Source organism: Streptomyces sp. NPDC051207, assembly GCF_040682395.1.
Lineage (GTDB): Bacteria > Actinomycetota > Actinomycetes > Streptomycetales > Streptomycetaceae > Streptomyces.
This window is the reverse complement of record NZ_JBFBAX010000018.1, coordinates 1-114,105: the sequence shown is the minus strand read 5'-3', so window position 1 is coordinate 114,105 and position 114,105 is coordinate 1. Positions and strand designations below refer to the sequence as shown.

Below are 114,105 nucleotides of genomic sequence, written 5' to 3'. Positions count from 1 at the left end.
CGGGAAGAACTGGTAGAGCGTGCCCGGCGAGACGCCCGCCTCGCGGGCGATGGCGTTGGTGCTCGCGGCCGTGTACCCGGTCGTGCAGAAGACCGAGGCGGCGGCCTCGAGCAGTTGGGCGATACGGCGCTCGCCGCGGGCCTGGCGGCGGCGCGGCCTGTCCTCGGCCGACCGCTCCTCGCCGGGCCCCTCGGTGGTCGCGGGGTTCTCGGGGTTCTCGGGGTTCTCGGGCACGCGTCATCCCCAGGTCGTCGAACGCGATTGACAAACACGAGTGCTCGCTCGCATTCTAGGGAAACGCGAGCGATCTCTCGTGTTTGTCAGTGTATGGCAATGGCAGATCCATGCCGCCTGCCTGCGCGAAGGCGCCGGGCACGGACCGGTTCACGATGGATTTCACGGTGAAGGGGACACCGCAGGATGACCGAAGTCAACAAGCCGCCGCGCGTCGGAGGCTGGACCAGACTCGTGACCGCCCGCCCACGCCTGTCGTTGCTCGCGGCGCTCGTGCTCACGGTGCTCGCCGTGCTGGCCGGCAGCGGGGCCGCCGACCGCCTCGGCAGCGGTGGCTGGGAGGACCCGGCCGCCGAGTCCACGTACGCGACCAGAGCGCTGGAGCGCGACTTCCCCCACTCCCAGCCCAACCTCCTGCTCCTCGTCGACGCGGGCCGCGCCTCCGTCGACGACCCGGCCGTCGCCGCCGACGCCGGGCGGCTCGCCGCCCGGCTGGCCGAGGAGCCGGGCGTCACGGGCGTCGGCTCCTACTGGCACACCGGCGCGCCCGCCCTGCGCGCCAAGGACGGGCACGAGGCGCTGATAGCCGCCCGCATCACCGGCGACGAGAACACCATGGGCGAGACCCTCGACCGCATCGCCTCCCGCTACCGGGGCGCGCACGGCGCGGTCGAGGTCACGATCGGCGGCCCGGTCGCCGTGCGGCACGAGATGCAGACGATCATCCAGGAGGACCTGACCCGCGCCGAGCTCATCGCCCTGCCGGTCACCCTCGTGCTGCTGGTCATGGTCTTCGGCAGCGCGGTCGCCGCCCTGCTGCCGCTCGGCATCGGCATCGTGGCGATCCTCGGCACCAACGCACTGCTGCGCGGCCTCACCGAACTCACCGACGTGTCGGTCTTCGCCCTGAACCTGACGACCGCCCTCGGCCTCGGCCTCGCCATCGACTACGCCCTGTTCATCGTCCGCCGCTTCCGCGAGGAACTGTCCGGCGGCGCCGAGCCGCTGACCGCCGTGGGCACCACCCTGCGCACGGCGGGGCGCACGGTGCTGTTCTCCGCCCTCACGGTGGCGGTGTCCCTGGCGGCCATGCTGCTCTTCCCGCAGTACTTCCTGCGCTCCTTCGCCTACGCCGGGATCGCCGTGGTGCTGCTGGCCGCCGCGGCCGCGCTGATTCTCCTCCCGGCCGCGCTGATCCTGCTCGGCCACCGGGTCAACGCCTTGGACCTGCGCCGCCTGCTGCGCCGCGGCCGGCCCAAGCCGTCCGGCTCCGCCGAGGAGGGCAGGGCCTGGGCGCGCACGGCGACGCTCGTCATGCGCCGCGCCCCGTTCTTCGCGCTGGGCACCACCGCCGTGCTCGTCCTGCTCGGGCTGCCCTTCCTGGGCGTGAAGTTCGGCACCGCCGACGACCGCCAGCTCCCGGCGAGCGCCGAGTCGCACGTCGTGCAGCAGCACATCCGCGACCACTTCCCGGGCAACCCCGGCGGCGGCCTCGAAGTCCTCGCCGAGGGCCGCGCCACCGACGCGCAGTACGCCGCCTACAAGCAGCGGATAGCCGCCCTGCCCGACGTGCGGAGGGTGGAGGGCCCGCTGGTGAAGGGTGACTCGGCGTACTTCACCGTGCTGCCGAAGGGTGAGGCCGTCGACGAACCCGCCCAGAACCTGGTGGGCGCACTGCGCGCGGCGCAGGCCCCCTTCGAGACCCGGGTGACCGGCACGGCGGCCGTGCTGGTCGACTCCAAGGACGCCATCGGCGAGCGCCTCCCGTGGGCAGCCGTCTTCATCGCGATCGTCACCCTGCTGCTGGTCTTCCTCCTCACCGGCAGCGTGCTCATACCCGTCCAGGCGGTACTGCTCAACGCGCTCAGCCTGACGGCGATGTTCGGCGCCGTCGTCTGGGTCTTCCAGGACGGCCACCTCTCCGGTCTGCTCGGCTTCACCAGCCCCGGCTCCATAGAGACCACCCTCCCGGTCCTGATGTTCTGCGTGGCCTTCGGCCTCTCCATGGACTACGGCGTGTTCCTGCTGTCCCGCGTCAAGGAGGAGTACGACCACAGCGGCGACCACGAGCAGGCGGTCCGGCACGGCGTACAGCGCACGGGCGGGCTGATCACCGCGGCTGCCGTCATCCTCGCGGTGGTGATGGTCGCGATAGGCACCTCCCGCGTGACCAACACCAAGATGCTCGGCCTCGGCTCGCCCTGGCGGTGCTCATGGACGCGATGATCGTCCGCAGTCTCCTCGTCCCCGCGGTAATGCGGCTGACGGGCCGGGCGACGTGGTGGGCGCCGGCCCCACTCCGGCGCTTCCACCAACGGTTCGGGGTGAGCGAGGGGGAAGGGACCTCGGCGGCCACGGCAACGGAGTCGGTGGAGGAGCGGGGGAGGGAGGCGGCGGGGGTGTCGGGGTAGCGGTCCGGCGGAGGCGGTGGGGGACGCGGGGCCCTGGTCGGGGGTGCGGTCCGGGGTGCTGGGCTGGTGGTCCGTTGGGTTCGGCGGGGAGCCGGGGCGTGGGGTGCAGGGCTGCCGTTCGCCGCGGCTGACGGGGGTCCCGGGCCGGGGCACGGTGGGGGCGCCGAGCCGGCGTGCCGCCGCGCGGGAGATGATCGCCGGGGTACGGAGTGAAGGGTCCCGGCAGGGGGACCTTGGCGAGGCGGGCCGGGCAAGGGGCCTTGCCGGGAGGGCCGGGCACGGAGCCTTCTCCGGGAGGGCCGAACCAGGCGGCTCGGCCAGGAGGCACCGGGCGCGGGGCCTCGGCCAGGGGCCCCAACCACAAGGCCCGGGCGCATGCCCCTGAACACAAGGCCGGACGGCGGAAAGCGAGGCGGCGATGCGGGCGGTGCTGTTCGAGCGGTTCGGTGGACCGGTCGAGGTGCGGAGCGTCGCGGACCCCGCACCCGCGGAACACGGGGTGGTCGTGCGGGTCGAGGCCACCGGGCTGTGCCGCAGCGACTGGCACGGATGGCAGGGACACGACCCGGACATCACGCTGCCACATGTGCCGGGGCACGAACTCGCCGGAGTGGTCGAAGCGGTGGGCGCCCGGGTGACCGGTTGGCGAGCCGGTGACCGGGTCACCGTTCCGTTCGTCTGCGCCTGCGGGACCTGCCCGGCCTGCGCCGCAGGGGACCAGCAGGTGTGCGAGCGGCAGACCCAGCCCGGCTTCACCCACTGGGGCTCCTTCGCGCAGTACGTGGCGCTCGACCACGCCGACGTCAACCTCGTCGCCGTCCCCGAGGACATGTCTTTCGCCACGGCGGCCGGGCTCGGCTGCCGGTTCGCCACGGCGTTCCGCGCGGTCGTCCAGCAGGGCCGGGTCGCGGCGGGGGAGTGGGTCGCGGTGCACGGCTGCGGGGGTGTCGGCCTGTCCGCCGTGATGATCGCGGCGGCAGCGGGCGCGCGCGTCGTCGCCGTCGACGTGTCACCCGGGGCCCTGGAGCTGGCGCGGAAGTTCGGCGCGGCGCACTGCGTGGACGCCGCCCGGAGGGAGGAGACGGCCGTGGCGGTTCGGGAACTGACCGGCGGGGGCGCCCACCTGTCCCTCGACGCGCTGGGTTCGCCCGTCACCTGCGCCGCCTCCGTCAACGGCCTGCGCCGCCGCGGCCGGCACGTACAGGTCGGTCTGCTGCCCTCCCCGACCGGCACGACCCCCGTGCCCATGGCCCGCGCCGTCGCCCTGGAACTGGACATCCTCGGCAGTCACGGCATGGCCGCGCACACGTACCCGCCGATGCTGGAGCTGGTCCGGGCCGGAGTACTGCGCCCCGACCTCCTGGTCACGTCGAGGATCCCCCTGGACGAGGCCCCGGCCGCCCTGACGGCGATGGGGACGGGCGGGACGACGGCGGGGGTGACGGTGATCGAGCCGTGGAATTGAACGGCCGGGCGGCGCCGGGACAGCACCGCCCGCGCACCCGGCCGCTGCCGGACAGCACCAGCGCCCCTGCCCGCTGACGGCACGCCAATCGCGGACCCGCGCCCCCGGCCGCTGCCGGGCCATACCCGCACCCCCGCCCACTGACGGGCACGCCAGTGCACCCACCCGCGGACGGGGCACTGGCGTACATCACGGCCGGGCCGTCCGCCGACTAGGGGCGTGCCGCTCGGCGAGCGCCGGGCGCGTTCGCCGAGCACCAGGCGCGCACGCCCGGCGCCACGCACACCATCAGGTCTCCCCCCTGCCGCGATTGCGTGGCCGGGACGCCACCCAGGCCCGCACCGTGTCCGCGTACCAGAACGGCTTTCCGCCCTCGACCACGTCGGGCGGTGGCAGCAGCCCGTGCTTGCGGTACGACCGGACGGTGTCCGGCTGGACCCGGATGTGTGCGGCGATCTCCTTGTAGGACCAGAGTCGTTGGTCGGTCATTGAGTTGTACCTCCCCGCGCGCACCACGGCGGCGGCCCGGGTCGGCCGTCGGGGGAGCCGGATGCTGCGCTTGGCGACAGAGCCTGTACGGGGTGAACGACGCAGAGTGACGACCGGCCGGGTGCTGCGCACGGGTGTGACGGAAGACTCGCGCGGGCGGGACATGTGTGACACCACCGAGGTATTTGTGACACAAGCGAAGCAGAGGGGTTCGCCGGACTCACCGCATGGCGCGTTGACACCCGCACCGCAACCCGCACCCGTCCCCGACCGCGCCCCGCACCAGCACCAGCACCGCGACCCGCCCCCCACCACAGCCCGCACCCGCACCGCCCACCGCCGAACCCCAATGCCGGAACCTGCAACTCCCACCTCTCTCGTCCGAATGTCCGGACAAACTATTGACAGGGTCCCCGGAGCGGGACTACAACCGGTCGACAGCAGTCCGCACAGAACGCCTCCGGCGCGGGAGCCCGCTTTCGCCCTGGCAGGAGCGAAGCGCGAGCGACGACTCCCCGCCCGCCGCGGCCCCGCGCCGGAGGTTCCCTCCGATCGAGCGGTTCTGACCGCCCCACGCCGCCGCCGACCCCCACATGTGTCTACGTGAAGGGCCCAACGGCAGACACTGTGTCGGGCGCGCCTCCCGCTCGGGCCTGGTGGGATGTATCCGTGGCCGAGACCACGACCCGACCGTCGGTGGTCCAGGCGCATGAGCTGTACGCACGGCACGTCTCCACCCGACGCCGCCATCTGTGAAGGAGTTCCCCGGCATGACGAAGATCGTCAACCACTGGATCGGCGGCAAGACCGTCGAAGGCGCATCGGGCAACTACGGGCCGGTGACGAATCCGGCGACCGGCGAGGTCACCACGAAGGTCGCGTTCGCGTCGGCCGACGAGGTGGACGCGGCGGTCGCGGCGGCCAAGGAGGCCTTCGTGACGTGGGGCCAGTCGTCGCTGGCCCAGCGGACCTCGATCCTGTTCACGTTCCGCGCGCTGCTCGACGCCCACCGCGACGAGATCGCCGCGCTGATCACCGCCGAGCACGGCAAGGTGCACTCCGACGCGCTCGGCGAGGTCGCGCGTGGCCTGGAGATCGTCGACCTGGCCTGCGGCATCAGCGTCCAGCTCAAGGGTGAGCTGTCCACGCAGGTCGCCAGCCGCGTGGACGTGTCCTCGATCCGGCAGCCGCTCGGCGTCGTCGCGGGCATCACCCCGTTCAACTTCCCGGCGATGGTGCCGATGTGGATGTTCCCCATCGCCATCGCGTGCGGCAACACGTTCGTGCTGAAGCCGAGCGAGAAGGACCCGTCGGCGTCCGTGAAGCTCGCCGAGCTGCTCGCCGAGGCGGGTCTGCCCGATGGTGTCTTCAACATCGTCCACGGCGACAAGGTGGCCGTCGACCGCCTTCTGGAGCACCCGGACGTCAAGGCCGTGTCCTTCGTCGGCTCCACCCCGATCGCCCGCCACATCCACACCACCGCCTCCGCGAACGGCAAGCGCGTGCAGGCCCTCGGCGGCGCCAAGAACCACATGCTGGTCCTGCCGGACGCCGACCTGGACGCGGCGGCCGACGCGGCCGTGAGCGCCGCCTACGGCTCGGCCGGCGAGCGCTGCATGGCGATCTCGGCCGTGGTGGCTGTCGGCGCGATCGGCGACACGCTCGTGGAGAAGATCCGCGAGCGCGCCGAGAAGATCAAGATCGGCCCCGGCGACGACCCGGCGTCCGAGATGGGCCCGCTGATCACCAAGGCCCACCGCGACAAGGTGGCGACGTATGTGACGGGGGCGGCGGCGGACGGCGCGGAGGTCGTCCTGGACGGCACCGGCTACACCGTCGAAGGCCACGAGGGCGGCCACTGGATCGGCATCTCGCTGCTCGACAAGGTGCCGACCACGGCGAAGGCGTACCAGGACGAGATCTTCGGCCCGGTGCTGTGCGTGCTGCGCGCCGAGACCTACGAGGAGGGCGTGGCGCTCATCAACGCCTCGCCGTTCGGCAACGGCACCGCGATCTTCACCCGGGACGGCGGCGCCGCCCGCCGCTTCCAGTTGGAGATCGAGGCGGGCATGGTCGGCGTGAACGTGCCGATCCCGGTGCCCGTCGGCTACCACTCCTTCGGTGGCTGGAAGGACTCGCTCTTCGGCGACCACCACATCTACGGCAACGACGGCACGCACTTCTACACGCGCGGCAAGGTCGTCACGACCCGCTGGCCGGACCCGGCCGACGCCCCGTCCGGCGTGGACCTGGGCTTCCCCCGCAACCACTGAGCCCGGCTTCCCGCGCAACCAATGAGCCCGGCTCCCCGCGCGACCACGGAGCCCGGCTCCCCGGAGACCAGGTGTTCCGCGCAACCGAGCCGGCCCGGTTCCCCGCCCCGCCGCTCGACGCCGTACAGTGCCCCGCCTTCCCGTGGAGGGCGGGGCACCGCCGTGTTCAGCCCTGGCGGCCCTCCTGCTCGCCGGCCTTCCTCACCTCGTCGGTGAGGTCGCCGGTCCGGCCGGCGGGCGGGGCCTGTATCTCCCGCGCGGCGCCGAACTTGTCGAAGTCCATGCTCACCTTCATGGCGCCGAACTCCTGGACCATGCGCACCGGCAGGTCCTTGGGCCCCACCCAGACGTCCATGGTGACCGTGCCGGACCCGCCCGTCATCGAGTTGAACAGGGTGTCCTCGCCGTAGGCCTTCTGGAACCTGCCCAGGTCCTTCGGGCCGAGCACGGCCCGGTAGTGCGTCGTGGACTTGCCGTTGACGGTCTCCTCGCCGAGGTTCTCGACGTCGCTCGCGTACTTCAGGCCCTTCATGGAGGCCGACGGGCTGCCGGCACTGCCCGAGAGGGCGCTCGCGCCCTGCTCGCCGAAGATGGCCGAGCCGTCTATCTTCATCCACTCCTTGCCCTGGAGCGGGCCGGAGGGCTGCGGGTCGACGTCGTAGTAGTAGGCGCCGTCGACGAACAGCGTGCGCACCGTCGGCGAGTCCGTGAGCTCCTGCATCTGGGCGGCCTTGGCGTCCATCTCGACGTCGAACGCGTAGCCGTCGCCCCAGGAGTAGATGCCGTCCATGGAGACGGGGACACCCGAGCCCAGGTCGGTCGTCATCCTGACCTCGGCCGAACCGAGCTGCTCCGTGCGGTCCGTGGCGCGGGACAGCGCCGCCATGATCGTGTCGGCGTTGTTCACCGCTTCGGCGGCCGACTTGGTGCCGTCAGCGCCGCACGCGGACGTCGCCACCATCGCCGCGGCCGTCAGCCCCACCCAGGCCGCGGTGTGCCTCAGCTTCATGAGCCCCCACCCTTTTTCTGTGATTCAGCTGTTACCGCGACTGTAGCGGGCACCACCGACAACGTCCGGACGCCGGAAAGCCACAGGTATTTTCACCGCCCTGCCTGCGGTTCCCGCACCGCTCAACACCGTGGAACCGCCAGTAGAAATTGACGTATTCGAGGGCGAGAAGTGCTCGGATCAACGGATTCCGTAGGTGAACGACCATTGACGTGCTGGTTTTCGTTGGGATTCCATGCAGCGCCGGGAGCGGACGAGAAGTACGGACGACCAAGCCGCCGGAGGCGATGGCGCTCCCGCCCGAACCACGCCAGCACGAGTCGATCGGAACCGCCGCATGACCGACACGCTCCGCCCTGCCGAGACCCCCCTCGTCAGTACGCCGGACAGCAGTCAACGCACGCTCAAGCGTTCCATCGGAGTCGTCGGCGGGACCCTGCTGACGCTGTCCTGCGTGACGCCCGCCTCCACGCTGTTCGTGGTCGTCCCCGACCTGTTCGGCTCGCTCGGCACCGCCACCGCCCTCACCATCGCCATCGGCTCCCTGCTCTGCATCGCCGTGGCGTTCTGCTACTCCGAGCTGGGCACCCTCGTCCCGAGCGCGGGCGGCGAGTACGCCATGGTGTCGACGCTGGCCGGGCGGCTCGCGGGCTGGCTGGTGTTCGTGCTGTCCCTGCTGGTCGTCATGATCGTCCCGCCGGTGATCGCGATGGGCACCGCCGACTACCTCGCCCCGGTCGTCGACCTCGACCCGTCCATGGCCGGCGCCGGCGTCATGCTGCTCGCCACCCTCGCGGGACTGCTCGACCTGCGCGCCAACGCCTGGATCACCGGCGTCTTCCTGGTCCTGGAGGTCGTCGCGGCGGCCGTCGTGGCGGTCCTGGGCTTCGCGCACAGCGAGCGCGGCCCCGGCAGCCTCGCCTCGATGGAGGTGGCCGGCGCCGACGGCGGCCCCGACGCCGTGACCGCCATGCTGGTCGTCTCCGGCCTCGCCATCGCCCTCTTCGTCACGCAGGGCTTCTCCACCGCCGTCTACCTCTCCGAGGAACTGGAGAACCCGCGCCGCAACGTCGCCCGCACGGTGCTCACCACCCTCGCCATCTCCGCCGTGATCATCCTCGTCCCGGTCGTCGCCATCACCATGGGCGCCTCCGACCTGGCGGAACTGACCGGCGGCGACATCGGCGCCATGGTCACCGCCTGGTCCAGCTCCGCCGTCGGCACCTTCGTCAGCCTCTGCGTGGCCCTCGCCATCGTCAACGCCGGCATCGTGATGGTCATCCAGAACTCGCGCGTGCTGTTCGCCTCCGCCCGCGACAAGGCCTGGCCCGAGCCCGTCAACACGGTCTTCGCCAAGCTCGGCCGGTTCGGCTCCCCGTGGGTCTCCACGCTCGCCGTCGGCGTGCCCGGCGCGGCGCTGTGCTTCGTCAACCTGGACACGCTGTACGGCGTCACGGGCGTCTCCGTCACCGGCATGTACCTGCTCGTCGCGATCGCCGCCCTGCTCGCCCGGCGCGGCGCCCACCGGCACACGCCCGCGTGGCGCATGCCGCTGTGGCCCGCGATGCCCATCCTGCTGATCGTCGTCCTCGCCTACATCCTGAGCCGGCAGGAGACCACGCACCTGCTGTGGACCGGCGGCATCACGGCCGTCGCCACCCTCTACTGGGCGCTCTACCTCCGCCCGCACCGCGACACCCGCTGGCTGGTGTCGATCCCCGAGGACGCGCGGGCCTGAACGCCGGACCGCCGCGTACCGCGTCCGTGGTACGCGGCGGGTCCGCGCTACTCCCGGGGGAGGGCCGGGGGCTCCGTCCACAGGCTGCTCCCGCTGTCGGAGGCGGCCCGTACTGTTGACGGCATGGATCTTCGACTGCCCGCGCTCCGGGGATTGCTCCGGGGGCCCCGGCGGCTGCTGGCCGCCGGGGCCGCCGCCGTCGTGCTCGCCGGCGCCGGCACCTGGACGGCCGCCTCCGGCGAGGCGCCCGCGGTGCACCGCGCCGACCGGGTCATGAGCGTGGGCGACGGAGTGCGCATCGACACCTCGTACTTCACCTCGGGCAAGGCCGGCCGCCGCCCGGCCGTCCTGCTGGGGCACGGCTTCGGCGGCAGCAAGGCCGACGTCCGCGAGCAGGCCGAACAACTCGCCCGGGACGGGTACGCGGTGCTGACGTGGTCGGCGCGCGGCTTCGGCAGGTCCACGGGAAAGATCGGGCTGAACGACCCCGAGGGCGAGGTCGCGGACGTCTCACGGCTCATCGACTGGCTGGCCCGGCAGCCCCAGGTCCAGCTCGACGCGGCGGGCGACCCCCGCGTGGGCATGGCCGGCGGCTCCTACGGCGGCGCGATCGCCCTGCTCACCGCCGGGCACGACGACCGGGTGGACGCCCTCGCCCCGGCACTCACGTACTGGAACCTGGCGGACGCCCTCTTCCCGAACGGCGTCTTCAAAAAGCTGTGGGCGGGCCTCTTCGTCACCACCGGGGGCGGCTGCGACAAGTTCGAGCCCCGGCTGTGCCGGATGTACCAGCGTGTCGCCGAGTCCGGCACCCCCGACGCCGGGGCACGAGCCCTGCTGGAGCAGCGGTCGCCGTCCGCCGTCGGCGACCGCATCAAGGTGCCCACACTGCTGGTGCAGGGCCAGAGCGACTCCCTCTTCCCGCTCGGCCAGGCCGACGCCGCCGCGGCGGCGATCCGGGCCAACGGCGCCCCGGTCGACGTCGACTGGATCGCCGGCGGGCACGACGGCGGAGACCTGGAGACGGACCGCGTCCAGTCACGCGTGCGTGCCTGGTTCGACCGCCACCTGAAGGGCGACAAGGCCGCCGGCACCGGCCCCGCGTTCCGCGTCACCCGCACCGGAGGCGTCGACTCCACCGACGGGGCCGCCCTGCTCAGGGGCGCGAGCGACGACACCTACCCCGGCCTGGACAGCGGACGCCGGCCGATCGCCCTGCACGGCGGCGAGCAGACCTTCGACAACCCGCCGGGCGCCAACCCGCCCGCCGTGTCCGCCCTGCCCGGCCTCGGCGGCACCGGCGGCCTCGCCCAGCTGTCGTCCCTGGGCGTCGGCGTCTCCCTGGACTTCCCCGGCCAGCACGCCCGCTTCGAGTCCTCGCCCATGACGAGAGACCTGCGCATCACCGGATCGCCGACGGTCACCACGCGCGTGACGTCGACCGGCGGCGACGCGGTCCTCTTCGGCAAGGTCTACGACGTCGGCCCGGACGGCACCCGGCAGGTGCTGCCCGCCCAGCTCGTCACGCCCCTGCGTGTCGAGGACGCGAAGTCCGGCAAGGACGTCACGATCACGCTGCCCGCCGTCGACCACGAGGTGCAGAAGGGCCACCGCCTGCGCCTGGTCCTCGCCGCCACCGACCTCGGTTACGCGTCGCCCGCGGCCCCCGCCACGTACACCGTCGCCCTCAGGAGCGACCTGACGGTGCCGACGGCGCCCGGCGTGGAGACGGCCGCCGCGCCGCTGCCCGCCTGGGTGTGGTGGCTGCCGCTCACCGGCGTCGCCGCCGCCCTCGCCCTGCTGCTCACCGCCCGCCGCCGCACGGCCGCCCCGGCCCCCGACCCGGAACTGGCCGACGTACCGCTGGAGATCACCGGCCTGAGCAAGCGGTACGCGAAGTCCTCCGACCGGTACGCCGTGCGGGACCTGTCCTTCCGCGTCGAGCGCGGCCAGGTGCTGGGCCTGCTCGGCCCCAACGGCGCCGGCAAGACGACGACACTGCGCATGCTGATGGGCCTCATCACCCCGGACGCGGGTGAGATCCGCGTCTTCGGCCACGCCGTCCGCCCCGGCGCGCCGGTGCTGTCCCGCGTCGGCGCCTTCGTGGAGGGCGCCGGTTTCCTGCCGCACCTGTCCGGCCGGGAGAACCTGGAGCTGTACTGGCGGGCGACCGGCCGCCCCGCCGGGGACGCCCACCTGGACGAGGCGCTGGAGATCGCCGGCCTGGGCGACGCGCTCGCCCGCGCGGTACGCACCTACTCGCAGGGCATGCGCCAGCGCCTCGCCATCGCCCAGGCCATGCTCGGCCTGCCGGACCTGCTCATCCTGGACGAGCCGACCAACGGCCTCGACCCGCCCCAGATCCGCGAGATGCGCGAGGTGATGATCCGGTACGCGGCCGACGGCCGCACGGTGATCGTCTCCAGCCACCTGCTCGCGGAGGTCGAGCAGTCCTGCACCCACCTCGTCGTCATGGACCGCGGCCGGCTCGTCCAGGCGGGCCCGGTCGCCGACATCATCGGCTCCGGCGACACCCTGCTCGTCGGCACCGGCACGCCGGTCGAGGAGCCGGTCGCCGAGAAGGTCGCCGCCCTGCCGGGCGTGGCCTCCGCCGTGCGCACCGACGACGGGCTGCTGGTCCGGCTCGACACCGGCGGCAGCGCCCGGCAGCTGGTCGCCGAGCTGGTCCGGCTGGAGGTGCCCGTCGAGTCGGTGGGCCCGCACCGTCGCCTCGAAGACGCCTTCCTCACCCTGATCGGAGGCTCCGCATGAGCACGCTCGCCGAGCGGACAGCACCCGGTGGCCCCGGCGAGGTCGCCTCCGGCTACCGTCCGGGCCGCACCCTGCCGCTGCGGGTGGAGCTGGTCCGCCAGCTCAAGCGGCGCCGCACGCTGGTGATGGGCGCGATCCTCGCCGTCCTGCCGTTCGTGCTGGTCGTGGCCTTCGCGATCGGCGGCGAGCCGGAGGGACGCGGCGACCGCATCACCCTGATGGACACGGCGACGGCGTCGGGCGCCAACTTCGCCGCCGTGAACCTCTTCGTGTCCGCGAGCTTCCTGCTGGTCATCCCGGTCGCGCTGTTCTGCGGGGACACGGTCGCCTCGGAGGCCGGCTGGTCCTCCCTGCGCTACCTCCTCGCCGCCCCCGTGCCGCGCGCCCGGCTGCTGGCGTCGAAGCTCGCCGTCGGGCTCGGCCTCAGCCTGGCCGCGATGGTCCTGCTGCCCCTCGTGGCGTTCGCCGTCGGCACGGTCGCCTACGGCTGGGGCCCGCTGCGGATACCGACCGGCGGCGAACTGGCGCCGGGCACCGCGGCCCAGCGGCTCGTGGTGGTCGTGGCGTACATCTTCGTGTCCCAACTGGTCACGGCCGGGCTCGCGTTCTGGCTGTCGACCAGGACGGACGCCCCGCTCGGCGCGGTGGGCGGCGCGGTCGGCCTGACCATCGTCGGCAACGTCCTGGACGCCGTGACGGCCCTCGGCCACTGGCGCGACTTCCTGCCCGCGCACTGGCAGTTCGCCTGGGCCGACGCCGTACAGCCCCGCCTCGAGTGGTCCGGCATGATCCAGGGGACCGCGGTTTCCCTGACCTACGCGCTCGTGCTGTTCGCCCTGGCCTTCCGGGGTTTCGCCCGCAAGGACATCGTCTCCTAGCCCGACGGAGTCACCCACCGGTCCGGACGGGCCGTTTCCGCGCCCGCATCGAGACCCGCCCGCAACGCTCCGTGCCGCACTGCCCGCGCTCACGGCGGCGGGCGGCCTGCTGCTGACTGCCTCCCCGACGTCCCGCCCGTCGGCCAACTCGCCGCACCCGCCGCCCGGTTGGCGCACACCACCGAGGACGACGCGGGGCGCGACCTCGCCGACGCCGTCGAGCGGGCGGACCGGTACGGAGCCTGACCGAGCCCGCCCCGCTCCCCGGTCACCCGTCCTGCGCCACCCATTGACCTTTTCTTACGCATGAGTAAGTTGACTTGCGAGTAAGTACGGGTAGGCGGAGAACACCGCACGTCAGCTCACACCGCGACCGGGAGCCGTCATGGGCGTACGCAAGGATCTGAAGCGGGCGAAACGCCGCACCGACCTGCTGGAGCGGGTCCGGGTCGAGCTGCTCAGGGACGCCACCGGCACCGTCCGCGAGGCCCGCACCGCCCCGCTGGCACCGCGCCCCACCACCGGCAGCACCGCCGACATCCCGTACACCAACGCGGCCGAGGCTCCGGACGCCGTCGTCCTGCGCCGTGAACGCGACGGCGTCTGGCAGCCCGTGACGGCGGCGGCCTTCGCCCGCGAAGTGACGGCCGTCGCCAAGGGGCTGATCACCGCGGGCCTCCAGCCGGGCGGCCGGGTCGCGGTGATGTCCCGCACCCGCTACGAGTGGACCGTGCTGGACTTCGCGGTCTGGGCCGCGGGCGGCCAGACCGTCCCGGTGTACGCCACCTCCTCCGCCGAGCAGGTGGACTGGATCGTGCGCGACTCGGGCGCCCGGTACGTCGTCGCGGAGACCGCCGCGAACGCGGCCACCGTCCTGACCGGCACCGCCGGCCACCCCGAGCCGCCGCGCCTGTGGCAGCTCGACGCGGGCGCCCTCGACGACCTCACCGCCCTCGGCGCGAACGTCCCCGACGAGGAGGTCACCAAGCGCCGCACGGCCCTGACCCCCGACACCGTGGCGACCGTCTGCTACACCTCCGGCACCACCGGCCGCCCCAAGGGCTGCGTCCTCACCCACGCCAACCTGCACGCCGAGGCCGCCAACACGGTCGAGCTGCTGCACCCCATCTTCAAGGCGGTCACCTCCCGGGCCGCGTCCACCCTCCTGTTCCTCCCACTCGCCCACATCCTCGGCCGCACCCTCCAGATCGCCTGCCTCACGGCCCGCATCGAGATCGGCCACTGCCCGAGCATCAAGCCCGACGAACTCCGCCCGGCGCTCAAGGAGTTCCGCCCCACCTTCCTGGTCGGCGTCCCGTACCTCTTCGAGAAGATCCACGAGACCGGCCGCGCGACCGCCGAGAAGATCGGCCGCGGCGCCTCCTTCGACCGCGCGCACCGCGTCGGCGTCCGCTTCGGGGAGGCGTACCTGAACAAGTTCCTCGGCCGCGGCAAGGGCCCGGGACCCGGCCTGTACGCCGCGTGGGCGCTGTACGACCTGCTGGTCTACCGGCGCATCCGCAAGGAGATCGGCGGTCGCGTCCGCTACGCCATCAGCGGCGGCTCACCCCTGGACCGCGACCTCAACCTGTTCTTCTTCGCCGCGGGAATCATCGTCTACGAGGGTTACGGCCTGACCGAGACGACCGCCGCCGCGACCGTCGTCCCGCCGCTGCGGCCCCGCCCCGGCACCGTCGGCCGCCCGGTGCCCGGCACCGCCGTCCGTATCGCCGACGACGGCGAGGTCCTCGTCAAGGGCGGCATCGTCTTCGGCTCGTACTGGAACAACCCCGAGGCCACGGACGCCGTCCTCGACGACGGCTGGTTCGCGACCGGCGACCTCGGCGCCCTCGACGAGGACGGCTACCTCACCATCACCGGCCGCAAGAAGGACATCCTCGTCACCTCGGGCGGCAAGAACGTCTCCCCGGCCGTCCTGGAGGACCGGCTGCGCAGCCGCCCGCTGATCGGCCAGTGCGTCGTCGTCGGAGACAACCGGCCCTTCGTCGCCGCCCTGATCGCCCTCGACCCCGAGGCCCTCGCCCACTGGCTGTCGGTGCGCAAACTGCCCGCGGACACCCCGCTGTCGCAGCTCGTGAAGGACGAACGGCTGCGCGCCGACGTGCAGAAGGCCGTCGACTACGCCAACGAGGCCGTCTCCCGCGCCGAGTCGATCCGCGTCTTCGCCCTGATCGAGGGCGAGTTCACCGAGGACAACGGCATGCTCACGCCGTCTTTGAAGGTCAAGCGGCATGCGGCGACGGCGGCGTACGCGGCCCGGATCGAGGCGCTGTACGCGTCCGGACGCTGACGCACCGTCCGGACGCTGACGCACGACGAAGGCGGGCCCGGCGGTGTGCCCGCCGGACCCGCCTTCGCGCCGGTGTCAGCCCTCGGTGTTGGAGGACAGGATCGAGACGTCCTCCAGGAGGTGCGCCAGCGCGCCGTCGCGCTTGGTCTGGGTGGAGTTCTCGGCGCACTGCTGGTTCATGTCGTCCGACAGGATCGGGACGTCCTGGATCGGGACGATGTTGAGGACGGGGACGTTGATGTCCTCCAGCGCGATGCACGGCTTGTTGAAGGAGCCCTGGATGAGCGCCATCTGCGGGCTCATGTTCCCGTAGGTGGCCGAGTTGCCGTAGCTCTGGATCGCGCCGTTGCCGTTCACGGCGGTTGGACCACTGTCATCGCCGATCGCAAGCGCCTGGGGGGCCGCGACCGCGGAAGCACCCACGACGGAAGCGGCGAGGGCCGCGGTGGCAATAACCTTCTTGATCACTGGCCAGTCCTTTCTGAGGAAACCCCGTCCACCGGAGCCCTCTGATCAACTGCATGTAGTCGGTGTGGTTTCTCCTCTTCACCCATTCAGGGGATACCGGAATGTTGGTGTTTTCTTCTGCCGAAGTGATGATCCGAGGCCGGGTTCGGGTGCGGCCAATCGGGTGAACGCCCGCAACCAATCCCGGTGCACCGTGTTGATGAGGCCGTAGGACATGCGTCGCTACGACATGCGTCGCTACTAGGAAAGGAACGCGAAGTGTTCAAGAAGGCAATGGTCGCCGCGGCGGCCGCCGCTTCTGTCATTGGTATGTCGGTGGCGGCCGCTCCGCAGGCGCTTGCCATCGGCGACGACTCCGGGCCGTCCGTGGCCAACGGCAACGGTTCCTCGTCGGCGTTCGGCAACTCGTCCACCGACGGCCACATGAGCCCGCAGCTGTCGCTGGTCGACGGCACGCTCAACAAGCCGTGTGCCGCGCTGGAGGACATCAACGTCGCGGTCATCAACATCGTCCCGATCCAGGACGTCCCGATCCTCTCGGACGACCTCGCTCAGCAGTGCGCCGACAACTCCACCCAGGCCAAGCGGGACGGCGCGATTTCGCACGTGCTGGAGGACCTGTCGGTCCTGTCCGCCAACGGCCAGTCGGACTGACGCTCACGGGGCCGGCGCGGCGTGGTGCTTTCGTGCGCATTGCCCGGTGTCAAAGGTACGGCAGTTTCGTTTGCCGTCGATTTCCCTCTCAGGTCCACATGCCGGTGAACGCCGTCGGCAATTACGCGGACCGATGAATGACGGCGTAACGCACCAGCCGCCGGCTGCGGCACGGCCGGCCTCGGACGCTCAGTTCGCGCTCCGAGGCCGGCCTTTCCCATCTCTTCAAGCAGGAAGACCACGAGATTGCGACAGACCCTGAGCAGGGGAATGGTCGCGGCCGCCGCCGCGACGAGCATTCTGTCCCTGTGCGGCAGCCCCGCTCTCGCCGACTCGGACGCGAGCAGCACCGCCTCGGATTCGCCGGGCGCCCTGGCCGGCAACAACGTCCAGGCTCCCGTCGAGGTGCCGCTGAACCTGTGCGGCAACTCCCTCAACGTGGTGGCCGCGCTCAACCCCACGTTCGGCAACACCTGCGCCAACGAATCGCACTCGGACCACCACGGTCCGCACCACGGTTCCCACGACGGGTCCCACGACGGCGGCTCGCACGGCGGCTCCGACAGGGGCTCGCAGGGCGGCTCGGGTGAAGGCTCGTACGGCAGCCCCGGTGACACGTCCGGCCACGGCGGTGACACCTCCGGGCACGGTGACGACGCGTACGGCCACGGCGGTTACGGCGATTCCAGCAGCACCAGTGGCTCCGGCGGGGCCTCGGCCGAGGGCGGCGCGGTGGGCTCGCCCGGCGTCGGCTCCGGCAACCACGGGCAGGTCCCGGTGGACGTGCCGGTGAACGCCTGCGGCAACACGGTGAACATCATCGGCATCCTCAACCCGGTCTTCGGCAACGACTGCGAGACGTCGGGCTACGGGGACACCCCGCCGAGCAAGCCCCCCAAGACGCCGCCGCACGAACCGCCGGGGACGGGTCCCCACGAGCCGCCGGGCACAGGTCCCCACGAGCCGCCGAAGACCCCGCCCGCCCCGCCCGAGGACACCTCGCCGCACACCCCTCCGGTGACGCCGCCGGACCACGGTGCGCCGAACCCCCCGTCCACGGAGGGCGACCACAAGCCGCCCCAGCTGGCCGACACCGGCAGTGACTCCCTGCTGGGCGCCTCGGCCGCGAGCGCCGCGCTCATCCTGGGCGGTGCCATCCTCTACCGCAGGAGCCGTTCGGCTTCCCGCCGGTAGACCACCGGGTGCCGGACCACCACCCGTGGTCCGGCACTCTGCGTGCCCCCCCCGCGACCCGCACCTCAGCGGCTGCCCGCCCTCTCGTCGCCGGGCAGCCCGCTCGATTCCGACGGCGCCGTCGCCTGCCGTACGACACGCGGGCGTTCGTGGGCCGCGCCTCCCGCGCGCAGGCGGTGCCGCGCGCGGTCGAGCAGCCGGCCCGCCGCATGGCGGCCCCACAGCCCCCACATCGCCCAGCCCGGCGCCCGGTCGTCCCGCGCCCACCAGGCCCACTCCCGGCCGCCGTCCGGGGCGCGCCGCAGCGCGGTCAGGGGCGCGTAGTTCTCCACCACGAACATCCGCCCGGGCCGCGCCGCCCCGTCCGGCAGCGGCCGGTGCGTCAGGTCGAGATGCAGGGCGCGTACGACGTCCAGGCCGGCCGTGTCGGTGAACAGCCGGAACTGGGCGCCCGGCCGCGGGTTGAAGTCCAGCAGGTGACAGCGGCCCGTCGTGCCGCAGCGGCGGAAGTCCAGGTCGAAGACGCCCCGGTAGCCCAGCGCGCCCGTGATCCGCTCGGCGAGCGCCCGCACCTCGGGGTCGGGCGTCCAGCGGCCGACGGCTGTCAGGCCCGCGCCGCGCGGCCAGGCGGACAGCTTCACCCCCGAGCCGCCCGCGCGGACGACGCCGCCCCGGTCGGCGTACCCGTGGAAGAACCAGTCGCGCTCGGGGCCCGGCGGCAGGAACTCCTGGAGGAGCAGCCGGCTGCCCGCCTCCCCGGCGCGCAGATACAGTTCGCGCGCCTCCCGCGCCGAGCGCACCACCACCGTGCTGCGCAGCCCGCCGCCCGCGGGCAGCAGCCAGGGCCGGCTCCACTTCGCCACCACCGGCAGCCCCAGCCGCCACGCGGCGCGGGACGCCTCGGCCGGGCTGTCCGGGACCAGCGTCCTGGGGTGCGGCACATCCACGGTGGGGCACAGGGCGGCGAGTTCCGCCTTGTCCGCGACGCGCTGCGGCAGCGTGCCCGGCTGCTCGGGCAGCAGGAAGGCGGGCGTCAGCTCCGCGCGCATCCGGCCCACCGCGACGGCGCCCGCGTCGTCCATCGGGATCAGCACGGCGGGCCGCGCGAGCCGGGCGGCCACACCGCGCAGTACGGCCGCGATGTCGGCCGGGGAGGCGCCCGGCCGCGGCGGCGTGTGCAGTTCGGTCACGAAACGGGACGTCCGCACGGGGCTTTTCCCGGCGTCGGCGACGACGTGCACGTCCACGCCCGCTCTGCCGAGTGAACGCACGGCGCCCAGGGTGCCGTGATGAAAGGGATTCCGGTCGATCCGCAGCAGAACGGCGGGGACGCGGGTGTCGAACAGCGACACGGACTCATTCCCTTCTGTTGTCACCGGTGCGGACGAGCCAGGCACTCGAAAGCCGTAACGGCGGTGGCGTGATGGTCATTCATATGACTCAGTGTCAGTAACGACTTCCGAAAGAGGAGCGGGTATGACCCCACGAAAGCGAAGGGTGCGGACCCGGCGGCTCGCATGCGTCGCGGTGACGGCCGCCGCGACGGCCACCCTGGTGTCCGGCTCGGCCGCGGGGGCCGGACAGGACGACGGTCCTTCCCCCGCGGCCTCGTCCGCGCCCACCGCCACGACGACGCCACCGGCCGCGGGCAGCCCCGCCTTCGGCGCCTACCTCCACTACGGCGAGCCCGGCGTCGCCCGTATCGACGGGCTCAGCCGCTGGCTGGGCGGCGCCGACCTGCGGGTCGGCCACACGTATCTGCCGGGCGACCGCTGGAGCAACATCGAGGGCGCCCCGAACTTCCTGGAGGCCTGGGCCGACTGGCGCAACGCGCGGGAGGACCGCGTGTTCGTCCTGAACGTGCCCATGCTGGAGCGCAACGAGGCGGGCGTCCCGGACCACGAGGTCCGCCGGCTGCTGCGGCAGGGCGCGGCCGGGCAGTTCGACCACCACTTCCGCGCGCTGGCCGAGCGGCTGGTCGCGCTGAAGGTGCCGGACACCGTCCTCGTGCTCGGCTGGGAGATGAACGGCGTCACCTACACCCACCGCTGCGGGCCGGACCCGGAGGCCTGGAAGACGTACTGGCAGCGGATCGTCACCACGATGCGGTCGGTGCCCGGCCAGGAATTCCGGTTCGACTTCACGCCCAGCCGAGGCCGGGACGCCATTCCGTGGACGCAGTGCTATCCGGGTGACGACACGGTCGACATCATCGGCATGGATTCCTACGACCAGCCGCACGGAATGCCGTTCGACGAACAGGTGAGAGAACCGTACGGGCTTCAGGCGCACGTGGATTTCGCCAAGGCGCACGGAAAGCCGATCTCCTATCCCGAGTGGGGGCTGTTCCGCAACGGCGACAACGCCGAGTACATGCGGCGCATGCTCGCCTGGATGGACGAGCACAAGCCGCTCTACAACACCCTCACGGACTACTGCCCGCACGGCGTGTGGATGTGTTCCGCCAATCCCCGGGCCGCCGAGGTCTACCGGTCCGTCCTGTCCGGCCGCACCGGCGGCCCGGCCGAACCGCCCACCAGCCCCGACCCGACCCCTCCGGGTACTCAGCCGCCGGCGCACTGCTCGCCGCTGGACCTCGGCGACTGGGTCGAGTACTGGCTCGGCGGGAAGCTGTGCCTGCGTCTCGACTGGTGGTCGCGCACCCGGTAGGCGCCCCGTCCGGCGGCGGGCGGGATCAGGACCCGCCGCCACCGTGGCGCTCCCTGTACCGGCGCAGCAACTCCTTGGCCCGGCGCCGGGCGGCGACGTCGCACAGCACCGCCGACATCAGCGGGGCCGTGCGGCGCCGGGCCAGCAGCAGCCGCTGGTTCACGACGCGTTGCGGACGCCAGCGGTACTTGTACGGTTCGTCGCCGCGCAGCAGGCTCAACGTGTCGTGCGTGCCGTCCTTGAGGTGGGTGGTGGCCGCGTCGAGCAGCATCACCGCCACGTCCGCCTTCTGTTCCCGCAACCTCGGGTGGGCGCCGTAGAGGTAGCCGCCCGCGACCCGCGGTGACAGCAGGGTGAGGTCCACGGCCACCACGTCGCCGTCCATGCGGAACTCGGTGACCACCGCGTCCCCGGACCGGGTCATCGCCGCCACCGACCGCGTCAGATGCTCCCGGAACCGGTCGCGCAGGTGCTCGGACGTCACCTTGCGGTCCTGCCACTGCAACCGGTGCAGCTCCAGCAGCCGTGTCATCGCCGCGTCCGCCTCGTCCGGGCTCACCACGTGCCGTTCGACGCCGAGCGCGTCCAGCCTGCGCAGTTTGGCCCGCGCCCGCTGCTGGGACTTGCCCGCCGGGAGCCGCGTGACGAGCTGCGGCATCGGCACGGCCGGCAGCTCCAGGCACAGCGAGTCGTCCACCCGGCGGCGCGGGCCGCGCCAGTGGGCGTAGACCTGTTCGGCCGCGCCGCCCGGCCGTACCTCGCGCAGGTCGACGAGCGCGGTGCGGGCCGCGGCGGACAGGGCGTCGGTGAGCGCGGCGACCGCGCCCTCGCCGTGGTCACCGGCCACGAGCACGTCGCCGTAGTCGGAGATCGCCCCGCCGAGCGGCACCAGCGCCGGGACCGGCCGCCGCACCCGCATCAGCGGCGCCGCCGCCACCAGCTCGCCGTCCGGGCCGCCGTCGCGCACCAGCAGCAGCCGCAGCCGGCCGGGCGCGCCGTACGACAGCCACCAGGAGTGCAGCCAGGCGTGGCTCTGGAACGGGGTGGCGGACGGGCAGCGCCGGTACAGCCGCCCCCAGTCGGCGGCGAGCGCGGCGAAGTCCGTCTCGGCGGTGACGAGCCGGGTCGTGTACGTCACAGCTGACCGTGCACGTCGGCGGCGGTCGCCGGGCCCGGCACCGGGGCGGGGCGCCCGGGGTCGGCGGCCGTCCGGCGCGGCCGGGCCAGCAGCGCGAGCCCGCCGAGCAGGCCGCCCGCGCTCGCCCCCACCAGGCTCGTCAGCCCGGCGGAGGCCGACGACGGCTCGGTGGGGCTGGTGGCGCGGGCGAACTGCTGGAGTTCGACGCTGGTGTCGTCCTCGGCGTCGGCGGCGTGCCGGGTCAGGGCCCGGGAGACGGCGTTGGCCATGTCGGCCGCGAGGTCGGGCCGCGAGGAGGTGGCCGTGAGGGCGACCATCGGCGCGTCCGGCGAGGTCGCCGTGCGCACGCTGTCCCGCAGGGTGCTCACCGGCACGCCCGCCCACACCTGGGCGTCCCCGAGCACCGCGAGCTGGGTGGCGACGCGGCCGTAGGCCTGCGCGAAGCCGAGTGCGGTGGGCGGGTCGGACTTCTCGCCGGGCACGGCGACGACGTAACTGGTGGCCGTGTACGTGGGCGGTGTCACCAGGCCGTACCCGCCGCCGAGCAGGGCGCCGGCGAGGACGCCGGCCGCGAGCAGGGACCAGGGCGGCAGCGCCCGCGCGCGGGCCAGGAGGCTCGCCGGGCGGCGGAGGTGTGCGGTGTTGTCGGTCATGAGGTGCGGGCTTCCTGGAGGGAGGGGGACGATGAGCTGGACAGGGCCGTCGCGTACACGTCCATGAGCCGGCCGGCGCTGCGCGTGATGCAGTAGTGGCGGGCGGCCTCCGGCACCTCGCGCGGGCCCGGGCCCTGGCGCCGGACGTCCGCCAGGGCGCGGGCGAAGGCGTCGGGGCCGCCGGTGACGCGCCGGGCGGCGGGCGCGGTGTGCCGGGGCAGGTCCTCGAGCGCGGGGCAGGACGTGTACAGGACGGGCAGGCCGGACGCCAGCGCCTCGACGACCGCCAGCCCGAAGGCCTCCTCCGGCGACGGCGAGACCAGGACGTCCATGGCGGCGGCGAGCGCGGGCAGGCCGGGCCCGGGGGAACCGTCGGGCAGGCCGGGGCGTTCCCCGGTGAGCAGCACCCGGTCGGCGACGCCGGCCTCGTGGGCGACGCGCCGCAGCACGTTCTCCTCGGGGCCGCCGCCCACCAGCAGCAGCCAGCAGTCACCGGGCAGCCGGGCGAGGGCGCGCACGGCGGTGTCGAAGCGTTTGCCCGCGGTGAGCCGCCCGATCGAGCCGACGACGTACGCGTCCTCGGGCAGGCCGAGGCGCCGGCGGGTGCGGTGCCGCACGGCGGGGTCGAAGCGGAAGCGGTCCACGTCGATGCCGTTGGGGACGACCGCGATGCGCGGCGCGGGCACGCCCCAGCGGGTGAGGCGGGCGGCGACCGTGGGGGAGACGGCGACCGTGGTGCGGCCGAGGCGTTCACCCGCGAGGTAGAGGGCGCGGACGCCCGGAGTGAGGGGGCGGCCCTCCATCTGGGAGTCGCCGAGGGAGTGTTCGGTGGCGACGACCGCGCGGACGCCCGCGAGCCGGGCGGCGAGCCGGCCGTACAGGCAGGCCCGGTAGAGGTGGGTGTGCACGAGGTCGTAGCGGCCGGACCGGATCAGCCGGACCAGGCGGGGCAGCGCGGACAGGTCGCGGTTGCCGGACATGCCGAGGTGGACGACCCGCACGCCGTCCGCGGCCAGCCCGGCGGCGACCGGGCCGGGGTTGGTGAGCGTGACGACGTCGCACTCGACGGGCAGGTGCCGCAGCAGCAGGCGCAGTTGCTGCTCGGCGCCGCCGATGCCGAGGCCGGTGATGACGTGCAGCGCCTTCACCGCGGTGCCTTTGCCAGCGGGTCCCGCACGGGCCGGCGGCGCAGCCGGTGCAGCCGGTGCTTGAGGAACAGGCGCACCGCGGTGTCGTTCTGCCCGATGTGCACCCGGGGCAGCGCGTACCGCCCGCTGAGTTCGCCGGGGTCGATGGCGCACGCGTACGCGTACCCGGCGTCCCGCACGGCGTCGGCGGCGCGCCGGTCGACGGTGCCGTACGGGTAGCAGAACCCGGCGACCGGAGCACCCGTCAGCTCCGCGAGCAGCGCCCTGCTGTCGGCGGCCTCGGCCCGCAGCGCCGCGTCGTCCGCCTTCGTGAGGTCCACGTGGGTCAGGCCGTGCGAGCCGATCTCGATGCCCTCGGCCGCCGCGCGCCGGATGCCGTCCGCGGTGAGCAGGGGCTTGCGCGGGCCCAGCGGGTCCCAGGCGTTGTCGCCGCCGAGCCGGCCCGGCAGCACGAACAGGGTGGCGCCGCAGCCCCGGCGGCGCAGCACGGGCAGCGCGTTGCCGAGGAAGTCGGCGTACCCGTCGTCGAAGGTGAGGCCGACCAGGCCGTGGCCCTCGCCCCGGGCGCGCGCGGCGAGCAGGTCGGCCACGGACACGCCCCGCAGGCCCCACCGCGCGAGCAGGCCGAGCTGCGCGTCCAGGCGTTCGGGGGTGACGGTGATGCGGTACGGGTCGTCCGAGCAGTCGCCCACGGAGTGGTACATCGCCACCCACGGGACCGCCGGGGCGGTGCGGGCGGCCCGGGTGCGGAGGGAATCGACGGAAGCGGCCATGTGCGAGCCTTCGGGTCGGGGGTCGGGGGTCGGGGGCGTGGGGAACGGGATGCGGGTCGGGGGCTAGGGGGTGTCGTCCGGATCGCCGCGGACGGGTCCGCGGTGCCGGGGGCGGCGCAGCGCGCGGCGGAGCGCGACCCGCGCGCGGGGGGTGGCGGGCGTACTCCGGTGCCGCGGCGGCGCGGTGAGGTGCCGTGCCGGGTGCCGCGGACCCGGGGTGATCCGGACGGCACCCCTCAGGCCCTGCGCGCCGAGCACCCGGCCGGCCAGGACGAAGACGACGGTGACGGTGCACGCCCCGGCGGCGAGCCCCGGCAGCGGTGCGGCGACGTGCCGGGCGGCGAACGCGCCGGCCAGTGCCGCGGCCACCGCGGCGAGCAGCGCCCTGCCCAGCTCGGCCAGCACGTGGCGGGTGCGGACCGGGACGCTGCGCGGGCCCATGCCGTGCAGCAGGAGGGCGGCGGTGACGGTGATGCCCGCGGCGTTGGCGGTGGCGATGCCGGCGACGCCCCAGGGGCCGACCGCCCAGGTGCCCGCGCCCGCGGTCACGACGATGCCCGCGGCCATCGTGCCGAGCGGGTACCAGCTGGGGCGGCCCGCCGAGAAGTACGAGCGGACCAGCGCCCCGACCAGGGTCTGGGCGAGCAGCCCGAGCGCGTACACCCGCATCACGCCTGCCGTCGCGGCCGTGTCGCGGGCCGTGAACGCGCCGCGCTGGAAGAGGAGTTCGATGATCTGCGGGGCGCAGGCGACGACCGTGGCCGCGCCCAGCAGCACCACGCAGGCGGCCAGCGCCACGTCCCGCTCCACGCGGGTGCGGGCCCGCTCGGTGTCGCCCTCGGCCACGGCCCGCGCGACCAGCGGGAAGGTGACCGTGCACAGCATCAGCGACAGGGTCATGGGGATCTGGGCGACCTTCTGCGCGTAGTTCAGGTGCGAGATGGCGCCGGCCGGCAGGGACGAGGCGAGGAACCGCTCCACCAGCACCTGGGACTGCCGGCACAGCGCGAACAGCAGCACGGCGGCGAGGAGCGCGAACCCCATCGGCGACCCGCCCGCCCCGTCCCCCATCTCCGCCGGTGCGGACCGCCGCCGCAACTGCCGCCACAGCGCCGGCAGTTGTACGACGACCATCAGGCAGCCACCCGCCGCGACCCCGGCCGCCGCCGCGCGCACCCCCCACCGTCCGCCGAGGGCGACCATGGTGGCGATGATGCCGGTGTTGTACGCGATGTAGATGGCGGCGGGCGCGAGGAACCGGCGGTGGGCCCGCAGGGCGGCGCCGCAGTACCCGGCGAGGCCGAAGCTCAGCACGCAGGTCGCGGTGAGCCGGGTGCAGTCGACGGCGAGCCCCGGGTCGGGTAGGCCGGGCGCCAGGACCGCGACGAGCTGCGGCGCGGCGAGGACGATCAGCGCGGCGACGGCGGCGAACGCGAGCGCCAGCCGGGGCAGCGTGGCGGCGACCAGGGCGCGCACCGGGTCGCCGGGTGCACCCTGCGCGCGGCGGGCCAGGGCCAGGCTGAACACCGGGATCAGCGCGAAGGCCAGCCCGTCCTCGATCAGCAGCGTGGCCGCGAACTCCGGCACGGTCCACGCGACGAGGAACGCGTCCGTCGCACTCCCGGCCCCGAACAGCCGCGCCAGCGCCTGGTCCCGCCCCAGCCCCAGCACGGCCCCACCGACGGACAGCGCGGCGGTGAGGAACGTCGCTCTGGCGAGAAACTTGCCGGTGGCGGGGGTGAGTTCGTCGGTGGTGGCGGGAGGGCCGGCGGGGGCGGGGGTTCTGCCGGACGTGGTGGTGCCCGCGTCCGCGTCCGCGCCCGAGCCCACGCCCGCGGCGAAACCTCCGGCCGAACCGCTGCCCACCGGCGCGGCACCCCCCGCGCCCCCCACCACACCCGCACCCCCCACAACATCCGCGACCACGTCCACACGTCGTGGCGTCACCGCCTGCCCACCCCTTCCGCCATCCGTGCCGCGGCCTCTCCCGCATCCCCGTGCGCCGCCCCCGCGCACGCGTCCTCGGCCAGGGCCCACCGGGCCGCGAGGCCCAGGGACACGGCCGTCAGGACGGTCGAGGGGCCGCCGATGTCGGCGTACGCGAAGTCGGTCAGCAGCCAGACGAGGAGCCCGCAGGCGACCAGCCCGCAGTCCAGGCCCTGCCCGGAGCGCCGCGCGCGCGGCAGCCTGCGCAGCGCGCACACCAGCAGCGCCAGCCAGCCGCCCACCAGCGCCAGCAGGCCCAGCAGGCCCTGCTCGGCCAGCACCAGCAGGTACATGTTGTGCGGGGACAGCAGCGGCTGCTTGCGGAACGCGGCGCCCGCGCCCTCCGTGTCGCTGCCCGACGACAGGGCGAGTGAGGCGTGCGTGTCCCGGTACTCCGGGAAACCCTTCAGGCCCACGCCCGTCACCGGCTGCTCGCGCCACATGCCGACGGCCGCCGCCCACATCGTGTACCGGTCGGTGACCGACTGGTCGGGCGCCGCGGTGACCCGCGTGATGCTGCTGATCCTTTCCTGGAGCATCGCCGTGCCGGCCCCGAACCCGCCGACCAGCACCACGCACGCTGCGGCCACGGCGGCGCCCGCCGTCAGCGCCCGCCGCACCCCGGCGAGCAGCAGTTGCGCCGCGCAGGTCAGGGCCGTCGCGATCCACGCCCCGCGGCTGAAGGACACCGCGAGCGGCACGACCAGCAGCAGCGCGCACCCGGCGGCCACCGCCCGGTGCCGTACGGAGTCCCGGCCCAGCGCGAGACCCACCGCGCACACCAGGCCGAGGGACACGACGGTCGCCATGCCCATCACGTCCTGCGCCCCGAACGTGCCGACGGCCCGGACCTGCTCGCCCTGGTACGAGGCGCCGGTTCCGGTGAGGTACTGGTGCGTGCCGATCACCCCCTGCCACCCCGCCAGCGCCACGAACGCCCAGGCCAGCAGCCGGACGTCACGCCGGTCGCGGACCAGCAGCAGCACCGCCGCCGGGACCAGCGCGAAGACCTGCGCATAGCGGCCGAGCCCGGTGATCCCGGCCCCGGGGGACACGGCCCCCAGCGCCGCGATGCCGGCCGCGGCCACGGGCAGCGCGAACAGCACGGCCGCCGTACGTGGCAGGGGGCGCCGCCGGTCCCGTACGGCACGGATCGCGCAGTACACCACCAGCAGCGCGGAGGCCGCGTCGGCGGGACCCGCGCCGCCGTCGCCGCCCGCGCCGTGCGGCAGGGCGAGCAGCGCGACGACCCCGACCACCGGCAAGGCCGGCGGCGGTGACCCGGCGCGGGGCGGTGCGAGGCGCATCCGGTCAGCTCCCCGTCGGCCGCAGCAGCGCGGCGGCGGTGCGCAGCAGGATGCAGACGTCCTGCCACAGCGACCAGTTGTCGATGTAGGCGTTGTCGAACCGGGCCCGGTCCTCGATGGAGGTGTCGCCGCGCAACCCGTTGACCTGGGCGAGGCCGGTGATGCCGGCGCGCATGCGGTGCCGGGCCGCGTAGCCGGGGTAGGTCTGGCTGAACCTGGCGACGAAGTACGGCCGTTCGGGACGCGGGCCGACCAGGCTCATGTCGCCCCGGAAGACGTTCCACAGCTGGAGCAGCTCGTCCAGCGAGGTGCGGCGCAGGAAACGGCAGAACCACGGCATCCGGTGCTCGTCGGCGACGGACCACCGGGTCGCCGACTCGTGCTCGTCGACCGGGCGGTGGGTGCGGAACTTCAGCAGCGTGAAGGGCCTGCCGTCCTTGCCGATGCGCTCCTGCCGGAACACCACCCCCGGCCCGTCGGCAAGCCGCAGCGCCACCGCGCACACCAGCAGCAGCGGGCTGACGGCGACCAGCAGCACCCCGGACACCACCGCGTCCAGCACCCGCTTGCCGGCGCCGCCGTCCCGCCCGCCGCCCAGGTCGAGGCGCCGGCAGGAGAACCCGGCGATCCGGTCCCGGCTCTCGTACGACGGTGAGTCCGCGTCGACCTCCCACACCGCACAGCCCGACTCGGCGAGCGCCCGCAGCAGCGGCCCCTGCTCGGTGCGGACCGCCGGGTGCACGGTGAGCACCTCGCGCACCCCGTTCTGGATGAGCGCCCGCTCGACCTCCTCACCCGTGGTCAGCACCGGCAGCCCTTCGATGCCGTCGGGGCGTTCGGCGACCACGCCGACCGGCCGCACCCCGCACCGGGGGTGGCGCAGCACGGCGGCGGCCACGCGCTGCGCGGTCGCGGCCGGTCCGACGACGAGAGCGGCGCGCGGCCGGCGCAGCAGGGCCGCGCGCCGCCGCCAGTGGACGGCGCCGCGGCCCGCGCAGCCCGCCGCCGACTGCACGGCGAACCCGAGCAGCAGGGTGCGGGCGGACAGCGCGTGGTGCGGCGCGTACGCGGCGACGGCACTCGCCACGGCCAGCCAGGCCACGGCGATCCGGCCGCAGACGGCGGGCAGTTCGTCCAGCACGGCCGGCATCCGGCGGCTGACGTGCGGGCGCAGCAGCAGCGACGCCGCCACCAGCGACGCGACGAGCAGCGGCCGGCGCTGGGCGCCGGTCAGCGCCAGCGCGCCCAGCACCGCGGCCACGCCGTCGGCGGCGATCAGCGGGAGCGGCGACGCGGCGCGCGCGGGCGGCCGGGCGGCGGGGAACCGGAAGCCCGCGTCGCCGCGCGGCGGCAGCACGCCGAGCGGCGGCAGTCCGAGGTCCCGCGGCTGCCCGGCGGGGGTGGGGACGGTGCTTTCCGCGGTCACGAGTGGATCGACTCCCTGTACTCGGAGGACGCGACGCGCTCCGCCGGCCGGTCCGGCGCGGCGGCCCCTCCGGCGAGCAGGTCGCGGTAGACGTCCGCGACGGCCGCGGCCGTGAGGCGTACGTCGTGCGTGGACAGGACATGCCGGCGCCCCAGGCGTCCCAGGGACGCGCGCAGCGGCGGGTCGAGCAGCAGCCCGGTGACGGCCCGGGCCAGCGCCGCGGGGTCCTCCGGCGGCACCAGGCAGGACGCGGCGAGCGCGCCCGGCAGGCTCTCCCGGGCGCCGTCCACGTCCGTCACGACCACGGGCCGTTCGCAGGCCATCGCCTCCAGCGGGGCCAGCGCCATGCCCTCCCAGCGGGACGGCAGGACGACCAGATCGGCGGCCCGGTACCAGGGCGCGGCATCGGCGACCGCCCCCGCGAACAGCACGGACCGCGGCGCGCGGGCCGCCAGCCGGGCACGGTCGGGCCCGTCGCCGACCAGCACCAGCCGCGCCCCGGGCACCCGCCGCAGCACCGGGCGCCAGGCCCGCAGCAGGACGTCCTGGCCCTTCTGCCGGCACAGCCGCCCCACGCACACCACGAGCGGCGCCCGCGGATCGAGCCCCGCCACCAGCGGCAGGCGCCCCCGCGCCGACTGCGCCGGTTCGGGGCAGAAACCCGCGGGGTCGATGCCGTTCGGGACGACGCTCCACCGGCCCCCGACCCCGGCGCGCACCCCGCGCAGCCGCTCCGCCTCGCTCACGCACACCACCCGCCCGGCCCACCGCGCGCCCCACCGCTCCCAGCCGAGCGCGAGTGCGCCGGTGACCCCGCCGACCGCCTCGAACGACCAGGCGTGCGGCTGGAACACCGTTGCGGTCCGCCCCCGCACCGCGAGCCGCCCGGCCAGCCCGGCCTTCGCGCTGTGCGCGTGCACCACGTCGGGCCGTACGTCCGCGACGACCCGGGCCAGCCGCCGCACCTCCCCGGCCAGCGCCGGGCCCGGCGAACGCGTCGCCTCCCAGCGCCGTACGTCCGCGCCCAGCGCCCGCAGTCCGGTGGCGAGCGGTCCCTCGGGGCAGGCCACGGCGACGCGCAGTCCGGCGGCGAGCTGAACCCGCGTCAGGTCCGTCACGACGCGTGCGACACCGCCGTCCACGGGCTGGGTGACGTGCAGGACCCTCGGCGCGGGGTCGGTCGGTGACGGGTGCATGCGCGGCTTCCTCGCTCACGGGTGGCGCTCGGGAGGTGGACCTGGGCGGTGACATGGGGCCGGCGTCGAGGGCGTGCCAGGGGCGCGTGCCGTACGGGTGTCGGGTGAGCCGCCACACTAGTCGTCAAGCGGACTAAATCGGCGAAACCGCCCAAGTGTGTCGGAATGGTGAAAAACTCTCTTGTCGTGGAATCACCCTCCCGGCGGCACAACCTGAGGGTGTGTCACGCGTTGACACAGCGCCGGGCATCCGCCCGGATGTTTGTGTCAACCCCAAGGAGCACCTCTCCATGTCGCGTATCGCGAAGGGCCTGGTCCTGACCTCCGTCGCCGCCGCCGCGGTTGCGGGCAACGCCGGCGTCGCCACCGCAGACAGCAACGCCAAGGCCGTCGCCGCCCACTCCCCGGGTGTCATCTCGGGCAACGTCGTCCAGGTGCCGATCCACATCCCGGTCAACTTCTGCGGCAACACCATCAACGTCATCGCCTTCCTGAACCCGGCGTTCGGCAACACCTGCGTCAACGACTGACGTCCGCACGCAGCCCTGTCACCGGCCGCCCTCCCGTGGTTCTCTCCCGGGAGGGCGGCCGGTTTCGCTTGCCCCGAATGGGGCCAGGGGCGCCGCCACGGACGGCGGGCCGTGACGCGCCCCCTCACCTGCTGCGACGCGGAGATGGCGGACAGCGCCCGCTCGCCGGGTGTGTACGTACGGTTGCAGAGCGCAGTGGCCGCTTCCACGGTGGGCTCAAGATCCGACGCACATCGAAAGGAACCCCCATGCGCCTGCCCGCACGGCGACTCGCGACCACCACGCTCACCGCCTTCCTCCTGATCGGGGTCACCGGGCCCGCCGCCATGGCGGCCGGCAGCGACTCGTCCCGGGGGCACACCGCCGCGGTCGCCCAGGCACCCGTCGCCGACGCCAAGGCCCTCCTCGCCCAGGCCAAGAGCCTCGGCGACCTCAGCAGCACGCTGAAGCCGGCCACCGAACTGCTGACCGCCGTGCTCAAGGCGGACAACGGACGGCTCACGCCCCAGGAGTCGGCCCAGCACGCCGCCGCCGTCAAGGACGCCATCGCCAGAATCGGCGTCGCCCCGGCCACCACCCTGCCCGCCCCGGCGTCCGCGCCCGCGCCCGACGTGCGGGCCGACGCGCTGGTCGCGCTCCAGGCGTCCGTGGACACCCTGCTCAAGGTCTCCGCCACCGGCGACGCCGGGCAGGTCCAGCCCGCCGCCACCAACCTGCTGACCGGCCTCGTCAACGTCGTCGCCGCGACACTGCTCGGCGGCGGGCTGCCCGCCCCCGACCTCGCGGGCCTGCCCGCCCTGCCGAACCTGCCGGCGTCGCAGCGGCCGTCCGCCTCCCAGCAGTCCACCGCCCAGCTGCCCGCGTCCCAGCAGCTGCCGACGCAGAACCTCCAGACGGGCGGCCTGCCGACGGGCAACCTGATGTCGGGTCTGCTGTCGGGACTCCTGCCCACCGCCTGACCCGGGCGCCGCCCGGGCCCCCGTGCCGCTGCGCCGGTCGCACCGACCGGCGCAGCGGCATTTCATATGGCCGCAGAAACGTCCGGGCGCCGGAGTTTCCGCACCGCACGGGGATCGTTGTGCACGGCGTCAGAACCCTTCCGGATTCCCTCCGGATGCCACGGATCTCCTCCGGCGACCCGAGTCGCCGAAGAAAGGACCCCGATGAAGTCCCTGAAGGCCGCCGCCGTCGCCGCCGGTTCCCTGGCCCTCGCGGGTGCCGCCGCGCCCGCGTTCGCCACCGAGACCGCCGACCTCACGCCCACCAGCCTCAACGGCGCCGTGAACACGCTGACCGCCCGGGCTCCCGGCATCGTCAACGAGGTGGCCGCGCAGGGTCCCGGCGACCTGATGCCGCTGCAGAGCCAGTCCCGCGCCCTCGACACCGGGAACGCGGACTCCCCGCTCAGCACCGTCGACAGCGCCACCAGGACGCTCAACGCCCCGGGCGGGCTGCTCGGCGGCCTCCCGCTGAAGGGCTGACGCGCGTTCCGCCGCCGCCGGTGGCACTGTTCGAGGACCGTCCCTCGTTCGTGTGGACGCGACGAGGGCCTTCCCCCGGTCGGGTGACGACGCGGCCGGGTGTGTTCACGTACGCCGATAAGGTCGCGCGGTGACCTCAACCACCGGCGCACCGCGTCCTTCTCGGCCCGCCGACCCGGGCACGCTCGTCGTGATGTCCTGGAGCGGCGAAGCCCCCGGCGGCGACATGCCCTACCTCCTCGCCTACACCCTCGGGGACGCCCCCGCCGGCCCCGAGGCCGCCTCCGCCGCCCTCCGGGACCTGCTGGAGCAGGGCGGCCTGCCCGTCGGCGGCGACCTCGTCGACGGCAACGCCCGGCCGGACCTCTCGGTCAGCATGCACATCGACTCCGGCCAGGCCGTCGTCAGCATGCCGGGCTTCGACGCCCGGTGCACCCCGCCGCCGGAGTGGCTCGCGGCGGTCGGGGCCCGCGGCTTCGCCTACTTCGTGTTCACCACCCGGCCCTGGCCCGAGGCCGTGCCCGGCAAGCCGATCGACCCCGAGGCGCTCGCCGCGTTCGCCGGCGCCGACGAGACCCTGAACGCCGCGGCGCACATCGTCCTGCCCGCCCGGGACCCGCGCGGCTGATGTCCGGTTCCACGGCACAGCACGCGCGCCGGGGGCGCCGGGCATCGGGCGCCGGACGCGGACTCGCCCTGCTGCTGGTGGTCACCGGGGCGGCGGGGCTGCTGGCCTCCTGGGTCATCACGCTCGACAAGTTCAAGCTGCTCCAGGACCCGGACTTCACGCCGGGCTGCAGCCTGAACCCGGTGGTGTCCTGCGGCAGCGTCATGGAGAGCGACCAGGCCGCCGCGTTCGGCTTCCCCAACCCGATGCTCGGCCTGGTCGCCTACGCCGTCGTGATCTGCGTCGGCGTGAGCCTGCTGGCCGGCGCCCGGTTCCCCGGCTGGTACTGGCTCACGTTCGCCGCCGGATGCCTCTTCGGCGTCGGGTTCGTGTCCTGGCTGCAGTACGAGTCGCTGTACCGGATCAACGCCCTGTGCCTGTGGTGCTGCCTGGCATGGGTCGCCACCATCCTCATGTTCTGGTACGTCACGTCCTACGGCGTCCTGCACGGCTTCCTGCCCGCGCCCCGCTGGCTGGCCGCGTTCTTCGGCGAGTTCACCTGGCTGCCGCCGGCCCTGCACCTCGGAATCGTCGGCATGCTGGTCCTCACCCGCTGGTGGGACTTCTGGACGAGCTGACGGTATGTCCGTCGTACTACTGGGGCACACGGGGGATTCTTGCGCTGGTGCCCGGTCCCGGATCGTTACGCGGTACGGACTCCCCGCCATCCAATCCTGAAAGGGACCGTGCCTGACATGAAGCCGACCACCCGAGGAACCCTTGCCGCCGTCATCACCGGCGTCGCCGCCGCGATCGGTGCCGCGACCCCCGCAGTGGCGACCGGCGCGGTCCCCGTGCCCGTACCCCTGGAGGGCGCAGAGAACTCCCTCGGCATGGAACTGCCCGAGATCGGCGCCGACGTGCCGCTCCTGAAGCCGGGCACGCCCAACGGGCCCCGCTACGCCGAGGGTCGCCTCCTCCCCGACCGCACCGTGCCGCAGCTGCCGGTCCGCGGCGGGCTGCCCGGCCTGAGCGTGCGCCAGCCGCTGCCGCAGCTCCTCGGGGACGGCTTCGACCACGCGGGCGTCGAGGTGCCCGCCGCCGACCTGCGCACCCTGTCGCCCGGCCTGGACGTGGACACCCCGCTGACCGCCCCGGGCTCCCGCAGCTTCGGCCTGCCCGGCGCCAAGCTGCCCGAGGCGGGCGTACTGGCCCCGGTCGTGCAGGCGGTGCCGGCCGCGCACCTGGGCCTCGGCGCCGGACTGTAACCGGGCCGCGCCGCCGGTTCGCACGGGTGACGCGGCGGCGGGCGGCACGGGTGACGCGTCGGGGCCGCACAGGTGACGGAGCGGCGGACGGCACGCCCGGGCCGTCGGCCGTCCGGGGCATGTCTCTCACCGCTTCGGCCCCGCCGCGGTGACCGTGCGGCCCGCGCCGCGGTTACCGCTGCGACAACCGAACCGGACGAGGAGCACACCATGGTCGTCAGCGACGGCGCAGCGGCGGACAACGCGGGGCACGGGCCGGAAGACCCGGGCGGAACGGAGCCCGGACGGGGCGGAGGCGGTACACGCCGGGGTGTGGTGCGCGGGCTGCTCGCCTCCGCGGTCGCCGCGGCACTGACCCCGGTCCTCGCCGCCTCCCGCCCGCCCGCCACGGCGGCAGAGGACCACGGTGGCCCGTGGGACACGGCGTTCGACGAGATGTACCGCGGGCGCCGCATCCGCGGCGTACGCAGCCTCGAGGGCCGGCTCGCCGGGGCCGGCGTGTGGCGGGTCACCGTGGACGGCCGGCCGCTGCACCTGATGCGCCGCGCCGACGGCACCTGGCTGACCATGGTCGACCACTATCGCTCCTACCCCACCCCGCTGGAGGCGGCCCGCGCGGCCGTCGACGAGATGGGGCCGGGCCGCCGGCTGCGCGACACCGGGACCGGCCACGGGCACGAGGGGGGACACCATGGCGTACACCCGTAAGGACGTCAGCACGCTCACACGCGGCGAGCGGCGCCGGTTCGTGAAGGCGCTGCTGGAGATCAAACGGCGCGGCGAGTACGACGAGTTCGTGCGCACGCACATCGAGTTCTACACCTCGGACGGCGAGAAAGGCCTGCGGACGGCCCACATGGCGCCGTCCTTCCTGCCGTGGCACCGCCAGTTCCTGCTGGAGCTGGAGCGTGCCCTGCGCCGGGTCGACTCGTCGGTGACCGTGCCGTACTGGGACTGGACCAAGAACCGCAGGGCGACCTCGGTGCCCTGGACGGACGACCTCCTCGGCGGCACCGGGCGGCGCTCCGACCGCCGGGTCACGACCGGGCCCTTCGCCTACGCCGAGGGCAACTGGATCCTCAGGGAGAACCTGACCGACGAGGAGTTCCTCACCCGGGACCTCGGCCGTCCGCGCGACCCGATCGAGCTGCCCACCGGGGGCGACCTGGAGTGGGCGCTGAACGACCCCGTCTACGACACGTCACCCTGGGACTCCACGTCCCGCAAGGGCTTCCGCAACAAGCTGGAGGGCTGGGGCTCCGGCCGGGGCAGCAGCTCGTGGCGCAACCACAACCGCGTGCACCGCTGGGTCGGCGGGGCCATGGTCGGCGGCGCCTCCGTCAACGACCCGGTGTTCTGGATGGTGCACTCCTTCATCGACCTGCAGTGGACGCGGTGGCAGCGCCGCCACGGCGCCCGCTATCTGCCGGCCAGGCCGCCCGCCCCCGGCCACCCGCAGCGCGGGCGGGTCGTCGCGCGGCACCAGAAACTGCCGCCCTGGGACGTGACACCGGACCAGCTGGAAGACGTGAGCCGCATCTACCGGTACGCCTGAGCCCTGGCCGGTTGTCACGGACAGGTGTCACGGACAGGGGGAGAGCCCCGGTGCTCGTCGCCGAGTCACCGGGGCTCTCTCCGCGTAGGTGCGCGCGGATCTCTCCGCGAGCGTTTCCGCGGACGGACGGTCAGTGACCGTAGCCGTGGTGGCTCTTCTTGTAGTGGTGGTGGCTGGTCTTCTTGTAGTCGTCGCCGCCCTTGTTGATGCAGGTGTTGCCGAACGCCGGGTTCAGCAGAGCGATGACGTTGACGGTGTTGCCGCAGATGTTGATCGGGATGTGGATCGGCACCTGGATGACGTTGCCCGACAGGACGCCCGGGGAGTTGGTGGCAATGGCCTTGGCGTCCGCGTCCGCCATGGCCAGGCCGGCGCTGCTGATCACCATGGCACCCGTGCCGAGGGCGACTCCAGCAGCCTTCGCGATGCGAGACATCACGTTCTCCTTTTGACTCGGTAAGTGTGACAGCAGGACGAGCCGTCGCACTTACCCTTCAACGCGGCAGCTGCGGACCGGTCACGGCATTCCGGCATGGATCCCGCTTTTTAAACACGAACGCCGCACACGCGGTACGGGAAAGGGCTGCTCTACGGCGTCATCGGCAGCTCTGCGAGCGGCGGGACGCCCCCGGTAGCGGCCGGGATGCGCTCCAGGACGCCGCCCGCGAACACGTCGTACAGCGGCAGGGTCTCCAGGTGGACGTAGCCGATGTGGCAGTCGCACACGGCGAGCGGGCAGGGGCGCGGGCGCAGGGCCCGCCGGTAGGAGCCGTCGTAGAGGTTGCCCAGCTCCGACCGGACGAAGTGGCAGCGGCGCACCGTGCCCTCGCCGTCCACCGAGATGACGGACTCTCCCGTCCGGCAGGGCAGGCCCGCGCTGCGGTGCGGGTGGCGGCTGTAGGGGAACAGCGGGTCGAGGGCGGTCCAGTCGCCGGCCTCGGCGTCCGTGTAGGTGTGCCCCTCGGCGGCGTTGACCCACAGGTACACGCGGGAGGGCAGGTCGGCGCGCAGGCGGCGCGCCTGCTCCAGGTGTCCGGGAAGGCCGACCACGCCGACGCTGTGGCGCACGCCCCGGGCCGCCAGGTCGTGGCACTTGGCGAGGAAACGGTCGTACGGCGTCTGACCCGGGTGGAAGGTGCACCACAGGGCGAGCGTGTCCAGGTCCGCGCCGGCCGTCCAGTCCGTGCGGCAGCTGAGATTGGTCTGGATGGCGACCCGGCGGATGTGCGGCAGCCGGCTCAGCTCCGTGAGCGCGCGCCGGTACCAGGAGCGCACCAGGCCCTCGCCCCACGGGGTGAACAGCAGGGACAGGCGGTCCTCCCGCTGCCCGGCCGCCCATGCGGCGAAGCGCTCCAGGGCGGCCCGGTCGGCGGCCAGCTGGGCGGGGGTGTCCCGGCGCTTGGCGAACGGGCAGTACGGGCAGTCGTAGTCGCACGACGCCAGCGGGCCGCGGTACAGGATCGTCAGGTCCATGGCGCTCTCGGGCTCCGTCACTTCGGCTCGTACGCGGCCATGCGGGCGCGCACGGCGGCGGAGAACAGCTCGGGGCCCAGCGCGTCGGAGTGCGCGAGCCCTTCGGGGGAGAGCCGCAGCAGGTCCGGTCCGGCCGAGTCGTCCAGCCAGCCCCGCTCGCCGAACCGGGCGAGCTCGGCGGCGAAGTCGTCGCCGGGCGCCGTGCCGAAGCGGGCCCGGTAGTCCGCCACGGGCATGCCCTCGGCCTGGAGCAGCGACTGGAGCAGATGGCGGCGCCTGGCCTCCTCGCCGTTCATCCGCCAGCCGAAGTCGGCGCGGCCGAACTCCTCGGTGCCGCGGGCGGTGTAGTCGTCGATGATGCCGCGTATCCGGTGCATGTCGACGGCGTAGTCGAACGAGTAGTGCAGCTCGGACGTGTACGAGCGGGCGCCGCAGCCGAGGCCGACCATGCCGTCGGTCTGGCAGGCGTGGTCCCCGCCGCCGTCCGCGGGGGTGTCCGCGCGGCGGAACATGCGCATCGACACCTGCTCGTAGCCCCGCGCGAGCAGGTGGTCGCGGCCGTGGCGGTACAGCCGCAGCCGCTGGGCGTCCCACTCGGCCTCGCCGGACACGGGGCCGCCCCGCCGGTCGAGGCCGGTGCGCGGGCGCACGTACAGCGGGTAGAGGTACAGCTCCTCCGGCCGCCAGGCGAGCGCGGCGTCGAGGGACCGGCGCCAGGACGCCTCGGTCTGGCCGTCGATGCCGTAGATCAGGTCGATGTTCAGGACGGGGACGGCGGTGTCGCGGATCCGGGCCAGGGCCGCCTCGACGTCCGCGCGGCGCTGCGGGCGTACGGCCGTGCGCGCCTCGGCGTCGAGGAAGCTCTGCACGCCCAGGCTCAGCCGTGTGGTGCCGCGCGCCGCCAGCACGGCCAGCCGGTCGGCGGTCACCGTGGCGGGCGAGGCCTCCACGGACAGCGGTACGGCGGCCAGGTCGGCGCCGAGCCCCCGCTCGGCGATGTCGCACAGCCGCTCCAGCTCGGCTGCCTCCAGGAATGTCGGAGTGCCCCCGCCGAAGGCCGCGTTGGCGAACCGCGTGCCCTCGCCCAGGGCGTCGCGGGCGGCTGCCGCCTGGCGTTCCAGCGCGTCCAGATAGGCGGTCGTCAGGCCGTCCGGCGCCCCGATCCTGGTGAAGAGGTTGCAGAAGCCGCAGCGCACCTCGCAGAACGGGATGTGGAAGTACAGCGAGAGGGCGTCCTTCGGCTCCCCCGCCCACAGCTCGCGCAGCGACGCCTGCCCGGGGGGCAGCGGGCGGTACGCGGTCTTGTGCGGATACGCGTAGACGTAGTGCTGGTAGGGGCGGACGGCCGGTGGGGCCGTCGCGGTGGTGGTGCTCATCGGGCCTCGTCGAGGAAGAAGTGGGCGTAGGGAACCGTCCAGACGACGTCGTGGCCGATGCGATGGCCGGTGTAGCCGTCCTCGCCGTAGGCGGTGCCGTGGTCGGAGCAGACGATGGCGAAGCACGGCCCGCGGCCCGCGGCGGCGTCGAACAGCCGCCCGATGTGCCGGTCCACGTACTCCAGGGCCGCGGCGTGGGTGGCCCGGGTGTCACCCGCCTCGCGGGTCGCGCCGGGCAGGTGGAACCAGTTGGGCTGGTGCAGCGCCGACACGTTCACGAAGAGGAACAGGCGCTGCCGCGGCGGGAGCCCCGCGACCACCTTCTCGGCGCACGCCACCTGCGCCTCGAACGACGTGGGGGACGCCACCCCGAATCCGGGCTCCCAGTGGCTCTCCTGGAACAGCCCCGGCAGCACCGAGCCCAGCGGTCCCTGCTTGTTGAAGAAGCCCACCCCGCCGATGCAGACGGTGCGGTAGCCGACGGCGGCCAGACCCGACACCAGGTCCGGCGTGTCGTGGACGAAGGTGCCGTCGGCGGTGGTCTCGCTGCCCGCGAAACGCGCGGCGAACAGCCGGGGGTGCGGGCCCGGAGCGGCCGGCGTCGGCAGGAAACCCGCGAACATCGCCTGGTGGGAGGCGTAGGTGAAGCTGCCGGGGGCGTGCCGGCGCTCCCAGCCGCCGTCGGGCAGGTGCCGGGCCAGGTGGGGGATGCGGCCGGCCGCGGCCAGCTCCTGCGCCACGTCGTAGCGGAGCGTGTCCAGGGTGACCAGCAGCAGGTCGTGGCTGCCCACGACCTCGTTCATGTCAGGCCGTGGCGTCATGGTGGTGCTCCTCGCGGTGTCCGCGCGGGACGGTGGCGGGTTCGGTGGGGCGGCCGGAAGCCTCTTTCGTGCGGGACGGTGGGCTCTTCGGTGCGGGGGCCGGGGGCTTGTGCGTGCGTGTGCGGGCGGCGGCGCGGGGCGGTTGTTCGTGCTGGGTGGCTTCGCCGGGTGTGCGTCCGCTTGCGGCGCGGGGCGTGTGCGCGCGCTGTACGGCGGTGACCTGGGCGGCGTACGTGTCCAGTCCCTCGGCGCCGCTGCCGGGCAGGCCGGTCAGGCGGGGCAGGAGGTCACCGAAGGCGTTCACCTCGCCGACGGCGAAGCGGCGCCATCCGGTGGTCGGCAGGATGTCCACGCCGACGCACAGTGTGTCCGGGAAGCACGCGGCAGCCCGTTCGGCCGTGTCCAGCACGTCCTCGAAGCGGGCGCCCGCCGCGCGGATCGCCTCGCGGGCCGCGCCCAGGTCGCCGCGGACACCGCCGAGGTGCAGGTTCGTCATGGGATGCCGGCTGGTCCGTACGACGGCGTGCGTGGCGCGTCCGGTGACCACGACCACCCTGAGGTCGGCGGCCCGGCCGCCCTGCGAGGCCTTGGGCAGCCACCGCTCGACGTGCAGCCCGTCGGGGGCGAGCGCGTCGACCAGGGCGGCGACCTCCCGTTCCGACGTGTAGTGGCGCACCCGCAGGGAGTTGAACAGGCGGCCGTCCGGGGCGGTTTCCACGGACGTCGTCGCCTTGACCCGGCCGGGGCCCGCCGTCGCGAGGGCCACGACGCCGGAGGCCGACGAACCGTGGGCCGGCTTCACGAACGCGCGCGAGATCCCGGCCTCCGTCAACCGGCTCCTGAGCTCGTCCCAGCCGCCGACCGGGCCCGTCAGCGCCGGCGGCACCGGGACGCCCGCGGCGGCGAGCCGGGCGTGGCAGCGCCGCTTGTCGAACATCACGGCGACGTCCTCCGGGCCGGTGGACGGCACCGCGCCCGCGCGCCGCGCCGCCTCCGTCACACCCTGGACGGCGGCGGTGAACCGGCGGTACCAGACGGCCGTGCCCTCGACCCGGGTGGGATCGTCGCTGTCCCGCAGCAGCCGGTCCACCTCGGCGTTCTCACCGGGGGAGTCGATACGGACCCGTTCACCCGGCGTGAAGGCGTACTGCCCGCGCAGCACGTCCCGCCACGCGAGCACGCGCGGCGCACGGTGGCCGGCCGCGCGGACGGCGTCGGCGAACATCGTCGTCCGCCGGTTCTCCGGGTTGCCGACGACGGCGAACCGCAGCCCGCTGCCGGGCCCCGGACAGTCCGGAGAAGGCCGCGTGTCACTCCGAGACAGCGACATAGCGCCACTCCCCGTCCAGCCGGCGGCACTGCGACAGGTCCACCTCGGTCCCCGCGGAACCGAAGGCCGCGCGGACCCGGTCGGCCACGGCCTCACTCAGGAAGTGGTGGTGCAGGTCGAGGTGCCGCAGGTGGGTCAGCGGCTGGCCGCCCAGCAGGGCCTCGGCGCCGGTGTCGGTGAGGGTGCCCATGGCCAGGCCCAGCGACTCCAGCTGGGCGACGACCGGTGCCGAGGCGACCGCCGCCGCGATCTCGTCCTGCAGCTCGCTGTTCATCAGGCCGAGATGGCGCAGCGCCGGGAAGCGACCGCCGGCCAGGAGCGGCGCGAGGTCGGCGACCGTCGCGTCACCGCCGTACCGGGACACGCCGAGCCACAGCTCCAGCCGCTTCAGGGCGGGCAGTTCGCACGCGGTGACCGCGCGCACCACCTGTCCGGGCAGGCCGCCCGACTCGAACCGCAGCGCGCGCAGCGCCTCGTGGCGTACCGGGCGCAACGACAGGGGCTCCTCACCGAGCCCTTGGGAGTCGCCGCCGCGGACGCCGAACTCCTCCAGCAGGGGGAAGGCCTCCAGGACGGGCGTGACGTCGGTGAGCTGCAGCCAGGAGATCTCGCATTCCTCGCCGGTGACGTCGGCGAGGAACAGCGCGCGCAGCTCCGGGAAGCGGTGGGCGTCGGCCACGATCTGCTCGAGCGCCGGGCGCAGGCCGGTGTACTCGTCGTCCCACCAGGAGCCGAGGACCAGGGCGCGTACGTCCTTGCCCGGCACCCGGTCGGTGAAGCTCTGCCACAGCTCGGGGAACGGTATTTCTCCCGCCTGGTAGCAGTCCAGGCGCCAGGCGACGCCTGCGGCGTCCGGGAGTTCGTCCGCGCGCGAGCCGTCCTCGGGCGGCTCGGGCAGGGTGAAGACAGGCAGGCCGTGGAAGGTTTCGAGGTGTTCGCCGACGGTCATGACGGCCTCATTCCGAGACGGCGGTGAATCGGTGGACCGTGCCGTCGTCGTCCCACTCCTCGCCCCGCTCGGACAGGTCGACCTCCACGCCGGAGGGCTCCAGCGCCGCCCGGAGCCGCTGGGCCACCGGCTCGCTGACGAAGTTGTGGTGGAGGTCGAGCCAGGTCAGGTGGGTGAGCGGCTGGCCGTCGAGCAGCGCCGTCGCCCCCTCGTCGGTGAGCGTGCCGAGGGACAGGTCGAGCGACTTCAGCTGGGCGACGACGGGCGCCGAGGCGACCGCCGCCGCGATCTCGTCCTGGATCTCGCTGTTGCGCAGCCCCAGATGGCGCAGCGCGGGGAAGCGCCCGCCCGCCAGCAGCGGCGCGAGGTCGGCGACCGTCGCGTCGCCGCCGTAGCCCTCGACGCCGAGCCACAGCTCCAGGTACTCCAGCGCGGGCAGCTCGCTGGCGACGACACCGCGCACGACCTCGCCCGGCAGTCCGCCGGCCTCGAAGCTCAGCGTGCGCAGGTGCGCGTGCCGGACCGCGGGGAAGCGCAGCCCGGTGCCGCCGCGTACGCCGAACTCCTCCAGCAGCGGGTAGGCGTCGAGCACCGGCGTGACGTCGGACTGCTCGATCCAGGAGATCTCCGCCTCCTCCATCTCCAGGTCCCCGATGAACACGGCCCGCAGCGCGGTCAGCCGGTCCCGGGCGTCCACCAGGTGCCGCACGATCACGCCGGAGTCGTTGTCGTACGGCTCGCCCCACTGGCCCACGACGATCGCCTGGACGCCGGCGGGGTCCACGGTGTCGAGGAAGCGGGCCCACAGGCCGTGGACATCCTCCTCCGGGGAGTCCCCGTAGGGGTCGACGGACAGCCGCCAGGCCACGGCGTCCGCGGCGGGCAGCTTCGACTCCGATCCGGGTGCGGGGAAGTCGAAGGCCGGGAGGCCGTGCAGTTCCTGCAGATGCTCGACGTGGGACATGCCGTGGGTCTCCGGTCTCCTGGGCGGACGGACGCTGCTCGTGCGGGCAGTTGTACCAAGCGGCACTGACAGCGGCGCCGACGGGCTGTGCGGGGCGGGGCCGCGCGGCTCGCGGCGCTGCGCGGGGAGGCCGTCCGGGGCCTGGTCCGCCGAGCGGTGCCCGGGGGCGTTGTCAGACCCCCGTCGTAGCGTCGTGGACATGGGTCGGCGAGGTGCCGACGGCGAGGGGAGACGTGCATGTACCGGCAAGGGGATGTCCTTATCGTGCCCGTGGCGGAGACCGCCGTGCCACCGGACACGGACGCGCTGCCGCGGCAGCCGAGGGACGCGCGGGGCAGGCTCGTGCTGGCTCTCGGCGAGGTCACCGGGCATGCCCATGCGGTGGTCGGGCCGGGGACGCTGGTGCGGGAGCCGGGGCCGTTCGGTTCCTCCTGGCTCCACCTCCCGGACGGCGGACGCGTGGTGCACGAGGAGCACGCGGCGATACCGCTGCCCAAGGGCTGGTACCGCGTGGTGCGACAGCGCGAGTACGCGCCGGGCGCGGTACGCGTGGTGGCGGACTGAGCGCCAGGCGGGGGAGAGGCATGGCGAACGAGGCCACCGCGATCACGAGCGATGCGACTGTGATCACGAACGGCGCGAATGCGATCAGGGGGGAACGGCGGATGACGACACAGGCACAGACACGGGCACAGACACAGGCAGAGAGGCCGGCGCGGACGCAGACAGGGGCGCAGGCCGGGCCGGGGGACGTGACGGCGATATGGCGTGAGGTGGCCGCGGGGACCGGCCCCGCGGACCGTACGGCCGCCGAGGACGGCGTGCGCCTCGCCTACCGGCTGGCGGGCCTGCCCGGACCCGAGCGCATCCTCTGGGCGGGCTCGCCCCGCGAGGGTGCGGAACTGGCGGCGCGGCTCACCGCGGACGGCACGACGGGCCGCAGCGTCCGCGACGCGGTGCGCACCCGGCCGTGGGCCGCCGCGCGCGAACGCCTCGTCGACCGGCTCGGGCCGGCCGGCTGGGCCGCGCACTGGGCGTTGACGGGGGCGCAGCTGTGGGACACCACGGCCCTGCTGGCCGAGCGGCTGCGCACGGGCGTGGTCGAGGCCTCGGCCGGTGCGCCGGGCGGGGAGCGCGCGGTCCGGCTCGTGCTGCTGGACGCCGTGCTGGGCCAGCACGACGCCGCCTGGCTGGCGGCCTTCGACGGCCAGGACGGCGCCGGGGCCCTCGCGGGCGTCGCCGCGGTGGCCCGCGCCGCGGGCTGGTGGTGGCCGTACGAGAAGACCGCGATCGTCTGTGAACGTCCCGTGGAACTGCACCGGGACGAGGCGGGCCGGCTCGACCGCGGGGACGGCCCGGCGCTCGCCTTCCCCGACGGATTCGCGCTGTACGCCTGGCGGGGCATGCCGGTCCCCGCCGAATTCCTCGACGGGCTCGCCGGGCTGACGCCGCGGCGGATACGCGAGGAGGAGAACGCGGAGCTGCGCCGCGTGATGCTGGAGCACTACGGCTACGAGCGCTACCTGGCGGAGTCCGGGGCCGAGCCGGTGCAGCGGGACGAGGCGGGCGTGCTGTGGCGGATCGAACTGGAGGGGGACGAGCCGCTGGTGATGGTCGAAGTGGTCAACTCCACACCGGAGCCGGACGGCACGCACCGCACGTACTGGCTGCGGGTGCCGCCGCGGACACGGACCGCCCGGGAGGGCGTCGCCTGGACCTTCGGACTGGACGAGGCCGATTACGCGCCGCGGAGGGAAACCTGAACCGGGGGTGTCTCCACAGGTCAGGCCGCGTTCCGCGCCCTGGGCCGGAAAGGGCGCCCCCGGCAGGACTCGAACCTGCGGCCAAGCGCTCAGAAGGTGGCAGGGGCTAAACGCTCAGAAGGTGGCAGGGGTTGAGCGATGTGCTCACCTGCGTCCTCGCTGGTCGCTCGCGCACGAATACCGTCACAGCGCTTGCTGTCATTTCCGGGGGCCTTTGGCTGATGACCGCCCCTCGTGCCTGCGCCCTGGCTCATGGGGACGGGGCGAAGGCACGTTCGCGGCCCCTCAGTCGATGCAGAACTCGTTGCCCTCGATGTCCAGCATCGGGATGCACGAATCATTGCCGTCGTACAGCGTGCGCACGTGCACCGCACCGAGCGGGACCAGTCGTGCGCATTCCGCCTCAAGGGCGGCGAGGCGCTCTTCCCCCACGAGTCCGGTGCCGACCCGCACATCAAGATGCAGCCGGTTCTTGGCGGCCTTCCCCTCGGGGACACGCTGGAAGTACAGCCGCGGGCCCACCCCTGAGGGGTCGACGCAGGCGAACCAGGAATCCCGCTGCTCAGGTGGCTGCGAGCGCTTGAAATCGTCCCAAGTGGCAAACCCCGCCGGTGGCGGCGGTATGACGTACCCCAGCACCTCGCACCAGAAACGGGCGAGCCGCTCGGGTTCTGCGCAGTCGAAGGTCACTTGGAACTTCTTGATCGGCGTCATCGGGCAACTGTACGGGCGCGTGCCGGCACCGAGGCTCCGGGCGCCATCTCCGCGCGGATCGAGGTCTCGCGTGACGTGAGTCGGTGTCGGGCGGTGGTGCCGGCGACCGGGAGTGGAACCACCCTGGCTTCCGGCGCAGGGCGGGACCGACGGGGTGCTACCGGTCGTGCCGGGTCTCGGGCCGGGTGACGGGCACGATGGTGATCAAGTCGTCGAGGCCCTTGAAGTCGTCGGGGTCGGTGGTGAACAGGGGGAGACCCTCGGCGGCCGCGACGGCGGCGATCATCAGGTCGGTCACACGGCGACGGGGCTTACGGCCTGTGGAGACGACGGCGGCGCAGATTCTGCCGTGGATGCGGGTCGCCAACTCGGCGCGGGGAACGAAGCGGCGACGGCGGCGGAGCGGGATCAGCTCGCCGACACGATGCCCGTCGCGGGTGGCGGTGAACGCCTGTCCGCCCTGGACGGCGTCCGTGATCTCTTTGGAGCGGGTGCGCAGATCGCGCTGAGTGATCTCCGGCTGCGCTGTCATGCCGTCCGCGATAGCGAAGGTGTGCTACCCGGTGCGACACCGTTACCCGCGGCGGCGGCGGACAGGCGAAGGCGCCTGCTCCCGAGCGGTGTGCATGCGGACACGAAAGAGTCTCTCACGCGTTTCCGCAGGTGAGAGGCTGTATGCGCCCCCGGCAGGACTCGAACCTGCGGCCAAGCGCTTAGAAGGCGCCTGCTCTATCCACTGAGCTACGGGGGCCTGGTGTGGTGGCCTCGATCGTGATGCCCGGCTGTGGCCGGTACCTGACGTTGCCGGGGACAAGGATAGGGCTCTCGCGTCCCTGCCCCTGTTGCCTCGCCTCCGTGACTCGATGTGGAGGTTCGGTGAAGCGGTCCCGATAATCGCAGGCGGGTGCGAATCGTGCACCGTTTTTGGCCGCTCGGGCCTCGGGTGTTGTCCACTCGTTATGCCCGGAGTGTGCCTGCTCCCCGCTCGTCCCTTCCATCCCTTGTGTCCGGTCGGCGCGCAGACATGCTCATATGCTTCAGAATTCCCCTAAAATTGGGCATTCTTCGCATGTGGTGACCTTGGACGTACGGCCTCAGCTGCTCGACGCACTCTCCGCCCTGCGCGACCGTGTCGCCGCCGCACGCTTCCCGCTGCCCCTGGCGGGGGCCCCACGCGCGCGTGCCAACCGCGACGAACTGCTCGCGCAGCTCGACGACTACCTGGTGCCCCGCCTCAGAGAGCCCGAGGCGCCCCTTCTGGCCGTCGTGGGGGGCTCCACCGGGGCCGGGAAGTCGACGCTCGTGAACTCCCTCGTGGGACGGCGGGTCAGCGAGGCGGGCGTGCTGCGGCCGACGACACGCACACCGGTGCTGGTCTGCCATCCGGAGGACCATCACTGGTTCAGCGGCATGCGCGTGCTGCCCGGCCTCACGCGCGTGTGGGCCCCCCAGCGCGCCCCGGACGACGACCCGTTGCTCCCGGGAGAGGACCCCGCGCGCGTGCTGCGCATCGAGACCGCCGACACCCTGCCGCGCGGCCTCGCCCTCCTCGACGCCCCCGACATCGACTCGTTGCTCTCCGACAACCGGGTCCTCGCCGCCGAGCTGCTGTGCGCCGCCGACATCTGGGTGATGGTCACCACGGCGTCCCGCTACGCCGACGCCGTGCCCTGGCACCTGCTGCGCACCGCCAAGGAGTACGACGTCACCCTCGTCACCGTCCTCGACCGGGTGCCGCACCAGGTCGTCTCCGAGGTGTCCCGGCAGTACGGCGCCCTGCTCACCAAGGCCGGGCTCGGCGACGTGCCGCGCTTCACGGTGCCCGAGCTGCCCGAGTCGGCCTGGGGCGGCGGCCTGCTGCCCGGCACTGCCGTGGCCGCGCTGCGCACCTGGCTCGTCCACCAGGCGCAGGACCCGGCGGCCCGTCAGCACACCATGGCCCGCACCGCGTACGGCGTCCTCGGCTCCCTCAAGTCCCGCATGCCCGAGCTGGCGAGCGCCGCCGCCGCGCAGTACGCCGCCGCCCTGCGGCTCACCTCCGCCGTCGACTCGGCGTACGACAGCGAGCACACGCGCGTGCGGAGCCGGCTGCAGGCCGGCGCGGTCCTCGCCGGGGACGCCCTGAAGCGCTGGCGGGCCTTCCCCCTCGACTGCACCGCGGGAGAGCTGCTGGACGCCCTCGTGGAGAGCCTCGGCGCGCTCCTGCTGTGCGCCGTCACCGCCGCCGACGAGCGCGTGGACGACGCCTGGCGGCGCGAACCCGCCGCGGCCGGGCTGACCGAGCGGGACCCCGCGGCGGAGAGCGCCGAGCACCGCATCGGGCTCGCCGTACGGCGCTGGCGGCGCGAACTCGAGGAGTACGCCGAGGAGGAGGTCGGCGAGCTCGACCGGAACGTCGCCCCCGACTCCGAGGTCGTCGCCGCCCTCGCCGCCACGGTGCTGCTCGGCGGACGCCGGGCGCGGTCCGCCGGTGAGGGCATCGCCGAGCGGATCGGCGCGCACGGGGCGCTGCGGCTGCGCGACCGGGGCGGGCGGCTGCTCGTCGAGCACGTGGACCGCGTCCTCAACGCCGAACGCGAACGCCGCCTCGCCCCGCTCCACGCCCTGGACGTCCAGCCGGAGCCGCAGGCCGAACTCATCGCCGCCCTGTCCGTACTGCAGAAGGAGAGGTGACCGGTGACCGCCGTCACTGATCAGGACCACACCGACCGCGCCGACCGCCCGGAGGGCAACGGATCCGGCAGCGGCCGGTCGTCCGCTTCCGACGGCCGGACGTCCGGCCGCGACGACCGCGGTACGCGTGCGCGGCCCGGCGAGGCGGGCGAGCGGGGGGATGCCGCCGAGCGGCGGGGCGCCGGGGAGGGACGTTCCGGAGAGGGGTCCGACGACACCCGCCGTGCCGGCGGCAACCGGGGCGACGACGCCGGCGCGGACGACCCCGAGGGCGCCTGGGACGACGGGCTGATCGCCCGCCGCGTGAACGAGAGCGCCCCCGCGCAGCGGTTCACCGTCGTGGAGAGGCAGCCGCCCGCCGTGCGGGCCGCGGCGCCACTGGCGTACGACGGGCCGCTGCGGTCGCGGCTGGACGCCCTGCGGGAACTCGTCGGGCTCTCCCGCGCGCGGCTCGACAGCCGGACGCTCACCGAGGCGGGCCGGGTCCTGGACGAGGCCGCCGCGCGGCGCAGGCTGTCCGGGCAGCACACCGTCGTCGCCATCGCGGGCGCCACCGGCAGCGGCAAGTCGCAGCTGTTCAACGCGCTCGCCGGAGTGACGATCTCCGAGACCGGCGTGCGCCGGCCGACCACTGCCGCGCCCATCGCGTGCAGCTGGAGCGACGGCGCCGCCACCCTCATCGACCGCCTCGGCATCCCCGGCAGGCTGCGGCGCCGCCCGCTGCACGGCGGGGACGCCGACCCGCAGCTGCGCGGGCTCGTCCTGATCGACCTGCCCGACCACGACTCGGCCGCCGTGCAGCACCGCGAACAGGTCGACCGCATCCTCGCGCTGGTCGACGCGGTGGTGTGGGTGGTGGACCCCGAGAAGTACGCCGACGCCATCCTCCACGAGCGGTACCTGCGGCCCATGGCCGGGCACGCCGAGGTGATGTTCGTCGTCCTCAACCAGATCGACCGGCTGCCCGGCGAGGCCGCCGAACAGGTCCTCGACGACCTGCGCCGGCTGCTCGACGAGGACGGCATCGCCCTGGGCGAGTACGGCGAACCGGGCGCCACCGTGCTCGCGCTGTCCGCGCTGACCGGGGAAGGCGTCGGCGAACTGCGCGACGCGCTCGGCCAGTTCGTGACCGAGCGGGGCGCACCCGCGCGCCGCATCGCGGCCGACGTGGACGCCGCCGCGTGGCGCCTGCGGCCCGTCTACGTCACCGGTCAGCGGACGGGGCTCAGCGAGGAGGCGCGGGAGGAGTTCTCGGCCCGGCTCGCGGACGCGGTGGGCGCCACGGCGGCGGGCGAGGCGGCGGAACGCGCGTGGCTGCGCAACGCCAACCGCGCGTGCGGCACGCCCTGGCTGCGGCTGTGGCGCTGGTACCACGACCGGCGCGAACCTCCCACCGGACGGCTGCCCCTGCGCGCCCCGGCGGACGCGGAGGCCACGGCGCGCCAGCGCGTCGAGCACGCGGTGCGCACGCTGTCCGACCGGGCCTCGGCCGGGTTGCCGGCGCCGTGGGCGCAGGCGGTGCGCGAGGCGGCCGTACGCGGCTCGCAGGGGCTGCCGGAGGCGCTGGACGAACTGGTGGCGCGGTCGGCACTGCCGCCCGGGCGGCCGCCCCGCCCCGGGTGGTGGCCGGTGGCCGTGCTCGCGCAGGCGTCCATGACGATCCTGCAAGTCGTCGGCGGGCTCTGGCTGCTGGGGCAGATCATCGGGTTCATGTCCCCGAACCTGGGGGTGCCGGTGCTGCTCATGGTGGCGGGCATCGTGGGCGGTCCGCTCATCGAGTGGAGCTGCCGGATGGCGGCGCGGGGACCGGCCCGGCGGTACGGGCAGGAGGCGGAGCGCCGATTGCGGGAGGCGGCGGCCGGGTGCGGCAGGGCCCGGGTGCTGGATCCGGTGGCGGCGGAGCTGCTGCGGTACCGGGAGGTGCGGGAGCAGTACGGCAAGGTCCTGGGGGTGGGGGCGGGCTGAGCCCTTCGCCCCCGGGGCCCTGTCACCCGTTCGGGTGGCGGAGTTTTCCACAGGCGGGCGGTGGTCCACAGCGCTCGGCGGGCCCGGCCCGGCGGCGGCAGTCTGGCATCGCGGCGATCGCGCCCGGCAGGACGGGCGGGGCCGTCGCGGCGCGGGCGGCGGACGAGGATGTTCGCGCCCGGCGCGGCAGACGCAGCCGTACGGGACGGGCCCGTACGCGCATCCGCCCGGCGTTCGGCGGCCGGGCCAGGGAGGGGTTCACTGTGAACGAGACGATGGTCTGCGCGGTGGGGAACGTGGCGACGCAGCCGGTGTACCGGGAGCTGGCGTCCGGCCCGTCGGCACGGTTCCGGCTGGCGGTCACCTCGCGCTACTGGGACCGGGAGAAGGGCACATGGGCGGACGGGCACACCAACTTCTTCACGGTGTGGGCCAACCGGCAGCTCGCCACGAACGTGGCGGCGTCGCTGTCGGTGGGCGATCCGGTCATCGTGCAAGGGCGGCTGAAAGTGCGTTCGGAGGTGCGTGACGGGCAGAGCCGGACGTCGGCGGACATCGACGCCGTCGCGGTCGGCCACGACCTCGCCCGGGGCACGGCGGCCTTCCGGCGCGCCGGCAAACCGGAACCGGCCACCACATCACCCCGGCCCGAGCCCAACTGGGAGACGCCACCGACGGTCACGACACCCCCGGACGCTGCGGGGACGGATGCCCAACAGGAGGCGCGGGAGCCGGTCTTGGTGACATGACGGCAGGTCAGAAACCGGGCCGCCGCCCTGTTGACGCGCGGCGGCCCGAACTGCGGCTTATCCATGCATGCGTACCGAACAAAACCCGGGGATTTGTCGATAACTCCTGCTCAGGGGTGGTCTCCGCGGTAACGATTCCGAGTCGGATACGTCGCCGGACGGTACCGCCGCGAGGCGCGGTCGGCGGCCTCCTTAGGATGCCGGGCATAGCTCTCGGGGCTTTCCGATTTCTGCTGGTGGGGCCGTTCCCCCACGTCAACGGGTCCTGCTCGAAGGGGATGTGCGTGTTTGCTTCGTTCTCTGGCCTGTCCGCGCGGCGGCGAGGGGCGGCCCGCGTCGCCGCCGCGACGCTGCTGTCCGGGCTCGTCGCCGCCGGTGCGCTGACCGGCGCCGGCCCGGCCGCCGCCGACGAGACGGCACAGAACCAGGGCGGGGCGACCGCCACCATAAACGGGCTGAAGACCTTCGGCACCGCGGTGATACACGGCGACACCGGCGACCAGCAGGTGTCGGCGGGTCTGTTCGAGATGTCCGTCGAGGGCGGCGGCACCCTGCAGACGTACTGCGTCGACATCCACAACCCTACGCAGAAGGACGCCAAGTACCACGAGACACCGTGGAGCGGCACGTCGCTCGACGCCAACGAGGACGCGGGGCGCATCCACTGGATCCTGCAGAACTCCTACCCGCAGGTGAACGACCTCGCGGCGCTCGCGGCGAAGGCCGGCGTCAAGGGCGGCCTCACCGAGCAGGACGCCGCGGCCGGCACGCAGGTGGCCATCTGGCGCTACTCGGACGGCGCGGAGGTCGACGCCGCCGACCCGGAGGCCGAGAAGCTCGCCGACTACCTGCACAAGAACGCCCGGCACATGCCGGAGCCCCAAGCGTCTCTGACCCTCGACCCTCCCGCCGTCTCCGGTCGCCCCGGTGAGCGGCTCGGGCCGGTCACGGTGCGGACCGACGCCGGTGGCGCGACGGTGACGCCGCCCGCGGACGCCGCCGTGAGCGGGGTGCGCGTCGTCGGCGAGGACGGCAAGGAGATCACGTCCGCGGCCGACGGCAGCCAGGTCTTCTTCCAGGTGCCCGACGACGCCGCCGACGGCACGGCGACGCTGACCGTGCAGGCCTCGACGACCGTGCCGGTCGGCCGGGCCTTCACCTCCGAGAGCCGCAGCCAGACACAGATCCTGGCCGGCTCCAGCGAATCGACGGTCTCCGCGACGGCGAGCGCGACCTGGGCCGGGACCGGCGCCATCCCCGCCCTGTCCGCGGCCAAGAACTGCGCCAAGGGCGGCGTGGACATCACCGCGGACAACAAAGGCGACGAGCCGTTCACCTTCGAGCTGATGGGCATCCACCACACGATCCCGGCGGGCACCTCCCGGACGGTGACGATCCCGCTGAGCGAGGACCAGGCGTACGACTTCACGATCCAGGGGCCGGGCGGCTTCGAGAAGCGGTTCACGGGCGTACTGGACTGCCGGACCCGGGCCGGCGAGGCCGGCGACGCCACCCAGACCCTGACCGAACCCAGCCCGGCGACGGTGGGCGGCACGGCCGCGGACACGAACCTCGCCGAAACGGGCTCGTCCGACATGACCCCGCTGATAGCGGGCCTGGCGGTGGCCCTGGTACTGCTGGGCGGCACGGCCCTGACGATCACGCGGCGCGGGCAGAGCGGGCGGAAGGGCTGACGGGGGCGTCGGCTGCGGCCTGTGCGCAGGCGTGGCGGCAGCCCTGGCGTCGGCTCGTCCTCGGGCGCGATCGGAGGCCGGCCCGTGTGGAGCCGCCGCCTTCGATCCACCCGGCCCGGCCTGCCCGGCCCGGTCCGCGCGGTCGGTCTGACCCGGCGTGCCTGGCCCGGCCCGCCCGGCCTGCCCGTCTGGCCTGGCCCGCCTGACCCGCCTGGCCTAGCCCGCCCGGCCCGCCCGGTCGGCCTCCGACCGGGAGCATGATCACCTGATCGCCCGCACTCACGCCCCACCCCGTTTCCGGCCGCCGATGGGAGGTACACGACAACACGGGGTGGAAACCATGAAACGCAACCCGAAGCGCTCGCTGTGGCGCCTGATGTTCGCCAACCCGGCCTCGGCGGTCTACCTCGGCGTGGTCGGCATCGCCATCGGCGTCGCCGTGATCCAGCCGCTGTTCACGGACAACGGCATGGAATCCCTGATCTGGGTGTGGCCGGCACTGCTCACCCTCCCGACGTTCGCCCTGGTCGCGCTGGCCGGGGAGGCCCTGTTCGGCGCGGACGCGGCGACGTGGTACCTGATCACCGGGGTGGTCGTCTCGGCACTGATCCAGTCCCTGGCCCTGGGAGCCATCTGGCACACGCTGCGCAGCCCGCGCCGCCGCCTGCACACATCGCGGGGCTGACACCCGAGGCCCGCAGGCGCTCACACGCACCTGCGCCGCCTTCGCTCCCGAAACGCCACGCGACGCCGTCCGGCAGCAACCGGCAGCGGCACTGAACCCACCGCCCCGACCGGAGAAACCGCAGGTCACAGTCCCCCGACCGAGCGGGTTAACACCCGAGGGTGGACCTCGGGCAAGATGGGGTGTATCTGCCCACTGCCAGATTTCAAGCTGCCGGACGGTTTCTCTTGGCTGAGTACATCTACACCATGCGCAAGGCGCGGAAGGCGCACGGCGACAAGGTGATCCTCGACGACGTCACCCTGAACTTCCTTCCGGGTGCGAAGATCGGCGTCGTCGGCCCGAACGGTGCCGGTAAGTCGACGGTTCTGAAGATCATGGCGGGGCTGGAGCAGCCGTCGAACGGCGATGCGTTCCTGGCGCCCGGCTACACGGTCGGCATCCTGCTCCAGGAGCCCCCGCTGAGCGAGGACAAGACCGTCCTGGAGAACGTCCAGGAGGGTGTCGCCGAGGTCAAGGGCAAGCTCGACCGTTTCAACGAGATCGCCGAGCTGATGGCGACCGACTACTCGGACGCGCTGCTGGAGGAGATGGGCAAGCTCCAGGAAGAGCTCGACCACGCGAACGCCTGGGACCTCGACGCCCAGCTCGAGCAGGCCATGGACGCCCTCGGCTGCCCGCCCGGCGACTGGCCCGTCACCAACCTCTCCGGTGGTGAGCGCCGCCGCGTCGCACTGTGCAAGCTGCTGCTCGAGCAGCCCGACCTGCTGCTGCTCGACGAGCCCACCAACCACCTCGACGCCGAGTCCGTGAACTGGCTGGAGCAGCACCTCGCCAAGTACGAGGGCACTGTCGTCGCCGTCACCCACGACCGGTACTTCCTGGACAACGTGGCCGGCTGGATCTGCGAGGTCGACCGCGGCCGGCTGCACGGCTACGAGGGCAACTACTCCAAGTACCTGGAGACCAAGGCCACCCGCCTCAAGGTCGAGGGGCAGAAGGACGCCAAACGTCAAAAGCGCCTCAAGGACGAGCTGGAGTGGGTGCGGTCGAACGCCAAGGGGCGCCAGGCCAAGTCCAAGGCGCGTCTGGCCCGCTACGAGGAGATGGCCGCCGAGGCCGAGAAGATGCGGAAGCTGGACTTCGAGGAGATCCAGATCCCGCCGGGCCCGCGTCTGGGCAACGTCGTCGTGGAGGTCAACAACCTCAGCAAGGCGTTCGGGGACAAGGTCCTCATCGACGACCTCAGCTTCACCCTCCCGCGCAACGGCATCGTCGGCGTCATCGGCCCGAACGGCGCCGGCAAGACCACGCTGTTCAAGATGATCCAGGGCATCGAGCAGCCCGACTCCGGGACGATCAAGGTCGGCGACACGGTCAAGATCTCCTACGTCGACCAGAGCCGCGAGAACATCGACCCCAAGAAGACCCTGTGGGCCGTCGTCTCCGACGAACTCGACTACATCAACGTGGGCCAGGTGGAGATGCCCTCGCGGGCCTACGTCTCCGCCTTCGGCTTCAAGGGCCCGGACCAGCAGAAGCCGGCCGGCATCCTCTCCGGCGGTGAGCGCAACCGGCTGAACCTGGCGCTCACCCTCAAGCAGGGCGGCAACCTGCTGCTCCTCGACGAGCCGACCAACGACCTCGACGTCGAGACCCTCAGCAGCCTGGAGAACGCGCTCCTCGAATTCCCCGGGTGCGCCGTGGTCGTCTCCCACGACCGGTGGTTCCTGGACCGCGTCGCCACGCACATCCTCGCGTACGAGGGCAACTCCAAGTGGTTCTGGTTCGAGGGCAACTTCGAGTCGTACGAGAAGAACAAGATCGAGCGACTCGGTCCGGACGCCGCCCGTCCGCACCGCGCCACCTACAAGAAGCTGACCCGGGGCTGATCTCTTGCGGCACATCTACCGCTGCCCGCTGCGCTGGGCGGACATGGACGCGTACGGCCACGTCAACAACGTGGTCTTCCTCCGCTACCTGGAGGAAGCCCGTATCGACTTCCTGTTCCGGCCCGACAAGGACTTCCAGCAGGGGTCCGTGGTGGCGCGCCACGAGATCGACTACAAGCAGCAGCTCGTCCACCGGCACGAGCCGGTGGGCATCGAGCTGTGGGTCACGGAAATACGTGCCGCCTCCTTCACCCTCACCTACGAGGTGAAGGACGGTGACCGGATCTACGTCCGCGCGTCGACGGTGATCGTGCCGTTCGACTTCGAGCACCAGCGGCCGCGCCGGATCACCGAGGAGGAACGCGAGTTCCTCGAGGAGTACATGGACAAGGACCCGGAGGCCGTCGCCGCATGACGGTGCTCCACCTCGCCGACGAGGGGGAGGCGGCGGATCTCGCGGCCTTCCTCTCCCGGCTGCTCCACTACGACCGTGGAGCCGCGGTGCGCCTCCAGGGGGCGGGCACCGCACTCGCCGTCTTCGGCCGGCCGCCCTCCTTCGAGGTGCTGGCGATCCGCGCGGTGCGGCTCGCGAAGCCCTACGAGGACGGGCTCGACGTCACGCTCGACATGACGGTGTCCGCCGGTGAGCTGCTGGAGTCGGTGGACGAACGGGCCGCCACGGCCGTCGTGCCGGGCGAGGTGACCGGCCCGCCGTGGGCGGGCCTGCTGCCGCCGCGCGGTGGCTGGCAGCCCGTGCCCGGGTTGCCGGCGCCGGACGCGCTGCGCGCGACGGTCGCCGCCGCCGTGGCCGAATTCCGCTCCCGCGCGGAGGAACTGCCGCCCGAGCGGCGCACCCGCGCCGAACGGGACCGCATCGGGCGGGACATCTGGTCCCGCACGGTCGGGGACACCGGCCTGCCCGTCCGCGCGGTACACGCCGCCCAGTCCCTCGGCTTCCTCCGCCCCACCACCTCACCCGCCGGCGCGCCGGGCCTGTTCTCCTCGGGCACGTGGCTGCGCCTGCGCACGCCGTACGGCTCGATCGCCGTACGCCGCTCAGGACTCGGCCCCCTGAACCTCAGCGTCCGCTGACCGCCCGCCCTCGCTCCAGCACGCGGCGGGGGCGGCGCTCTCAGTCCGGTGTGTTCACCATTGAGGCTGCCGCGTACGTCAGGTAGTTCCACAGGGTGTGTTCGTGTTCCTCGGACAGGCCGAGTTCGTCCACCGCGGTGCGCATGTGCGTCAGCCAGGCGTCGTGGGCCGCGCGGTTGACGGCGAAGGGGGCGTGGCGCATGCGCAGGCGGGGGTGGCCGCGGTTCTCGCTGTACGTCGTGGGGCCGCCCCAGTACTGGATCAGGAACAGCGTGAGCCGTTCCTCGGCCGGGCCCAGGTCCTCCTCGGGGTACATGGGCCGCAGGATCGGGTCCTCGGCGACTCCCTCGTAGAAACGGTGGACGAGCCGGCGGAAGGTCTCCTCCCCGCCGACCTGCTCGTAGAAGGTCTGCTCCTGAAGCGTGCCGCGCCGTATCTCTTTCACGTCCCCATGCTCTCAGACGGGGGGACCGAGGACTCAAGACGTAGGACCGTCACCGGTCTGCCGGGCGACCGGGAGGGGCCGTGCGTGCGGCCCCTCCCGGACCCGTGGTTCAGCCGCGCCGGACCGTGATCGTCGTCCATGCCCCGACGTGCACCCGGTCGCCGTCCTGCAACGGCACCGGCACGAACGGCTGGATCGGCTCGTCCGAGCCGTTGACCGTCGTACCGTTCGTCGAGTTCTGGTCGACCACGGCCCAGCTGCCGTCCGGCTGCTGCACCAGCACCGCGTGCTGGTGCGAGACGCCCGGGTCCTCCGGCGGCACCGACAGGTCGATGTCGGGGGTCTCGCCGGTGGAGTGGCGGCGGCGGCCGATGGTGACCTGGTTGCCGGTGAGCGTGCGCTGCTGCTCCTGGGAGTACGCGGGCAGGTTCAGGCCCGCGGCCTCGGGGCCGGAGCGCTGCATCATCGCCATGAAGTACTCGCGGTCCGGGCCGATGGTCGCCCGCCACGTCGCCGGGCCCTGGCTGAACGCCGGGCCGCCGGACGAGGGCTGGTTCGCGCCGGGGTGCGGGTAGCCGTAACCGCCGCCGCCCTGCGGGCCACCGGGGCCCGTCGACGGAGGAGGCAGCATCCAGTCGTCCTCGCCGCCGCCCGCCTGGCCGCCCGGCTGCTGCCGGTGCGTCTCCTGCGGGTACGCGGGCGGGGCCGGAGGGCCGGACTGCTGGAACGCCTGGGGGGCGCCACCGGGGCCGCCAGGACCACTCCCCGGACCGCCACCGGGCCCGCCGGGGCCCGCGGTCGGGGTCGGGCCGGGCGGGGGTGGCGCCGGGCGTGACGGGTCGCCGAAGGGGGGCGGGCCTCCCGGACCACCTGCGCCCCCCTGGCCGCCGGGGCCTTGCCGGCCACCGGGGCCGTCCGGACCGCCGAAAGCGGACGGGGCGCCGGGGCCACCGGGACCGCCCGGCCCGTCGCCGAAGCCGGAGGGACCACCGAAACCGGAGGGACCACCGAAGCCGGAGGGATCGCCGAAAGCGGAGGGGCCGTCAGGGCCGCCGTGCCCACCTGGGCCGCCCTGCTGCCCGACAGGACCGCCCTGCGGGCCACCCATACCGCCCGGACCGCCCGGACCCCCGGGACCACCCGGACGCGCCGGTCCGCCCGGGCCACCGGGCCCGCCCGGATGCACAGGTCCACCGGGTCCACCAGGACCGCCGGGACCGCCAGGGCCCATGGGGCCACCCGGGCCGGACGGGCCACCCGGGCCGCTCGGACCACCCGGACCGCTCGGACCACCGGGATGCCCGGGACCACCTGGGCCGGACGGACCACCGGGGCCACCCGGGCCGGGCGAGCCACCAGGACCACTGGGACCACCAGGCCTGCCCTGGCCCCCATGACCCCCGTGCCCCCCATGCCCGCCGTGCCCCGACTGGTCGCCGCCGAAAGGCGGGCCCGGAGGGATCGGCTCGGCCGGGCGGTTCACCTGGGACGGGCGGGAGCCCTGGTAGTCGAACGCGTCGTGGCCGCCGTACGACGGGCCGGGCGGCTGCTGCTGGAAGCGCACGCCCGGGCCGGGCGGGGGCGGAGCGGCTGGAGTGTACGAGGTCGCCGTGTTGGTGAGGAAGTTCCACCGGCACTCCTCGCAGAACGGCGCGCCGCCCTCACGGGGCGTGCGGCACTGCGGGCAGAGCTGCGGCTCGTGCTGGCTACCCGGGCCACCTGGACCACCAGGGCCACCGTGGCTGCCGTGACCGCCGGGGCCACCAGGACCACCGTGACCAACCGGGCCGCCGTGACCTCCGGGGCCGCCCGGTCCTCCGGGGCCGCCGGGCGGCGGGAAGCCGTAGCCGCCGCCGGGCGGGGGCGGAGGGGGCGGGGGCGGAGGTACGGCACCGGCCATGCGGTGACCGCAGACCTCGCACCAGTCGTCGGAACCCGACTGGTGTCCGTTCGGGCAGGTCGGCATGTCGGCGCTTCCCCCTCTCCTTTTCCGGCCGCTCGGCCGGATTTCTCCAACCCCAAGGGGTCAGGCTCGCTGTGTTCTCATGTCACTGTTCTTGTGTCACTTCTTCACGCGAACAGTCTTGGTCGACCGAGTCTCGAGCGTCATCTCGTCGGCCTCCTCGACCTTCGCCTTCAGTCGCACAGTACCTGTCGCGGCATCCACCACGTCCACCACCTTCGCAAGCAGTTTCGCAGTGTCCGCGTTGCCGGAGGCGCTCGCGAGCTGAACGGCGCGGCCCAGTTTGGCCGTTGCCCCGTCCCTGTCGCCCACTTTGCGAAGGTCCAGCCCCTGCTGGATGGCCTGGGCCAGTTCCGCCTGCCCGGTGTAGTGGGCGACCTTGGGGTTGATCGCCGTGGACGCCACCAGGTCGTCCGTCCAGACGGCCCGTACGAGACCCTGCGCGCCGAGTTGGTGGGCGCTTCCGTCGGGCTGCGGGATCACCAGCGAGACGCGGGCCGCGAGCATCTCCTGGCCGAGGCCGGCCGGCGGGACCTCCACGCAGATGTGGTAGTCGCGGGACTCGTCGCCCCAGGAGCCGGTGGGGTAGTCACCGGCCCGCGGCCCCGCCTCGGTGCGGCGGCCGGTCAGATCCTCCATGGTGGGCGCGGCCTGCTTGACGAACTTCACGGTCGTACCGACCGGGGTCCACAGCCGCAGCGCGACGTCCGCGACCTCCTTGCCCATCGCCGTCTCCATCATCCGCGTGAAGTCGGCGGCGAGCCCGGCCGGGTCGGCGACGATGTCCGCGCTGCCGAGCAGGGCGGAGGCGATCCCTGTGACTTCTTTCACTTCCCAGTCCGTGCCCACGCCCCGGGCGTCGCACGTGAACCGCCCGGCACACGCGTCCAGTGCCGCGCGGAGATCCTGGGGCGACTCGTGTTCGTTGCGGCCGTCGGTGAGCAGGATGCCGTGCCGGATCGCGACGTCCGCCGAGGACAGCAGGCGGTCGGCGAGCCGCAGCCACGTGCCGATCGCCGTGCCGCCGCCCGCGCCGAGGCTGCGCAGCGCCTGCTTGGCCTGCTCGCGGGTGGTGGCGTCGGCGACCGCGAGGCGGCCGTCGGCCGGGTAGACCTCCTTGGCGACGTGCGTGCCGCCGATGACGGCGAAGTGCACGCCGTCGCGCAGGGTGTCGATCGCGGCGGCCGTCGCGTCGCGGGCGTTGCGCATCTTGGCCGACGGGTAGTCCATCGAACCCGAGCAGTCGACCATGATCGCCACGGCCGCGGAGGGGCCCTGGCCGGACGCGTACAGGTGCGGCGCGGTGACCGCGCCGCCGACCGTGCCGCCGCCGGTCGCGGTCACGGTGACGACGGCGTTGACCTCGCGGCCGCCTTCCGGCAGGTGCTCGTTCTGGTAGACGTCCACCGAGAACTGCGGCACCTTCGGCTTCGAGAAACTGGCCATGCCTACTCTGCTCCCCCTAGGACGCCCCACCGGGGTGGGGCGACGGCTGTCGACGGGACCGGTCCCCTCCGGTCCCTCTGCCACCGCTTCTGTCTGGAATCCGGAACCCGGAATGTGCCGTCCGGAAGCAGTGGGCTCAGGCCGATCCTGCCCCCTGCCGCACGGCCGGGAACGGCACGACGGCCACTGTTACGTTGTCGTGGCCCCCGCAGTCCAGGGCGTGACCGACCAGAACCCGGGCACTGTGCAGCGGGCGCTGCGCGGCGTCGTGGGGGACCACGCGGGCCATCTCCTCGGCGGCCTCCGCGTAGTTCCACAGGCCGTCCGTGCAGACCACCACGACACCCGGCCGGTCCGGCTTGAAGGCCGCGGTGTGCGGCTCCAGTTCGTACGCGTCGGCGCCCAGCCAGCCCGTGATCGCGTGGGCGCGCTCGTCGGCGTAGGCCTCGGCCTCGTTCATCAGGCCGGCGGAGACCATCTGCGCGGCCCACGAGTCGTCCTCGGTGAGGCGGGCGGGGGGTGCGCCGCGGTCCACCGGCACCCAGTAGGCGCGGCTGTCGCCGACCCAGCCGACGACGAGGAGGCCGGGCGTCACCACGGCGCCGACCAGGGTGCAGGCGGGGGCGTTCTGGTGCGGGCCCTGCTCCAGGGCCGTCGCGGGTTCGGCGGCGAGGGAGTTGACGGCGTGTGAGGCCGCGAGGATCGCCTCGTGCATGGCCTGCTGCGGGTGCGTGCCCCGCGGCAGGGCAGTGAGCAGCGCGTCGCTCGCGGCGCGGGACGCGGCGAGCGAGGCGTCGTCGGGGCGGGTCGCCGAGGAGACGCCGTCGCAGACGATCGCCACGGTGGCGGCGGAGCCGTCGGGCAGCGCGGTGCGGGCGACCGCGAACGCGTCCTCGTTGCGAGGGTGGCGCAGGCCCCGGTCGCTGACGGCGGCGACCGTGCCGGCGTCCTGCTCCATGTGGTCGCGCTCGCGGGGCTGGGCGTGCCCGCAGTTCTCGCAGTAGCCGTCACTGTCGACCCGCCCGGCCCGGCAGGCCACGCAGACCTTGGCGGCCGGGGCCTGCGCGGTGTGCGTGGCGTGCTCGCCGGCGATCCGGGGATCGGGTGCCTGCAGCGCGTACTCGTCGGGGGCGGAGGAGGCCAAAGGGGCCGACGGGGCGTCCGCTTCGCCGGCCCCGGCGTACGGCGTGCCTTCCGCGTCGCCTGTCCCGGCGTACGGCGTGCCTTCCTGCCCGGACGCCGACGGTCCGAACCCGTCACCGCCGGACTGGGACCGGTCGAAACGGACACCGCTGGCGGGCGCGGGAGCGGCCGGGGGCGGCGCGGGCGCCGGGGGCGCGGGAGTACCCGGCGCCGTTGCCACACCCGCACCCGGCGGCGAAGCCGCAGACGCCGCACCCGGGGGCGCGGTTGCCGCAACCCCGCCGTTCAACGTCACCGTCGGCTGGTCCTCCGGCCGCACCGGAACAGCGGACAAGTCGTATCCGCACGCACCGCAGAAACGGTCGCCCGACTCAAGGGGTTCCTCGCAGCTCGGGCACGCGGACAACTGGGGCATCTGCGACATCAACTACACCCACGTCCGGGGGCGGTAACGGTTGGCTCGTTCCACCAGGTCGATCCTCTCCTCGCCGCCTCGCGCGAGCCGGGCCAGCATGCGGTACGAACGCTCCAGGCCGAAGCGCAGGCCCCGCTCGTCCAGCTCGCTGCCGAGCAGCACCCGCCGCGCGGCCGGGGCGGAACCCTGGCCATCGGAGAGTACCCAGTCCAGGGCGCAGCCGAGGACTTCCACCGACAACTGCTCGCGCCGCGCCGGGTCGAGCCCGTACGCGTCCAGCGCCTCGACCTGCCCGGCGGCGGCCGACAGGTCGTCCAGGAACGGTACGTCACCGGCGGCGGCCGTCCGCTGCCGCAGCCGGGCCCGCACGGCCGCCACGCGGGCCGCCGTGTAGTGGATGGACGACTCCGGCACCGACTCCAGCGTCCGTACGGCGCCGCTCCGGTCCCCGGCCGCGAGCTGCACGCGCGCGAGGCCGAACGCGGCGCTGACACAGCTCGGGTCGGTCGCCCACACCAGGCGGTAGTACTCGGCGGCGTTGTCCAGCTGCCCCAGCACCTCCGCGCACAGGCCGAGGGCGAGCTTGGGCGCGGGCTCGCCAGGGAAGGCGTCGTACACCGCGTCGAAGGCGAGCGCGGCGCCCTCGTGGTCGCCGGTGACCAGCGAGGCCACGCCGCGGTACCAGACGACCCGCCAGTCGTCGGGCCGTTCCTCCTCCACGTGCCGCAGGGCCTCCAGCGCGGTGTAGGAGTCGCCGTTCTCCAGCCAGGCGCGGATCTGCCGCAGCCGGGTCTCGACGGACGGCGACGGTGCCGCCGCCAGCGCGCCGAGCAGCTCGCCCGGCGCGGACGTCATCAGGCCCGCCACGAACCCCGCGTTGGGGTCGGACGGGTCGACCCGCGGCACGGGCAGCGCGAGCCCAGCGGCGGGCGTGGCGACGGGCTTGACGAGACTGGCGGTACGGGCGGGCGCGGGCACCACGCCCCCGCCGGCCGGCAGGGCGGACGCCGCGGTTCCGCCTCCACCTCCGTCTCTGCCTCTCCCCCCGACGCCGCCTCTGCCACCCGTCGGCCGTGCCCCCAGCCGGGACACCTCCCCGTCCAGCTTCGGGAACAACTCCGTGTCGGCCACCCTCAGTTCGGGACCGAACAGCGTCGACAGCGCGGGCCGGGCGCGGCCTGTCTGCAGCGACACGACCTCCCGCAGCACACCCGTCAGCTGCTCGGCCATCTCCTGCGCGGAGGCGAACCGGCGCGCCGGATCGGGGTCCGTGGCCCGCACCAGCAGCCGGTAGAACGACTCGTACTGCCGGAAGACCTCGATGTGGTCCGGGTCGGGCAGCGAGTCCACGTAGACGTTCGTGTAGCCCTGGAAGTCGAAGGCGAGGACGGCGAGCGTGCGGCCCACCGTGTACAGGTCGGACGCCACCGACGGGCCGACCTCGGCGACCTCGGGCGCCTGGTAGCCCACCGTGCCGTAGATGGCCGACTCCTCGTCGTCCATCCTGCGCACCGCGCCCATGTCGATCAGCTTCAGCTGGTCCTCGGTCTGGATGGCGTTGTCGACCTTGAAGTCGCAGTACAGCAGGTTGCGGCTGTGCAGGTGGCCGAGCGCCTCCAGGGCCTCGATGCCGTACGCGCAGGCCTGCTCCACGGGCAGCGGGTCCCGCCGGCCCTGCGGGGTGCGGCGGGCGTTCGCTATCTCCTTCAGCGACTTGCCGCCGACGTACTCCATGACGATGTAGCCGTCGAGGGAGCCGGTGCGCTGGTCGAGGTGCTCCACGAAGTTGTAGATCCGCACGATGTTGGCGTGCTCGATCTCCGCGAGGAACCGCCGCTCGGAGATCGCCGCCGCCATGGCGTCCTGGTCGCCGGTGTCGAGCAGGCCCTTGAGGACCACCCACCGGTCGGAGACCGCGCGGTCCACGGCGAGGTAGACCCAGCCGAGCCCGCCGTGCGCGAGGCAGCCCGCCACCTCGTACTGGCCGTGCACCACGTCACCGGCCCGCAGCTTCGGCACGAACGAGTACGGGTGGCCGCACTTGGTGCAGAAGCCCTCCGTGCGCCCCGGCCGGTCGCCGCGGGCCCGCCCGACCGGCGCCCCGCAGTCCGAACGCGAGCAGAAGCGCTTGCGCTCGGGCACCTCGGGGCGGTCCAGCACCATCGCGCGCGGGTCGGGCCGCGGGATCGGCGGCACCTGCACCAGACCCGCGCCGAGCCGCCCGCGCGAGGACGAACCGGCCGCGGAACCGGAGCTGCGCACCGACACCGAACGGCTCGTGGCCCGCCCCGACGCCGCACGCGACAGCCGGCCAGACACCGAGCGCCGCGACCGCGACGACTGCGACGACGTACGGGAGCCGCGGCTGCCGGAGCGCGCACTGCCGCTGCGCGACGAGCCCGTGGAGCCGCGCGCGGCGACCGTGATCCCGGTCGCCGCCGAGCCCACCAGGCCGGTCGAGGAGACCACCGGCGCGAGACCGCAGGTGTCGCAGTACAGCTCGCCACCGCCCACGTCCTCGTACGCGCCCTCACAGCCGGGCCGCTGACAGCTCCGCCCGGCCGGGCCCCCCGCCCCGTTCTCCGTCCGGCTCATCCCGCCGCCTCCCCCTCGTCGCTCACGCGCCCGGCCCCCCGCGGTCCTCGGGGCCGCTCTGGCCGGGCACCCGCGCGGCACCGCCGAGCAGCTCGGCCGCCGCGTGCTGGTAGCGCAGCACCGCCTGCTCGGCGACCCGCAGGTCGCAGGGCGCGCTCCACAGCATGCGGCGCGCCCTCTCGTACTTCTCGACCAGCTCGGGGTCCTCCGCCAGGCCGTGCCGGGCGACCTTCGCCTTGTACGCGTCGAGCCGGCCGCGCAGCTCGGCCCGGACGGCCAGGGGCGCGGTGACGGCGGTCAGCGACTCGCGGGCGCGCAGCAGTTCGTCCTCCGCCTTGCGCTCCAGCGCCTCCAGGAGCGGCGACAGGCGGTGCCACTGGGCGCTCCTGCGGTACTCGGCGGCCGTCGCCAACTGCTCCTGGAGCACCGTCGGCGGGCCGCTCACCACCGGCACCTCCGTCGCGGCGATCTTCGCCAGCACCTCGCCGCGCGCGGTGCGGGCCTCGGCGAGCGTGCGGTCCGCGCGGGACAGCAGGTCCCGCAGCTTCACGATCCGCGCCTCGGCGTCCTTGCGGACCTCCAGCACGGCGTCGATCTCGCGGCGCACGTCCTCCAGCGCGCGTGCCTCACGGTCGTACACCGTGGTGTCCGGCCTGCCGCCGCCCGGCGCCGAACTGCCCTCGGTGGGCTTCCAGAACGCCAGCGGGTCCGACACCACCTGCTCGCGCAGCCGCGTCAGCGTGCGCGTGATGCGCTCCAGGTCGTCGCCCGCCGGATGCTCGCCGGGGCGCACGCCCACGGAGTGCGCGAGCTGCCGGGTGCGCTGGAGCTCCGCGGCGAGTAAGTCGATACGGGCGGGCAGCGCCGACCAGACCGCGTCGGCGGCGACGACCATGTCGAGCGAGCGCGCGTACAGATCGTTCATGCGGTCCACGAGCGTGGTGAGCGAGTACCGCTCGGTGAGCCGGCCCGGACCGCCGTCCGGCGTGGGCGCCCCGGCGGCCGCCGTGGCGCTGCCCGGTACCGTGACGGACTCGCCGCTCAGCAACTCGGTCAGCTCCGCCAGGTCCTCCCGGCTGGACCAGCGGCGGCGGGCGCGGATCTCACGGGCGGTGCGCAGCGCGCCCGCGTACGCGTCGAAGTACGTCCACAGCAGCGTGATCGCCGCCTCCGTGGCCGCCCACCGCTCCTTGGTGACGCCGGTGAGGTCGGCTCCTTCGAGGAGTCTGCGGCCCGCGTGGTCCTGGAGGGCGAGCAGCGAGGTCTCGATCGCCTCGTGCTCCGCGCCGAGCCGCGCCAGCGCACGGTCCACCTCGTCCCGGTCCATCACCGGCCCGGTGGGTCCCGTGACGCCCATCGATCACCTCTCACTGCTGCTGTTGTCCGACTGTTGTCCGGCCGCTGGTCGTTCCGCTGTCCGCCCGCGTGCCGTCAGCCCGTACGCCGGTACTCCGGGGCCGGGGGTTGCGACTTCGCCGGGTCCTTGCCCAGTGTGGCCGACAGCCATCTGCCGTACGACGCCTGCCATCCGTTCGTGGTGTCCTTGCGGTAGTCCACCAGGATCCGGTTGACGCGGCGGACCAGATCGTCGGCGTCCTTCTTCATCGCGACGCCGTAGTACTCCTCGGTGAACGCGTCGCCCTTCAGCTGCACCGTCGGGTCCTGCGCCGCCTGGCTCGCCGCGAGCGCGCCGTCGGTCACCACGGCGTCGGCCTCGCCGAGTTGCAGCCGCACCAGGCAGTCCAGCTGGTTGGGGACGGTCCCGGAGATGTCCGCGGAGGCCGGCAGCTCGCCCGCCTTCCTGGCCGCCTCCAGCGTCGAGTGGGCGGTGGAGCCCGTCGCCGTGCAGATCCGCTTGCCCGCGAGCGAGCCGTCGTAGCCGGTGACCGGTGACGACCTGGGCGCCAGGACCTGCTGGCCGGTCTTGAAGTACGGCGCGGAGAAGGCCACGTCCTTCACGCGCTCGCAGTTGATGGTCATGGTCCGTACGACCATGTCGACGCGGCCGTCCTGGATCGCCGGGATGCGCTGGTCCGTCGGTATCGCCTTGAACTGCACCGCGTTCGCGTCGCCGAGGATGTCCTGCGCGATGCGGTGCACCAGGTCGATGTCGAAGCCCTCCAGGTCACCGGAGGCGCCGCGGTTGGGGTTGCGGTAGCCCCAGCGGTAGCTGTTCTGGTCGACGCCGACGATCAGCTTGCGCTTCTCGCCCTGCCGCTTCTTGATCGCCTCTGTCGCCGGGCCGTCCTCGCCGGACGGGGACAGCGTCTGCTTCTCCGGGTCCGTGCAGTCGTCCGCCGCCCGGATGCGGGCGGCGTCGGCCACGCCCGGGCCGCCGGTGCCCGCCGCGCCGCCGTCGCCGGTCCGCCCCACGTGCGGCAGCAGCAGCGCGAAGACGACCGTCAGGGCGCAGACGACCGCCATCGCCCCCACACCGCCCCAGCCCCTCAGGCCGGCCCGCAGACGTCGCGCACTCATCGTCACGCCCCCTCTCACCGGTACTCCGACAGCCTGCGGCCGATGCCCAGCACGGCCCCCGCCGCGCCCAGTACGGCGAGCAGGCCTGCGCCCACCGGCAGGCCCGCCGTCGCGTCCAGGCCGTCCCCGGCCGCCGACCTGAACTCCTGCGTCTCGTGGCGCAGCGCCCGGGCGAGGCTGTCGTCCACGCCGTCGAAGCACTCGCCGGTCGCGCCCTTCGCGCCGATCACCTTGTCCAGCGCGGCGTCGTAGTTGCCGTTCTCGTCCTGCTCGCGGGCCGCGGCGTGGCGCTTCTTCCACTCCGCCATGTAGCCCACGGCGGCGGCGACCGGCCGCTCGCCCGGCCGGTCGTCGGCGAGGCGCCGCGCCTCGGCGAGGCCCTTGCCGAGGACGGCCATCTCCCTCTGGAAGTCGTGGTCGTAGGCGTCGAACGTCTCCGCGCCGACCCTGACCGTCTCCGCGCCGCGCGCCACCAGCGTCAGGTTCTCGTTGCCGCGGGCCTTGAGGGAGGCGATGCGGGCGTCGTGCAGCACGTTCAGGGAGCGCACGCCGTGGTCGTAGGAGTCGTCGAGGGACGCGCGTGCGACGGTGTGGCCGACGGTCAGCCACAGCAGGACGACCGTCGCGGTGGCCGTCGCCGCGACCAGGCCGTGGTTCAGGACGCGGTTGGTGCGGCGGTAGGTGCGGTGCTGGGCCCAGGCGAGGGCGGCCAGCGTGGCCACGCCGAGCGCGATGGCCGCCCAGGGGTAGGGGGTGGCGTTGGCGTAGTCCGCGCGCAGCCGCTGGTTCTCGTTCTTGTACAGCGCCTCCGCCGCCGGGAGCATCTGCTGGTGCATCTTCTCGTCGGCGTACCGCAGGTAGGCGCCGCCGACCGGGAAGCCCTGGCGGTTGTACGTCCTGGCCCGCTCCACGAGGCCCTTGTACTCGGGCAGCAGGCGGTTGAGGCGGGTGATGGTGCGCGCGGAGGGCGAGCCGGGCTCGGAGTTGGCCGCGGCGTTGACGAGTTTGTCGGCGGCCGTGCGGATGTCCTGCTCGTAGCGGTCGCGGGAGGCCTTGGTCTCCTGGCCGCCGGCGAGGAAGCCGCTGGAGGCGGCGGTGTTGGCGTCGGCGAGGGAGCGGTAGATGTCGGCCGCGTCGGAGCTGAGGGGCTGGCTGCGGTGGAGGACGGCGTCGGCGGCGGCGGCGCGGTGCTCGGTCTGCCAGGCGGTGACCGCGCCGAAGGCGACGACGAGGGCGGCGAGCACGGCGCCGATAACGCGCAGCCGGCCCGGTTCGGTGGTCGCGGCCGTGCGCAGGCGCTCCGCGCCCTCGGCGAAGGCGCCGCGGCGGGGGACGGCGGGGGTGCGGCGGACCGCGGGGGCGGTGCGCTGGGGCGGGACGGCGGGCAGGGTGGCCATGCCCGCGGGCGCGCTGTCCGGGGAGTTCCGGCCCGGTGGCGCCGTGCTGTTCGTCGGCGGCTGCGTCACTGCTGACCTCCCCCATGGTCATCCGTCGCGGCAAGTATCGCTGCCGTCACCGACATCCGCACCGGGCTTCACCGGATCTTGAGGGGACCGGGGTGCGGTTTCCCCGTGGAGTGCCTGGGGGTTCCCCTCATGAATACGTCCGTGGAAACCGTTCGGTTCCCCCGGAACGGGCAGGCGCCGACGGCGGACGCGGCCGTCGGCGCCCGCCCGGCCCGGGAGTTCCGGGTGGGCTCTCACGGGCTCCGGTAGGTCGCGGTCGCCCTCGCGTGGGCCGAGCCGGGCGCTCCCACGTCGTCCAGGCCCAGGAGGATCGCGCCCAGGACCGGCGGTTCGGTGACGACCCTCGCGGTGGCCTGCGGGGCGCGTGCCGCCAGGCGGGCCCTTACGCCGTCGTCCAGTTGGGGGTGGCGGGCGGCCAGGACGCTGCCGCCGAGGAGGACCGGCGTCTGCTCGTCCAGGAGGTCCAGGCGGGTCAGGGCCACCGCGGCCATCGTCACCACCTCGTCGGCCAGGCGGTCCACCAGCGCGCGGGCCACCTCGTCGCCGTCCGCCGCCGTGGCGAACACCACCGGCGTCAGCTCGTGGCGGCGGGCGGCGGGGATGCGGCGCAGGTGCAGCGCCTCCACCAGCGCGTACACGGACGGCAGGTGGAAGTGGGCCGGGAGGGTCTCGGCCAGGCGGGTCGGCCCGCCCCTGCCGTCCTGCGCCCTGGAGGCGTGCCACAGGGCCTCCTCCGTGAGGCCCCAACCCCCGCCCCAGTCGCCGGAGATGCGGCCCAGCGCCGGGAAACGGGCCGTGCGGCCGTCGGGGCGCATGCCGACGCAGTTGATGCCCGCGCCGCAGACCACCGCCACGCCCCGGGGTTCGGGGACGCCGGCGCGCAGGACGGCGAACGTGTCGTTGCGGACCGTCACCGTGCCGGCCCACGCGCGTGCGTGCAGCGCCGCGGTGAGGTCCTCCTCCTCGGCCGGGAAGTCCGCGTTGGCCAGGCAGGCCGACACGTGGTCGGCGCGCCGGACACCCGCGGCGGCCAGCGCGCTCGCCACGGGCGCGGCCAGTGCGTCGACCGCCCTCCCGGTCCCCACGGCCGGCGGGCGGAAGCCGCCGCCGCGCGCGGTCGCCAGCACGGTGCCGTCCGCCCCGGCCACCGCCACGTCCGTCTTGCTGTTGCCCGCGTCGATCGCCAGGACCGTCACGCCCACGGCAGGTACTCCCGGTTGTGGGCGATCAGCCGGTCCGTCAGGGTCTGCGCGTACGCGTACTGGCCGATCAGCGGGTGGGCCAGCAGCGCGCGGAACACCCGGTCCCGGCCGCCCCGCAGGGCTGCCTCCAGGGCCAGGTCCTCGTAGGCGGTGACGTTCGCCATCAGGCCCGCGTACAGCGGGTCCACCGCCCTGACGGGCAGCGGCGTCGCTCCGGTGCGGTCCACCGCGGCCTGGACCTCGATCACCGCGTCGTCCGGGAGGAAGGGCAGCGTGCCACGGTTGTCCGTGTTGACCACCTGGTACGGGGATCCGCCGCCGCCGAGCAGCGCGGCGGCCAGGTCCACCGCCGCCTCCGAGTAGTAGGCGCCGCCCCGCTCGGCGAGCAGCGCGGGCTTCTCGCTCAGGGCCGGGTCGGCGTAGAGCGCCAGCAGTTCCTTCTCCATCGCGGCGACTTGGGACGCCCTCGACGGCCCGGCCTTCTGTTCCTCCACCGCTTCGTCGTGCGCGTAGTAGTAGCGCAGGTAGTAGGAGGGGACCGTGTTCAGGCGCTCCAGCAGCGCGCGCGGCAGGTGGAGGTCCCGGGCGATCGTGTCGCCGTGTTCCGCGAGCAGTCCCGGCAGGACGTCCTCGCCGTCCGGGCCGCCGAGGCGGACGCCGGTCTCCCAGGTGAGGTGGTTCAGGCCCACGTGGTCGAGGTGCACGTCGGCGGGGTCGGTGCCCAGCAGGGCGGCGAACTTGCGCTGGAAGCCGATCGCCACGTTGCACAGGCCCACCGCCTTGTGCCCGGCGCCGAGGAGGGCGCGGGTGACGATGCCGACCGGGTTGGTGAAGTCGACGATCCAGGCGTCCGGGTTGCGGCGGCGCACCCGCTCGGCGATGTCGAGGACCACCGGGACCGTGCGCAGCGCCTTCGCCAGACCGCCCGCGCCGGTCGTCTCCTGGCCCACACAGCCGCACTCCAGGGGCCAGGTCTCGTCCTGCCGGCGGGCCGCCTGGCCGCCCACGCGGAGCTGGAGGAGCACCGCGTCCGCGCCGTCGACCGCCGCGTCGAGGTCGGCGGTGGTGGTGACCCTGGCCGGGTGGTCCTGGTGGGCCAGGATGCGGCGGGCGAAGGCGCCGACGAGGTCCAGGCGGTCCGTCGCCGGGTCGGTCAGGACCAGCTCCGCCACGGGCAGCGTGTCCCTCAGCCGGGCGAAGCCGTCGACCAGTTCGGGGGTGTAGGTCGAGCCTGCGCCGACCACGGTGAGTTTCATGTCGTTGGCCTTCCGGGCGTCGGGGTCTCCCCGGGACAGGGGCGGTGCGGGGTCAGCGGGAGGTGTCGAAGACCTCGTCGCGGGTGGCGGCCAGCGCGCTCTCCAGCGCGCCGCGCAGCACGGGGTCCTCGGCGACGCCGCCGACGACCAGCCGGGGGCGGGCGGCGGCCAGCTCCGCCAGCTCGGCCGATACCAGGTCGCGCAGCGTCTCGCCGCCCGCGGTCAGGCAGGCGCCGCCGAGGACGACCAGCTCGGGGTCGAGGACGCAGACCAGGGCGGCGAGGCCGGTGGCGAGCCTGGTGGCGTACCTGCGCAGCAGGTGCCGGTGCGGCTCGTCGTCCCGTTCGGCGGCCCGTCCCACGAGGGCGGCGGCGACCTCGGCGTACGGGCCCTCGGGGATGTCCTGGACGCCGAGTTCGCGGGCCAGCGCCGGGACGGCCTGCGCGCCGGCCAGCTCCTGGTAGCCGCCGCTGTTGGCCCGCGCGACCTGGCGGACCAGGGGGGCGCCGGGCACGGGCAGGAAGCCGACCTCGCCGGCGCCGCCGGTCCAGCCGCGGTGCAGCCGGCCGCCGAGGACGAGGGCGGCGCCGAGGCCCTCCTGGTTCCACAGCAGGACGAAGTCGGGGTGGCCGCGGGCCGCGCCGAGGCGCTGCTCGGCGACGGCGGCGAGGTTCACGTCGTTCTCGTACTCCACCGGCATCGGCAGCGCGGCGGCGAGTTCGCCGAGCAGTGTGGGGGAGTGCCAGCCCGGCAGGTGCGAGGCGTAGCGCAGCCGCGCTGTGCTCGGGTCGAAGGCGCCGGGGGTGCCGATGACGAGCCGGTGGACGTGGTCCCGGGTCAGCCCGGCCGCCTTGACGGCGCCGTCCAGGGCGTCGGTGACCTGCCGGACGACGGGTGTGCCGGTGCGCCGGCCGGGGGTGGGCAGCTCGTGGCGGCCGACCGTGCGGCCGGTGAGGTCGGCGACGGCGGCGACGATGCGCCCGGGGGTGACGTCGAGTCCGGCGGCGTAGGCGGCGGCCGGGTTCACCTCGTACAGCTGGGCGCCGGGGCCCGGGCGGCCCTCGCTCGTGCCGGACGCGAGAACGAGCCCGGCGGCCTGCAAGCGGGCGAGGAGCTGGGAGGCGGTCGGCTTGGACAGGCCGGTGAGCTTGCCGAGCCTGGTGCGGGAGAGCGGGCCGTGCTCCAGGAGGAGGTCCAGGGCGGCGCGGTCGTTCATGGCGCGCAGGAGGCGGGGGGTGCCTGGCGTGCCGGCGGTTCCTGCCAAGCGGCTGCCCCCCTGGTGGCACTCTGTCAGGAAACTTTCCTGTCGATTCTGGACCGTAGGCCGGCGGCGAGTCGGCCGTCAAGGGAAGGGAGACCGGCCGTCAAGGGGAAAGGGGGAGTGGCCGCTGGCAGGGCCGCCTACTTCGTCGTGCTCGGCGGGGCCAGCGGGGACGCCGCCACCGACTGCGGGGAGGTGGTGCTCGCGTAGGCCGACGGGGCGGCCATCCCGGCCGTCGGGTCGGCCGCCGCGGGCGCGTCCTCGGCCGCGGTGGCGCCGCCGACGATGCGGATGCCGTCCGCGTCGAACGCCCGCTTGATGCGCCAGCGCAGCTCGCGCTCCACCGTCAGGGCCTTGCCCGGCATGGTCTTCGCGGAGACCCGGACCACCATCGAGTCCAGCAGCACGCTGTCCAGGCCGAGGACCTCGACGGGGCCCCACAGCATCTCGTTCCAGGGCTCCTCCCTGGCGAGCTTCTCGCCGACCGAGTTCAGCGCGGCCTTCACCCGGTCCAGGTCCTCGTCGGCGCGGACGGTCACGTCGACGCCGGCCGTGGCCCAGCCCTGCGACAGGTTGCCGATGCGCTTGACCTCGCCGTTGCGGACGTACCAGATCTCGCCGTTCTCGCCGCGCAGCTTCGTCACCCGCAGGCCCACCTCGATCACCTCGCCGGAGGCGACGCCCGCGTCGATGGAGTCGCCGACGCCGTACTGGTCCTCCAGGATCATGAAGACGCCGGAGAGGAAGTCCGTGACGAGGTTCCGGGCGCCGAAACCGATCGCCACACCCGCCACGCCCGCCGACGCCAGCAGCGGCGCGAGGTTGATCTGGAACGTGCCCAGCACCATCAGCGCGGCCGTACCCATGATCACGAAGCTGGCGACCGAGCGCAGTACGGAGCCGATGGCCTGCGAGCGCTGGCGGCGCCGCTCGGCGTTCACCAGCAGGCCGCCCAGCGCCGTGCCGTCCACCGCCTGCACCGTGCGGTTCATGCGGTCTATCAGCTTGGTGATCGCGCGCCGCACCATCACGCGCAGCGCCGCCGCGATCGCCAGGACCAGCACCACCCGCAACCCGATCGCCAGCCAGGTCGACCAGTTCTGCTCGACCCAGCTCGCGGCGTTCGTCGCGCTCTCCTGGGCGTCCCGGAGCGAGGGCACCACCGGGGTCGGGCTCCCGGACGGCGACGGGGACGGCGACGGACCGGCGGCGGGCAGGACGGCGGTCAGAACGGCGGACAAGGACACGGCAGGTACCTCCAGGTGCAGCGGACTGCCCCCGGCCCGGGGGCGCGGTGGTCCAGGTCACGGGAAGGTCACCGAAAGGGCAGCTCCACCACACTAACGGGGCATCGTGTGCGGATCGCCGTGATGTCCCGGGGACGATCTGTGGCCATTCGCGGGATGAACAGGCTGGATGAAGGCGGCGTGATCCGGGGGAGAAATCAGGTGTGGTCGAAAACACTCCCAGCCCGTTACCGGGACATGGTGGCGCTTCCACCAGGCATGAGGGGAGACTGACTACGGATCGTCCCGGCGCGAGCCACGCGCCGCCGGCGTACAAGGAGGCATCCGTGCCGCATGTCCTGGTCCTCAACGCGTCGTACGAGCCGCTCGGCGTCGTACCGCTCCGCCGCGCGCTCGTCCTCGTCCTCGAGAACAAGGCCGTATGCCTCGAGGAGTCCGGCGCCTTCATGCACAGCGCGACCGTCACAGTCCCCGCACCCAGCGTGGTCCGGCTCAAGCGATTCGTCCGGGTTCCCTACCGGGGGCCCGTTCCTCTGACCCGCCGGGCGCTGTTCGCCCGCGACGGGGGCCGGTGCATGTACTGCGGTGGCGTCGCAACCAGCGTCGACCACGTCATCCCGCGCAGCCGCGGGGGCAAACACGTCTGGGACAACGTGGTGGCGTCCTGCCGCCGCTGCAACCACGTGAAGGCCGACCGCCACCTGTTCGAGCTGGGCTGGCGGCTGCGCCACAAGCCCGCCCCGCCGACGGGCCTGGCCTGGCGCATCATCGGAACGGGCCACAGGGACCCGCGCTGGCTGCCGTACTTGCAGCCGTTCGGCGCGGACGACGCCCTGGCCCGGATCGACGGCATTTCCGCCTGACGACGATCCGGGCCTTCGCATTGCCGTGCGGTGCGCGCGGCGGCCCCGGGAGCCCTCCCGCGCCCCGGGGCCGCGCCGTCACGCCCTCACACGTAGCGCAGTTCCCCGGGGCGCACCGACCGGCGCAGCAGGGGCAGCGCGGTCGCCGCGGTCAGCAGACAGCCGGCGTACACCGCGACCGGGACCAGCAGCGCCGTCCACGGCACCGGCCAGTCGCCGCGCCCGAGCGTCGCCCAGCCGGTGCCGATCGCCATGCCCCCGGCGCCCGCCACCAGGACGGCGGGCGCCAGCGGCAGCGCCGTCTCCAGCAGCAGCGCCCGGCCCAGCACCGCGTGCGGCACCCCGGCGGCGACCTGCGCGGCCAGGGCCCGGCGGCGGGCGGCCAGGGACTCGGCGGCGCCGACCGCGAGCGCGGACAGCACGATCACGAGGGCGACGGCGATGGCCGCGGCCGTCAGATCGATGCCGGTGGTGTAGAAGGACAGGTTGCCCGGACGGTCCCTGCCGGTGTGCAGCGCCGCGAGGAACGCCTCCCGGATGCCGGCGAAACCGGTCCCGGTGACCGTCACCAGCAGCACCGCCGCGTGCGCGCGGGCCGCCGCCCACGGGTCGTCGCGCAGCCGCTCCGCCGCGATCAGCACCGCCGCACTCCCCGTCCGGGGGGCCAGCACCGTGCCGGTCAGCCGGGCCGCCACGCCCACCAGCCACAGGGCGACCGCCCCCGTCACGACCACCACGGCGAGGATCAGCGCCGGCGCGGACGCGGGACCGCGCCGCGGCGGCCCGTCGTGCGTCACGGCGTACGAGACCGCTGCCAGGCCGAGGAGCAGCACCACGGCCGGCAGGAACGTCCGGCCGGGACGCCGGGGCCCCGTCCGGCGCACCCGGCCCAGCGGCGAGGCGACCACCCGGCGCAGCGCCAGGACGCTCACCAGCGCCCCGAGCACCGGCACCGCCACCAGCACCGCCGTGAACCCGGCCCACGCGGTGACGGGCGCCCGGTCCCAGTGGAGCAGCGCGAGGACCGCACAGCACACCGTCGCGGCGGCCGAGCCCGCCAGGCACGTCAGGCCCGCCTCGGCGGCGGAGATCCGCCGCACCTGCCAGGGCGTGGCACCCGCCAGCCGCAGCGCGGCCAGCCGCCGGTCCCGGTGGACGGCCCCGATCCGGGCGCACTGGCCGAGGAAACCGAGCACCGGCAGCAGCAGGAGCAGCAGCGCCAGGACCACGCCCCGCCGCTCGCCCGGCTGGTCCAGCAGGCCGTGCGCGAACGGCACGTGCTGCTGCCCGCGCAGCGCGGCCACCGCCACGGCCGCCAGCGCGAGCCCCGACGCGATCAGCGCACCCACCGCCGTGAGCGTGACGCGCCACCACTCGCGCCGGTCCGAGCCGCGCACGAGCCGCCAGGCGAGCCGCAGATCCGCCGTCACCGGGTCACCCCCGGCAGCGCCGCGTCCTCGGCCACGACCGTGCCGTCGCGCAGCGACACCTCACGGTCCGCGTACGCCGCCACCTGCGCGTCGTGCGTGATCAGCAGCACCGCGGTGCCCGCCTCGCGGGCGGTGCGCACCAGGGCCGTCATCACCTGCTCGCCCGCCAGTGAGTCCAGCGCGCCCGTCGGCTCGTCCGCGAACACCACCCGCGCGCCGGTGACCAGGGCCCGCGCCAGCGCCGCCCGCTGCGCCTGGCCGCCGCTCATCCCGCCCGGCCGCAGGTCCCCCTGGTCGCGCACCCCGAAGCGTTCCAGCCACTCACCGGCCCGCTCCCGCGCCCGCGCGCGGGAGACGCCGGCCAGCATCAGCGGCAGCGCCACGTTGTCCAGCGCGGTCAGCTCGGGGATGAGCTGCCCGAACTGGAAGACCACCCCGAACTCGGTGCGGCGCAGCTCGCTCAGCCGCTTCTCCGGCAGCCGGTCCAGGCGCTGCCCGTCGTAGGTCACCGAGCCGCCGTCCGGGCGGACGATGCCCGCGAGGCAGTGCAGCAGCGTGGACTTCCCGCTGCCGCTGGCCCCGGTGACGGCGAGGATCTCGCCCGCCCGCAGGCCGACCCGGACGCCGCGCAGGGCCTGCGTCCTGCCGTACGTCTTGACCAGGTCCCGGGCCGCGAGGAGCGGCTCGGTGGTGTCCCGGTGATTCATGCTGCGTCGACCTCCGCGGTCAGGGTGGACAGCCGGGCCGCCGTGGTGTTCATCCAGCGGAGGTCGGCGTCGAGGTGGTTGAGGGCGTAGTCCGCCGACAGGACGGTCGCCAGGTCGGCGCCGCTCGCGGTCTTCACCGCCGTGAGCTCGCGCATCCGCGCCAGGTGGGCGGTGCGCTGGGCCCTCAGATAGGCGGCGGGGTCACCGCCGCCCAGGATGGCGACGACGACCTTCGTGAAGATCTCGTTCGTCACGAAGGGCGCGGGCGGCGCGATCTCGGCGGCCCAGCGGGCGAGTTCGCGGTCGCCGTCGGGCGTCGAGCGGTACACGGTCCGTTCCGGGCCGCCGTCCGCGTCGGTGCCGCCGACCTCGGCGAGGCCGTCCCGGACCAGGCGTTGCAGGGTCGTGTAGACCTGCCCGTAGGCCAGCGGGCGGGCCTGCGGGAAACGTTCGTCGTGCCGTCGCTTCAGGTCGTAGCCATGGCTCGGCCCCGAGGCGAGCAGCCCCAGCAGGATGTGGCGGGTGCTCATGAAGATCAGTATGTACCGAGTATATGTACTGAGTGAATAGCTGGCGGTGAGGGAGTTTCCGTGGCGCCGGGGCCGGGCCTCACTCGTCCGCCGGCTGCTCCGCCACCGCGTACGCCTCCACCGACCACAGCGAATACCCGTACCGGGTCGCCCGCCGGTCGCCCTGCACGCGCACGTACCGCACGTCCCGCTCGTCCATCCGGACCGACTCCCGGCCGCCCCGGCCGTCCCGTACGGTCGCCGCCGTGCGCCAGCGGTGGCCGTCGGCGGACACCTGGACGCGGTACGCGGCGGCGTAGGCGTCCTGCCAGTGCAGCACGACCCGGCCCAGCCGCACCGGACGGGACAGCTCCAGCTGCCACCAGGCGCCGTCGTCGGCCGGGGACGACCAGCGCGTCCCGGCGTCGCCGTCGTTGGCCGCGGACGCCGGGAAGTCGGGCGTCTCGTCGCCCGACGAACGCGCCGTCCCGGTACGCGCCAGGTCGGGTCCCCCGGTGCGCGGGAACGCGCGCACGGTGAGCGTGCGGGTCACCCCGCCGAACCCGATCCGGACGTCGTACGACCGGGCCGGCGTCCCCGCCGCCACGCTCACCTCGACCGGGACGTCGACGGTCGTGCCGCGCGGCAGCGTCAGCGCGTCCTTCGCGGGCCGCACCCGCACACCCTTGGGCGCGTCGGCGGTGAACCGGCCGCGCACGTCGCCCGGGCGCAGCGATGCCAGGCGCGCCGTCAGCCGCTCCCCGCCGCCGATCTCCACGTCCGCCCGCTCCCGCGTCAGGTCCAGCGACACGCCGGGGGAGTCGCCGAACCACGGCACCACGTGCCGTACGCCCCCGGTGCCGGTGACCCGCACGGCGTCGGCGCGCACCCGTGCGGACGCCTCCGTGGCGCCCGCCCCGTCCAGCCGGCCCACCCGGCGCCAGCCCTCGCCCGGGACATGGATCTCGACATGGCCCTCGGTACCCGGCTCGGCCAGCACCGTCACGGCCGACAGGGACCGGGGCTGCGGAAAACGCACCGTGCGGGCGTCCGCCGCGTCGCCCGCGGCCGTCACCGGCTCGTGGTCGATGCCCGTCCAGGTCCGGTACGCCTGCTCCGCCCGGCCGAGGAACGGGTCGAGCACGCCCTTGCCGACCGTCACGCGGGCCGCCGCCAGCCGCTCCCGCTGCCCGCCGAGCCTCCGGTACGCCGCCCAGGCCGCCGCCGCGTCCCCGGAGCGCTGCGCCCGCAGCATGTCCAGCGCCGTCGTGCCGGCCTCGCCGTACCGGGCCAGCTGCCCGGCCCACGGCGCGACCTCCCGGCCGAGCGCCGTGCCGGACAGCCGCCGCGGCAGCTCCCGCAGGACCGCGAACGCCTCCCGCAGACGCCGCTCCTCGGGCGGGCCGGCGGGGCCCGCCGCACCCTCGCGCGCCTCCCAGTACGCCTCCGTCAGCGGACGCAGATACGCCGACTCGTCCGCGCCCAGCACCGACGACGCGTCGTTCCCGGCCAGCGCCGCCAGTGCCTCCCCGCGGCGGTCGTCGCCCGCCGACAGATCGTCGATCGCCGCCCGCCAGGACTCCTGCGGCCGGTACGCGCGCGGGTTCCAGGCGTAGTCGGCGGCCGTGAACAGCGGGATCCGGGACGCCTCCGGCTGCTCCATCGCGTTGGCCAGCAGGGCCGCCGAACCGGTGGCCACGGCGGGCTCGCGTCCCTGGTAGGGGCCGAGGAAGACCCGGCCGGGCGCGTAGTCGTTGACCGGGTAGTTGTCCATCGTGACCAGCGGGTGCCGGCCGAACGCCTGCCGCGCCCCGGCCAGTTCGCGGCCCGTGATGGTCCGCGGCACCACGCCCACGCCGGTCCACGCCACCTCGACGCCCGCCGTCAGCTCGTCCGCCAGCGCCCGCCGGTACGGGGTCGCGCCGTCCTCGTAGTACTCCGTCGGCATCAACGACAGCGGCGCGGCGTCCGGGTGACGCTCGGTCAGATGCCGCGCGACCGCGTTGGCGACCCGCGCCTGCGCCCGCGCCGCCGCCCGCGGCCCCGAACCGAACCGCTCGGCGTCCGCCCCGCAGTGCCACTCGCTGTAGCTGACGTCCTGGAACTGCACCTGGAAGGCCCGGAAGCCCAGCTCCCACATCGCGTCCAGCTTCCGCGTCAGCGCCCGTACGTCGTCGTCCGACGCGAAACACATCGCCTGGCCCGGCGCCACCGCCCAGCCGAGCGTCACGTGGTTGCGGCGGGCCCGCTCGGCCAGCTCCCGGAACTCCGCGCGCCGCTCGGCCGGGTACGGCTCACGCCAGCGCGCCTGCCGGTGCGGGTCGTCGCCGGGGGCGTACAGGTAGCGGTTCTGCTTGGTGCGGCCCATGAAGTCCAGCTGCGCCAGGCGCTGCGCGTGCGTCCAGGGCGTGCCGTAGAAGCCCTCCGTGATGCCGCGCACGGCGGTGCCCGGCCAGTCGCGGACGTCCACGGCGGCGACCGTGCCGTCCTCGCGCACGAGCTGCCGCAGCGTCTGCACGGCGTGGAACAGGCCGTCCGGACCGGCCCCCGCCAGCAGGATGCCGCCGCTGTCGACGGTCAGCCGGTAGCCCCCGGACGGCAGCTCGTACCGCACGTCCCCGCGGGACCTCTCCCGGCCCGCCCGCACCACCAGCGCGCCCGCGGGCAGCGGCTCGCCCGCGGCGGCCTCGGTGATCCGGCGCGCACCCGCCTCCCGCAGCACCGCCCGCAGCACCTCGACGGCATGCGGGTCCGCCGTCCCGTCCGCGACCAGCGCGACCTCTTCGGTGACGGCGACGGGCGCGCCGTTCGCCCGCAGCGACTGGGGACGCGGCCACACCGTGACACCCGGCCGGGCCGCATCCGGCGACGCCGTGACCGTACCGGGGGCGGGCGGCGCCGCCACGGCGGCGGGCGTCGCACCCAGAGCGCCCGCGACGACGGCGAACGCGAGGGCCGCGGCCCTCTTCCTGCGCCCGAACTGCACGGGCCCCCTCCTGGTCGCTCTCCGCTGCTTCCCGTCGGCCGACGCCCACCCGATCCACCTCGACGGGCGTCCGCGCCCCGGTGTGCGTGTCCGTGTCACAGGGAGCACGCACAGGGACACAGGGCACCGAGCCCACCATCCGCGCGGCGAAGGTGTCAACGACAGTGGCCGTTGTGGGGTGTTTGCCCCGGCCCGCGAGGTGGGCAAGGCTGAACAATGTGACCAGGGCCACGATGTCCGTCCCCACGCGCCTGCCTTCGCGCGCACTGGGTAGGGCTGCATCGACCCGCACACGAGCCGTGCCCCCCGAGGAGGCCCCCGTGGCTGTACCGGTACAACACGTTCCGATTCCCGCCCCGTCCAAACCCCGGGCGGAGCCGTCCGCCGCACCCGACACCGCACGCGTGTACGTGTTCAGCGCGGAGGGAACCTGCGCCGAGGCCCCGCTGACCAGCGAGCCGCCGCTGCCCGACGCCGAACCCCTCACCAGCGAGCCGCCCCTCGCCGACGCCGCCCCGCTGACCAGCGAGCCGGACACCTACCCGGCGGCGTCGTACCCGGACTATCCGGGCCACGACTACCAGGACTTCCCCGACAGCCCCGACCTGTTCCGCACCCCGGACCTCTTCCGCCCGGAGCCGTAGATGAGCGCGCCCCAGCCGGCCGGACCTTCCGACGGGGACCTGTCCCGGCTCGCCGACCTGCACGGCGTCGCCACCTCCTACAGCCCCTCCCCGGACCGCACGGTCACCGCCTCGGCCACCGCGCTCACGGCCGCGCTCGGCGCCCTCGGCGTCGACGCGAGCGGCCCCGCGGCCGTGCGCGCCGCGCTCGCCGACCGGGAGCGGGAACTGCGCGGACGGCTGCTGCCGCCCACCGTGGTCTGCTGGGGCACCGCGGCACCGGCCGCCCTGGCCGCGCTGCCCGACGGCACCCGGCTGCGTATCGAGACCGAGCAGGGCGAGACCCGCGCCGGCGCCGAACACCTCACGCCCGGCGTCCACCGGCTGACCGCCACCGCCCCCGACGGACGCACCACCACCGCCCACCTGATCGCCGCCCCGCCCCGGCTGCCCACCCCCCAAGGCCGCTCGTACGGGCTGCTCGTCCAGCTGTACTCCCTGCTGTCCCACCGCTCCTGGGGCATGGGCGACCTCGGCGACCTCGCCGAGCTGACCGCCTGGGCCGGACGCACCGCCGGCGCCGGATTCGTGCAGGTCAACCCGTTGCACGCGGCCGTGCCCGGCGCCCCCACCGACCCCTCCCCGTACCGCCCCTCCTCCCGGCGCTTCCCCGACCCGGTGCACCTGCGCGTCGAGGACGTCCCCGAGTTCGCCCACGTCGCCGACCCCGAGCGGGTGCGCGGCCTGCTGGACCGCGCCACCGCGCTGCGCGACACCGTCCTCGCCAAGGACGCCCTCATCGACCGGGACGCCGTGTGGGAACTGAAGCGTCAGGCGCTGGAGCTGATCCACCAGGTGCCCCTCGGCCCCGGCAGGCGCGCCGCCTACGAGGACTTCCGCGCCGAGCAGGGCCAGGCCCTGGAGGACCACGCCACCTGGTACGCCCTCGCCGAGGTGCACGGCCCCGACTGGCACCGCTGGCCCGCCGGGCTGCGCGACCCGCGCTCCGCCGACACCGCGCGCGCCCGCGCCGGCCTCATGGACCGCGTCGACTTCCACTGCCGGCTCGCCTGGCTCACCGACGCCCAGCTCACCGCCGCCCAGCGCGCCGCCCGCGAGGCCGGCATGCCGGTCGGGATCGTGCACGACCTCGCCGTCGGCGTGCACCCCGGCGGCGCCGACGCCTGGGCCCAGCAGGACCACTTCGCGGCCGGCATGTCCGTCGGCGCGCCCCCGGACGCCTTCAACGCCCGCGGCCAGGACTGGGGCCTGCCGCCCTGGCGCCCCGACCGGCTCGCCGCATCCGGCTACGAACCCTTCCGCCGCCTGCTGCGCGCCCTGTTCCGGTACGCCGGGGCGCTGCGCATCGACCACGTCATGGGCCTGTTCCGGCTCTGGTGGGTGCCCCACGACCGGCCCCCCACCGAGGGCACCTACGTCCGCTACGACGCCGAGGCCATGCTCGCCGTCCTCGTCCTGGAGGCCTCCCGCGCCGGGGCCGTCGTGATCGGCGAGGACCTCGGCACCGTGGAGCCCGGGGTGCGCGAGACGCTGCGCGAGCGCGGGGTGCTCGGCACGTCGGTGCTGTGGTTCGAGCGGGACTGGGCCGGCGACGGCCGCCCCCTGCCGCCCGACCGCTGGCGTGCCGACTGCCTGGCCACCGCCACCACGCACGACCTGCCGCCCACCGCCGCCCGCCTCACCGGCGAGCACGTCGAACTCCGCGACCGGCTCGGCCTGCTCGCACGCCCCTTGGAGGAGGAACGCGCCGAGGCGGCGGCCGACACCGGGGAGTGGCTGGAGCGGCTGGCGGAACTCGGGCTGCTGCGCGGCACGGGCGCCGGGCACGGCAGCGCCCGGGAGGAGGCCGAGATCCAGGCCGTCCACCGGTTCCTGCTGCGCACCCCGGCCCGGATGATCGGCGTCTGGCTCCCGGACGGCGTGGGCGACCGCCGCCCGCAGAACCTGCCCGGCACGTGGGACCAGTATCCGAACTGGCGCCTGCCGATCGCGGACGCGGAGGGCAGGCCGGTGACGCTGGAGGACCTGACGGCATCACCGAGACTGAACGCGCTGCTGGAGGTGGTGAGAGGGGAGGCGGAGGGCGACGCCGGTTCCGGAGGAGGCGGCGCGTCGGCCGACGGCGCCCGTCCAGGATGAGACGGCGGCGCCCGTCCCGGCGGAGGCGGTGCGTCGGACGGCGACTCACGTCCCGGACGGCGGCCCCCGTCCGGGAGGGACCGGCGGCGTCCTCTAAGGCACCCCCGGGCGAGCACCGCCGACCCGCGTCGGATAATTTGGCACCGTGGACAAGAAGAACGCCCTGCGCGCCGGCGCCCTGGCAGCCGGTACGGCGCTGATGATGCTGCTCATGACGTCCCCCGCGCTCGCTCTCACGCGCGACGACGGTGACGACCCCGGGCCGGGCCTGAGCGTCGTCGAGACGCTGGGCTGGTTCGTCGTCGCCCCCATCGCGCTGTTCCTGCTCATCACGGGCGCCGTGATGGTCCTGGACCGCTCGACCGTCCGCCACACCAAGCCGAAGGCCAAGGCCCAGGCCTGACACCGCCCGGCCGGGGCGTCCGCCCAGGCCTGGCACCGGGCTGCGCCGCGGCCCGGCCCACGCACCCCGAGGGCGCCGCCCTCGCCGCCGTACGCATGCGCATGCCTGCCGTACGACGACGAGGGCGGCGCCTTCGGGGTCTCAGTGGTCGGCGCCGGGCGTGCCCGCGAGCAACTCCCGCAGCAGGTCGGCCAGTCGGCCGACCTGTTCGTCGTCGAGGGCGGACAGTCCGGCCGACTGCACGGCGAGGCCGGCGCCGACCGCCCGGTCGATGAGGTCGAGGCCCTTCTCGGTGAGCGTCACCTGGAGCCCGCGGCGGTCGTGCGGGTCGGGAGAGCGGCGCAGCAGTCCCGCGCGCTCCAGTTTGTCGAGGCGGCCGGTCATCCCGCCCGTGGTGAGCATGAGCGTCGCCGAGAGCTGCCGCGGTGAGAGCGTGTACGGCTCGCCGGAACGGCGCAGCGTGGCCAGGACGTCGAACTCGCCGCGTGAGATGCCGAAGGGCGCGTACGCCTTCTCCATGCGGTCGCCCATCGAGCGGGAGAGGCGGAAGATCCGCCCGAAGACCTCCATCGCGCGGGTGTCGAGATCGGGCCGCACCGCCGCCCACTGGTCCACGATCGCGTCGACGGGGTCCTTGCGCCGGTCTTCGCGCTGCTCCGGACGTGCACTCATGGGCCGAGTATCGGGCCGGGAAGGGTCGTACGCAAGAAAGTCTCTTGGCGATCAGCGGATCGGCGTTAAGTCACTTGACGGTAAGTAGCTTAGAGGTAAGCTAATTGCGCCAACCCCCTTCCGAAGGGTGCGTCCCATGGCCTCCACCAGCCGCCCCGCCCTCATAGCCCTCACCGCCCTCGCGCCCGTCTCGTGGGGCACGACGTACGCGGTCACCACCGAGTTCCTCCCGGCCGACCGCCCCCTGTTCACCGGCCTCGTGCGCGCGCTGCCCGCCGGGCTGCTCCTGCTGGCCCTCGCGTGGGTGCTGCCGCGCGGCGCCTGGTGGTGGAAGGCGGCGGTGCTCGGCGCGCTGAACATCGGCGCGTTCTTCCCGCTGCTGTTCCTGTCGGCGTACCGGCTGCCGGGCGGCATGGCGGCGGTCGTCGGCTCGGTCGGGCCGCTGTTCGTCGCGGGGCTCGGGGCGACGCTGCTGGGGGAGCGGCCGACGGTGCGGACGCTGCTCACCGGGGTCGCCGCCGCGTTCGGCGTCAGCCTGGTGGTGCTGGAGGCGGCCGGTGCCCTGGACCCGGTGGGCGTGCTCGCGGCCCTCGCCTCCACGGCGTCCATGTCCACGGGCACGGTCCTCACCAAGCGCTGGGGCCGCCCCGACGGGGTGGGCCCGCTGGCGCTCGCCGGCTGGCAGCTCACCGCGGGCGGCCTGCTGATCGCCCCGCTCGCCCTCCTCGTGGAGGGCGCGCCGCCCGCGCTGGACGGCCGGGCGGCCGGCGGCTACCTGTACCTGGCGCTGGCCAACACGGCGGTGGCGTACTGGCTCTGGTTCCGCGGCATCGGCCGCCTCACCGCCACCCAGGTCACGTTCCTCGGCCCGCTGTCCCCGCTCACCGCGGCGATCGTCGGCTGGGCGGCCCTGGGGGAGGCGCTGACGCCGGTCCAACTGGCGGGGATGGCGGTGGCGTTCGGGGCGACGGTTGTGGGACAGGTGGGACCGGGGCGGGCCGTCGACCCGCTGAAGGCCGGGTCGTTGCCGTCCCTGTCCCGCGGGTGGCGCACGGCGGCGCCCGCGGGGCCCAGGGAGCCCGGCACCGCAGACGTGATGCCGGGCCGGTGAGCGCATCCTTTCGCGCCACGCGGCGCGAAAGTGGCGCAATCAACCGTTGCCGCTCTGGTGTGGGACCCGCAGCCTGGAGGTGCGGGAGCGCTCCCATGGTGCGTGCGTGGTCCTTGTCATGATCATGCTGTGCCCTGCCGTGGGGGTCGCGCCTGCGGAGTTCATCACCGCACCGCCGTCCAAGACCACCGCCGTGCAAACGTCCTCGTTCTGGAGCCGACATGCCACGACGCCGCTGGACCGGGCCCCTGCTGGCCCTCCTGCTGACCGTCCTCACCCCCCTGCCCGCCGCAGCGGCCGAGTCCTCGGCGGCGCCGGCCCGGACGGGCACGGCACAGGGCGCCTCGGCCGTGCCCCTGCCGTCGCTCAAGGCGACCACCACCCAGGTCGCCTCCGGGCTGCGACGGCCCACCAACGTCGTCGCCCCCGACGACGGCACGAACCGCCTGTTCATCACCGAGAAGCCCGGCACCGTCCGCGTCTACCGCCCGGGCACCGGCCTGGCCCCGGATCCGCTGATCGACATCACCTCGGCCGTGGACGAGTCGGGCAACGAGCGCGGCCTGCTCGGCATCGCGCTCCCGCCCGACTTCGCCCAGAGCCAGGACCTGTACCTGGCGTACACGGCACAGCCCGACGGCGCGGTCACCCTCGCCCGCTACCGGCTGGACGAGTCCCGCCTGGAGGTCCTGCTCTCCCAGGAACACGCCGAGTACAACAACCACAACGGCGGCCAGCTCGCCTTCGGCCCCGACGGCAAGCTGTACTGGAGCATCGGCGACGGCGGCGGCTCCGGCGACCCCCTCCGCGCCGGGCAGCGGCTGGACACCCTGCTGGGCAAGATCGTGCGCATCGACGTGAGCCGTGCCTGCGGCCCGCTTCCGTACTGCGTCCCCGCCGACAACCCCTTCGTGGGCCGCGCCGGGGCCCGCTCGGAGATCTGGCTGTACGGGCTGCGCAATCCGTGGCGGTTCTCCTTCGACGCCGCCGACGGTTCCATGTGGATCGGCGACGTAGGGCAGGGCCGGTGGGAGGAGATCGACCACATCCCGGCCGGCCGGGGCGGGCTGAACCTGGGCTGGTCCTGCTACGAAGGGCTGGAGAAGTTCCAGGGCGGTCACTGCGTGCCCGGTGAGACGCACACCAAGCCGGTCTTCACGTACTCGCCGTACACCGGCGGCTGTTCGGTCATCGGCGGTCAGGTCTACCGGGGCCGGCAGTACGCCGACCTGGTCGGCGGCACGTACATCGCCACCGACTTCTGCTCGTCCACGGTCTGGGCGCTGCGCCCCGACGGCAGGGGCGGCTACGAGCAGGCCGAGATCGGGGAGATGCCCACCCAGGTGTCGTCCATCGGTACGACCGCCGAAGGGGAGTTCTACGTGGTCAACGACCTGCCGGGCGGCCTGCACCGGGTGTCGTTCGCGAGGGAGGAACCCACCTGCCGTGTGAACCGCAGCGTGAAGTCCTGGGGCACCGGCACGACGGTCGACCTCACCGTCACCAACACCGGCACCGTCCCGGTGAACGGCTGGACGCTGGAGTTCTCGCTCGCCCTCGGGCAGACCGTCGTCTCCGACTGGAACACGGACATGACGCAGCTGAGCAACGTGATCAGGGCGACCAACGCGTCGCACAACGCCACCATCGCTCCGGGCGCGAGCGTCACCCTCGGCTACCTCGCCAACCACACGGGCGACACCTCGCCACCGCCCCGGTTCAAACTGAACGGCGACGCCTGCGCGGTGGGCCGCTGAGACACCCGCGATACGGGAACGGCACACGGTCCCGTGAACGGCGAGGGGCGCCCGGCACAACGCCGGGCGCCCCTCGCACGCCTGCCGGCTACGCCGTCGTCGCCGCGTCCGCCGACTGGGCCCGCAGCGCCCGTTCCACTCCCGCTCGGGATTCCGTGACCAGGCGGCGCAGGGCCGCGTTCGGGGCGGCGGAGGCGAGCCAGGTGTCCGTGCGGTCCAGGGTGGCCCGGGAGACCTGGATCGACGGGTACAGGCCGACCGCGATCTGCTGGGCCATCTCGTGGGAGCGGGACTCCCAGATGTCCTTGACGACCTCGAAGTACCGCTCCGCGTACGGCGCGAGCAGGTCCCGCTGGTCGGTCTGGACGAAGCCGCCGATGACGGCCTCCTGGACGGCGTTCGGGAGCTTGTCGGACTCGACGACCGACGCCCACGCCTCCGCCTTGGCCTCCGCCGTCGGACGGGCGGCACGCGCGCTCGCCGCGTGACGCTCCCCGGCGGCGGTCTTGTCCCGCTCGTACTCGGCCGCGATCTCCGCCTCGTCGAAGCGGCCCACCGCGGCGAGCCGCTGCACGAACGCCCAGCGCAGCTCCGTGTCCACGGCCAGGCCCTCGATCGTCTTCGAGCCGTCCAGCAGCGCCTCCAGCAGGTCCAGCTGCTCCGGCGTACGGGCCGTCGCCGCGAAGGCGCGGGCCCACGCCAGCTGGTGGTCGCTGCCCGGGGCCGCCGCCCGCAGGTGGGCGAGCGTGGCGTCCGTCCAGCGGGTGAGCAGCGTCTCGCGGGCGGCCGGGGCGGCGTACAGGTCGATCGCCAGCTTCACCTGCCGCTGCAGCGACTGCACGACACCGATGTCGGACTCCTTGCCGATGCCCGACAGCACCAGGGACAGGTAGTCGCGCGTGGCGAGTTCCGCGTCCCGCGTCATGTCCCAGGCCGACGCCCAGCACAGCGCCCGCGGGAGGGACTCCACGAAGTCGCCCAGGTGCCCGGTGACGAAGGCCAGCGACTGCTCGTCCAGGCGGACCTTGGCGTACGACAGGTCGTCGTCGTTGAGCAGGAGCACCGCCGGGCGGGGCTTGCCCACCAGCTGCGGCACGGGCGTCAGCTCGCCGTCCACGTCCAGCTCGACGCGCTCGCCGCGCACCAGCCTGCCGTCCGCGTCGAGGTCGTAGCAGCCGACCGCGATGCGGTGCGGGCGCAGCGTCGGCTCGCCCTTCGCGCCGGCCGGGAGCGCCGGGGCCTCCTGCCGGACGGCGAAGGAGGTGACGACACCGGCCTCGTCGGTCTCGATCTCGGGGCGCAGGACATTGATGCCGGCCGTCTCCAGCCACGCCTTCGACCAGGTCTTCAGGTCGCGGCCGGAGGTCTCCTCCAGGGCGCCCAGCAGGTCGGACAGGCGCGTGTTGCCGTACGCGTGCCGCTTGAAGTAGGCCTGCACGCCCCGGAAGAACTCGTCCTCGCCGACGTAGGCCACGAGCTGCTTCAGGACGCTCGCGCCCTTGGCGTACGTGATGCCGTCGAAGTTGACGAGGACGTCGTCCAGGTCGCGGATGTCCGCCATGATCGGGTGCGTGGACGGCAGCTGGTCCTGCCGGTAGGCCCACGTCTTCATCGAGTTGGCGAACGTGGTCCACGAGTGCGGCCAGCGCGAGCCCGGCGCGGCGGCCTGGCAGGCGATGGACGTGTACGTGGCGAACGACTCGTTCAGCCACAGGTCGTTCCACCACTCCATGGTCACGAGGTCGCCGAACCACATGTGGGCCAGCTCGTGCAGGATGGTCTCGGCGCGCATCTCGTACGCCGCGTCCGTCACCTTCGACCGGAACACGTACTGGTCGCGGATGGTCACCGCGCCCGCGTTCTCCATCGCGCCCGCGTTGAACTCCGGCACGAACAGCTGGTCGTACTTCTCGAACGGGTACGCGTAGTCGAACTTCTCCTGGAACCAGTCGAAGCCCTGCCGGGTGACCTCGAAGATGGCGTCGGAGTCCAGGTGCTCGGCGAGCGACGGCCGGCAGTAGATGCCGAGCGGCACGGACTGGCCGTCCTTCTCGTAGACGCTGTGCACCGAGTGGTACGGGCCGGCGATCAGGGCCGTGATGTACGTCGAGATGCGCGGCGTCGGCGCGAACTCCCAGACGCGGTCGCGGGGCTGCGGGGTCGGCGAGTTGGACACCACGGTCCAGCCCTCCGGCGCGCGCACGGTGAACCGGAACGTGGCCTTCAGGTCCGGCTGCTCGAAGCTGGCGAACACCCGGCGGGCGTCCGGCACCTCGAACTGGGTGTAGAGGTAGGCCTGGTCGTCGACCGGGTCGACGAAGCGGTGCAGGCCCTCGCCGGTGTTGGTGTACGCGCAGTCCGCGACGACACGCAGGATGTTGCGGCCTTCGAGCAGGCCGGGGAGCGCGATCCGCGAGTCCTTGAAGACCTCGGCGGGGTCGAGGGCGTCGCCGTTCAGGACCACCTCGTGGACGGCCGGGGCGACCAGGTCGATGAAGGACTCGGCGCCCTGCTCCGAGACGTCGAAGCGCACCGTGGTCACGGACCTGTAGGTACCGCCCTCCTGCGCGCCGGAGAGGTCGAGATCGATCTCGTACGAGTCAACGGCGAGCAGCTCCGCCCGCTGCTGAGCCTCTTCGCGAGTCAGGTTTGTGCCAGGCACGCGGTCATCTCCTCGGTATGTGTGGGTTCGGACATCCTTCCATGAGCGGGAGCCGCCCGGGGTGGCCAACATGGTCCGACACTGGGTAGCATTTCGGGTATGAAGATCAGTGTGAGCCTGCCGCAGGAGGACGTCGCGTTCGTTGACGAGTACGCCGCGCGCACGGAGGCGGACTCCCGGTCGGCCGTGATACACGCCGCCATCGAACTGCTGCGGCAGGCACAGCTGGAGCAGGAGTACGCGCAGGCTTTCACCGAGTGGGACGAGAGCGGCGACGCGGAGTTCTGGGACCGCTTCTCGGGGGACGGACTGACCGATGAAGCGCGGTGACATCTACCTGGTCGACTACGAGCCGGTGCGCGGCAGCGAAGCCCACAAGGCGCGCCCGGCGGTGATCGTCTCCAACGACGGCGCGAACGCGGCAGCGGAACGGACCGGGCGGGGCGTGATCACCCTGGTGCCCCTGACGACGAACACCGCCCGCGTCCACCCGTTCCAGGTACTGCTCCCCGCCGGGGAGTGCGGGCTCCCGAAGGACTCCAAGGTGCAGTGCGAGCAGGTGCGTGCGCTGGCTCCGGAGAGGCTGGTGCGGCCGGTCGGCTCGGTTCCGCGCCGGCGCATGACCGAGATCGACTCGGCGCTGCGGCGGCACCTGGCCCTGTGAGCACCAAGGAGGGGCGCCCGCCGACGGCGGGCGCCCCTCCTCGGTGCGCGACGGGACTACTTCTTCAGCTCGGCCGCCACCAGCTCCGCGATCTGCACCGCGTTCAGCGCCGCGCCCTTGCGGAGGTTGTCGTTGGAGACGAACAGCGCCAGGCCGTTGTCCACCGTCTCGTCCTCACGGATGCGGCCGACGTACGACGGGTCCTGGCCGGCGGCCTGGAGCGGGGTCGGCACGTCGGTCAGGGCCACGCCGGGGGCGCCGGCCAGCAGCTCCTTGGCGCGCTCGGCGCTGATCGGCCGGGCGAAGCGGGCGTTGACCTGGAGGGAGTGACCGGTGAAGACCGGCACGCGCACGCAGGTGCCGGACACCTTCAGGCCCGGGATCTCCAGGATCTTGCGGGACTCGTGGCGGAGCTTCTGCTCCTCGTCCGTCTCGTTCCGGCCGTCGTCCACGACGGAGCCGGCCAGCGGCAGCACGTTGTACGCGATCGGCGCGACGTACGTGTCCGGCTGCGGGAACTCCACCGCGCCGCCGTCGTGCGTCAGCTTCGGTGCCTCGTCGCCGACCTTCTTGACCTGCTCGAACAGCTCGTCCACACCCGCCAGGCCCGAACCGGACACGGCCTGGTACGTCGCCACCACCAGCGCCTCCAGGCCGGCCTCCTGGTGCAGCGGGCGCAGCACCGGCATCGCGGCCATCGTCGTGCAGTTCGGGTTGGCGATGATGCCCTTGGGGCGGTCGGCGACCGCGTGCGGGTTGACCTCGGCCACCACCAGCGGCACCTGCGGGTCGCGCCGCCAGGCCGAGGAGTTGTCGATCACGACGGCACCCTGCGCGGCGACCTTCTCGGCCAGCGCCCTGGACGTGGCGCCGCCCGCCGAGAACAGCACGATGTCCAGGCCCGTGTAGTCGGCCTCCGTCGCGTCCTCCACCGTCACACCGTCGATGACCTTGCCCGCCGAGCGGGCCGAGGCGAACAGGCGCAGCTCGTCGACCGGGAAGTTCCGCTCCGTGAGAATCCTGCGCATGACCGTGCCGACCTGACCGGTGGCTCCGACGATTCCGACCCTCACGGCGACTCCCTCTACGTTTCTTCTGCGTGCCTGTTGCCTGGCCGAGGCCTTTCCATCATGCGGCCCACCCCGGCCCACCTGTCCAATCCTTTGCGCGGGGTGCCCGGGGAATGGGACGCGACGGCCCGGGCGGTGGATGCGGGCATTGCGCCGTCACCCCCGCCGAACTGGAGGACTTCAGCCGGAAGCGCCCCCGGACCGCAAGCTGTGCTGGTCCGCCCCTGCCCACTGCTCCCCACCCCACACGGCGGTGTGACGTACACCTCTGCGCCCGCCCGGACAGCGGACCGAACGTTTCCCCCGGCACCGGCGTCATAGGGGAAACGCGGCAAGGTGGAGGGGGCGGCTGTGCTGCGCAGGACGACCCGCCGCGGCCACGGGACGGGCCACGCTGTGGACGACCCGCTGGACGCGGCACAGGAACGCCGGGTGCGGGCGGTGCTCGCGCTCGGCGGAGTACCGCAGGCGGACCTGCCGGACGGGGTGCAGCAGGTCCGCCTGCGGCTGCTGGAGCGGGCGGCGAGCGGCCGGGAGGCACCGCGTGACGTGTCCGCCTGGGCGGCCGTCGTGGCGTCCAACCTCGCCATGGACTGGCACCGCGCCCGGCGCCGCCAGGAGCGGATCGGCGAACGGCTCGCCTCCCTGCGCCAGCTCGAACACCCCTCCGGCGAGGACACCAGCCTGCTGTCCCTGGCCGTCGCCCGGGGCCTGGACGAGCTGCCCGACCCGCAGCGCCAGGTCGTCGTGCTGCGCTTCTACGCCGATCTGCCGGTCCGCTCCATCGCCGAGGAACTGGGCCTCCCGGAGGGCACGGTCAAGAGCAGGCTGCACACGGCGGTCCGGGCCCTGCGGACCCGCCTGCACGAGGACGAGGTGGTGTGACGTGACCGCCGAGCACGACTTCCCCGGGGTCCCGGACCCTCTGATGTCCGTGATCGCCGACGAGCCCCTGCCCGAGTCGGTCCGCGAGGACGCCGGTTTCCTCGCCGCACACCGCTCGGCCGCGGCCGACGTGGCAATCCTGCGGGAACAGCTGGGCATCATCGGCGACGCGCTGGGCCGGGCACCGGAGGGCGCCCGGGCCGACATGGCACCAGAGGCCGCAGGGGCCGAGGCGGCGGAACCCGCCGTACGCATCTCCGTCCCCGCCCGGTCTCCTCGCCCCCGGCGCCGCCCCTTCGCCCTCGCCCTCGGCGGGCTCGCCGTGGCCTGCGCCGCCGCCGTCGCCTCGGGCGCCGTCTGGCTGCTCGCCCAGCCCGGGGGAGCCACCGAAGGTTCGGCGGCCGACAAGGGCGCCGCCGCCTCCGAGCAGGGGGCCGGCCGGCGCTTCGGCTCGCCCCGCTACCTGGCCTGCGCCCACTCTGTCGCCGAGGGCACGGTCATCCGCGTGGAACCGGTGCCCGGCGCCGGGTGGAGCCGGATCACCCTGGACGTGACCCGCTCCTACAAGCCGGACAGGCCGGACAGGCCCGGGCGGGGTGCGGACCCGCTGGTCTTCCTCCTGGAGGACGGCGGCGTCCCGGGGCCCCTGCGTCCGGGCGACCACGCCCTGATCGGCGTCTCCGGCCCGGGTGGCTTCCCGGACGCCGTGTTCGTCGGCGAGCGGGAGATCGCCGCCGAGCGGGCGTGGATCGTCCGCTCACTGTCGAAGTCCCGCACCCTGACCTGCCCGGGCACATGAGAAAGGGGCGGGCGCCCTTGCGGACGCCCGCCCCCACACCGTGAGCGGTGTTACGGCGTGACCTTCTCGATGACCACGCTGCCCGAGCCCGCGACCGTGCCGCGCGCGTTGACGAGCTGGACCCGTCCGAAGAACTCGCGTCCCTCGGGTGCGGCCGACGCGGCGGTGACGTTCGCGGAGGCCGTGGCCGACTCGCCGGTGCCGAGCCTGACCGGCGCGGTGTCGCCGACGGAGACGCTGCCGAGCGACGCGGCGAAGAACACGTCCCGGTAGTTGTACTCCGTGGTGCCGGCGGGCACCGCGTAGCCGTAGACCTCGATCCGGTACGTGCCGGCGGCCGGCTTCCTGACGGAGACGGCCTCCTCCGAGTCGCCGTCGGCGGAGCTGCCGACCTCGGTGCCGTTCTTGTCGTACACGGCCAGGTCCAGGTCGGCGGCCGTGTCGGAGACGCCGCCGATCACGACGTCCAGGGAATCGGCGCCCGCGGGCACCTCGACCGTGGTGGTGTGCGTCTCGCCCGGCTTGATGACCGGGCGGGCCGACTTGGCGGAGCCGAGCGGACCGCCGGTGAGCCGGCCGTCGAGGGCGGCGAACCTGTTCGTCACCTTCCAGGACGCGGCGACCGGGGTGCCGACCTTGGCCTCGGGGACGGTGACCGTCTCCGGGTCGAAGGACGCGCCGAGGACGGCGACGTCCAGCTTGTACGGGTTGTCGAGCAGCGGCGACGTGCGGCGCGACTCGACCTCGATCTCCCACACGCCCGGCTGCGGGTCGGCGTACGACCGCAGGTCCGGCCGGCAGGTGCTGGCCGGGTTGGTGTAGTTCGGGTAGCAGTTGATCGTCGACGTCGGGTCGGACGGGACGCCGTACGGGTGGATGGAGATGAACCGGGTCTGGCTCTTGTCCTTCAGCCCGCCGAGCGCGACCTCGAGGGTCTTGGCGCCCTCGGGGACGGTCACGAAGTACGACGTGTGGCTGTTGCGCTGCACCGAACCCGACGCGGCGAAGGTGTAGTCGAGCGGCGCCGCGACGACGACCGTCGTCAGGACCTGCCGGTCGATGCCCTCGGTGCGCGGGTCGTCCACCTCCAGGATGGCGCTCTTGAGGCCGCCGGAGCGCGGCGCGGCCTGCACCTTGACGGTGACCGGCTGGTTCAGCGGCAGGCTGACCTCGTCGGAGCCGACGATCCGGAAGGTGTCACCGGCGTTGTTCTCGAAGTGCAGCTCGTGCCGGATCGCCCGGTCGGCGCCGGACGTACGGGTCAGGGTGATCTCGTACGTCTTCTTCTGGCCGGCCTTCAGGCCGCCCTCGCGGTCGTACAGGCCCGTGCCGTGACCCGGCGTCTTCAGGAACTGGTCGATCGCGGTGTCGACCGGCGCCTTCACCGTGTACTCGTGGGCGGTGGCGCCGTCGCGGATCGCGTCCCAGGCGTCATTGATGTTGACGAGGCCGGCACCCTCCTCGTACGCCTGGACGCCACGGATGTGGTCGGCGGTCGAGGTCAGCGCGGTGCGCAGCTTCGCGGGCGTCAGGGCGATGCCCTTCTGCTTCGCGGCGCTCAGCAGCAGCGCCGAGGCGCCCGCGGCCTGCGGGGAGGCCATCGAGGTGCCCTGGAGCATCGAGTAGCCGGGCGGCAGGGAGTAGCCCGCCTCGGCGACCGGGCCGCCGGGCGACCAGGTCTGCGTGGTGTTGATGGCGGCGCCGGGCGCGGTCAGCGTCGGCGTGAAGCCGCCGTCCTCACGCGGGCCGCGCGAGGAGAACGGCATCATCGCGTACGGCTTCTCCACGACGGAGCCGTAGTTGGCGGCCCACGTCTCCTTGGAGATGGACGCGCCGACGGAGATGACCTTGTCGGCCAGCGACGGGTCCCCGATGGTGTTGGCGCCGGGGCCGGAGTTGCCGGCCGAGATGACCAGCTGCACGCCGTACTCGTCGATGAGGCGCGTGTAGAGCGTGGCGCGGGCGTTGTTGCCGTCGTTCAGCGCGGGCAGGCCGCCGATCGACATGTTGACGATGTCGACGCCCCGGTTGACGACGAGGTCGGTCATGCCCTCGAAGAGCGCGACGTTGGTGCAGCCGCCGCTCCAGGTGCAGGCGCGCGAGGAGACCAGCTTGGCGCCGGGGGCGGCGCCGTTCATCTCGCCGCCGAACAGGCCGTTGGCGGCGGTGATGCCGGCGACGTGCGTGCCGTGCGAGCCCTCGATGACGCCGATGCTGACGTAGTCGGCCTTGGCGCCGGCGGCGTTGTAGACGACGTCCTTGCGGATCTCCACCACGAACGGGATGCGCTCGGCGATCTCGGTCGCCGGGTCGTCCGTGCCGAAGTAGCCGATCTGGAAGCCGTCCCTGTACGGCTTCATCGCGGTGTCGTCGGTGAAGTCGAGGTTGTCGTTCAGGTCGACGCGGGCGGTGCCGGCGGCGGCGTCGTAGAGCACGCCCCAGACGTCCGTGGTGTCGCCGTCGCGGTTGAGGTCGCCGGCCATGTCGCCACCGGTGGTGGCCGACTCGGCGAAGTAGTTGAACTTGTAGGCGCCCTCGTGGGCCTTGAACGTCTCGGTGCCCGTGCTGGACGTGGTGATCGAGAACGTCGGGCCGCTGACCGAGGTGGTCATCCGCCGCCAGGTGCCGTCGCCGTCGCGGACCGGGTCGGTCGCGGTGACCCAGTCGACGATCTTGCGCTCGCCGGTGGTGGTCTTCTGCAGCGCGGGGTGGCCGAGGTCGACGCCGGAGTCGAGGATGCCGATGGTGATGCCGCGGCCGTCCGCCTTCGGGTGGTCCTCGACGAAGTCGACGGCGCCGGTCTCGAAGGACGGGTTGTACGGGTTCTCGGCCGGGGTGTTCCTGCCCGGGGCGGGGTAGCTGCCCGTGGTCCCGGTGGAGGCGCCCTTGGCGCGGTCCGCGGCCGGGGTCGGGTCGGGCAGCGGGATCTCCTCGCGCAGGTCGATGCCGTGCACGGAGGAGAGCTTGGCGGCGGCGGCGATGGCCGAATCCGCCTTCGCGGTGGGGACGGTGGCGCGGACGTAGCCGAGCTTGTCGTGGCTGCGGCCCACGATGCCGCCCTCGACCGCGTCGAGCTGCGCGGCGACCTTCTCGGTCTGGCCGGGCGCGGTGGCGATCATCATGGTGATGGTCTTCTCGCCGTCGGCCTTGGCCTCGGCGAGCAGGTCCGCGTCGGCGGAACCGAGCTTGTCCGGCGCGGACTTGACGGTGCCGTCCGCGGTCGGGGCCGGCTCGTCGGCGGAGAAGGCCATGGGGATGGGACCGGCTGCGGACAGCGCGGCCACCAGACCCGCGGCCACGGCTATCCGGGCCACACGTCTCGCGCCCGATGTCGGAGCGCGGTCAGGGGTGAAGGTCATCGGCATCCCTTGTTGGTAAAGGAACGAGCGGTTGGCGATCAAGGCCGATCGGCCTCGGCCGCGGCGGTCCGGAATGCGACCCCGGACGACCGCTCAGCCTTATGCAACGGAAGGACGTTTGGGAAGAGTTGACCGAATCGAAATGAACGCATGGGGAAAACCCCCGGCGGACGTAACGGAGATGAGCCGCAAAAGGGTGCAAGTCGACCGGAGGTATTGCGGCCAAACCGCCCACGGGCCCAGGGTGGCGGCCCTTTGTCAGGCGTCCTTGGTGCGCGCGTAGTGGCGGGAGGCCTTGGCGCGGTTGCCGCAGACGGCCATGGAGCACCAGCGGCGGGTGCCGTTGCGCGACGTGTCGAAGAAGTGCAGGACGCAGGCCTCGTGGGCGCAGGCCCTGATCCGGTCGGGCGCGGTGGCCAGCAGCTCCAGGTAGTTCCGCGCGGCGAGCCAGGCCGGACCCCAGGAGCCGTCCGCGAACTCGAACAGTTCGCCGGGGCCTTCGGCGGTGAGGGTGGCCCGGATGCGGCCGTGCGCGAGGACGGCGTCGACGCGCGCCGCGCCCTCCTCCGGCGACTCGTCCACCGCGGCCTTCAGCGCGTCCCGTGCCTGGAGGGCGTGCCGCAGGGTGGCCGCGTCGGCGGTGAACCGGCCGTCGAGCCCGTGGGCGGCGAGCCACACCGCCAGCCCGTCGGTGTCCGCGAGCAGATCCCGCTCGGCGCCGTCCTGCACCCACCGCGTGTTGAGCAGGTCGAGCGAGAGCGGCTCACCGGTGAGGGGTCGGGGATCGCGGGCGGCGGGCATGGGCGGGCTCCTTTCACGCTAACCGCTCAAGACTACGTGACCGGTTGACGCGCTCATATCTAACCTCTAATCTCACTTACACAGGTTAGATCGATCGAAGGGCACCTCATGACCCTGCGCACCGGCCACATCGGCCTCAACGTCACCGACATCGAGCGCTCGCTCGCCTTCTACCGCGACGTCCTCGGCTTCGCCCTGCTCGCCGAGGGCAAGGAGGACGGCAGGCGGTACGCGTTCCTCGGCGACGGCGAGGCCCTCGTCCTCACGCTGTGGCAGCAGGCCGGGCAGGCCTACGACGCCGGCCGCGCCGGGCTGCACCACCTCGCCTTCGACGCGGGATCGCCCGAGCGGGTCAGGGAGTACGAGACGGCGCTGCGCGCGTACGGGGTGGACTTCGCCCACGACGGCGTCGTCGCCCACGGCGAGGGCGTGGCCTCCGGCGGCATCTTCTTCCACGACCCCGACGGCACCCGGCTGGAGATCTTCGCCCCCACCGGCGCCGAGGACGCGCCCGCCCCGCACGCGTCCGCACCGACCTGCGGCTTCTTCTAGGCGGCGCGGGACATGACCGTCTATCACGCCGGCTCGCGCGCCGTGCAGGACCGGGCCGGAGTGCGGCAGCTCGCCGACCACGTCGGCCGGTCCGTCGGGGAGGGCATCAAACCGGTCGCCGCGGCCTTCCTGGAACTCCAGCCGCTGCTGGTGCTCGGCGCCGCCGACCCGGGGACGGGCCGGGTGTGGGCCGTCCCGCTCACGGGCACCCCGGGTTTCGTGCGCGCGACCGGACCGCGCCGGATCGCCGTCGCGGGCGGGACTTCCCCGACCGTCCCGCTCGCGACGGCGCTCACCACCCCCGGCACCCCCGTCGGCACCATCGCCCTCGACCCGCGCACCCGGCGCCGCATGCGCCTCAACGGCCGGCTGCGGCCCACGGAGCGCGGCTTCGCCGTCGACGCCGAGCGGGTGTTCGCCAACTGCCCCAAGTACCTCCAGAAGAGGGAGCGGTACGAGACCGTCGACGGCCGCACCCCGGAAAGCCCACGGCACGGCACCGCCCTGACGCCCGCCCAGCAGGCCTTCGTACGGGCGGCCGACACCTTCTTCGTCGCCACCGTGCACGGCACCGGCGCCGACGCCAGCCACCGCGGCGGCAACCCCGGCTTCCTGCGGGCCGACTCGCCGCGCGAGCTGAGCTGGCCCGACTATCCCGGCAACGCCATGTTCCTCACCCTCGGCAACCTGGCCACCGACCCGCGGGCCGGGCTGCTCCTGATCGACTGGGAGACCGGCACGACCCTCCAGCTCACCGGCGAGGCCCGCACGGAGTTCACCGACGGCGGCGAACGCCGGGTCCGCTTCACGCTCACCGAGGCCGTCGAGACCCCTGCGGCGATCCCGCTGCGCTGGTCCCCGCCCGAGTACTCGCCTGCCAATCCCGCGCTCGTGGGTTGACGTCCCTGCGTGCGACGGACGTTGCGGGTGGCGGCGTACGCCGTGGACGGGGCGGGCCGCGGCCGACGGATGGCCACGGAGCCGCGGAGGGCCCGCGCCCCGGCCCGCGCGCCGGTCTGCGCCCGGTCCGCGCCCCGGGAAGCGGGCCGGTGCCGTGGCACTCCCACGGCACCCCACCCGACCCCCGGGGAACCGGTCTCCCGCCCCACCGGATGAACACTGAGTGACCGCTTCCCGGCCGTCCGAGGAGCGGTCGTGGACGGGCGGGGTGGGCCAAGATCCACGTACGGCGATCGGCGTTGCGCGTTGCCACCGCGTTCACGCGCAGGCCACCCCCGGTGCCAACCATCCAGTGAGAGCGGGACGTTCGGCAGCGAGCGCCCCGCGCCCACTGCCGACGCGTTCGCACTCGGGGAGACAAGCGCCATGTCGCGCACACGCTCTGTCGCCGGCTCCGCCCTCGGGGTCCACCGCCGCTCCTTCCTCGCCGCCACCGGAGCGGTCGCCCTGGCCGCCGGTATCGGCTACGCCGCCCGTCCCGCCGAAGGCAGCGCCGCCACCACCTCCGGCGCGACCACCGGGACCGCCCTCGCCTCCTCCCGCGAGGCCCCCGCCGCGCCGCTCGCCCCGTACACCCGGGGCACCACCCTCGCCGAGGTCGCCGCCCCGCGCGGCAGCTCGGGCTACCGGCGACTGGGCGACGGGCCCGGCTGGCAGCGCGTCGTGCGCACCGAGCTGGCCGACGCCCGGTCCGGCCGGGCCGCCCGCCGCACCCCGCTCGCCGCCTTCGTGCACCTCACCGACCTGCACATCATCGACACCCAGCACCCGCTGCGCCTCGAATACCTCCGCTCGGCCGACGTGCACGCCTGGCGGCCGCAGGAGGCGCTGACCGTGCACGGCGCGATCTCCCTGGTGGAGCGGATCAACGCGCTGCGCGGCGCGCCCGTCACCGGCGCCCCGCTGCACTTCGCGATGACCACCGGCGACAACACCGACAACAACGCCCGCTCCGAGCTGGAGTGGTTCCTGACCGTCATGAGCGGCGGGCGCATCACGCCCAACACCGGCGACCCGCGCCACTACGAGGGCGTCCAGAGCAGTGGCCTCAAGCAGTACTGGCAGCCGGACACGGCCACCCGCGACGCCGACAAGCGGCTCGGCTTCCCGCACCTGGAGGGCTTCCTGGCCGCCGCGATCCGCGAGGTGCGCAGCCCCGGCCTCAACCTGCCCTGGTACTCGACCGTCGGCAACCACGACGCGATGCCGCTCGGCTGCTACGCCTCGCACGGCGACACGCACCTCACCGGCCTCGCCGTCGGCGGCAGGAAGCTGATGGGCGTCCCCGCCGCCGAGGCGAAGAAGCTCCAGCGCGCCATCAGGAAGGCGAAGGACCCCGAGGGCGTCCAGTTCCGCGAGTTCCTGAAGGCGCACGCCCGCGCCATGCGCCCGGTCACCCCGGACGAGCGGCGCGCCCCCTTCACCCCGGCCGACTACCTCAAGGCCCACCTGGACCCGGCGTTCCAGGGCCCCGGCCCGGTCGGCCACGGCTACTCCACGGCCAACCTGGAGGCGGGCACCCAGTACTACGCCTTCCGCATCGCCGACGACGTCATCGGCATCAGCCTCGACACGACGGATCCCGGCGGCCACTACGAGGGCTCGATCGGCGCGGCACAGCTGCGCTGGCTGGACCGGACCCTGCGCGACAACAAGGACGCGTACGCGGTGGTCTTCAGCCACCACACGAGCGAGTCGATGGACAACGCCCGTCCGGACCCGGCCCGGCCCGACGAGGCCCGCCGCGACGGCGCCGACGTCCTCGACGTGCTCGGCCGCCACCGCAACGTGCTGGCCTGGGTGAACGGCCACATCCACCGCAACGAGATCACCGCCCACGCCGGCCCCGGGGGCCACTCCTTCTGGGAGATCTCCACCGCCTCCCACGTCGATCACCCGCAACTGGCCCGGGTGATCGAGCTGGTGGACAACAAGGACGGCACGCTGTCGCTGTTCACCACGCTCGTGGAGTCCTCGGCGCCGCACCGCACGGACTTCGCCGACCTCTCCCAGACGGGCCTGGCCTCCCTCTACCGGGAGCTGTCCCTCAACGCCCCGGGTGCCCGCCCGAACCTGGCCGGCGCACCGGGCGACCGCAACACGGAACTGCTGCTGAAGAAGGGCTGAGCGGCAGCTCACGCGGGAGGGGCGGCCGGCACGCCGCCGGCCGCCCCTCCCCGTGCCTGCCCCGGCCGTCCTACCGGGGCAGCACCACGACATACGCCGCCGGTTCCCGGTCCGCCGCCGCCATCAGCGCCGTACGGACCACCACCGCCAACTGGTCCCGGGCGTCCCGCAGCATCCTCGGCATCACCCGGACGACCGTGATGCCGAGCCGCTCCAGGTGCTCCCGCTTGCGGGCGTGCTCCGACTCCCGCGGGTCGCCGTCCGGCCGGGGCGCCCGGGTGTCCAGCTCCAGCGCCACCGCCTGCTCCGGCCAGTAGGCGTCGACGCCGCCCAGGTGGGGGCCGCCGGGCAGCCGCAGGTCGACGTTCCACACCGGGTCGGGGAGGCCGTACTCCCGCACCATGGCGTACATCCGGTCCTCCGCGACGGCCCGGCCCTCCGCGAGCAGCGAGTCCACCGCGTCCACCACGTGCGGCCGGTTCAACAGCCGCGCCCGGGTCAGCTCCCGCACCACCGCGGCCGGTTCGCAGTGACCGCCGCGGACCGCCTCCGTCAGCAGGCGGCGCACCGTGGCCGCGTCCGCCGATTCCGCCACCGCGTCCGCCAGCGCCCGCGGTACCGGCGCCACCGGCAGGCCCATGACCTGCTGCGGCACCGGCAGAGTCGCCGCGCGTACGACGCGGGCGCAGCCGGCCGAGCGCAGTCGGCGCAGCCGCGGGACCAGGACGTCGATCGTGTCCAGCGCCGCCAGCGGGGGAGTGGCCGCGAAGCCGTGCAGGGTCAGCGCGGCCAGACCGGTGATCATCGCCTCCGGGGGCGCGGGGTCGGCAGGCCCGTCCGCGGCGCTCTGCGACGGCACCCGGGCGGTCCGCTCCCGCGCCGCGTACCGCAGCACCGCGTGCAGCCGCTCCTCGCTCGTCGGCGGGCCCGGGTGGAGCAGGACGACACCGGGCAGGATCTGCTGCCAGGTTCCGCCCGGCCGACACCGCTCGTTCGTCTCGGCGGCGGGCACGCCCTGCGCGCGCAACTGCGCGGCCGTCAGGACGCGGCGGCGGACGTCGGCCGGCTGGGGGAGGGAGCGGGGGGAGAGGGGGGTGTTGTTCATGGTCCGGAACTTCCCGCGTCCGGTCCCTCTGGTAACCGCTGTTACACGCTTGTCGGCAAATCCGGACAAGCCTGAACTAAAGGACGGGTGTTCGGATGCCGAAAACCCCTGGTCCCTTCGGGAAAGGACCAGGGGTCACGGCGCCGGTCATCCGTGTTCCGTAACGGTCACCCGGCGTCGCAGGCCTGCGCGCGCAGCGCCCGCGCCAGGTCGTCCCGTGCCTCCAGCACCAGCCGGCGCAGTGCCGGCGCCGCGTCCTCGTGGGCGGCCAGCCAGGCGTCCGTCGCGTCCAGCGTGCCCTGCGAGTCCTGAAGGGACGGGAACAGGCCCCGCACCACGTCCATGCCGATCTGGATCGACCGCTCGGCCCACACCCGCTCGATCACCGCGAAGTACTTCTGCGCGTACGGCGCGAGCAGCTCGCGCTGCGAGGACTGCGCGAATCCCGCGATGGTCGCCTCCACCAGCGCGTTGGACAGCGCGTCCGACTCGACGACCTGCGCCCACGCCTGCGCCTTCACCGCCGCCGACGGACGGGCGGCCAGGCAGCGGACCTGGTGGCGCTTGCCGGACGCGGTGTCGTCCCGGGCGAGTTCCCCGGCGAGCATCCGCTCGTCCGCGGCGCCGTGCGCGGCCAGCGGCTCCAGGAACGCCCAGCGCAGCTCCTGGTCCACGTCCAGCCCGTCGATCTTCTCGGTGCCGTCCAGCAGGCTCCGCAGCAGCGCCAGATCCCCCTCGCCGGACGCCACCGACGCGAAGAACCGCGCCCACGCCAGCTGCTGCTCGCTGCCCGGCCCGGCCGCCCGCAGCTCGCGCAGCGCGCCCTCGGCGAGCAGCCGCCCGCCCGTCTCGCGCCACTGCGGCGCCGCGTAGTGGACCAGCGCCGTGTTGGCCCAGGCGTGCAGCATCTGGAGCACGCCGATGTCGGACTCCCGGCCCGCGAACCGCAGCACGAGGTCCACGAAGTCCCGCGCGGGCAGCAGCGCGTCCCGCGTCATGTTCCACAGCGCCGACCAGCACAGCGCGTGGGCCAGCGGGTCGGTGACCGCGCCCAGGTGCTCCCGCAGCGTCACCAGCGACATCTCGTCGAAGCGGCTCTTGCAGTACGTCAGGTCGTCGTCGTTGACCAGCACCAGCTCGGGGGCCTCGGCACCGGCCAGCTCCGCCACGACCGTGCGCGGGCCGTCCACGTCGGCCTCGGCACGCGCGTACCGCTCCACGGCGCCCTCGGGCGTGCGCCGGTACAGGCCCACCGCGACCCGGTGCGGGCGCAGCTCGGGGTGCGACTCGGCGGCCTCCTGCACCACCGCCAGCTCGTCGATCCGGCCGTCGGCGCTCAGCAGCACCTGCGGCGTCAGCGAGTTGACCCCGGCCGTCTGGAGCCAGGACCGCGCCCACGCCGCCATGTCCCGGCCGCTGGTCTCCTCCAGCACCGCCAGCAGGTCGCCGAGGCGCGTGTTGCCGTAGGCGTGCCGCTTGAAGTAGCGCCGGGCGCCCTCCAGGAAGGCGTCCTGGCCGGCGTACGCCACGAGCTGCTTGAGCACCGAGGCGCCCTTGGCGTAGGTGATGCCGTCGAAGTTGAGCTTGGCGTCCTCCAGGTCACGGATGTCGGCCGTGATCGGGTGCGTGGACGGCAGCTGGTCGGCGCGGTACGCCCAGGCCTTGCGCCGGTTGGCGAACGTGATCCAGGCGTCCTTGAAGCGGGTCGCGCCGACGTTGGCGAAGGTGCCCATGAAGTCGGCGAAGGACTCCTTCAGCCACAGGTCGTCCCACCACTCCATGGTGACCAGGTCGCCGAACCACATGTGCGCCATCTCGTGCAGGATCACGTTGGCGCGGGCCTCGTAGGAGGCCCGCGTGACCTTGCCGCGGAAGATGTACTCCTCCCGGAAGGTCACCAGACCCGGGTTCTCCATCGCGCCGAGGTTGTACTCGGGCACGAACGCCTGGTCGTACTTGCCGAACGGGTACGGGTAGTCGAAGTGCTCGTGGAAGAAGTCCAGGCCCTGCTTCGTCACCAGGAACACGTCGTCGGCGTCGAAGTGCGGCGCCAGGCCCTTGCGGCACATCGCGCCGAGCGGGATCTCCAGCCGCGTGCCGTCCGCGAGCACCCGTTCGTAGGAGTCGGTCACGTAGTGGTACGGGCCCGCCACGACGCACGTGATGTACGTCGAGATCGGCTTCGTCTCCGCGAACCGCCACACGCCGTCGGTGAGTTCGCCCGCGCCGTTGCTCCACACCGTCCAGCCCTCGGGTGCCCGCACCTCGAAGCGGAACGGGGCCTTGAGGTCGGGCTGTTCGAAGTTGGCGAAGACCCGGCGGGAGTCGGCCGGCTCGTACTGCGTGTAGAGGTAGACCTCGCCGTCCTCCGGGTCGACGAAGCGGTGCAGGCCCTCTCCGGTGCGGGAGTAGGCGCACTGGGCGTCGACCACCAGCTCGTTGTCGGCGGCCAGGTCCTCCAGCAGGACGCGGGAGCCGTCGAACACCTCGCTCGGGTCGAGGTCGCGCCCGTTGAGCGAGACGGCGGTCACGCTCGGCGCGATCAGGTCGGCGAAGCTCGACGCGCCGGGCTCGGCGCAGCGGAACCGGAGCGTGGTGACCGAGCGGAACGTGCGCGGCTCGCCGCCCCCCTCGCCGACGGCGGAGCGCACGTCGAGGGACACGTCGTACCCGTCGACGGACAGCAGGGCGGCCCGCTCCCGGGCCTCGTCGCGGGACAGATTCTCACCGGGCACGGGCGGCACTCCCTCGGGGTGGTGTTCAGGATGTGGACAGCACCGATCCTGCCATGCGCCCCTGACGCGCAGCAGCCGGGAATGCGCCGGGGCACGTCCGGCGTTGCGCGGGGAAAGATCCCGTACCGAGGAGAGCCATGTCCGCGACCAGTTCCGCGCCCGGTTCCGAAACCGTCTCCGGCAAGACGCCCGTCGACTTCTGGTTCGACCCGCTGTGCCCCTGGGCCTGGATGACCTCCCGCTGGGTGCTGGAGGTGGAGAAGCACCGCGACATCGAGGTCCGCTGGCACCTGATGAGCCTCGCCGTCCTCAACGAGGACAAACTGGACGAACTGCCCGCGGAGTACCGGGAGCTGCTCGAGACCAAGGCCTGGGGCCCGGTCCGCGTCGTCATCGCCGCCCAGGAGGAGCACGGTCCCGAGGTCCTCGGCGACCTCTACACGGCGCTTGGCACCCGCTTCCACAACAAGGACGAGGGAGCCGGCAAGGAGACGGTCGCCGCGGCCCTGAAGGACGTCGGCCTGCCCGAGTCGCTCCTGGACCACTGGGACGCCACGCCGTACGAGGCGCAGCTGCGCGCCTCCCACAAGGAGGGCATCGACAAGGTCGGCCAGGACGTCGGCACGCCCGTCATCGCCGTCCCCGGCGCCGACGGCGAGCAGATCGCCTTCTTCGGACCCGTCGTCACCCCGGCGCCCAAGGGCGAGGAGGCCGCCAAGCTGTGGGACGGCACCCTGATGGTCGCCTCCGTGCCCGGCTTCTACGAGATCAAGCGCACTCGCACCAAGGGCCCGGACTTCAGCAACCTCTGACGCCGGTTCTCGGCGCGGAAGGTGCAGGCGCCGGCCTTCAGGCCCACCGCGTGGGCGTCGGACAGCAGCGGCGTGGGGGAGCGCAGCCTGCCGTCCGCGCCCACCGGCACGAGGGACGACTTGTCCGGCCCGATCCGGTCCGCGTAGGCGGCGATCCGCGCCAGCCCGGTGGGCGCCTGCTGGTCGTCGCCCACCACACCCTGCTGCGCCTGGTGCTGTGCTCCCTGCTGCACATCCCGCTGAGCGAATACCGCCGCGTGTTCCCCCGCCTGCGCAACGCCGCCCTCAGCGAACTGCGCCGAGCCGGCCCGGCCCCCCAGCCGTAGCCCCGGCGCCCCCGGGCCCGCACGGCGGAGCCCCCGCGAGTCACGTCCTCGCGGGGGCTCCCCTCTTTCCGCCTGCCCGCGTGAAGGGTGAGAAGACGATCACGAGGCAGGGCGCTTCACCCGGCTCTCAGGGAGCCAGCAGCAGCACGTCGGCGCGGGACCTGGCCGCCTCGAAACGACGGGCGACGTCCTGCCAGTTCACGACCCGCCACATCGCCTCGACGAAGTCGACCTTCTGGTTCCTGTACTGGAGGTAGAAGGCGTGCTCCCAGGCGTCGAAGACGAGGATCGGGACCGAGCCCTGGCCGACGTTGCCCTGGTGGTCGTAGACCTGCTCCACGATCAGCCGCCCGCTCACCGGCTCGTACGCGAGGACGCCCCAGCCCGAACCCTGCGTGGTCGCGGCGGCCTTGGACAGCTGCGCCTTGAACGCGCCGAACGATCCGAAGGACTCGGCGATGGCGTCCGCCAGGTCGCCCACCCCGTCGGCGGCCAGCGGCTCACCGCCGCCGTCCTTGGGTCCCGTCATGTTCTGCCAGTAGATCGAGTGCAGGATGTGGCCGGACAGGTGGAACGCGAGGTTCTTCTCCAGCCCGTTGAGCGAGCCCCACTGCTCCCTGTCCCGCGCCTCGGCGAGCTGCTCCAGCGTGTCGTTGGCGCCCTTCACATAGGCCGCGTGGTGCTTGTCGTGGTGCAGCTCGATGATCTCGGGGCTGATCACGGGCGCGAGCGCGGAGTAGTCGTACGGGAGTTCAGGAAGCGTGTAGACGGGCATGGCGGGTTCCCCTCCGGACCTCTTATTGCAAAGAGCTTGCAACTGCACGCTAGCAGCATCAAAGCGGAGTGGGCGGCCCGGGCACACGAAAAGGCCCCCGCGTGTCTCACGCGGAGGCCTCCCGGCAGACGGGGACGGACCGGCCTCCGGCGCCCGCCCGCAACGGCCCGGGGTGATCGTCGTTTGGCGGAACCCTACAGAGGCCCCGCATGCGCCCCGCGTGAGCGAGCCCTCCCCGCCTCCGTGACCGGCGTCACGCCCTCGCCCGTGTGACCGGCCGTCGTTGTCCGGAGCCCACCAAGGCCCGGCTCGCTCCTTTGTCGACCGCTGACGGTGATCCACCGCGCGGCCCTGGGATAGCGTCGCCGTGTCCCGACCTGCCCCCATCACCTCGCGGAGACCCCATGAGCAAGGCTGCCGCCCCCGTCCTCCCCCACTCCCGGCTGCGCTCGCCCGGGGGGACCCCCGTCGGCCAGGTCCTCGCCGACCTGCTCCCCGCCTCCCGTGTCCGGGACGCCGCGCTCGTGCTCGGCGGCGCCGCGCTCACCGGGCTCGCCGCCCAGATAGCCGTGCCGGTGCCCGGCTCCCCGGTGCCGGTGACCGGCCAGACCTTCGCCGCGCTGCTCGTCGGCACCGCCCTCGGCGCCGGGCGCGGCTTCCTGTCGCTCGCGCTGTACGCGCTGGCCGGCATGGCGGGCATGCCGTGGTTCGCGGGCGGCGCCTCGGGCGCCGGGGCCCCGTCCTTCGGCTACATCCTCGGCATGATCCTCGCGTCCACCGTCGTCGGCGCCCTCGCCCGCCGCGGCGCCGACCGCTCCGTGCTGCGCATGGCCGGCACGATGCTGCTCGGCGAGGCGATCATCTACGCCGTCGGCGTCCCCTACCTCGGCATGGCCACCGGCATGTCCGCCTCCGCCGCCGTCGCGGCCGGCCTGACGCCGTTCCTGATCGGCGACGCCCTCAAGGCCGCCCTCGCCATGGGTCTGCTGCCCACCGCCTGGAAGCTCGTCGACAAGCGGTAACCGGCTCGAAGCCCGTGAGGGCCGGGACGGCATCACGCCCTCCCGGCCCTCACGCGCGTAACGCGGCCCGCAGGCCAACCAATGCCCGTCAGCCCGCCGAGACCTTGTCGCCCGCCGGCTCGGCCACCACGGCCTCGCCCGCCGCGCGCCCGCCCCGCACCTTCTCCTTCACGAAGGCGATGGCCAGCACGATCGCCGCGACCAGCAGCGACAGCAGCACCGTCCGGCGCCCGTCGTGCTCGGTGTCGGTCAGCATGTAACCGAGGACGAACACGATCAGCGCGGCCGTCGCCCAGGTCAGGTACGGGTACAGCCACATCCGCACGACCAGCTTCTCCGGCGCCTCCGCCTGGATGATCTTCCGCATCCGCAGCTGCGAGAAGCAGATCACCAGCCACACGAACAGCGCGACCGCGCCGGAGGAGTTGACGAGGAAGAGGAAGACCGAGTCCGGGAACTTGTAGTTGAAGAACACCGCGACGAAGCCGAACACCACCGACGCGATGATCGCCGTACGCGGCACACCCCGCTCGGTCGTCCGCGCGAACGACTTCGGCGCGTCGCCGCGCTCACCGAGCGAGAACGCCATGCGGGAGGCCGTGTAGAGGCCGGAGTTCAGGCAGGACAGCACCGAGGTCAGCACGATGAAGTTCATGATCTGGCCGGCGTGCGCGATGCCGAGCGTGTCGAGGGCCGCCACGTAGGAGCCCTTCTCGGCGAGCGACGCGTCGTTCCACGGCAGCAGGGTCACGACGACGAAGATCGAGCCCAGGTAGAACACGGCGATACGCCAGATGATGCTGTTGGTCGACTTGGTCACGGCCCGCTGCGGGTCCTCCGACTCGCCCGCCGCCAGCGTCGCGATCTCGCTGCCCATGAAGGAGAACACGACGAGCAGCACACCGGTGAGGATCGCGCCCGGCCCGTGCGGCAGGAAGCCGCCGTGCCCGGTCAGGTTGGCCAGGCCCGCCTGCTCGCTGTCCACGCCCGGCAGCACGCCGAACACGGCGAGCCCGCCGATGACGATGAACGCGCCGATCGCGACGACCTTGATGCCCGCGAACCAGAACTCGAACTCGCCGTAGGAGCCGACCGAGGCCAGGTTCGTGGCGGTCAGCACCACCATCACGATGAGCGCCCAGGCCCACTGCGGAACGGCCGGGATCCAGCCCTCCAGGATCACGGCACCGGCGGTCGCCTCGACCGCGAGCACCACGACCCAGAAGAACCAGTAGAGCCAGCCGATGGAGAAGCCGGCCCAGCTGCCGAGCGCACGGTCGGCGTGCGCGGAGAAGGAGCCGGAGGTCGGATTGGCGGCCGACATCTCGCCGAGCATCCGCATCACCAGCACCACGAGCGTGCCGACGAGGGCGTACGACAGGAGGATGCCGGGCCCGGCGGTGGCGATGCCGGAGCTGGACCCGACGAACAGGCCCGCACCGATCACACCGCCGATGGCGATCATGGACAGATGGCGGTTCTTGAGGCCGGCCTGCAGGCCGTTGCCGGGGTCACCGGGGCCTGAGCGGCTGTTTTCAGCCTTGGGGGTAGTCGGCTGGGACGTCATGGCAAGGGGTTTCCTTTGCGCGGGTCGAGCAGATCCCCGTACGGGTGGCGTACGGGCCGGTCCAGTGAAACGGAGGTCAAAAGTTTGGGGAACCTCCGAATCCAGATTGTTACTGGAGGTTTCCCTTTGGTTCTGTGGTGTTGCCCACATTTTTCGTGATGGCCCCCGACGCCGCTGCCCGGGGACCGGCGTGCCACACTCGTCCCATGCGCGTGTATCTCGGTTCCGACCATGCCGGCTACGAACTCAAGAACCACCTCGTCGAGTGGCTCAAGGCAGCCGGTCACGAGCCCGTCGACTGCGGGCCGCACATCTACGACGCCCAGGACGACTACCCGCCCTTCTGCCTCCGCGCCGCCGAGAAGACGGCCGCCGACCCGGAGGCCCTCGGCGTCGTGATCGGCGGCTCGGGCAACGGCGAGCAGATCGCCGCGAACAAGGTCAAGGGCGTCCGGGCGGCCCTCGCCTGGAGCACCGAGACCGCCGAACTCGGCCGCCAGCACAACAACGCCAACGTCATCGCGGTCGGCGCGCGCATGCACTCGACGGACGAGGCGACGACGTTCGTCGAGACCTTCCTGGCCACCCCGTTCTCCGGCGACGAGCGCCACGTCCGCCGCATCGACATGCTGGCCGCGTACGAGACGACGGGCGACCTGCCGCCCATTCCGGCCCACCACCCGCAGCAGTAACGGCACCGGGACAGGTCCGTGCCCCGGCCGGCCGAGCCGCGCGGGGCACGGGCGGAAGCAAGGAGAGCCACCCGTGCCTGAAGGGCACACCATTCACCGGCTGGCCCAGGACTACGCCGCCGCCTTCGCCGGAGCGCCCACGCGCGTCAGCAGCCCGCAGGGCAAGTTCAGCGACGCCGCGGCCCTCCTCGACGGCACCGTCCTGCACACCGCCGACGCCCACGGCAAACACCTCTTCCTCGGCTTCCGCGACCCCGGGCACACCGACTGGATCCACATCCACCTCGGCCTGTTCGGCAAGGTCACCTTCGGCCCGGCCCCGGCACCCGCCCCGACGGACACCGTCCGCCTGCGCCTGGCCAACAGCACGGCGTACGTCGACCTGCGCGGCCCCACCACCTGCGCGCTGATCACGGACGCCGGCAAGGCCGCGATACACGCCCGCCTCGGCCCCGACCCGCTGCGCGACGACGCCGACCCGGCCGCCGCCTACCGGCGGATCTCCCGCAGCCGTACCACAATCGCCGCGCTGCTCATGGACCAGAAGGTCATCGCCGGAGTCGGCAACGTCTACCGGGCCGAGGTGCTGTTCCGGCACGGCATCGACCCGTACCGCGCGGGCAGGGACATCCGCCCCGCCGAGTGGGACGCGATCTGGGCCGACCTGGTGACGCTCATGCGGGAGGGCGTGCGCACCAACCGCATCGACACCGTCCGCCCCGAGCACGCCCCCGAGGCGATGGGCCGCCCGCCGCGCGTCGACGACCACGGCGGCGAGGTGTACGTGTACCGCAGGGCCCATCAGCCCTGCCACATCTGTGGCGGCGAGATCCGCACCGCCGGTCTCGCCGCCCGCAACCTCTTCTGGTGCCCGCGCTGCCAGCCGGCCTGACCCGATGCGGCGCCCGGGGCGCCCGCGGCGCCCGCGAAGGCGAAGGCGCCGCGCCCGCCCGCTGTCAGAAGCCGTGCGACAGCCAGGGCGCCACGGTGGACCCGAACCCGACGGCCGCCTCCGCCAGCGCCCCCCGCCGCAGCTCCCGCACCCGCCCGGCCGCACCCAGCGCCGTCAGGCTCACGCCGCCCAGATACGCGGCGGCCAGCTCCCGCGAGGTCAGGGCCAGATCCGCCGCGTCCCCCGTGCGCTCGCACGACGCGCCCTTGGCGTCCCCGGTGAGCCGCCAACGCCCGGTGTTCCAGGGACAGAAGGCGTCCTCCACCTCGAACACCACGGCCACCGGCGCCTGATACGTCCGCGCCTCCAGCGCGGCCCTCACATCGACCAGGCGCAGGTACATCTGGTCCCGCGTCCGGGGCCGGCACCGGCGGATGTCGGACACCAGGTACTGCCAGGCGTCGTCGACCGGGCGCCCCCGCGCGATCAGGGTCGACGTCAGGTCGATGCCGAACAGGAAGCGCCACAGCGCCGCGTCCGCCGCCGGGTCCAGCGCGTCCAGGTCCTGGAGCACCACCGTGCCGTCGTGCCCGGCCTCCCCCGGGCCCAGCCTCACCCGGAACCGCGCGTACCCGACGACCCGCCCGTCCCGCTCGGCGACCACGCACTGCAGCGCCGACGCCCCGTCCCGGTCGCTCTCCGGGTCGATCACAACGAGCCGCTCCCAGCCCGGCATCCGGGCCGTCATCCCCGGCCGCCGCGGCACCAGCTCCGCGTACACCGCCTCGCACGCGTCGAGCACGTCACCCGGCTCCGCGTACCGCAGCCGTACGTCGTCGGTACCGGGCGGCACGGCCAGCGCCGTCCGGCTCGTGTCGATCTCCGCGTTGCGCTGGAAGGTCGCCGCCGCGTACCCGAACCGGCCGTAGATCGCCGGCTCGGACGCGGTCAGCACCGCGAGCGGCTCGCCCCAGGAGCGGACGTCGTCCAGCTGGCGCCGCATCATCGACGTCAGCACCCCGCGCCTGCGGTGCGTCCCGGCGACGCCGACCATCGTCACGCCCGCCGCCGGCACCGAGGCACCGCCGGGCACCGTCACGCGGAAGCTGAACGCACCCGCCGTACCGATGCATTCGGGGCCGTCCCACACGCCCAGCGACCGGTCGAACTCGGTCAGCCCGCGCCACAGTTCACGCTCCTCGGGCGCGTCCGGGACCCCGCTGAAGGCGCGCACCAGGGTCTCGTACCACGTGTCCCATTCATCCCGCCGCAACACCCGCAGGTCCATGTCAGTGCCCATGGACCATGCGTACCAGGGCCCTGCCGGACGGGCGAGGGAATTTCTGCCAGGTTGCCGCGCGGCGGCTCACCGTGAAGTTCACTGTGAAGTCGGTCCCCGGACGGGGGACAAGCAGGGCCTCCCGTACCGGGCGACTGGTCCGATGGGTAGGGTCCCGAACTAATGGCAGCAGGACGGGAACGGCGCGCCGCCGCCGACACGTTCACGGCCCGGTGGAAGAAGCAGTGGCACCGGGTCCGCACCGGCCTGCGCAGAAGCGCCGTCGACTACTTCCGCGGCGACGGCTCCGACTGGGTCGCGCTCGCCGGACTCCTCCTCACCATTCCCGTGATCGCGGCGGCCACACTCGCCAACTCCGTCTGGGTCTCCCCGGCCGCCCTGGTCCTGCCGATCGTGGCGGGGGGCCTCGTGCTGCGCCCCGCCAGCCTGCTCGGCCTGTACGCGGCCGCCGCCACCGCCCTGATCGTGGAGTCCGTGCGGCTCGGCCCGTACACCGAGGGCCCCTCCCGGGTCACCCCCGGCGTCGTCCTGGTCGTCGCCGCCTGCGGCTTCTTCGGGCTGCTCCTCGCCCAGTTCCGCAGCCGGGTCGGCGTGCCCTGGCGGCGCGGCGGCACCATGCTGTTCGACCTCCGCGAACGCATCCGCGTCCAGAGCAAACTCCCCAAACTCCCCGAGGGCTGGCACCGCGAGATGGCCCTGCGCCCCGCGGGCGGCCAGTCCTTCTCCGGCGACTTCGTCGTCGCCGCCCGCACCAACGGCGGGCGCACCCTCGAAGTCGTCCTCACCGACGTGTCCGGCAAGGGCATGGACGCGGGCTCCCGCGCCCTGCTGCTGTCCGGCGCCTTCGGCGGGCTGCTGGGCTCCCTGCCCCCGCACGCCTTCCTCCCGGCCGCCAACGGTTATCTGCTGCGCCAGGACTGGGACGAGGGCTTCGCGACCTCCATCCACCTCGTCCTGGACCTCGACTCGGGCGACTACGAGCTGTACTCCGCGGGCCATCCGCCGGGCCTCCAGCTCAGCGCGGGCAGCGGCCGGTGGGAGGAGAAGGCCGCCGAGGGCCCGCTCCTCGGCGTCTACGACGGCGCCCAGTTCGACTCCGTCAAGGGCAGCCTGCGCCCCGGCGACGTCCTGATGCTGTTCACCGACGGCCTCGTGGAGACCTCCGACCGCGACATCGTGGAGGGCATCGACCGCCTCACCGGCGAGGCCGACCGCTACGTCGCGGGCGGCTTCCACGGCGCCGCCTGGCACCTCATCGAGGCGGTCGCCAAGGACGTCAACGACGACCGGGCGCTGCTGCTCATCTGGCGCGAAGGACCGACGGCGCCGGTCCGCTGACAACGTTTGTCACCGTCTTGTCTTGCTTCCGTCCCTACCGCCGATGCTCGATTGCATGAGCGTTCGAGCGGTTGATAGAGATGGGATGCGTACTCTTTGGCCAACGGAACCCAACGGGGGAGGCGAGTTCTGAATGAAGTTCGACATGGGCGCGCAGACGCTCTCGACCCTGCAGCGTGACTCGCGCGGCGCGGCGGACGACCTGGGCAGTCTGGTGCGGCAGTTGGTGCAGGCGGCGCAGCCGCTGGAGGGCAAGTTCAACGGTTCGGGCCGGGCGATGTTCGACCAGTTCAAGGCGCGGGCCGACCAGATCGCCAATGACCTGAACGGGTCGCTGTCGGCGATCCTGGGTGGTCAGGCGGGCATGGACGGGGCGTTCAGCTCGGGTGACCAGGAGCAGGGTGACAACGCGCGGCAGCAGATGGCTGCGGCGAACTTCGATGCGGCTCGGTTCCGCTGATCGCAGGGGGAGGGTTTTCTGATGGCTGGTGCGGGTGCGGACCGTCGGTCGTACGACACGGGTGCGTCGGCTGACGCGCAGAGCAACATCCAGTCGGTGATCGGTCGTCTGGAGGAGGTCATCGGTCAGCGTGACCGGCAGGTGAAGGCGGCGATGGCGGACTTCACGGCTGATGGCGTGGCGGATGAGTACCACGGCAAGGAACAGCGGTGGAACAAGGCGTCGCAGGAGGTCAAGAACATCATTCACCTGCTGAAGACGACGCTGGAGAAGAACGACAACACGGCGCAGTCGACGCTTCAGCGGGCCAAGGCCGCGGTCGACAGCATCGGCTGAGCCTGTCGGACGTTTTCTGGTTCTCATAGGCAAACCACGGGGGTTGGGCTGTGACCGGCTGGGATCTGAAGCCGCAGGGCATTTCGGGTGTGCTGAAGACGACCGGTGAGACGGCGTCGAAGTTCGAGACGTACGGAAAGAACTTCGGTGACCATCTGACGTCGGCCGCGTCCAGCGCGGGCACGATCTCCGCCGAGGGCGGCGGGGGCGGCGAGCAGGCCCAGGGCGGCCTGGTCGCCCTGGCGCTGTCGCAGTATGCCGAGCGGGCCTCGAAGGACTTGCAGTTCGTCGCGGCCCGCGCGGGCAAGTCGTTGCAGGGTGTGGTGGACGCGACGACGGCCTATCTGAACGGCGATCAGGAGATGGCGGCGGAGGCGCAGCGCAAAACTCTCGCAGCGCCGAAGATCGACATGCCCGGGGTGGGTAAGGCGTGATTCAGCCGGATCAGATTCCGCAGTTCACCGGCAACCTGGAGCAGTTGGAGAAGGACTACGCGGGCCTGAAGAAGGACGCGGGCAACGTCCGGGACGCCGGCGCAGATGTCCACTCCCGGTTCCAGGGCCTGTCGGCGTACTACCAGGCGCCGGAGGCGGAGCAGTTGTTCGCCACCACCAAGCCGGTGAAGGAGCGGGCGGACGCGTTCGCGGACGATCTGGAGAAGGTCGCCACGGCTCTGTCGGAGTACGCGAGCGAGGTGCGGCCGCTGAAGGAGAAGCTGGAGCGGCTGAAGGCGGACGCGGCGGCGTTCGTGAGCTCGGTGAAGGACGACGACGAGTGGGAGTACGACGAGGACAAGGTCGGCGAGCACAACCAGATCCGTGACGACATCACGGCGACGGTTGCCGCGTTCTGGGCGGCTGAGCGGACGTGCCACAACAAGATCACGGCGTTGTGGGGCGGCACGCAGATGGTCGCGGGGGACGGTTCGGACCGCAAGGACCAGTACGGGTTCTC

Annotated in this window: 96 protein-coding genes, 1 tRNA gene and 4 pseudogenes (1 of these 101 only partly in view); 51 read left to right on the top strand and 50 right to left on the bottom strand. The window is 73.6% G+C overall.

Annotated features, from left to right (window positions below; genetic code table 11):
• Window positions 1-123 carry the 5' end (the start) of a TetR family transcriptional regulator gene (locus tag AB0M97_RS19240; RefSeq protein WP_365962112.1) on the bottom strand. It extends 468 nt beyond the left edge of the window, so the window shows 123 of its 591 coding nt (coding positions 1-123); its start codon is at window positions 121-123; its stop codon lies beyond the left edge, outside the window.
• A 297-nt stretch (window positions 124-420) separates the two neighbouring features.
• Between AB0M97_RS19240 and AB0M97_RS19235 the strand changes: the two are divergent.
• A pseudogene (locus AB0M97_RS19235) lies at window positions 421-2,645 on the top strand (MMPL family transporter).
• Window positions 2,646-3,063: 418 nt separating this feature from the next.
• Entirely contained in the window at window positions 3,064-4,110 is a 1,047-nt protein-coding gene (locus AB0M97_RS19230) for a zinc-dependent alcohol dehydrogenase family protein (protein ID WP_365962083.1), read from the top strand.
• Between the two features lie 288 nt (window positions 4,111-4,398).
• Here the strand turns inward: AB0M97_RS19230 and AB0M97_RS19225 are convergent, their stop codons facing one another.
• Window positions 4,399-4,599, bottom strand: coding sequence for a MerR family transcriptional regulator (locus AB0M97_RS19225; protein ID WP_365962082.1), 201 nt, complete (start codon window positions 4,597-4,599; stop codon window positions 4,399-4,401).
• A gap of 770 nt (window positions 4,600-5,369) precedes the next feature.
• Between AB0M97_RS19225 and mmsA the strand changes: the two genes are divergently transcribed.
• Window positions 5,370-6,872 carry a CoA-acylating methylmalonate-semialdehyde dehydrogenase gene (gene mmsA, locus AB0M97_RS19220; RefSeq protein WP_365962081.1) on the top strand — a complete coding sequence of 501 codons (1,503 nt, stop codon included), beginning with the start codon at window positions 5,370-5,372 and terminating at the stop codon, window positions 6,870-6,872.
• A 166-nt stretch (window positions 6,873-7,038) separates the two neighbouring features.
• Here mmsA and AB0M97_RS19215 read toward each other — a convergent pair whose 3' ends face one another.
• Window positions 7,039-7,881 carry a hypothetical protein gene (locus AB0M97_RS19215; protein ID WP_365962080.1) on the bottom strand — a complete coding sequence of 281 codons (843 nt, stop codon included), beginning with the start codon at window positions 7,879-7,881 and terminating at the stop codon, window positions 7,039-7,041.
• Between the two features lie 337 nt (window positions 7,882-8,218).
• Here AB0M97_RS19215 and AB0M97_RS19210 point away from each other — a divergent pair, with 337 nt between their 5' ends.
• From AB0M97_RS19210 to AB0M97_RS19195, 4 genes are all read left to right on the top strand, one after another.
• Complete coding sequence (locus AB0M97_RS19210) at window positions 8,219-9,619, top strand: APC family permease (RefSeq protein ID WP_365962079.1); 1,401 nt, start codon at window positions 8,219-8,221, stop codon at window positions 9,617-9,619.
• A 123-nt stretch (window positions 9,620-9,742) separates the two neighbouring features.
• Window positions 9,743-12,391, top strand: coding sequence for a CocE/NonD family hydrolase (locus tag AB0M97_RS19205; RefSeq protein ID WP_365962077.1), 2,649 nt, complete (start codon window positions 9,743-9,745; stop codon window positions 12,389-12,391).
• Window positions 12,388-13,269 carry an ABC transporter permease gene (locus tag AB0M97_RS19200; protein ID WP_365962076.1) on the top strand — a complete coding sequence of 294 codons (882 nt, stop codon included), beginning with the start codon at window positions 12,388-12,390 and terminating at the stop codon, window positions 13,267-13,269. The genes AB0M97_RS19205 and AB0M97_RS19200 overlap by 4 nt, the downstream gene beginning before the upstream one ends.
• Before the next feature lie 385 nt (window positions 13,270-13,654).
• Window positions 13,655-15,580, top strand: a complete 1,926-nt coding sequence (locus tag AB0M97_RS19195) for an AMP-dependent synthetase/ligase (RefSeq protein ID WP_365962075.1) — start codon at window positions 13,655-13,657, stop codon at window positions 15,578-15,580.
• Window positions 15,581-15,655: 75 nt separating this feature from the next.
• On the opposite strand, the gene AB0M97_RS19190 is transcribed toward AB0M97_RS19195, so the two are convergent.
• Window positions 15,656-16,048 (bottom strand): rodlin, encoded by a 393-nt coding sequence (locus AB0M97_RS19190; protein ID WP_365962074.1) that lies wholly within the window; start codon window positions 16,046-16,048, stop codon window positions 15,656-15,658.
• Between the two features lie 258 nt (window positions 16,049-16,306).
• Here AB0M97_RS19190 and AB0M97_RS19185 point away from each other — a divergent pair, with 258 nt between their 5' ends.
• Together AB0M97_RS19185 and AB0M97_RS19180 are read left to right on the top strand one after the other, a co-directional pair.
• Window positions 16,307-16,702, top strand: a complete 396-nt coding sequence (locus AB0M97_RS19185; RefSeq protein WP_365962073.1) for a rodlin — start codon at window positions 16,307-16,309, stop codon at window positions 16,700-16,702.
• Window positions 16,703-16,948: 246 nt separating this feature from the next.
• Window positions 16,949-17,896, top strand: coding sequence for a chaplin (locus tag AB0M97_RS19180; RefSeq protein WP_365962072.1), 948 nt, complete (start codon window positions 16,949-16,951; stop codon window positions 17,894-17,896).
• Between the two features lie 65 nt (window positions 17,897-17,961).
• On the opposite strand, the gene AB0M97_RS19175 is transcribed toward AB0M97_RS19180, so the two are convergent.
• On the bottom strand, window positions 17,962-19,248 hold the full coding sequence (locus AB0M97_RS19175) for an ATP-grasp domain-containing protein (RefSeq protein WP_365962071.1): 1,287 nt from the start codon (window positions 19,246-19,248) through the stop codon (window positions 17,962-17,964).
• 124 nt (window positions 19,249-19,372) lie between these two features.
• Here AB0M97_RS19175 and AB0M97_RS19170 point away from each other — a divergent pair, with 124 nt between their 5' ends.
• The gene (locus AB0M97_RS19170; RefSeq protein ID WP_365962070.1) at window positions 19,373-20,566 is read left to right on the top strand and encodes a glycosyl hydrolase; all 1,194 of its coding nucleotides are present in this window, start codon (window positions 19,373-19,375) and stop codon (window positions 20,564-20,566) included.
• Window positions 20,567-20,591: 25 nt separating this feature from the next.
• Here the strand turns inward: AB0M97_RS19170 and AB0M97_RS19165 are convergent, their stop codons facing one another.
• The 8 genes from AB0M97_RS19165 to AB0M97_RS19130 all read right to left on the bottom strand — a co-directional run bounded on the left by AB0M97_RS19165 (window position 20,592) and on the right by AB0M97_RS19130 (window position 30,193).
• Complete coding sequence (locus AB0M97_RS19165) at window positions 20,592-21,704, bottom strand: GNAT family N-acetyltransferase (RefSeq protein WP_365962069.1); 1,113 nt, start codon at window positions 21,702-21,704, stop codon at window positions 20,592-20,594.
• On the bottom strand, window positions 21,701-22,357 hold the full coding sequence (locus AB0M97_RS19160) for a lipopolysaccharide biosynthesis protein (protein ID WP_365962068.1): 657 nt from the start codon (window positions 22,355-22,357) through the stop codon (window positions 21,701-21,703). The genes AB0M97_RS19165 and AB0M97_RS19160 overlap by 4 nt, the downstream gene beginning before the upstream one ends.
• Window positions 22,354-23,505 (bottom strand): glycosyltransferase, encoded by a 1,152-nt coding sequence (locus AB0M97_RS19155; RefSeq protein ID WP_365962067.1) that lies wholly within the window; start codon window positions 23,503-23,505, stop codon window positions 22,354-22,356. Before AB0M97_RS19155 ends, AB0M97_RS19160 begins: the two co-directional genes overlap by 4 nt.
• Window positions 23,502-24,278: a polysaccharide deacetylase family protein gene (locus tag AB0M97_RS19150; RefSeq protein ID WP_365962066.1), complete on the bottom strand. Its 777-nt coding sequence runs from the start codon at window positions 24,276-24,278 to the stop codon at window positions 23,502-23,504. The genes AB0M97_RS19155 and AB0M97_RS19150 overlap by 4 nt, the downstream gene beginning before the upstream one ends.
• Before the next feature lie 63 nt (window positions 24,279-24,341).
• The gene (locus AB0M97_RS19145) at window positions 24,342-26,144 is read right to left on the bottom strand and encodes a lipid II flippase MurJ (protein WP_365962065.1); all 1,803 of its coding nucleotides are present in this window, start codon (window positions 26,142-26,144) and stop codon (window positions 24,342-24,344) included.
• 77 nt (window positions 26,145-26,221) lie between these two features.
• Entirely contained in the window at window positions 26,222-27,571 is a 1,350-nt protein-coding gene (locus AB0M97_RS19140) for an O-antigen ligase family protein (RefSeq protein WP_365962064.1), read from the bottom strand.
• A gap of 4 nt (window positions 27,572-27,575) precedes the next feature.
• A complete protein-coding gene (locus AB0M97_RS19135; RefSeq protein ID WP_365962063.1) occupies window positions 27,576-28,997 on the bottom strand; it encodes an exopolysaccharide biosynthesis polyprenyl glycosylphosphotransferase in 1,422 nt (473 codons plus the stop codon).
• Window positions 28,994-30,193 (bottom strand): glycosyltransferase family 4 protein, encoded by a 1,200-nt coding sequence (locus AB0M97_RS19130; RefSeq protein ID WP_365962062.1) that lies wholly within the window; start codon window positions 30,191-30,193, stop codon window positions 28,994-28,996. Before AB0M97_RS19130 ends, AB0M97_RS19135 begins: the two co-directional genes overlap by 4 nt.
• A 290-nt stretch (window positions 30,194-30,483) precedes the next feature.
• On the opposite strand from AB0M97_RS19130, the gene AB0M97_RS19125 reads away from it, so the two are divergent.
• The 8 genes from AB0M97_RS19125 (at window position 30,484) to AB0M97_RS19090 (ending at window position 35,634) form a co-directional block, all read left to right on the top strand.
• Entirely contained in the window at window positions 30,484-30,723 is a 240-nt protein-coding gene (locus tag AB0M97_RS19125) for a chaplin (RefSeq protein ID WP_365962061.1), read from the top strand.
• A 248-nt stretch (window positions 30,724-30,971) separates the two neighbouring features.
• Window positions 30,972-31,682 carry a hypothetical protein gene (locus AB0M97_RS19120; RefSeq protein WP_365962060.1) on the top strand — a complete coding sequence of 237 codons (711 nt, stop codon included), beginning with the start codon at window positions 30,972-30,974 and terminating at the stop codon, window positions 31,680-31,682.
• 204 nt (window positions 31,683-31,886) lie between these two features.
• Window positions 31,887-32,204 carry a hypothetical protein gene (locus AB0M97_RS19115; protein ID WP_365962059.1) on the top strand — a complete coding sequence of 106 codons (318 nt, stop codon included), beginning with the start codon at window positions 31,887-31,889 and terminating at the stop codon, window positions 32,202-32,204.
• Between the two features lie 130 nt (window positions 32,205-32,334).
• Complete coding sequence (locus AB0M97_RS19110) at window positions 32,335-32,832, top strand: DUF5949 family protein (protein ID WP_365962058.1); 498 nt, start codon at window positions 32,335-32,337, stop codon at window positions 32,830-32,832.
• Window positions 32,832-33,449 (top strand): vitamin K epoxide reductase family protein, encoded by a 618-nt coding sequence (locus AB0M97_RS19105; RefSeq protein ID WP_365962057.1) that lies wholly within the window; start codon window positions 32,832-32,834, stop codon window positions 33,447-33,449. Before AB0M97_RS19110 ends, AB0M97_RS19105 begins: the two co-directional genes overlap by 1 nt.
• Before the next feature lie 117 nt (window positions 33,450-33,566).
• A complete protein-coding gene (locus AB0M97_RS19100) occupies window positions 33,567-34,079 on the top strand; it encodes a hypothetical protein (RefSeq protein ID WP_365962056.1) in 513 nt (170 codons plus the stop codon).
• A gap of 210 nt (window positions 34,080-34,289) precedes the next feature.
• Complete coding sequence (locus tag AB0M97_RS19095) at window positions 34,290-34,787, top strand: tyrosinase cofactor (protein ID WP_365962055.1); 498 nt, start codon at window positions 34,290-34,292, stop codon at window positions 34,785-34,787.
• Entirely contained in the window at window positions 34,771-35,634 is an 864-nt protein-coding gene (locus tag AB0M97_RS19090; protein WP_365962054.1) for a tyrosinase family protein, read from the top strand. The genes AB0M97_RS19095 and AB0M97_RS19090 overlap by 17 nt, the downstream gene beginning before the upstream one ends.
• A 130-nt stretch (window positions 35,635-35,764) precedes the next feature.
• Here AB0M97_RS19090 and AB0M97_RS19085 read toward each other — a convergent pair whose 3' ends face one another.
• The 7 genes from AB0M97_RS19085 to AB0M97_RS19055 all read right to left on the bottom strand — a co-directional run bounded on the left by AB0M97_RS19085 (window position 35,765) and on the right by AB0M97_RS19055 (window position 42,547).
• A complete protein-coding gene (locus AB0M97_RS19085; RefSeq protein ID WP_365962053.1) occupies window positions 35,765-36,070 on the bottom strand; it encodes a chaplin in 306 nt (101 codons plus the stop codon).
• Window positions 36,071-36,222: 152 nt separating this feature from the next.
• Window positions 36,223-37,107 carry an STM4011 family radical SAM protein gene (locus tag AB0M97_RS19080; RefSeq protein WP_365962111.1) on the bottom strand — a complete coding sequence of 295 codons (885 nt, stop codon included), beginning with the start codon at window positions 37,105-37,107 and terminating at the stop codon, window positions 36,223-36,225.
• Between the two features lie 17 nt (window positions 37,108-37,124).
• Window positions 37,125-38,483, bottom strand: a complete 1,359-nt coding sequence (locus AB0M97_RS19075) for an STM4012 family radical SAM protein (RefSeq protein WP_365962052.1) — start codon at window positions 38,481-38,483, stop codon at window positions 37,125-37,127.
• The gene (locus AB0M97_RS19070; protein WP_365962110.1) at window positions 38,480-39,286 is read right to left on the bottom strand and encodes an STM4013/SEN3800 family hydrolase; all 807 of its coding nucleotides are present in this window, start codon (window positions 39,284-39,286) and stop codon (window positions 38,480-38,482) included. The genes AB0M97_RS19075 and AB0M97_RS19070 overlap by 4 nt, the downstream gene beginning before the upstream one ends.
• 1 nt (window position 39,287) lies before the next feature.
• Window positions 39,288-40,634 carry an STM4014 family protein gene (locus AB0M97_RS19065; protein WP_365962051.1) on the bottom strand — a complete coding sequence of 449 codons (1,347 nt, stop codon included), beginning with the start codon at window positions 40,632-40,634 and terminating at the stop codon, window positions 39,288-39,290.
• On the bottom strand, window positions 40,615-41,583 hold the full coding sequence (locus AB0M97_RS19060) for an STM4015 family protein (protein ID WP_365962050.1): 969 nt from the start codon (window positions 41,581-41,583) through the stop codon (window positions 40,615-40,617). Before AB0M97_RS19060 ends, AB0M97_RS19065 begins: the two co-directional genes overlap by 20 nt.
• Window positions 41,584-41,590: 7 nt before the next feature.
• Window positions 41,591-42,547: an STM4015 family protein gene (locus AB0M97_RS19055; protein ID WP_365962049.1), complete on the bottom strand. Its 957-nt coding sequence runs from the start codon at window positions 42,545-42,547 to the stop codon at window positions 41,591-41,593.
• Window positions 42,548-42,784: 237 nt separating this feature from the next.
• Between AB0M97_RS19055 and AB0M97_RS19050 the strand changes: the two genes are divergently transcribed.
• Both AB0M97_RS19050 and AB0M97_RS19045 read left to right on the top strand, forming a co-directional pair.
• Window positions 42,785-43,111, top strand: a complete 327-nt coding sequence (locus AB0M97_RS19050; protein ID WP_365962048.1) for a hypothetical protein — start codon at window positions 42,785-42,787, stop codon at window positions 43,109-43,111.
• A gap of 188 nt (window positions 43,112-43,299) precedes the next feature.
• Complete coding sequence (locus tag AB0M97_RS19045) at window positions 43,300-44,310, top strand: DUF6745 domain-containing protein (RefSeq protein WP_365962047.1); 1,011 nt, start codon at window positions 43,300-43,302, stop codon at window positions 44,308-44,310.
• A gap of 285 nt (window positions 44,311-44,595) precedes the next feature.
• Here AB0M97_RS19045 and AB0M97_RS19040 read toward each other — a convergent pair whose 3' ends face one another.
• The 3 genes from AB0M97_RS19040 to AB0M97_RS19030 form a co-directional block, all read right to left on the bottom strand.
• The gene (locus tag AB0M97_RS19040) at window positions 44,596-45,024 is read right to left on the bottom strand and encodes a VOC family protein (RefSeq protein WP_290114294.1); all 429 of its coding nucleotides are present in this window, start codon (window positions 45,022-45,024) and stop codon (window positions 44,596-44,598) included.
• A 157-nt stretch (window positions 45,025-45,181) separates the two neighbouring features.
• A complete protein-coding gene (locus tag AB0M97_RS19035) occupies window positions 45,182-45,556 on the bottom strand; it encodes a hypothetical protein (protein ID WP_365962046.1) in 375 nt (124 codons plus the stop codon).
• A gap of 146 nt (window positions 45,557-45,702) precedes the next feature.
• A tRNA-Arg gene (locus AB0M97_RS19030) sits at window positions 45,703-45,775 on the bottom strand.
• 320 nt (window positions 45,776-46,095) lie between these two features.
• Here AB0M97_RS19030 and AB0M97_RS19025 point away from each other — a divergent pair.
• The 8 genes from AB0M97_RS19025 (at window position 46,096) to AB0M97_RS18990 (ending at window position 55,774) form a co-directional block, all read left to right on the top strand.
• Window positions 46,096-47,697 carry a dynamin family protein gene (locus AB0M97_RS19025; protein ID WP_365962045.1) on the top strand — a complete coding sequence of 534 codons (1,602 nt, stop codon included), beginning with the start codon at window positions 46,096-46,098 and terminating at the stop codon, window positions 47,695-47,697.
• 3 nt (window positions 47,698-47,700) lie between these two features.
• A complete protein-coding gene (locus AB0M97_RS19020) occupies window positions 47,701-49,662 on the top strand; it encodes a GTPase (protein ID WP_365962044.1) in 1,962 nt (653 codons plus the stop codon).
• 263 nt (window positions 49,663-49,925) lie between these two features.
• Window positions 49,926-50,411 carry a single-stranded DNA-binding protein gene (locus AB0M97_RS19015; RefSeq protein WP_365962043.1) on the top strand — a complete coding sequence of 162 codons (486 nt, stop codon included), beginning with the start codon at window positions 49,926-49,928 and terminating at the stop codon, window positions 50,409-50,411.
• A gap of 284 nt (window positions 50,412-50,695) precedes the next feature.
• Window positions 50,696-52,105, top strand: coding sequence for a Cys-Gln thioester bond-forming surface protein (locus tag AB0M97_RS19010; RefSeq protein ID WP_365962042.1), 1,410 nt, complete (start codon window positions 50,696-50,698; stop codon window positions 52,103-52,105).
• A 340-nt stretch (window positions 52,106-52,445) separates the two neighbouring features.
• A complete protein-coding gene (locus tag AB0M97_RS19005; RefSeq protein ID WP_365962041.1) occupies window positions 52,446-52,790 on the top strand; it encodes a hypothetical protein in 345 nt (114 codons plus the stop codon).
• 227 nt (window positions 52,791-53,017) lie between these two features.
• Window positions 53,018-54,682 carry an energy-dependent translational throttle protein EttA gene (gene ettA / locus AB0M97_RS19000; protein WP_365962040.1) on the top strand — a complete coding sequence of 555 codons (1,665 nt, stop codon included), beginning with the start codon at window positions 53,018-53,020 and terminating at the stop codon, window positions 54,680-54,682.
• 4 nt (window positions 54,683-54,686) lie between these two features.
• The gene (locus AB0M97_RS18995; protein ID WP_365962039.1) at window positions 54,687-55,097 is read left to right on the top strand and encodes a thioesterase family protein; all 411 of its coding nucleotides are present in this window, start codon (window positions 54,687-54,689) and stop codon (window positions 55,095-55,097) included.
• Window positions 55,094-55,774, top strand: a complete 681-nt coding sequence (locus AB0M97_RS18990; protein WP_365962038.1) for a hypothetical protein — start codon at window positions 55,094-55,096, stop codon at window positions 55,772-55,774. The genes AB0M97_RS18995 and AB0M97_RS18990 overlap by 4 nt, the downstream gene beginning before the upstream one ends.
• A 40-nt stretch (window positions 55,775-55,814) precedes the next feature.
• On the opposite strand, the gene AB0M97_RS18985 is transcribed toward AB0M97_RS18990, so the two are convergent.
• The 12 genes from AB0M97_RS18985 to AB0M97_RS18930 all read right to left on the bottom strand — a co-directional run bounded on the left by AB0M97_RS18985 (window position 55,815) and on the right by AB0M97_RS18930 (window position 72,691).
• A complete protein-coding gene (locus tag AB0M97_RS18985) occupies window positions 55,815-56,219 on the bottom strand; it encodes a globin (RefSeq protein ID WP_365962037.1) in 405 nt (134 codons plus the stop codon).
• Window positions 56,220-56,328: 109 nt separating this feature from the next.
• Window positions 56,329-58,185 (bottom strand): FHA domain-containing protein, encoded by a 1,857-nt coding sequence (locus tag AB0M97_RS18980; RefSeq protein ID WP_365962035.1) that lies wholly within the window; start codon window positions 58,183-58,185, stop codon window positions 56,329-56,331.
• A gap of 96 nt (window positions 58,186-58,281) precedes the next feature.
• The gene (locus AB0M97_RS18975; RefSeq protein ID WP_365962034.1) at window positions 58,282-59,628 is read right to left on the bottom strand and encodes a VWA domain-containing protein; all 1,347 of its coding nucleotides are present in this window, start codon (window positions 59,626-59,628) and stop codon (window positions 58,282-58,284) included.
• A 136-nt stretch (window positions 59,629-59,764) separates the two neighbouring features.
• The gene (locus AB0M97_RS18970; protein ID WP_365962033.1) at window positions 59,765-61,195 is read right to left on the bottom strand and encodes a protein phosphatase 2C domain-containing protein; all 1,431 of its coding nucleotides are present in this window, start codon (window positions 61,193-61,195) and stop codon (window positions 59,765-59,767) included.
• Window positions 61,196-61,198: 3 nt separating this feature from the next.
• Window positions 61,199-63,781, bottom strand: coding sequence for a tetratricopeptide repeat protein (locus AB0M97_RS18965; protein WP_365962032.1), 2,583 nt, complete (start codon window positions 63,779-63,781; stop codon window positions 61,199-61,201).
• A 22-nt stretch (window positions 63,782-63,803) separates the two neighbouring features.
• Window positions 63,804-65,138: a hypothetical protein gene (locus AB0M97_RS18960; RefSeq protein ID WP_365962031.1), complete on the bottom strand. Its 1,335-nt coding sequence runs from the start codon at window positions 65,136-65,138 to the stop codon at window positions 63,804-63,806.
• Between the two features lie 74 nt (window positions 65,139-65,212).
• Window positions 65,213-66,259, bottom strand: coding sequence for a glutamate ABC transporter substrate-binding protein (locus AB0M97_RS18955; protein WP_365962030.1), 1,047 nt, complete (start codon window positions 66,257-66,259; stop codon window positions 65,213-65,215).
• A gap of 14 nt (window positions 66,260-66,273) precedes the next feature.
• Window positions 66,274-67,656, bottom strand: a complete 1,383-nt coding sequence (locus AB0M97_RS18950; RefSeq protein WP_365962109.1) for a hypothetical protein — start codon at window positions 67,654-67,656, stop codon at window positions 66,274-66,276.
• 302 nt (window positions 67,657-67,958) lie between these two features.
• On the bottom strand, window positions 67,959-68,927 hold the full coding sequence (locus tag AB0M97_RS18945) for a BadF/BadG/BcrA/BcrD ATPase family protein (protein ID WP_365962029.1): 969 nt from the start codon (window positions 68,925-68,927) through the stop codon (window positions 67,959-67,961).
• The gene (locus AB0M97_RS18940; RefSeq protein ID WP_365962028.1) at window positions 68,918-70,183 is read right to left on the bottom strand and encodes a 6-phospho-beta-glucosidase; all 1,266 of its coding nucleotides are present in this window, start codon (window positions 70,181-70,183) and stop codon (window positions 68,918-68,920) included. The genes AB0M97_RS18945 and AB0M97_RS18940 overlap by 10 nt, the downstream gene beginning before the upstream one ends.
• 52 nt (window positions 70,184-70,235) lie before the next feature.
• Window positions 70,236-71,447 carry an ROK family transcriptional regulator gene (locus AB0M97_RS18935; RefSeq protein WP_365962026.1) on the bottom strand — a complete coding sequence of 404 codons (1,212 nt, stop codon included), beginning with the start codon at window positions 71,445-71,447 and terminating at the stop codon, window positions 70,236-70,238.
• A gap of 137 nt (window positions 71,448-71,584) precedes the next feature.
• Window positions 71,585-72,691, bottom strand: a complete 1,107-nt coding sequence (locus tag AB0M97_RS18930) for a mechanosensitive ion channel family protein (RefSeq protein WP_365962025.1) — start codon at window positions 72,689-72,691, stop codon at window positions 71,585-71,587.
• Between the two features lie 326 nt (window positions 72,692-73,017).
• Here AB0M97_RS18930 and AB0M97_RS18925 point away from each other — a divergent pair, with 326 nt between their 5' ends.
• Entirely contained in the window at window positions 73,018-73,554 is a 537-nt protein-coding gene (locus AB0M97_RS18925; RefSeq protein ID WP_365962024.1) for an HNH endonuclease, read from the top strand.
• An 86-nt stretch (window positions 73,555-73,640) separates the two neighbouring features.
• On the opposite strand, the gene AB0M97_RS18920 is transcribed toward AB0M97_RS18925, so the two are convergent.
• The 4 genes from AB0M97_RS18920 to AB0M97_RS18905 all read right to left on the bottom strand — a co-directional run bounded on the left by AB0M97_RS18920 (window position 73,641) and on the right by AB0M97_RS18905 (window position 79,186).
• Window positions 73,641-74,984, bottom strand: coding sequence for an FtsX-like permease family protein (locus AB0M97_RS18920; RefSeq protein WP_365962023.1), 1,344 nt, complete (start codon window positions 74,982-74,984; stop codon window positions 73,641-73,643).
• Window positions 74,981-75,691: an ABC transporter ATP-binding protein gene (locus AB0M97_RS18915; protein WP_365962022.1), complete on the bottom strand. Its 711-nt coding sequence runs from the start codon at window positions 75,689-75,691 to the stop codon at window positions 74,981-74,983. Before AB0M97_RS18915 ends, AB0M97_RS18920 begins: the two co-directional genes overlap by 4 nt.
• Complete coding sequence (locus AB0M97_RS18910; protein WP_365962021.1) at window positions 75,688-76,221, bottom strand: PadR family transcriptional regulator; 534 nt, start codon at window positions 76,219-76,221, stop codon at window positions 75,688-75,690. Before AB0M97_RS18910 ends, AB0M97_RS18915 begins: the two co-directional genes overlap by 4 nt.
• Window positions 76,222-76,300: 79 nt before the next feature.
• Entirely contained in the window at window positions 76,301-79,186 is a 2,886-nt protein-coding gene (locus AB0M97_RS18905; protein WP_365962020.1) for a beta-N-acetylglucosaminidase domain-containing protein, read from the bottom strand.
• Window positions 79,187-79,506: 320 nt separating this feature from the next.
• Here AB0M97_RS18905 and AB0M97_RS18900 point away from each other — a divergent pair, with 320 nt between their 5' ends.
• From AB0M97_RS18900 to AB0M97_RS18890, 3 genes are all read left to right on the top strand, one after another.
• Window positions 79,507-79,830, top strand: a complete 324-nt coding sequence (locus AB0M97_RS18900) for a hypothetical protein (protein ID WP_365962019.1) — start codon at window positions 79,507-79,509, stop codon at window positions 79,828-79,830.
• Window positions 79,831-81,969, top strand: coding sequence for a 4-alpha-glucanotransferase (gene malQ, locus AB0M97_RS18895; protein ID WP_365962018.1), 2,139 nt, complete (start codon window positions 79,831-79,833; stop codon window positions 81,967-81,969).
• A 145-nt stretch (window positions 81,970-82,114) separates the two neighbouring features.
• Window positions 82,115-82,372, top strand: a complete 258-nt coding sequence (locus tag AB0M97_RS18890) for a hypothetical protein (protein ID WP_365962017.1) — start codon at window positions 82,115-82,117, stop codon at window positions 82,370-82,372.
• 141 nt (window positions 82,373-82,513) lie between these two features.
• Here AB0M97_RS18890 and AB0M97_RS18885 read toward each other — a convergent pair whose 3' ends face one another.
• A complete protein-coding gene (locus AB0M97_RS18885; RefSeq protein ID WP_365962016.1) occupies window positions 82,514-83,044 on the bottom strand; it encodes a MarR family transcriptional regulator in 531 nt (176 codons plus the stop codon).
• A gap of 136 nt (window positions 83,045-83,180) precedes the next feature.
• On the opposite strand from AB0M97_RS18885, the gene AB0M97_RS18880 reads away from it, so the two are divergent.
• The gene (locus tag AB0M97_RS18880) at window positions 83,181-84,155 is read left to right on the top strand and encodes an EamA family transporter (RefSeq protein ID WP_365962015.1); all 975 of its coding nucleotides are present in this window, start codon (window positions 83,181-83,183) and stop codon (window positions 84,153-84,155) included.
• 221 nt (window positions 84,156-84,376) lie between these two features.
• The gene (locus AB0M97_RS18875) at window positions 84,377-85,912 is read left to right on the top strand and encodes a PQQ-dependent sugar dehydrogenase (protein WP_365962014.1); all 1,536 of its coding nucleotides are present in this window, start codon (window positions 84,377-84,379) and stop codon (window positions 85,910-85,912) included.
• 88 nt (window positions 85,913-86,000) lie between these two features.
• Here AB0M97_RS18875 and pepN (AB0M97_RS18870) read toward each other — a convergent pair whose 3' ends face one another.
• Window positions 86,001-88,574, bottom strand: coding sequence for an aminopeptidase N (gene pepN, locus AB0M97_RS18870; protein WP_365962013.1), 2,574 nt, complete (start codon window positions 88,572-88,574; stop codon window positions 86,001-86,003).
• A 99-nt stretch (window positions 88,575-88,673) separates the two neighbouring features.
• Here pepN (AB0M97_RS18870) and AB0M97_RS18865 point away from each other — a divergent pair, with 99 nt between their 5' ends.
• A complete protein-coding gene (locus AB0M97_RS18865) occupies window positions 88,674-88,904 on the top strand; it encodes a ribbon-helix-helix domain-containing protein (protein ID WP_365962012.1) in 231 nt (76 codons plus the stop codon).
• Window positions 88,891-89,238: a type II toxin-antitoxin system PemK/MazF family toxin gene (locus AB0M97_RS18860; RefSeq protein WP_365962011.1), complete on the top strand. Its 348-nt coding sequence runs from the start codon at window positions 88,891-88,893 to the stop codon at window positions 89,236-89,238. The genes AB0M97_RS18865 and AB0M97_RS18860 overlap by 14 nt, the downstream gene beginning before the upstream one ends.
• A 56-nt stretch (window positions 89,239-89,294) precedes the next feature.
• On the opposite strand, the gene AB0M97_RS18855 is transcribed toward AB0M97_RS18860, so the two are convergent.
• Window positions 89,295-90,311, bottom strand: coding sequence for an aspartate-semialdehyde dehydrogenase (locus tag AB0M97_RS18855; RefSeq protein ID WP_365962010.1), 1,017 nt, complete (start codon window positions 90,309-90,311; stop codon window positions 89,295-89,297).
• A gap of 348 nt (window positions 90,312-90,659) precedes the next feature.
• Between AB0M97_RS18855 and AB0M97_RS18850 the strand changes: the two genes are divergently transcribed.
• Window positions 90,660-91,193 carry a sigma-70 family RNA polymerase sigma factor gene (locus tag AB0M97_RS18850; protein WP_365962009.1) on the top strand — a complete coding sequence of 178 codons (534 nt, stop codon included), beginning with the start codon at window positions 90,660-90,662 and terminating at the stop codon, window positions 91,191-91,193.
• Window position 91,194: 1 nt separating this feature from the next.
• A complete protein-coding gene (locus AB0M97_RS18845; RefSeq protein WP_365962008.1) occupies window positions 91,195-91,992 on the top strand; it encodes a hypothetical protein in 798 nt (265 codons plus the stop codon).
• Window positions 91,993-92,042: 50 nt separating this feature from the next.
• On the opposite strand, the gene AB0M97_RS18840 is transcribed toward AB0M97_RS18845, so the two are convergent.
• The gene (locus AB0M97_RS18840; protein ID WP_365962007.1) at window positions 92,043-95,351 is read right to left on the bottom strand and encodes a S8 family serine peptidase; all 3,309 of its coding nucleotides are present in this window, start codon (window positions 95,349-95,351) and stop codon (window positions 92,043-92,045) included.
• A gap of 258 nt (window positions 95,352-95,609) precedes the next feature.
• Window positions 95,610-96,152 (bottom strand): CGNR zinc finger domain-containing protein, encoded by a 543-nt coding sequence (locus AB0M97_RS18835; protein WP_365962006.1) that lies wholly within the window; start codon window positions 96,150-96,152, stop codon window positions 95,610-95,612.
• Window positions 96,153-96,260: 108 nt separating this feature from the next.
• On the opposite strand from AB0M97_RS18835, the gene AB0M97_RS18830 reads away from it, so the two are divergent.
• From AB0M97_RS18830 to AB0M97_RS18820, 3 genes are all read left to right on the top strand, one after another.
• Window positions 96,261-96,704, top strand: coding sequence for a VOC family protein (locus AB0M97_RS18830; protein ID WP_365962005.1), 444 nt, complete (start codon window positions 96,261-96,263; stop codon window positions 96,702-96,704).
• A 12-nt stretch (window positions 96,705-96,716) separates the two neighbouring features.
• A complete protein-coding gene (locus AB0M97_RS18825) occupies window positions 96,717-97,604 on the top strand; it encodes a pyridoxamine 5'-phosphate oxidase family protein (protein ID WP_365962004.1) in 888 nt (295 codons plus the stop codon).
• Window positions 97,605-98,030: 426 nt separating this feature from the next.
• On the top strand, window positions 98,031-99,791 hold the full coding sequence (locus tag AB0M97_RS18820; RefSeq protein ID WP_365962003.1) for a TIGR03767 family metallophosphoesterase: 1,761 nt from the start codon (window positions 98,031-98,033) through the stop codon (window positions 99,789-99,791).
• 70 nt (window positions 99,792-99,861) lie between these two features.
• Here AB0M97_RS18820 and AB0M97_RS18815 read toward each other — a convergent pair whose 3' ends face one another.
• Entirely contained in the window at window positions 99,862-100,896 is a 1,035-nt protein-coding gene (locus AB0M97_RS18815) for a hypothetical protein (RefSeq protein ID WP_365962002.1), read from the bottom strand.
• Window positions 100,897-101,063: 167 nt separating this feature from the next.
• Window positions 101,064-103,631, bottom strand: coding sequence for an aminopeptidase N (gene pepN, locus AB0M97_RS18810; RefSeq protein WP_365962001.1), 2,568 nt, complete (start codon window positions 103,629-103,631; stop codon window positions 101,064-101,066).
• Between the two features lie 137 nt (window positions 103,632-103,768).
• Between pepN (AB0M97_RS18810) and AB0M97_RS18805 the strand changes: the two genes are divergently transcribed.
• The gene (locus tag AB0M97_RS18805; RefSeq protein WP_365962000.1) at window positions 103,769-104,443 is read left to right on the top strand and encodes a DsbA family protein; all 675 of its coding nucleotides are present in this window, start codon (window positions 103,769-103,771) and stop codon (window positions 104,441-104,443) included.
• 5 nt (window positions 104,444-104,448) lie between these two features.
• Here AB0M97_RS18805 and AB0M97_RS18800 read toward each other — a convergent pair.
• Window positions 104,449-104,616 (bottom strand): annotated as a pseudogene (locus AB0M97_RS18800) (glycerophosphodiester phosphodiesterase); the annotation flags it as partial.
• On the opposite strand from AB0M97_RS18800, the pseudogene AB0M97_RS18795 reads away from it, so the two are divergent.
• Window positions 104,608-104,769, top strand: a pseudogene (locus tag AB0M97_RS18795) (histidine phosphatase family protein); the annotation flags it as partial. The pseudogenes AB0M97_RS18800 and AB0M97_RS18795 sit on opposite strands and share 9 nt — an antisense overlap.
• A gap of 127 nt (window positions 104,770-104,896) precedes the next feature.
• On the opposite strand, the gene AB0M97_RS18790 reads toward AB0M97_RS18795, so the two are convergent.
• The gene (locus tag AB0M97_RS18790; protein ID WP_365961999.1) at window positions 104,897-105,544 is read right to left on the bottom strand and encodes a superoxide dismutase; all 648 of its coding nucleotides are present in this window, start codon (window positions 105,542-105,544) and stop codon (window positions 104,897-104,899) included.
• A gap of 404 nt (window positions 105,545-105,948) precedes the next feature.
• On the opposite strand from AB0M97_RS18790, the gene AB0M97_RS18785 reads away from it, so the two are divergent.
• Complete coding sequence (locus tag AB0M97_RS18785) at window positions 105,949-106,566, top strand: biotin transporter BioY (RefSeq protein WP_365961998.1); 618 nt, start codon at window positions 105,949-105,951, stop codon at window positions 106,564-106,566.
• Between the two features lie 88 nt (window positions 106,567-106,654).
• Here the strand turns inward: AB0M97_RS18785 and AB0M97_RS18780 are convergent, their stop codons facing one another.
• Window positions 106,655-108,133: an amino acid permease gene (locus tag AB0M97_RS18780; RefSeq protein WP_365961996.1), complete on the bottom strand. Its 1,479-nt coding sequence runs from the start codon at window positions 108,131-108,133 to the stop codon at window positions 106,655-106,657.
• Window positions 108,134-108,339: 206 nt separating this feature from the next.
• Here AB0M97_RS18780 and AB0M97_RS18775 point away from each other — a divergent pair, with 206 nt between their 5' ends.
• Window positions 108,340-108,825, top strand: a complete 486-nt coding sequence (locus tag AB0M97_RS18775) for a ribose-5-phosphate isomerase (RefSeq protein WP_365961995.1) — start codon at window positions 108,340-108,342, stop codon at window positions 108,823-108,825.
• A 73-nt stretch (window positions 108,826-108,898) separates the two neighbouring features.
• Window positions 108,899-109,717, top strand: a complete 819-nt coding sequence (locus AB0M97_RS18770; protein ID WP_365961994.1) for a DNA-formamidopyrimidine glycosylase family protein — start codon at window positions 108,899-108,901, stop codon at window positions 109,715-109,717.
• Between the two features lie 64 nt (window positions 109,718-109,781).
• Here AB0M97_RS18770 and AB0M97_RS18765 read toward each other — a convergent pair whose 3' ends face one another.
• Window positions 109,782-111,017: a GNAT family N-acetyltransferase gene (locus tag AB0M97_RS18765; protein ID WP_365961993.1), complete on the bottom strand. Its 1,236-nt coding sequence runs from the start codon at window positions 111,015-111,017 to the stop codon at window positions 109,782-109,784.
• Between the two features lie 162 nt (window positions 111,018-111,179).
• Between AB0M97_RS18765 and AB0M97_RS18760 the strand changes: the two genes are divergently transcribed.
• The 5 genes and pseudogenes from AB0M97_RS18760 to AB0M97_RS18740 form a co-directional block, all read left to right on the top strand.
• Window positions 111,180-112,355, top strand: a complete 1,176-nt coding sequence (locus AB0M97_RS18760; RefSeq protein WP_365961992.1) for a PP2C family protein-serine/threonine phosphatase — start codon at window positions 111,180-111,182, stop codon at window positions 112,353-112,355.
• Window positions 112,356-112,488: 133 nt separating this feature from the next.
• The gene (locus AB0M97_RS18755; protein ID WP_365961991.1) at window positions 112,489-112,815 is read left to right on the top strand and encodes a hypothetical protein; all 327 of its coding nucleotides are present in this window, start codon (window positions 112,489-112,491) and stop codon (window positions 112,813-112,815) included.
• Window positions 112,816-112,836: 21 nt separating this feature from the next.
• Window positions 112,837-113,151: a pore-forming ESAT-6 family protein gene (locus AB0M97_RS18750; RefSeq protein ID WP_365961990.1), complete on the top strand. Its 315-nt coding sequence runs from the start codon at window positions 112,837-112,839 to the stop codon at window positions 113,149-113,151.
• A 50-nt stretch (window positions 113,152-113,201) separates the two neighbouring features.
• Window positions 113,202-113,585, top strand: a complete 384-nt coding sequence (locus AB0M97_RS18745) for a DUF6507 family protein (RefSeq protein ID WP_365961989.1) — start codon at window positions 113,202-113,204, stop codon at window positions 113,583-113,585.
• A pseudogene (locus AB0M97_RS18740) lies at window positions 113,582-114,105 on the top strand (hypothetical protein); the annotation flags it as partial. The gene AB0M97_RS18745 and the pseudogene AB0M97_RS18740, both read left to right, overlap by 4 nt.

Bases quoted from the DNA above. Each gene is read 5' to 3' on its own strand.
- AB0M97_RS19230 (WP_365962083.1), top strand. From the start codon at position 3,064: ATGCGGGCGGTGCTGTTCGAGCGGTTCGGTGGACCGGTCGAGGTGCGG.
- AB0M97_RS19225 (WP_365962082.1), bottom strand. From the start codon at position 4,599: ATGACCGACCAACGACTCTGGTCCTACAAGGAGATCGCCGCACACATC.
- mmsA (WP_365962081.1), top strand. From the start codon at position 5,370: ATGACGAAGATCGTCAACCACTGGATCGGCGGCAAGACCGTCGAAGGC.
- AB0M97_RS19215 (WP_365962080.1), bottom strand. From the start codon at position 7,881: ATGAAGCTGAGGCACACCGCGGCCTGGGTGGGGCTGACGGCCGCGGCG.
- AB0M97_RS19210 (WP_365962079.1), top strand. From the start codon at position 8,219: ATGACCGACACGCTCCGCCCTGCCGAGACCCCCCTCGTCAGTACGCCG.
- AB0M97_RS19205 (WP_365962077.1), top strand. From the start codon at position 9,743: ATGGATCTTCGACTGCCCGCGCTCCGGGGATTGCTCCGGGGGCCCCGG.
- AB0M97_RS19200 (WP_365962076.1), top strand. From the start codon at position 12,388: ATGAGCACGCTCGCCGAGCGGACAGCACCCGGTGGCCCCGGCGAGGTC.
- AB0M97_RS19195 (WP_365962075.1), top strand. From the start codon at position 13,655: ATGGGCGTACGCAAGGATCTGAAGCGGGCGAAACGCCGCACCGACCTG.
- AB0M97_RS19170 (WP_365962070.1), top strand. From the start codon at position 19,373: ATGACCCCACGAAAGCGAAGGGTGCGGACCCGGCGGCTCGCATGCGTC.
- AB0M97_RS19160 (WP_365962068.1), bottom strand. From the start codon at position 22,357: ATGACCGACAACACCGCACACCTCCGCCGCCCGGCGAGCCTCCTGGCC.
- AB0M97_RS19150 (WP_365962066.1), bottom strand. From the start codon at position 24,278: ATGGCCGCTTCCGTCGATTCCCTCCGCACCCGGGCCGCCCGCACCGCC.
- AB0M97_RS19140 (WP_365962064.1), bottom strand. From the start codon at position 27,571: ATGCGCCTCGCACCGCCCCGCGCCGGGTCACCGCCGCCGGCCTTGCCG.
- AB0M97_RS19130 (WP_365962062.1), bottom strand. From the start codon at position 30,193: ATGCACCCGTCACCGACCGACCCCGCGCCGAGGGTCCTGCACGTCACC.
- AB0M97_RS19125 (WP_365962061.1), top strand. From the start codon at position 30,484: ATGTCGCGTATCGCGAAGGGCCTGGTCCTGACCTCCGTCGCCGCCGCC.
- AB0M97_RS19120 (WP_365962060.1), top strand. From the start codon at position 30,972: ATGCGCCTGCCCGCACGGCGACTCGCGACCACCACGCTCACCGCCTTC.
- AB0M97_RS19115 (WP_365962059.1), top strand. From the start codon at position 31,887: ATGAAGTCCCTGAAGGCCGCCGCCGTCGCCGCCGGTTCCCTGGCCCTC.
- AB0M97_RS19105 (WP_365962057.1), top strand. From the start codon at position 32,832: ATGTCCGGTTCCACGGCACAGCACGCGCGCCGGGGGCGCCGGGCATCG.
- AB0M97_RS19100 (WP_365962056.1), top strand. From the start codon at position 33,567: ATGAAGCCGACCACCCGAGGAACCCTTGCCGCCGTCATCACCGGCGTC.
- AB0M97_RS19095 (WP_365962055.1), top strand. From the start codon at position 34,290: ATGGTCGTCAGCGACGGCGCAGCGGCGGACAACGCGGGGCACGGGCCG.
- AB0M97_RS19090 (WP_365962054.1), top strand. From the start codon at position 34,771: ATGGCGTACACCCGTAAGGACGTCAGCACGCTCACACGCGGCGAGCGG.
- AB0M97_RS19085 (WP_365962053.1), bottom strand. From the start codon at position 36,070: ATGTCTCGCATCGCGAAGGCTGCTGGAGTCGCCCTCGGCACGGGTGCC.
- AB0M97_RS19080 (WP_365962111.1), bottom strand. From the start codon at position 37,107: ATGGACCTGACGATCCTGTACCGCGGCCCGCTGGCGTCGTGCGACTAC.
- AB0M97_RS19075 (WP_365962052.1), bottom strand. From the start codon at position 38,483: ATGAGCACCACCACCGCGACGGCCCCACCGGCCGTCCGCCCCTACCAG.
- AB0M97_RS19070 (WP_365962110.1), bottom strand. From the start codon at position 39,286: ATGAACGAGGTCGTGGGCAGCCACGACCTGCTGCTGGTCACCCTGGAC.
- AB0M97_RS19065 (WP_365962051.1), bottom strand. From the start codon at position 40,634: ATGTCGCTGTCTCGGAGTGACACGCGGCCTTCTCCGGACTGTCCGGGG.
- AB0M97_RS19060 (WP_365962050.1), bottom strand. From the start codon at position 41,583: ATGACCGTCGGCGAACACCTCGAAACCTTCCACGGCCTGCCTGTCTTC.
- AB0M97_RS19055 (WP_365962049.1), bottom strand. From the start codon at position 42,547: ATGTCCCACGTCGAGCATCTGCAGGAACTGCACGGCCTCCCGGCCTTC.
- AB0M97_RS19050 (WP_365962048.1), top strand. From the start codon at position 42,785: ATGTACCGGCAAGGGGATGTCCTTATCGTGCCCGTGGCGGAGACCGCC.
- AB0M97_RS19040 (WP_290114294.1), bottom strand. From the start codon at position 45,024: ATGACGCCGATCAAGAAGTTCCAAGTGACCTTCGACTGCGCAGAACCC.
- AB0M97_RS19035 (WP_365962046.1), bottom strand. From the start codon at position 45,556: ATGACAGCGCAGCCGGAGATCACTCAGCGCGATCTGCGCACCCGCTCC.
- AB0M97_RS19005 (WP_365962041.1), top strand. From the start codon at position 52,446: ATGAAACGCAACCCGAAGCGCTCGCTGTGGCGCCTGATGTTCGCCAAC.
- AB0M97_RS18990 (WP_365962038.1), top strand. From the start codon at position 55,094: ATGACGGTGCTCCACCTCGCCGACGAGGGGGAGGCGGCGGATCTCGCG.
- AB0M97_RS18980 (WP_365962035.1), bottom strand. From the start codon at position 58,185: ATGCCGACCTGCCCGAACGGACACCAGTCGGGTTCCGACGACTGGTGC.
- AB0M97_RS18975 (WP_365962034.1), bottom strand. From the start codon at position 59,628: ATGGCCAGTTTCTCGAAGCCGAAGGTGCCGCAGTTCTCGGTGGACGTC.
- AB0M97_RS18970 (WP_365962033.1), bottom strand. From the start codon at position 61,195: ATGTCGCAGATGCCCCAGTTGTCCGCGTGCCCGAGCTGCGAGGAACCC.
- AB0M97_RS18965 (WP_365962032.1), bottom strand. From the start codon at position 63,781: ATGAGCCGGACGGAGAACGGGGCGGGGGGCCCGGCCGGGCGGAGCTGT.
- AB0M97_RS18960 (WP_365962031.1), bottom strand. From the start codon at position 65,138: ATGGGCGTCACGGGACCCACCGGGCCGGTGATGGACCGGGACGAGGTG.
- AB0M97_RS18955 (WP_365962030.1), bottom strand. From the start codon at position 66,259: ATGAGTGCGCGACGTCTGCGGGCCGGCCTGAGGGGCTGGGGCGGTGTG.
- AB0M97_RS18950 (WP_365962109.1), bottom strand. From the start codon at position 67,656: ATGGCCACCCTGCCCGCCGTCCCGCCCCAGCGCACCGCCCCCGCGGTC.
- AB0M97_RS18940 (WP_365962028.1), bottom strand. From the start codon at position 70,183: ATGAAACTCACCGTGGTCGGCGCAGGCTCGACCTACACCCCCGAACTG.
- AB0M97_RS18915 (WP_365962022.1), bottom strand. From the start codon at position 75,691: ATGAATCACCGGGACACCACCGAGCCGCTCCTCGCGGCCCGGGACCTG.
- AB0M97_RS18910 (WP_365962021.1), bottom strand. From the start codon at position 76,221: ATGAGCACCCGCCACATCCTGCTGGGGCTGCTCGCCTCGGGGCCGAGC.
- malQ (WP_365962018.1), top strand. From the start codon at position 79,831: ATGAGCGCGCCCCAGCCGGCCGGACCTTCCGACGGGGACCTGTCCCGG.
- AB0M97_RS18885 (WP_365962016.1), bottom strand. From the start codon at position 83,044: ATGAGTGCACGTCCGGAGCAGCGCGAAGACCGGCGCAAGGACCCCGTC.
- AB0M97_RS18880 (WP_365962015.1), top strand. From the start codon at position 83,181: ATGGCCTCCACCAGCCGCCCCGCCCTCATAGCCCTCACCGCCCTCGCG.
- AB0M97_RS18875 (WP_365962014.1), top strand. From the start codon at position 84,377: ATGCCACGACGCCGCTGGACCGGGCCCCTGCTGGCCCTCCTGCTGACC.
- AB0M97_RS18865 (WP_365962012.1), top strand. From the start codon at position 88,674: ATGAAGATCAGTGTGAGCCTGCCGCAGGAGGACGTCGCGTTCGTTGAC.
- AB0M97_RS18860 (WP_365962011.1), top strand. From the start codon at position 88,891: ATGAAGCGCGGTGACATCTACCTGGTCGACTACGAGCCGGTGCGCGGC.
- AB0M97_RS18840 (WP_365962007.1), bottom strand. From the start codon at position 95,351: ATGACCTTCACCCCTGACCGCGCTCCGACATCGGGCGCGAGACGTGTG.
- AB0M97_RS18835 (WP_365962006.1), bottom strand. From the start codon at position 96,152: ATGCCCGCCGCCCGCGATCCCCGACCCCTCACCGGTGAGCCGCTCTCG.
- AB0M97_RS18830 (WP_365962005.1), top strand. From the start codon at position 96,261: ATGACCCTGCGCACCGGCCACATCGGCCTCAACGTCACCGACATCGAG.
- AB0M97_RS18825 (WP_365962004.1), top strand. From the start codon at position 96,717: ATGACCGTCTATCACGCCGGCTCGCGCGCCGTGCAGGACCGGGCCGGA.
- AB0M97_RS18820 (WP_365962003.1), top strand. From the start codon at position 98,031: ATGTCGCGCACACGCTCTGTCGCCGGCTCCGCCCTCGGGGTCCACCGC.
- AB0M97_RS18815 (WP_365962002.1), bottom strand. From the start codon at position 100,896: ATGAACAACACCCCCCTCTCCCCCCGCTCCCTCCCCCAGCCGGCCGAC.
- AB0M97_RS18805 (WP_365962000.1), top strand. From the start codon at position 103,769: ATGTCCGCGACCAGTTCCGCGCCCGGTTCCGAAACCGTCTCCGGCAAG.
- AB0M97_RS18790 (WP_365961999.1), bottom strand. From the start codon at position 105,544: ATGCCCGTCTACACGCTTCCTGAACTCCCGTACGACTACTCCGCGCTC.
- AB0M97_RS18785 (WP_365961998.1), top strand. From the start codon at position 105,949: ATGAGCAAGGCTGCCGCCCCCGTCCTCCCCCACTCCCGGCTGCGCTCG.
- AB0M97_RS18780 (WP_365961996.1), bottom strand. From the start codon at position 108,133: ATGACGTCCCAGCCGACTACCCCCAAGGCTGAAAACAGCCGCTCAGGC.
- AB0M97_RS18775 (WP_365961995.1), top strand. From the start codon at position 108,340: ATGCGCGTGTATCTCGGTTCCGACCATGCCGGCTACGAACTCAAGAAC.
- AB0M97_RS18765 (WP_365961993.1), bottom strand. From the start codon at position 111,017: ATGGGCACTGACATGGACCTGCGGGTGTTGCGGCGGGATGAATGGGAC.
- AB0M97_RS18760 (WP_365961992.1), top strand. From the start codon at position 111,180: ATGGCAGCAGGACGGGAACGGCGCGCCGCCGCCGACACGTTCACGGCC.
- AB0M97_RS18755 (WP_365961991.1), top strand. From the start codon at position 112,489: ATGAAGTTCGACATGGGCGCGCAGACGCTCTCGACCCTGCAGCGTGAC.
- AB0M97_RS18750 (WP_365961990.1), top strand. From the start codon at position 112,837: ATGGCTGGTGCGGGTGCGGACCGTCGGTCGTACGACACGGGTGCGTCG.